Source organism: Tenacibaculum larymnensis (genome assembly GCF_028829235.1).
GTDB classification, from domain to species: domain Bacteria; phylum Bacteroidota; class Bacteroidia; order Flavobacteriales; family Flavobacteriaceae; genus Polaribacter; species Polaribacter larymnensis.
In genome coordinates this window covers 230687-346029 of sequence record NZ_JAIWJY010000003.1, presented here as the reverse complement: position 1 = coordinate 346029, position 115343 = coordinate 230687, and the positions used below count along the sequence as shown (strand labels likewise).

The 115343-nt window shown below is 32.6% G+C and carries 119 protein-coding genes, 3 tRNA genes and 1 pseudogene (3 of these 123 only partly in view); 72 read left to right on the top strand and 51 right to left on the bottom strand.

Annotation, left to right across the window (positions count from 1 at the left end; all coding sequences use genetic code 11):
• Positions 1-2: a 2-nt sliver of a hypothetical protein gene (locus tag LCI24_RS06580; RefSeq protein ID WP_274639655.1), read on the bottom strand. 1168 nt of this gene lie to the left of the window's left edge; a 2-nt sliver of its 1170-nt coding sequence is all that appears in the window; the start codon is cut by the window's left edge — 2 of its three bases fall inside, at positions 1-2; the stop codon falls past the left edge of the window.
• On the bottom strand, positions 1-870 hold the 5' portion of the coding sequence (locus tag LCI24_RS06575; RefSeq protein WP_274639654.1) for a TssN family type VI secretion system protein. It extends 9 nt beyond the left edge of the window; 870 of the gene's 879 nt are visible here — the first part of the coding sequence; the start codon lies at positions 868-870; the stop codon falls past the left edge of the window. The genes LCI24_RS06580 and LCI24_RS06575 overlap by 11 nt, the downstream gene beginning before the upstream one ends.
• A 14-nt stretch (positions 871-884) precedes the next feature.
• Positions 885-1829 (bottom strand): hypothetical protein, encoded by a 945-nt coding sequence (locus LCI24_RS06570; RefSeq protein ID WP_274639653.1) that lies wholly within the window; start codon positions 1827-1829, stop codon positions 885-887.
• Complete coding sequence (locus LCI24_RS06565) at positions 1814-4255, bottom strand: AAA family ATPase (RefSeq protein ID WP_274639652.1); 2442 nt, start codon at positions 4253-4255, stop codon at positions 1814-1816. Before LCI24_RS06565 ends, LCI24_RS06570 begins: the two co-directional genes overlap by 16 nt.
• A gap of 2 nt (positions 4256-4257) precedes the next feature.
• Positions 4258-6039: a hypothetical protein gene (locus tag LCI24_RS06560; RefSeq protein ID WP_274639651.1), complete on the bottom strand. Its 1782-nt coding sequence runs from the start codon at positions 6037-6039 to the stop codon at positions 4258-4260.
• Positions 6040-6054: 15 nt separating this feature from the next.
• Positions 6055-6489 carry a GPW/gp25 family protein gene (locus LCI24_RS06555; protein ID WP_274639650.1) on the bottom strand — a complete coding sequence of 145 codons (435 nt, stop codon included), beginning with the start codon at positions 6487-6489 and terminating at the stop codon, positions 6055-6057.
• Positions 6490-6569: 80 nt separating this feature from the next.
• On the opposite strand from LCI24_RS06555, the gene LCI24_RS06550 reads away from it, so the two are divergent.
• The 10 genes from LCI24_RS06550 (at position 6570) to rodA (ending at position 16609) form a co-directional block, all read left to right on the top strand.
• Entirely contained in the window at positions 6570-7025 is a 456-nt protein-coding gene (locus tag LCI24_RS06550; RefSeq protein WP_099215504.1) for a hypothetical protein, read from the top strand.
• Positions 7026-7046: 21 nt separating this feature from the next.
• Positions 7047-8411, top strand: coding sequence for a DUF5458 family protein (locus tag LCI24_RS06545; RefSeq protein ID WP_274639649.1), 1365 nt, complete (start codon positions 7047-7049; stop codon positions 8409-8411).
• A 272-nt stretch (positions 8412-8683) separates the two neighbouring features.
• The gene (locus LCI24_RS06540) at positions 8684-9136 is read left to right on the top strand and encodes a GAF domain-containing protein (RefSeq protein WP_274639648.1); all 453 of its coding nucleotides are present in this window, start codon (positions 8684-8686) and stop codon (positions 9134-9136) included.
• 83 nt (positions 9137-9219) lie between these two features.
• Positions 9220-9345 (top strand): hypothetical protein, encoded by a 126-nt coding sequence (locus LCI24_RS06535; RefSeq protein ID WP_274639647.1) that lies wholly within the window; start codon positions 9220-9222, stop codon positions 9343-9345.
• Positions 9346-9487: 142 nt separating this feature from the next.
• Positions 9488-11014 carry a bifunctional phosphoribosylaminoimidazolecarboxamide formyltransferase/IMP cyclohydrolase gene (purH, locus tag LCI24_RS06530; protein WP_274639646.1) on the top strand — a complete coding sequence of 509 codons (1527 nt, stop codon included), beginning with the start codon at positions 9488-9490 and terminating at the stop codon, positions 11012-11014.
• An 82-nt stretch (positions 11015-11096) separates the two neighbouring features.
• Positions 11097-12125 carry a rod shape-determining protein gene (locus tag LCI24_RS06525; protein WP_047790403.1) on the top strand — a complete coding sequence of 343 codons (1029 nt, stop codon included), beginning with the start codon at positions 11097-11099 and terminating at the stop codon, positions 12123-12125.
• A 16-nt stretch (positions 12126-12141) separates the two neighbouring features.
• Positions 12142-12969, top strand: a complete 828-nt coding sequence (gene mreC / locus LCI24_RS06520) for a rod shape-determining protein MreC (RefSeq protein ID WP_274639645.1) — start codon at positions 12142-12144, stop codon at positions 12967-12969.
• Positions 12962-13468 (top strand): rod shape-determining protein MreD, encoded by a 507-nt coding sequence (mreD, locus tag LCI24_RS06515; protein WP_274639644.1) that lies wholly within the window; start codon positions 12962-12964, stop codon positions 13466-13468. Before mreC ends, mreD begins: the two co-directional genes overlap by 8 nt.
• Positions 13465-15351 carry a penicillin-binding protein 2 gene (gene mrdA / locus LCI24_RS06510; protein WP_274639643.1) on the top strand — a complete coding sequence of 629 codons (1887 nt, stop codon included), beginning with the start codon at positions 13465-13467 and terminating at the stop codon, positions 15349-15351. Before mreD ends, mrdA begins: the two co-directional genes overlap by 4 nt.
• Positions 15332-16609 (top strand): rod shape-determining protein RodA, encoded by a 1278-nt coding sequence (gene rodA / locus LCI24_RS06505; RefSeq protein WP_274639642.1) that lies wholly within the window; start codon positions 15332-15334, stop codon positions 16607-16609. The genes mrdA and rodA overlap by 20 nt, the downstream gene beginning before the upstream one ends.
• A 239-nt stretch (positions 16610-16848) precedes the next feature.
• On the opposite strand, the gene rpsT is transcribed toward rodA, so the two are convergent.
• From rpsT to proS, 4 genes are all read right to left on the bottom strand, one after another.
• Positions 16849-17100, bottom strand: a complete 252-nt coding sequence (gene rpsT, locus LCI24_RS06500) for a 30S ribosomal protein S20 (RefSeq protein WP_028891217.1) — start codon at positions 17098-17100, stop codon at positions 16849-16851.
• Positions 17101-17134: 34 nt separating this feature from the next.
• A tRNA-Glu gene (locus LCI24_RS06495) sits at positions 17135-17206 on the bottom strand.
• 112 nt (positions 17207-17318) lie between these two features.
• Positions 17319-17390 (bottom strand) — tRNA-Glu (locus tag LCI24_RS06490).
• Between the two features lie 75 nt (positions 17391-17465).
• Positions 17466-18944, bottom strand: a complete 1479-nt coding sequence (proS, locus tag LCI24_RS06485; protein ID WP_274639641.1) for a proline--tRNA ligase — start codon at positions 18942-18944, stop codon at positions 17466-17468.
• Positions 18945-19091: 147 nt separating this feature from the next.
• On the opposite strand from proS, the gene LCI24_RS06480 reads away from it, so the two are divergent.
• From LCI24_RS06480 to porT, 5 genes are all read left to right on the top strand, one after another.
• Positions 19092-20405 carry a hypothetical protein gene (locus tag LCI24_RS06480; RefSeq protein WP_274639640.1) on the top strand — a complete coding sequence of 438 codons (1314 nt, stop codon included), beginning with the start codon at positions 19092-19094 and terminating at the stop codon, positions 20403-20405.
• A gap of 47 nt (positions 20406-20452) precedes the next feature.
• Positions 20453-21847 (top strand): OmpP1/FadL family transporter, encoded by a 1395-nt coding sequence (locus LCI24_RS06475; RefSeq protein WP_274639639.1) that lies wholly within the window; start codon positions 20453-20455, stop codon positions 21845-21847.
• A gap of 101 nt (positions 21848-21948) precedes the next feature.
• Entirely contained in the window at positions 21949-22842 is an 894-nt protein-coding gene (locus tag LCI24_RS06470) for a NifU family protein (RefSeq protein WP_274639638.1), read from the top strand.
• Positions 22843-22862: 20 nt separating this feature from the next.
• Complete coding sequence (ubiE, locus tag LCI24_RS06465; RefSeq protein ID WP_099215517.1) at positions 22863-23591, top strand: bifunctional demethylmenaquinone methyltransferase/2-methoxy-6-polyprenyl-1,4-benzoquinol methylase UbiE; 729 nt, start codon at positions 22863-22865, stop codon at positions 23589-23591.
• Position 23592: 1 nt separating this feature from the next.
• Complete coding sequence (porT, locus tag LCI24_RS06460; protein ID WP_274639637.1) at positions 23593-24288, top strand: type IX secretion/gliding motility protein PorT/SprT; 696 nt, start codon at positions 23593-23595, stop codon at positions 24286-24288.
• A gap of 293 nt (positions 24289-24581) precedes the next feature.
• Here porT and LCI24_RS06455 read toward each other — a convergent pair whose 3' ends face one another.
• The 3 genes from LCI24_RS06455 to LCI24_RS06445 are packed head-to-tail and all read right to left on the bottom strand — an operon-like array spanning position 24582 to position 26215.
• Positions 24582-25400, bottom strand: a complete 819-nt coding sequence (locus LCI24_RS06455; RefSeq protein ID WP_274639636.1) for a mechanosensitive ion channel family protein — start codon at positions 25398-25400, stop codon at positions 24582-24584.
• A gap of 50 nt (positions 25401-25450) precedes the next feature.
• Positions 25451-25639, bottom strand: a complete 189-nt coding sequence (locus LCI24_RS06450; protein WP_274639635.1) for a hypothetical protein — start codon at positions 25637-25639, stop codon at positions 25451-25453.
• A 6-nt stretch (positions 25640-25645) separates the two neighbouring features.
• Positions 25646-26215 (bottom strand): RNA polymerase sigma factor, encoded by a 570-nt coding sequence (locus tag LCI24_RS06445; RefSeq protein WP_274639634.1) that lies wholly within the window; start codon positions 26213-26215, stop codon positions 25646-25648.
• 218 nt (positions 26216-26433) lie between these two features.
• Between LCI24_RS06445 and LCI24_RS06440 the strand changes: the two genes are divergently transcribed.
• Positions 26434-27297, top strand: a complete 864-nt coding sequence (locus LCI24_RS06440; protein ID WP_028891227.1) for a sigma-70 family RNA polymerase sigma factor — start codon at positions 26434-26436, stop codon at positions 27295-27297.
• Positions 27298-27447: 150 nt separating this feature from the next.
• A complete protein-coding gene (gene rpe, locus LCI24_RS06435) occupies positions 27448-28104 on the top strand; it encodes a ribulose-phosphate 3-epimerase (RefSeq protein ID WP_274639633.1) in 657 nt (218 codons plus the stop codon).
• A 399-nt stretch (positions 28105-28503) separates the two neighbouring features.
• On the opposite strand, the gene LCI24_RS06430 is transcribed toward rpe, so the two are convergent.
• Positions 28504-28923: a CBS domain-containing protein gene (locus LCI24_RS06430; protein ID WP_274639632.1), complete on the bottom strand. Its 420-nt coding sequence runs from the start codon at positions 28921-28923 to the stop codon at positions 28504-28506.
• A gap of 142 nt (positions 28924-29065) precedes the next feature.
• Between LCI24_RS06430 and LCI24_RS06425 the strand changes: the two genes are divergently transcribed.
• From LCI24_RS06425 to LCI24_RS06375, 11 genes are all read left to right on the top strand, one after another.
• Positions 29066-29698 (top strand): Crp/Fnr family transcriptional regulator, encoded by a 633-nt coding sequence (locus tag LCI24_RS06425; RefSeq protein ID WP_099215524.1) that lies wholly within the window; start codon positions 29066-29068, stop codon positions 29696-29698.
• Between the two features lie 65 nt (positions 29699-29763).
• Entirely contained in the window at positions 29764-30747 is a 984-nt protein-coding gene (locus tag LCI24_RS06420; RefSeq protein WP_274639631.1) for a c-type heme family protein, read from the top strand.
• Between the two features lie 4 nt (positions 30748-30751).
• Positions 30752-31051 (top strand): thioredoxin, encoded by a 300-nt coding sequence (gene trxA, locus LCI24_RS06415; RefSeq protein WP_274639630.1) that lies wholly within the window; start codon positions 30752-30754, stop codon positions 31049-31051.
• Positions 31052-31127: 76 nt separating this feature from the next.
• Complete coding sequence (locus tag LCI24_RS06410; protein ID WP_274639629.1) at positions 31128-32456, top strand: cytochrome ubiquinol oxidase subunit I; 1329 nt, start codon at positions 31128-31130, stop codon at positions 32454-32456.
• 3 nt (positions 32457-32459) lie between these two features.
• The gene (cydB, locus tag LCI24_RS06405; protein WP_274639628.1) at positions 32460-33536 is read left to right on the top strand and encodes a cytochrome d ubiquinol oxidase subunit II; all 1077 of its coding nucleotides are present in this window, start codon (positions 32460-32462) and stop codon (positions 33534-33536) included.
• A 122-nt stretch (positions 33537-33658) separates the two neighbouring features.
• Positions 33659-34186 (top strand): ferritin-like domain-containing protein, encoded by a 528-nt coding sequence (locus tag LCI24_RS06400; protein ID WP_274639627.1) that lies wholly within the window; start codon positions 33659-33661, stop codon positions 34184-34186.
• 121 nt (positions 34187-34307) lie between these two features.
• On the top strand, positions 34308-35621 hold the full coding sequence (locus LCI24_RS06395) for a TolC family protein (RefSeq protein WP_274639626.1): 1314 nt from the start codon (positions 34308-34310) through the stop codon (positions 35619-35621).
• Between the two features lie 7 nt (positions 35622-35628).
• Complete coding sequence (locus LCI24_RS06390; RefSeq protein WP_274639625.1) at positions 35629-36705, top strand: efflux RND transporter periplasmic adaptor subunit; 1077 nt, start codon at positions 35629-35631, stop codon at positions 36703-36705.
• Positions 36706-36784: 79 nt separating this feature from the next.
• Entirely contained in the window at positions 36785-39991 is a 3207-nt protein-coding gene (locus tag LCI24_RS06385) for an efflux RND transporter permease subunit (protein WP_274639624.1), read from the top strand.
• Between the two features lies 1 nt (position 39992).
• Positions 39993-40298, top strand: a complete 306-nt coding sequence (locus LCI24_RS06380; RefSeq protein WP_274639623.1) for a hypothetical protein — start codon at positions 39993-39995, stop codon at positions 40296-40298.
• 2 nt (positions 40299-40300) lie between these two features.
• Complete coding sequence (locus tag LCI24_RS06375) at positions 40301-40489, top strand: YgaP family membrane protein (protein ID WP_274639622.1); 189 nt, start codon at positions 40301-40303, stop codon at positions 40487-40489.
• A 4-nt stretch (positions 40490-40493) separates the two neighbouring features.
• Here LCI24_RS06375 and LCI24_RS06370 read toward each other — a convergent pair whose 3' ends face one another.
• On the bottom strand, positions 40494-41297 hold the full coding sequence (locus tag LCI24_RS06370; protein ID WP_274639621.1) for a zinc-dependent peptidase: 804 nt from the start codon (positions 41295-41297) through the stop codon (positions 40494-40496).
• 338 nt (positions 41298-41635) lie between these two features.
• Here LCI24_RS06370 and LCI24_RS06365 point away from each other — a divergent pair, with 338 nt between their 5' ends.
• Positions 41636-42946, top strand: a complete 1311-nt coding sequence (locus LCI24_RS06365; protein ID WP_274639620.1) for a tyrosine-type recombinase/integrase — start codon at positions 41636-41638, stop codon at positions 42944-42946.
• Positions 42947-42948: 2 nt separating this feature from the next.
• Here the strand turns inward: LCI24_RS06365 and LCI24_RS06360 are convergent, their stop codons facing one another.
• On the bottom strand, positions 42949-43662 hold the full coding sequence (locus LCI24_RS06360; RefSeq protein WP_121146958.1) for a hypothetical protein: 714 nt from the start codon (positions 43660-43662) through the stop codon (positions 42949-42951).
• 163 nt (positions 43663-43825) lie between these two features.
• Here LCI24_RS06360 and LCI24_RS06355 point away from each other — a divergent pair, with 163 nt between their 5' ends.
• The 24 genes from LCI24_RS06355 to LCI24_RS06240 all read left to right on the top strand — a co-directional run bounded on the left by LCI24_RS06355 (position 43826) and on the right by LCI24_RS06240 (position 60204).
• On the top strand, positions 43826-44053 hold the full coding sequence (locus LCI24_RS06355; protein ID WP_099214612.1) for a helix-turn-helix domain-containing protein: 228 nt from the start codon (positions 43826-43828) through the stop codon (positions 44051-44053).
• 209 nt (positions 44054-44262) lie between these two features.
• A complete protein-coding gene (locus LCI24_RS06350) occupies positions 44263-46101 on the top strand; it encodes a hypothetical protein (RefSeq protein ID WP_274639619.1) in 1839 nt (612 codons plus the stop codon).
• A 3-nt stretch (positions 46102-46104) separates the two neighbouring features.
• Complete coding sequence (locus LCI24_RS06345; protein ID WP_274639618.1) at positions 46105-46413, top strand: hypothetical protein; 309 nt, start codon at positions 46105-46107, stop codon at positions 46411-46413.
• A 140-nt stretch (positions 46414-46553) separates the two neighbouring features.
• The gene (locus LCI24_RS06340; protein ID WP_274639617.1) at positions 46554-46700 is read left to right on the top strand and encodes a hypothetical protein; all 147 of its coding nucleotides are present in this window, start codon (positions 46554-46556) and stop codon (positions 46698-46700) included.
• Positions 46672-47289: a hypothetical protein gene (locus LCI24_RS06335; RefSeq protein ID WP_274639616.1), complete on the top strand. Its 618-nt coding sequence runs from the start codon at positions 46672-46674 to the stop codon at positions 47287-47289. Before LCI24_RS06340 ends, LCI24_RS06335 begins: the two co-directional genes overlap by 29 nt.
• Positions 47290-47306: 17 nt before the next feature.
• Positions 47307-47495, top strand: coding sequence for a hypothetical protein (locus LCI24_RS06330; RefSeq protein ID WP_121146007.1), 189 nt, complete (start codon positions 47307-47309; stop codon positions 47493-47495).
• Positions 47496-47802: 307 nt separating this feature from the next.
• Positions 47803-49071, top strand: coding sequence for a chloride channel protein (locus LCI24_RS06325; protein ID WP_274639615.1), 1269 nt, complete (start codon positions 47803-47805; stop codon positions 49069-49071).
• Between the two features lie 146 nt (positions 49072-49217).
• Complete coding sequence (locus LCI24_RS06320; protein ID WP_274639614.1) at positions 49218-50765, top strand: hypothetical protein; 1548 nt, start codon at positions 49218-49220, stop codon at positions 50763-50765.
• 6 nt (positions 50766-50771) lie between these two features.
• On the top strand, positions 50772-51482 hold the full coding sequence (locus LCI24_RS06315) for a hypothetical protein (RefSeq protein WP_274639613.1): 711 nt from the start codon (positions 50772-50774) through the stop codon (positions 51480-51482).
• An 11-nt stretch (positions 51483-51493) separates the two neighbouring features.
• Positions 51494-51913: a hypothetical protein gene (locus LCI24_RS06310; RefSeq protein WP_167712648.1), complete on the top strand. Its 420-nt coding sequence runs from the start codon at positions 51494-51496 to the stop codon at positions 51911-51913.
• A gap of 3 nt (positions 51914-51916) precedes the next feature.
• Positions 51917-52342: a hypothetical protein gene (locus LCI24_RS06305; RefSeq protein ID WP_274639612.1), complete on the top strand. Its 426-nt coding sequence runs from the start codon at positions 51917-51919 to the stop codon at positions 52340-52342.
• Positions 52343-52367: 25 nt separating this feature from the next.
• On the top strand, positions 52368-52955 hold the full coding sequence (locus LCI24_RS06300; protein ID WP_125066256.1) for a hypothetical protein: 588 nt from the start codon (positions 52368-52370) through the stop codon (positions 52953-52955).
• 63 nt (positions 52956-53018) lie between these two features.
• Positions 53019-53447: a hypothetical protein gene (locus LCI24_RS06295; RefSeq protein ID WP_274639611.1), complete on the top strand. Its 429-nt coding sequence runs from the start codon at positions 53019-53021 to the stop codon at positions 53445-53447.
• 2 nt (positions 53448-53449) lie between these two features.
• On the top strand, positions 53450-53749 hold the full coding sequence (locus LCI24_RS06290; RefSeq protein ID WP_274639610.1) for a hypothetical protein: 300 nt from the start codon (positions 53450-53452) through the stop codon (positions 53747-53749).
• The gene (locus LCI24_RS06285) at positions 53742-54560 is read left to right on the top strand and encodes a hypothetical protein (RefSeq protein ID WP_274639609.1); all 819 of its coding nucleotides are present in this window, start codon (positions 53742-53744) and stop codon (positions 54558-54560) included. The genes LCI24_RS06290 and LCI24_RS06285 overlap by 8 nt, the downstream gene beginning before the upstream one ends.
• Positions 54544-54699 carry a hypothetical protein gene (locus LCI24_RS06280; RefSeq protein ID WP_274635355.1) on the top strand — a complete coding sequence of 52 codons (156 nt, stop codon included), beginning with the start codon at positions 54544-54546 and terminating at the stop codon, positions 54697-54699. Before LCI24_RS06285 ends, LCI24_RS06280 begins: the two co-directional genes overlap by 17 nt.
• Positions 54700-54733: 34 nt before the next feature.
• Positions 54734-55312: a hypothetical protein gene (locus LCI24_RS06275; protein WP_274639608.1), complete on the top strand. Its 579-nt coding sequence runs from the start codon at positions 54734-54736 to the stop codon at positions 55310-55312.
• A 49-nt stretch (positions 55313-55361) separates the two neighbouring features.
• Complete coding sequence (locus tag LCI24_RS06270) at positions 55362-55814, top strand: carboxypeptidase-like regulatory domain-containing protein (RefSeq protein WP_274639607.1); 453 nt, start codon at positions 55362-55364, stop codon at positions 55812-55814.
• On the top strand, positions 55814-56161 hold the full coding sequence (locus LCI24_RS06265; protein WP_274639606.1) for a hypothetical protein: 348 nt from the start codon (positions 55814-55816) through the stop codon (positions 56159-56161). Before LCI24_RS06270 ends, LCI24_RS06265 begins: the two co-directional genes overlap by 1 nt.
• Positions 56145-56639: a hypothetical protein gene (locus tag LCI24_RS06260; RefSeq protein ID WP_274639605.1), complete on the top strand. Its 495-nt coding sequence runs from the start codon at positions 56145-56147 to the stop codon at positions 56637-56639. Before LCI24_RS06265 ends, LCI24_RS06260 begins: the two co-directional genes overlap by 17 nt.
• Positions 56640-56647: 8 nt before the next feature.
• On the top strand, positions 56648-57130 hold the full coding sequence (locus LCI24_RS06255) for a hypothetical protein (protein WP_274639604.1): 483 nt from the start codon (positions 56648-56650) through the stop codon (positions 57128-57130).
• Positions 57131-57154: 24 nt separating this feature from the next.
• A complete protein-coding gene (locus LCI24_RS06250; protein ID WP_167712659.1) occupies positions 57155-57718 on the top strand; it encodes a glycoside hydrolase family 108 protein in 564 nt (187 codons plus the stop codon).
• Positions 57719-57802: 84 nt separating this feature from the next.
• Positions 57803-58240 carry a hypothetical protein gene (locus tag LCI24_RS06245; RefSeq protein WP_121145973.1) on the top strand — a complete coding sequence of 146 codons (438 nt, stop codon included), beginning with the start codon at positions 57803-57805 and terminating at the stop codon, positions 58238-58240.
• Between the two features lie 134 nt (positions 58241-58374).
• On the top strand, positions 58375-60204 hold the full coding sequence (locus LCI24_RS06240) for an ArdC family protein (RefSeq protein WP_274639603.1): 1830 nt from the start codon (positions 58375-58377) through the stop codon (positions 60202-60204).
• Positions 60205-60279: 75 nt separating this feature from the next.
• Here LCI24_RS06240 and LCI24_RS06235 read toward each other — a convergent pair whose 3' ends face one another.
• From LCI24_RS06235 to LCI24_RS17050, 11 genes and pseudogenes are all read right to left on the bottom strand, one after another.
• Positions 60280-61197 carry a competence protein CoiA family protein gene (locus tag LCI24_RS06235; protein WP_274639602.1) on the bottom strand — a complete coding sequence of 306 codons (918 nt, stop codon included), beginning with the start codon at positions 61195-61197 and terminating at the stop codon, positions 60280-60282.
• 93 nt (positions 61198-61290) lie between these two features.
• On the bottom strand, positions 61291-62127 hold the full coding sequence (locus tag LCI24_RS06230; protein WP_274639601.1) for a peptide arginase family protein: 837 nt from the start codon (positions 62125-62127) through the stop codon (positions 61291-61293).
• Between the two features lie 155 nt (positions 62128-62282).
• Positions 62283-62657 (bottom strand): hypothetical protein, encoded by a 375-nt coding sequence (locus LCI24_RS06225; protein ID WP_274639600.1) that lies wholly within the window; start codon positions 62655-62657, stop codon positions 62283-62285.
• Positions 62658-62843: 186 nt separating this feature from the next.
• Positions 62844-63830, bottom strand: a complete 987-nt coding sequence (locus LCI24_RS06220; RefSeq protein ID WP_274639599.1) for a hypothetical protein — start codon at positions 63828-63830, stop codon at positions 62844-62846.
• Positions 63831-64185: 355 nt separating this feature from the next.
• Entirely contained in the window at positions 64186-64887 is a 702-nt protein-coding gene (locus LCI24_RS06215; protein ID WP_274639598.1) for a hypothetical protein, read from the bottom strand.
• A 37-nt stretch (positions 64888-64924) separates the two neighbouring features.
• On the bottom strand, positions 64925-65422 hold the full coding sequence (locus LCI24_RS06210) for a hypothetical protein (protein WP_274639597.1): 498 nt from the start codon (positions 65420-65422) through the stop codon (positions 64925-64927).
• Complete coding sequence (locus LCI24_RS06205; protein ID WP_274639596.1) at positions 65419-65829, bottom strand: hypothetical protein; 411 nt, start codon at positions 65827-65829, stop codon at positions 65419-65421. The genes LCI24_RS06210 and LCI24_RS06205 overlap by 4 nt, the downstream gene beginning before the upstream one ends.
• Positions 65829-66863 (bottom strand): RHS repeat domain-containing protein, encoded by a 1035-nt coding sequence (locus tag LCI24_RS06200; protein WP_274639595.1) that lies wholly within the window; start codon positions 66861-66863, stop codon positions 65829-65831. Before LCI24_RS06200 ends, LCI24_RS06205 begins: the two co-directional genes overlap by 1 nt.
• 7 nt (positions 66864-66870) lie before the next feature.
• Positions 66871-67932 (bottom strand): tetratricopeptide repeat protein, encoded by a 1062-nt coding sequence (locus tag LCI24_RS06195; protein WP_274639594.1) that lies wholly within the window; start codon positions 67930-67932, stop codon positions 66871-66873.
• Entirely contained in the window at positions 67929-69269 is a 1341-nt protein-coding gene (locus LCI24_RS06190) for a hypothetical protein (protein WP_274639593.1), read from the bottom strand. The genes LCI24_RS06195 and LCI24_RS06190 overlap by 4 nt, the downstream gene beginning before the upstream one ends.
• Before the next feature lie 64 nt (positions 69270-69333).
• Positions 69334-69699 (bottom strand): annotated as a pseudogene (locus tag LCI24_RS17050) (SMI1/KNR4 family protein); the annotation flags it as partial.
• A gap of 540 nt (positions 69700-70239) precedes the next feature.
• On the opposite strand from LCI24_RS17050, the gene LCI24_RS06185 reads away from it, so the two are divergent.
• Positions 70240-70599: a helix-turn-helix domain-containing protein gene (locus LCI24_RS06185; protein WP_121145951.1), complete on the top strand. Its 360-nt coding sequence runs from the start codon at positions 70240-70242 to the stop codon at positions 70597-70599.
• 8 nt (positions 70600-70607) lie between these two features.
• Here LCI24_RS06185 and LCI24_RS06180 read toward each other — a convergent pair whose 3' ends face one another.
• From LCI24_RS06180 to mraZ, 19 genes are all read right to left on the bottom strand, one after another.
• A complete protein-coding gene (locus tag LCI24_RS06180) occupies positions 70608-70907 on the bottom strand; it encodes a hypothetical protein (RefSeq protein WP_121145949.1) in 300 nt (99 codons plus the stop codon).
• 10 nt (positions 70908-70917) lie between these two features.
• On the bottom strand, positions 70918-71382 hold the full coding sequence (locus tag LCI24_RS06175; RefSeq protein ID WP_274639592.1) for a hypothetical protein: 465 nt from the start codon (positions 71380-71382) through the stop codon (positions 70918-70920).
• The gene (locus LCI24_RS06170) at positions 71351-71515 is read right to left on the bottom strand and encodes a hypothetical protein (RefSeq protein WP_274633996.1); all 165 of its coding nucleotides are present in this window, start codon (positions 71513-71515) and stop codon (positions 71351-71353) included. Before LCI24_RS06170 ends, LCI24_RS06175 begins: the two co-directional genes overlap by 32 nt.
• Positions 71516-71987: 472 nt before the next feature.
• Positions 71988-72061: transfer RNA gene (locus LCI24_RS06165), tRNA-Arg, on the bottom strand.
• A gap of 11 nt (positions 72062-72072) precedes the next feature.
• On the bottom strand, positions 72073-72519 hold the full coding sequence (locus tag LCI24_RS06160) for a GatB/YqeY domain-containing protein (protein WP_274639591.1): 447 nt from the start codon (positions 72517-72519) through the stop codon (positions 72073-72075).
• A 69-nt stretch (positions 72520-72588) separates the two neighbouring features.
• Positions 72589-74451, bottom strand: coding sequence for a cell division protein FtsZ (gene ftsZ / locus LCI24_RS06155; protein ID WP_274639590.1), 1863 nt, complete (start codon positions 74449-74451; stop codon positions 72589-72591).
• Positions 74452-74535: 84 nt separating this feature from the next.
• Entirely contained in the window at positions 74536-75876 is a 1341-nt protein-coding gene (gene ftsA / locus LCI24_RS06150) for a cell division protein FtsA (RefSeq protein ID WP_121147772.1), read from the bottom strand.
• Positions 75863-76603, bottom strand: coding sequence for a cell division protein FtsQ/DivIB (locus LCI24_RS06145; RefSeq protein WP_274639589.1), 741 nt, complete (start codon positions 76601-76603; stop codon positions 75863-75865). The genes ftsA and LCI24_RS06145 overlap by 14 nt, the downstream gene beginning before the upstream one ends.
• A gap of 1 nt (position 76604) precedes the next feature.
• Positions 76605-77951, bottom strand: a complete 1347-nt coding sequence (gene murC, locus LCI24_RS06140; protein ID WP_274639588.1) for a UDP-N-acetylmuramate--L-alanine ligase — start codon at positions 77949-77951, stop codon at positions 76605-76607.
• On the bottom strand, positions 77951-79042 hold the full coding sequence (gene murG, locus LCI24_RS06135) for an undecaprenyldiphospho-muramoylpentapeptide beta-N-acetylglucosaminyltransferase (RefSeq protein ID WP_274639587.1): 1092 nt from the start codon (positions 79040-79042) through the stop codon (positions 77951-77953). Before murG ends, murC begins: the two co-directional genes overlap by 1 nt.
• Complete coding sequence (locus tag LCI24_RS06130) at positions 79026-80216, bottom strand: FtsW/RodA/SpoVE family cell cycle protein (protein ID WP_274639586.1); 1191 nt, start codon at positions 80214-80216, stop codon at positions 79026-79028. The genes murG and LCI24_RS06130 overlap by 17 nt, the downstream gene beginning before the upstream one ends.
• A gap of 16 nt (positions 80217-80232) precedes the next feature.
• On the bottom strand, positions 80233-81567 hold the full coding sequence (gene murD / locus LCI24_RS06125) for a UDP-N-acetylmuramoyl-L-alanine--D-glutamate ligase (RefSeq protein ID WP_274639585.1): 1335 nt from the start codon (positions 81565-81567) through the stop codon (positions 80233-80235).
• Between the two features lie 2 nt (positions 81568-81569).
• Positions 81570-81947, bottom strand: a complete 378-nt coding sequence (locus tag LCI24_RS06120; RefSeq protein ID WP_274639584.1) for a four helix bundle protein — start codon at positions 81945-81947, stop codon at positions 81570-81572.
• A 38-nt stretch (positions 81948-81985) separates the two neighbouring features.
• Entirely contained in the window at positions 81986-83212 is a 1227-nt protein-coding gene (gene mraY / locus LCI24_RS06115) for a phospho-N-acetylmuramoyl-pentapeptide-transferase (RefSeq protein WP_099215552.1), read from the bottom strand.
• Positions 83213-83215: 3 nt separating this feature from the next.
• Positions 83216-84682 (bottom strand): UDP-N-acetylmuramoyl-L-alanyl-D-glutamate--2,6-diaminopimelate ligase, encoded by a 1467-nt coding sequence (locus LCI24_RS06110; protein ID WP_274639583.1) that lies wholly within the window; start codon positions 84680-84682, stop codon positions 83216-83218.
• A complete protein-coding gene (locus LCI24_RS06105) occupies positions 84683-86695 on the bottom strand; it encodes a penicillin-binding protein (protein WP_274639582.1) in 2013 nt (670 codons plus the stop codon).
• 6 nt (positions 86696-86701) lie between these two features.
• The gene (locus tag LCI24_RS06100) at positions 86702-87031 is read right to left on the bottom strand and encodes an FtsL-like putative cell division protein (protein WP_099215555.1); all 330 of its coding nucleotides are present in this window, start codon (positions 87029-87031) and stop codon (positions 86702-86704) included.
• Entirely contained in the window at positions 87031-87927 is an 897-nt protein-coding gene (rsmH, locus tag LCI24_RS06095; protein WP_274639581.1) for a 16S rRNA (cytosine(1402)-N(4))-methyltransferase RsmH, read from the bottom strand. The genes LCI24_RS06100 and rsmH overlap by 1 nt, the downstream gene beginning before the upstream one ends.
• Positions 87914-88381: a division/cell wall cluster transcriptional repressor MraZ gene (gene mraZ / locus LCI24_RS06090; protein ID WP_274639580.1), complete on the bottom strand. Its 468-nt coding sequence runs from the start codon at positions 88379-88381 to the stop codon at positions 87914-87916. The genes rsmH and mraZ overlap by 14 nt, the downstream gene beginning before the upstream one ends.
• A gap of 202 nt (positions 88382-88583) precedes the next feature.
• Between mraZ and LCI24_RS06085 the strand changes: the two genes are divergently transcribed.
• From LCI24_RS06085 to LCI24_RS06055, 7 genes are read left to right on the top strand one after another with little or no spacing between them, the layout of a single operon-like run.
• Entirely contained in the window at positions 88584-89348 is a 765-nt protein-coding gene (locus LCI24_RS06085) for an alpha/beta fold hydrolase (protein ID WP_274639579.1), read from the top strand.
• 27 nt (positions 89349-89375) lie between these two features.
• A complete protein-coding gene (yihA, locus tag LCI24_RS06080) occupies positions 89376-89987 on the top strand; it encodes a ribosome biogenesis GTP-binding protein YihA/YsxC (protein ID WP_099215559.1) in 612 nt (203 codons plus the stop codon).
• 31 nt (positions 89988-90018) lie between these two features.
• Positions 90019-90705, top strand: a complete 687-nt coding sequence (locus LCI24_RS06075) for an RluA family pseudouridine synthase (protein ID WP_099215560.1) — start codon at positions 90019-90021, stop codon at positions 90703-90705.
• 29 nt (positions 90706-90734) lie between these two features.
• A complete protein-coding gene (locus LCI24_RS06070) occupies positions 90735-91766 on the top strand; it encodes an alkane 1-monooxygenase (protein WP_274639578.1) in 1032 nt (343 codons plus the stop codon).
• Between the two features lie 3 nt (positions 91767-91769).
• Positions 91770-93143: an aldehyde dehydrogenase gene (locus LCI24_RS06065; RefSeq protein ID WP_274639577.1), complete on the top strand. Its 1374-nt coding sequence runs from the start codon at positions 91770-91772 to the stop codon at positions 93141-93143.
• Positions 93144-93191: 48 nt separating this feature from the next.
• Entirely contained in the window at positions 93192-93926 is a 735-nt protein-coding gene (locus LCI24_RS06060) for a nitroreductase family protein (RefSeq protein ID WP_274639576.1), read from the top strand.
• 3 nt (positions 93927-93929) lie between these two features.
• Positions 93930-94466 carry a hypothetical protein gene (locus LCI24_RS06055; protein ID WP_274639575.1) on the top strand — a complete coding sequence of 179 codons (537 nt, stop codon included), beginning with the start codon at positions 93930-93932 and terminating at the stop codon, positions 94464-94466.
• Between the two features lie 50 nt (positions 94467-94516).
• On the opposite strand, the gene LCI24_RS06050 is transcribed toward LCI24_RS06055, so the two are convergent.
• Positions 94517-96901, bottom strand: coding sequence for a penicillin acylase family protein (locus LCI24_RS06050; RefSeq protein ID WP_274639574.1), 2385 nt, complete (start codon positions 96899-96901; stop codon positions 94517-94519).
• Positions 96902-97154: 253 nt separating this feature from the next.
• Between LCI24_RS06050 and LCI24_RS06045 the strand changes: the two genes are divergently transcribed.
• The 3 genes from LCI24_RS06045 to LCI24_RS06035 all read left to right on the top strand — a co-directional run bounded on the left by LCI24_RS06045 (position 97155) and on the right by LCI24_RS06035 (position 99297).
• Positions 97155-97463 carry a PepSY-like domain-containing protein gene (locus tag LCI24_RS06045; protein ID WP_274639573.1) on the top strand — a complete coding sequence of 103 codons (309 nt, stop codon included), beginning with the start codon at positions 97155-97157 and terminating at the stop codon, positions 97461-97463.
• A gap of 60 nt (positions 97464-97523) precedes the next feature.
• A complete protein-coding gene (locus LCI24_RS06040; RefSeq protein ID WP_274639572.1) occupies positions 97524-97844 on the top strand; it encodes a hypothetical protein in 321 nt (106 codons plus the stop codon).
• A gap of 115 nt (positions 97845-97959) precedes the next feature.
• Positions 97960-99297, top strand: a complete 1338-nt coding sequence (locus LCI24_RS06035; RefSeq protein WP_274639571.1) for a sigma-54-dependent transcriptional regulator — start codon at positions 97960-97962, stop codon at positions 99295-99297.
• Here LCI24_RS06035 and LCI24_RS06030 read toward each other — a convergent pair.
• Positions 99290-101713, bottom strand: coding sequence for an ATP-binding response regulator (locus LCI24_RS06030; protein ID WP_274639570.1), 2424 nt, complete (start codon positions 101711-101713; stop codon positions 99290-99292). The two genes, LCI24_RS06035 and LCI24_RS06030, sit on opposite strands and share 8 nt — an antisense overlap.
• A 195-nt stretch (positions 101714-101908) precedes the next feature.
• Here LCI24_RS06030 and LCI24_RS06025 point away from each other — a divergent pair, with 195 nt between their 5' ends.
• The 3 genes from LCI24_RS06025 (at position 101909) to LCI24_RS06015 (ending at position 103920) form a co-directional block, all read left to right on the top strand.
• Positions 101909-103036 (top strand): DegT/DnrJ/EryC1/StrS family aminotransferase, encoded by a 1128-nt coding sequence (locus LCI24_RS06025; RefSeq protein WP_274639569.1) that lies wholly within the window; start codon positions 101909-101911, stop codon positions 103034-103036.
• A gap of 16 nt (positions 103037-103052) precedes the next feature.
• Positions 103053-103454, top strand: coding sequence for an MFS transporter (locus LCI24_RS06020; protein ID WP_274639568.1), 402 nt, complete (start codon positions 103053-103055; stop codon positions 103452-103454).
• Positions 103455-103725: 271 nt separating this feature from the next.
• Complete coding sequence (locus tag LCI24_RS06015; protein ID WP_028891267.1) at positions 103726-103920, top strand: hypothetical protein; 195 nt, start codon at positions 103726-103728, stop codon at positions 103918-103920.
• Between the two features lie 75 nt (positions 103921-103995).
• On the opposite strand, the gene fabD is transcribed toward LCI24_RS06015, so the two are convergent.
• The gene (gene fabD, locus LCI24_RS06010; RefSeq protein ID WP_047790801.1) at positions 103996-104880 is read right to left on the bottom strand and encodes an ACP S-malonyltransferase; all 885 of its coding nucleotides are present in this window, start codon (positions 104878-104880) and stop codon (positions 103996-103998) included.
• 65 nt (positions 104881-104945) lie between these two features.
• On the opposite strand from fabD, the gene LCI24_RS06005 reads away from it, so the two are divergent.
• The 5 genes from LCI24_RS06005 (at position 104946) to LCI24_RS05985 (ending at position 109261) form a co-directional block, all read left to right on the top strand.
• Positions 104946-105635, top strand: coding sequence for a queuosine precursor transporter (locus tag LCI24_RS06005; protein ID WP_047790793.1), 690 nt, complete (start codon positions 104946-104948; stop codon positions 105633-105635).
• Positions 105636-105809: 174 nt separating this feature from the next.
• Positions 105810-106913, top strand: coding sequence for a mechanosensitive ion channel family protein (locus LCI24_RS06000; protein ID WP_274639567.1), 1104 nt, complete (start codon positions 105810-105812; stop codon positions 106911-106913).
• Positions 106906-107973, top strand: a complete 1068-nt coding sequence (locus LCI24_RS05995) for an ABC transporter permease (RefSeq protein WP_274639566.1) — start codon at positions 106906-106908, stop codon at positions 107971-107973. Before LCI24_RS06000 ends, LCI24_RS05995 begins: the two co-directional genes overlap by 8 nt.
• A 34-nt stretch (positions 107974-108007) precedes the next feature.
• Complete coding sequence (locus tag LCI24_RS05990; protein ID WP_274639565.1) at positions 108008-108451, top strand: acyl-CoA thioesterase; 444 nt, start codon at positions 108008-108010, stop codon at positions 108449-108451.
• Entirely contained in the window at positions 108452-109261 is an 810-nt protein-coding gene (locus tag LCI24_RS05985) for a DNA/RNA non-specific endonuclease (protein ID WP_274639564.1), read from the top strand.
• A 19-nt stretch (positions 109262-109280) separates the two neighbouring features.
• On the opposite strand, the gene LCI24_RS05980 is transcribed toward LCI24_RS05985, so the two are convergent.
• Entirely contained in the window at positions 109281-110198 is a 918-nt protein-coding gene (locus LCI24_RS05980; RefSeq protein WP_274639563.1) for a PorP/SprF family type IX secretion system membrane protein, read from the bottom strand.
• A 1-nt stretch (position 110199) separates the two neighbouring features.
• Positions 110200-115343, bottom strand: the 3' portion of a protein-coding gene (locus tag LCI24_RS05975; protein WP_274639562.1) for a BspA family leucine-rich repeat surface protein. Its footprint extends 1975 nt past the window's final position; the window shows 5144 of its 7119 coding nt (coding positions 1976-7119); the start codon falls outside the window, past its right edge — the gene reads right to left on this strand; the stop codon is at positions 110200-110202.

Genomic DNA, 115343 nt, shown 5'->3' with positions numbered 1-115343 from the left:
ATCAATAGTATTTAATGCAGTTCTTCTTATGTATATAGTTTGTTTATTTCTAATTCTATTAAATTTCCCATCTTTTTCAGCATCTAAAACTTTTGTAAACAAAGGGAAGTTAAACCACTTATTGGTATAAAATATCCAACCAATAGGTTCTCCGTCTATATAGGTGTCAATCATTCTATCAGGAAACCTAAAATTCTGGTCTTCAATAAAACGGTTAAACCACATACCTACAGACACCTCCATAGGCAACTTTACTGAAAAAGAGCTATAGTTTTTATCTTCTGGGTTTCTTTTAATCTTAACTGTGACTTGTATTAGTTTAAAAACATCTACATTATCCCAATACATATCTGTAGCTCCATTATCTGAAACATTCCAAGCTTTATAAAACGGTTTTGATATATTTAAAAAGTAACCTAAGGACATTGAGTATAATAATGGTAGTACAAACCAAATTATTGACAACATAGCCCAAAGTGCATAAGGGAGGGTACTTATTTTTTCGAAGATTAAATAATACAACCATGCAGATAGAACCATTACTATAAAAGCAAAAAATAGTGTATGGAATTTATTATCTAAGCCTATAGATTTATAAAACTTCGTGTTTTGAAAGAGCATAAAAAACACACCTATAAAAAGGTAACATAAAACCGTAAGTATTAATCCCACCCATACAAACTCATACTTTAACAAACTAATAAAAACAGGTGCTATTAAAATAAGGGTTAGTAATAAAACTAAAACAATTGCCTTTTTTATATTGAAAGATTTTTTAGCTTTTACTATATTATTTAACACCATTAAAGATATAATGGCTATTAGAGGTGCTAAAAGAAATTTTAAAAAATATACTATTATTATGTTCATAACTTTTTCTTTTCTTATTTAATTAAATATGAGTCATACCCTAAAAATCTTTCTGCCAAAACAAAAGATTGATCAGAATTCGTTTGATAAGTGATATGAATTTTTCTTGAGGAAATTAAGAAGAAGCTCAGTACTTCTTTTATTTGCAAAATACTTTTCTCTAAAACCTTAAAGTTTTCAACTTCTTTTTCTAACACTACTACTACCTTTACATCATCTATCTCACTGTAAAGCTTTCCACTTAAACCTAAATCAACTCCTAAAATGGCATTTCCTAAACTTAAAAAAGGAGATTCATTAATAACGCAAGGCACATAGCTTAGTTTTACTTTTAAGCCTAAAACTATTTGTATTAATTTTTCTAACTCTACTAAGTTCTCTTTAAAAAACTCCGACTTACATAAATTAAGGAATAGTTTATACAAAGATTGATCAGAAACTTGCAAATCAGAACCTATAATTTGCTTAAAAATATTTAATAGGTTTTGTTTTGATTTTTTATCTGAGAAAAAATTCAAGCTCCTATTATTAATTCTAACTCTTTCTTTAAAAATTTCAGTATCAAAAAGAGTAAAAAAGTTAATATCTCCTTTTTCTTTTTCTCTATTCCTACGAATCGTATCAACCACCTCTCTTTTGTTATCAGAATTAACCCCTAAAGAGAGAGGATAGAACAAAATTTCTGGTAATTGATGGTATATACTATTTCTACTTAAGTTAACAACTAAATTTTCTTCAAAGCCAGCATCTTTAGCTATAAAGTTTGAATCGACAGATAAAACATCTTTAGACTGAGCTCTACTATTCATACCGTGATTTTTTACGATTAGCGTCTCAGACACATCTTTATCCAATAAGAACTCTAGCTCTTCAACAAAAACTTCTCCAATAAAGTTAGATGCCATATTACGAACAAGATCGTCAACTACAACATCATTTTCTTTTACACTAGCTCCCATACAAGATTATTGTTTTTATAATCTAATAATACATGATCTCCTTTATTGACTTGTTCAGAAACTATCATTTTAGATATTACCTTTTTCACATATGTTCTTACAACTCCAGCAATAGGTCTAGCCCCATACTTTTGAGAAAAACCTTTTTTTGATAAAAATTCTAGAGCTTCATCAGAAATATCTAATACTATTTGTTTTTGTTGCTCTAACTGCTTTCTAAGTTTATTAAAGTGTATCACTAAAATATCTTGTGCTACTTTTTGATTAATTGGCGCAAAAGGTACTACCTCTGTTAACCTTCCTAAAAACTCAGGTCTGAAGTGTTGTGCCATTACTTCTATTAACTCATTTGACGTTGGAATTTTTCCTTCTGTTATTTGCTCAGCAATCCATTGACTACCAATGTTAGATGTAAAAATGACAATAGCGTTAGAGAAGTCTCCTTCCCTACCTAGTTTATCATGAATCACACCTTCATCCATTAATTGAAGAAAAACATCATATACAGAACTATGAGCTTTTTCAATTTCATCAAATAAAACTACTGAATATGGACGCTGCCTTATTTTAGTTACCAACATCCCTCCTTCTTCATAACCAACATATCCTGGAGGCGCTCCATAAAGCAATGCTGCAGAATGTTCTTCTTTAAATTCAGACATATCAAAACGAATCATCGCCGTTTCATCGTCAAATAACAACTCAGCTAATGATTTAGTTAATTCAGTTTTCCCTGTTCCTGTAGGACCTAAAAAGAAGAAAGAACCAATTGGCTGTTTAGGATTGCTAAGTCCACTTCTCGATTCTATAATAGCATCTGATAATGTTTGAATAGCATTCGATTGACCTTTAACTCGCTCTTTTAATCTTTTATCTATATTGAGAAGACGTTCTTTTTCTTCTGTCTGAATTTTACCTAAAGGAATACCTGTTATTTCTGACACAACAGCTTCTATATCTATTTCACTTACAACATCTATAGATATCTTAGCTAGCTCTTTTAGCATAGATAAGAATTCATCAACCTTAGATATTTCTTCCTGTAAATCTGGATTGTCAGATACTAAATTAAATGACTTGGTTACTTTTGAAGTTTGAATAACACTAACTTTTCTATAAATAGTATTATAGATTAATTGTAAATCAGAAAAATCAAATTTTTCTGAATCCTTTACTTCATTAAATTCTTTTTCTATTTTTCTAACTTCTCCTAATACCGTAGCATTACTCATCTTTACAGCTGCTACAGTTTTATCTATTAAATCTATTGCTCCATAGGGTAATTTTTTTTCTTTAAAATACCTTTTTGAAAGATGTATAGATTCCTCAATTGCTCTATCTGAAATTTTAATATCAAAATGTAGTTCTAGCCTTTTTTTGTGTCTATGTAAACATTTTAACATCTCTAAAGCCCCCAATTCTTCTAACTTCAATATTTCTAATTTACCATCTATAGGGTGTCTTTCAAGGTTTTTTCTGTATGAATCTGAATTAATAGTAAAAATCATATTAATTCGTCCTTCACTTAATTGAGCATTTAAAATATTTACAATGGCATTAGTTTTTCCTGAAGAGTTTTCTAGCAACACATGGAGGTCATCAATCACTAATATGGAAGGAGCATCAATAGATTCTAACTTCTCAAATAATTCTGAAATTTTCTTGTTTACATCATTTTCAGAACTTGCTCCTGCTAATAGTTTTGGAACATTAAGTTTAAATACCAAATGACTTTTTAAATACTCATCTGTACTATTACTCAACTCTCTTACAAAGTAATTTACCGTTGCTGTTTTCCCTATACCAGAATCTCCAACTAGGATAACACCTTTACTTTCTGACCTTTCAAAATTTTCTAAAATTAATCGTACTTCTTTCTCTCTACCTAAGATTAAGTTTCCTTTTTGAATTACCTCTTGTGTTTGAAGATCTTCAATATATGAACTTATTGCCGAAATATTTTCTTTTGCATTTGACTCTAAAAAAGTAGGAGTATTTGCATTGTAGTGTTTTAAAATATCTTGCTCGGTTATTCCTAAAGTTTCTATTTGTTGGCCAGAATATACAACACCTTCTCTCACTACTGCTGTAAAAATGCATAACGCATCAATATTTTCTGTTCCTAATTTTATTTTTGAACGCTCAGACTCTTCAAAAACTTTAGCGACTTCGTTATCTGGATTTACATCACCTGAAGCTTGTAGAGGACTCGACTTATACATTTCTTTCATTACCTCAAACCACTCAAGGACATAGCTGGCATCTTTACCCATACCATCAATAATCTCCTCTAAACCAGTAGGCTCATTAATTAATGATGTTATTAAATGGCTAACGCCATAGGTACTTTGATTTTCTCTGTAAGCAACACTTTTAGCTCTTTTTATGCTTGATAAAGCACTTGAACTGTAATCTTTTTCTATCATTTTTAAATAAAAAATACTTTATAAGTTATATTTGATATAGATCTCTTTTCCAGTTCCTTCTCAAGATAATAACTGAAAAGGGTTTGTTTTTCTGTAGAGATTAACTCTTTTTTTGTTTTAATATGTATATCAGTGGTTCTTATCAAACCTTTTTTCTTTTCTTTTGAAATTGCTACACCATCTTTTATTGAAATTTCTTCAACAAAACGCCCTATTTTACTATTAACAAAGCTTTTTACATCTTCTCTTGTTACAATTCTTTCTCTTGTAAGCAATCCATAGCGTAAACCGTTTATTTTGTCGTGTTCTTCCTTTCTAATATAACCTCCTATTGTATCAGTCTTTAACTTTATCTTACTATCGATAAACTTACCTGTTCTATATTGATTAAAAGTGTAACTTGTGTTAATTCCATTAGCCTGACTAGCATTTGTTAGCCAATACTGAAACTCATAATTAAAAGCTTCTTTATGCGGATAAGTCAATAAAAAAGTTTTATCATTAGTTGCATTAACCTCTCCAAATTCTAAATGAATTTTTTTATCAATTTCATCTAGTTTTTCATGCAAGTCATCTAAGTAAGCTTGTATAATATCATAACCTATTGAAGAAAAAGCACTTCCTTCTTCTCTTACTGTTTGTGAGGTTTTACTCAACATCATTTTAGCACTTCTAGTATCAAACCTTCCTATATCTCCAAAATATAACGAGTAACCACCTTCAAGACTTTCTGTAGAGTTTCCTATAACATTTGCATAACTATTTCCTTTATCATCATTTAAACTTTCAATATTTAAAAAATAGTCTACACCTTCACTAAGCACAGATAAAATTCTACCATTTTTTCTAAAATTATGTTGTTTATACTCAAGTTTTCTATTAACTACTGGAAAAGTGTTTAAACTTACATCTATTCCTTGCAGCTTATCTTTAGAAAAAACCTCTGGAAGCTTTACTTTAAACCACAACAACTTCTCATTTAAATCTTCTGGTTCAACGAAAAAATCATCCTGTTCACCAAACAACTCTGTAATTGTTTTTTTTGCCTTACAAGATTCATTTAAACTTAACGTATAAAAACAATCTTCATAAAACGAAACAACATCATCAAAATAATGAACTTCACTATTCTTGTTTATTAACTCTTCCTTATCTAGAAACATTTCATTACCATCCACATCATAAACCTTCATTGTTTTTAAAAAAGGTAAGAGTGAACTATCTTTTAAAATAAAACAGAGAGATAAATTGCTTGTTTCCGCTAACAATTCACTTGAAATATCCACTCCAAACCAAAGTTCATAATCTTTAATTTTATTCTCTTGAGATAAATAAAGAGCATCTTCTATATTTCCAAATTGATTTTCACTTATTTGCAATTTATCATCATACCCCAAATATTTAACAGAGGCATTTATAAGTTGTTTTGCGATAATAGGCGTAAAGAAAACATCTAATTTTTCTTCTCCAAATCTTCTTTTTGAGCAATAAAAATGATCTGAAACATAAAGCTGTGTAGTATCATCTTCTGGTTGTGCTTTTAGCAAAGCATGTGAAGGTGACGGTAAAGACCACTTGTTACTTACTAATATCCTAGACAATCTATCTAGTAATTCTTTGTCTGAAACATCTACTTGTTGATGTAATTTTGATATTTCATAAGCAAAAGTATGTAGTAATAAATCTAAAATAGGGTCGACACTTCTTTTGTCTTTAATTCCCCATAATTCCATCGAACGCAAAAGCATTCGATTTTTAATTTTCATAAAGTATTCGTCTCTCATTGCGTTTTTTTTCTTTTATTGAGATAAAGGGCTGATGTAAAAAAGTGTAGCGAAATTAAATGGAGCTTCGGTTTCAATAATTGTCCCAAAAACTTTTATTTCTGCTTTTCTTCTTACATGAACATCAGTAGTCTCAGCGTCATCATCTATTTCAGATAATCTAACACTTACTCTAACATCCTTAAGCCTAGGTTCATATTCAATAAAGGCGTAATATAAAGAATCTTTAACTTTTTCTTCCCATTTATTGATTTTAACCAACTGATTAAACTCTAAGTCCCAAATATCGGAACCATAATTGGGTCTTCCAAAAACTTCGCCCTGTTTTGAAGTAGCAATTATCATGAGGTGCTGGGCTATTGATTCTTCAAGTGTACACCCCAATCTACTATTTTCTTTATTTCTTTTTGTTATACTGGAAAAGTCTAGGGGGATCTTCAAATAATTCATTTTTCCTTAATTTTTTTCTGTAAAAATAATTTTTTTTATCAAATATTTAATAGATTCGTAGCAGAATAAAAAAAATTATTATGGCAATGTACAATTACGGAATTGGAGGTAATGAAGTTAAAGTTGATGCTAATGAATCAATCGCAAACATTTCTTCCAACAAAACCCTATTAATCCAAAAACTTACCGACGAAGCTCCAGCAACCCCCGAAGCTACTTATGGTTTAGACACTATCGAAGCTGTTTTTGAAAAGTTTTCACCTTCTGTAAAACTTGAACACACTGATGAAAATGGCGCTGACGTTAAAGAATCTTTAAATTTCAATAATTTAAGTGATTTTAACGTTGAGAACATTAAGGCTAATAGCTCTTTTCTAAACAAACTTGATATAGAAAAAGATCAGTACTTAAGAATTTCAAGACAATTATCTTCTAACAGAGCACTAATGAAAGCTCTAAGCAACCCCGAAACTAAAGATACATTTATTAAGATTTTAGAAGAATCTATTAAAGAAATCGATCAAGCTGAACAATAAAAACAAAAAACATAATTAGCTATGTCTACAAAAGTAAAAACGCAACAGTCGGAAGAAGTAAAACAACAGTCCCCTAGTCAAGAAGTAGCTAACGCTATTGACGGTATTAAAGAATATGGAGGTTTCTCTTTTATTGAGAATATTGTTGATGGATACTCAAACTTAAACCCAAAAAGAAAAGCTAGAAAAAGTCTATTTTTAAACGACGAGCAATGGAAAGGAGAAAGAAAAAACTTAAAAAACAGACTTTCTGTTTGGTTAGAAATTCTAAAAAGTAGCGAAAACATCGAATCGATGTGTGATTCTGCAAAGGAAAAAGCTACTAGCATCGAAGGAGTTTTAAACTACAACTTAAAGAAAACCTTAGAAAAAACTAAGGAATTAGAAACCTCTTATAGATCTGTAGCTTTATTCTACAAAAATACAGAGAAAGATAAGGTTAAAAATATCACGATCTTAAACGCTGATTTAAGTCAATTAAAAGATTTAGAAAACCCTCTTTTTATAGACTATGTATCAAATGAGCTTAAGCAAAACTTTGATAGATTAGATTTAAAAGACAACTACTCTATACTAGTCGTACCTGGATATCTTGGCTCTAACGTAGTATTAGACAAATGGTCTAAAATAGCATACGAAAATAAAGCTGTTTTATTAACCGACTTCCAAGACTTAGAAACTCCAGATGACATTATTGACATGTTCTCTAACGCGAATCATTCAGGAGGAGAAGTTCACAAGTCAAACACTTTAATGACTTGTAACTGGCTTTTAGGAAGAAAAAAAGAAGACTCTGTTGGTGAAGAAGATAACTTATACGTTCCAGCATCTTCTGCTTTAGCAGGTAAAATATACCACACTTTAATGTCGCAAGTAGTAGCAGGTAAAAAGTTTGGTGGTATTAACGAAGTAGAAAGTGTAAGATTCGATCTTAAGAAAAGTGAGATTTCAGAAATCGAAAAAATGGGATTAGTCCCTATGGTAAACGAATATAGTAAAGTAATGGCTTTTTCTGCTAAAACTTTATTCAACGGAGACAATTTAGGACTTCAAACCTATTCTGTTGTAAGAGTATTTGATCACATAACAAAAGTATTATTTGATTTCTTAAACAGACGTGCATTTGAAAATTGGAGTTCAAGAACTGAAGCTGATTTACGTCGTCAAATAGTTAAGTTTTTAGATGATATCCAAGGACCTACTAAATTAATCGAACGCTTTAAGGTTATAAAAATAGAACAAGATCAAAACCAAAAAGACCGTGTTTTATTAGACATTCATATCACTCCTTATTTCCCAGCTAAAAGTTTCGTTATTCAATTAGACGGACACAAAGGAGATGGACCTGAAGATGCTGTATGGCACAGTGAATACGTTCAACAGTAATCCAACTTTAAAATACACTCTTTTCCTTTTATAGAAAAGAACAGAAAAAGCAAAAGTTTAAAACTTTTGCTTTTTTTTCGTTAAAGAAGACTTTAACAGCTGTACAACTCCAAACTCATTCCTTTTGATATTGCCAGCCCTCTTTTCATAAAAAACTCTTAAAACACTCCTTTTTAAACTATAAAAATTTAAATTCAGTTTTTTATCACAATACATACAACTATTTTTGTAAGCTTTAAACACTCTTTACGAATAAGATAAAAAATACTTTTATGAATTTACAAGAACTTAAAAGCAATATAGACACAATAGTTGGCAATAAAACTTCAACAGAAGAAAAACTACAACAAATCTGCGATTATTTAGCTTCAGAAATCTCTTATTATGACTGGGTTGGATTTTACTTTAAAAATGGAGATAAAGAAGAATTAAAATTAGCACAGTTTAACGGAGAACCTACAGATCACACAATTATCCCTTTCGGAAAAGGTATTTGTGGTCAAGTTGCTGTTAGTAATGAAAATTTTGTAGTTCAAGATGTTAGCGAACAAGACAATTATATCTCTTGTGGATGGAAGGTAAAATCTGAGATTGTAATTCCTATTTTTGTCGATGGTGAAAATGTAGGGCAAATCGACATTGATTCTCATACAGTTAACCCATTTACCGAAAATGACGAGGTTTTATTGGAGTATATATGTAAAAAAGTAGCTAATTTTATATAATTTTCACATAATTGCTTGATTATTAGTTTTTTTTTTGTTTTATTTGATCTGATTTTTTAACAACCCCATTAATCCCCTTAAATATGAGCAGTAGAGAACATCCTTCTTATGCAGCATTAGGCAGTGCTAATGCTCGTTCAAAATCTCAACAATCTTTAGTAGAAAAATTCACAATCTGGTTTCGTAATTTTTTAGAAACTGCAGAGTAATTTTTCTTTTAAAATTTTGTTGTTGAAAAACACCACCAAAATTATTTTATTTTTGGTGGTGTTTTCAATCTTAAAAACTTAAAAAATTATTGTGTAACGCCTACTGTTTTACTAGCTTTGCAAGCTTAACAACACAACAATAATGAACAATACAAAAACTATTAAATCAGCATTAATTTCCGTTTTTCATAAAGACGGATTAGAGCCTATTGTTAAAAAACTTAACGAACTAGGTGTTACTATTTACTCTACAGGAGGTACTGAGAAATTTATTAAAGACTTAGGTATTGATGTAGTGCCAGTAGAAGATGTTACTTCGTACCCTTCTATTTTAGGGGGAAGAGTAAAAACTTTACACCCTAAAGTTTTTGGAGGGATTTTAAACAGACAAGATCATGAAGGTGATGTTGCTGAAATGCAAGAATACAATATTCCTCAATTAGATTTAGTAATTGTAGATTTATATCCTTTTGAAAAAACTGTTGCTTCTGGAGCTTCAGAGCAAGACATTATTGAAAAAATTGATATCGGTGGAATTTCGTTAATTCGTGCAGCTGCTAAAAACTTTAAAGACACTGTTATTGTTTCTTCTATGGAACAATACGAAGACTTCTTAACTATTATCTCAGAAAATAACGGAGAAACTTCGTTGAACGATAGAAAAAAGTTTGCTGCTAAAGCTTTTAACATCTCTTCACATTATGACACTGCTATTTTCAATTATTTCAATGAAGATGAAGTTGTATATAAAGCCAGTGAAACTACATCTAAAGTATTACGTTATGGAGAAAACCCTCATCAAAAAGGTTTTTTCTTTGGCGATTTAGATGCTATGTTTGATAAACTACATGGAAAAGAATTAAGTTACAATAACTTATTAGATATTGATGCTGCTGTTAATTTAATAGAAGAATTTAAAGGTGAAGACCCAACATTTGCGATTTTAAAACACAATAATGCGTGTGGTTTTGCTCAAAGAAAAACTATTCATCAAGCTTATGTTGATGCATTAGCTGGTGATCCTGTTTCTGCTTTTGGTGGTATTTTAATTTCTAACACAAAAATTGATAAAGCTACTGCTGAAGAAATTCATAAATTATTCTGCGAAGTGGTTATTGCTCCTGCTTATGATGCAGATGCCTTAGAAATTTTAAAAGGCAAAAAGAATAGAGTAATTTTAATTCAAAAAGAAGTTGAATTACCTGAACAAACAGTAAGAACAGCCTTAAACGGAGTATTAGTTCAAGATAAAGATTATATTACAGACAAATTAGATGATTTATCATACCCTACTAACAATAAACCTTCAGAAAGTGAGTTAGAGGACTTGTTATTTGCATCTAAGTTGTGTAAAAACACTAAGTCTAACACTATTATTTTAGTAAAAGACAAACAATTATTGGCAGGGGGAACAGGCCAAACAAGTAGAGTTGATGCTTTAAGACAAGCTATTGAAAAGGCTAACAGTTTTAACTTTGACTTAAATGGAGCTGTTATGGCTAGTGATGCTTTTTTCCCTTTTCCTGACTGTGTAGAAATAGCAGATAAAGCAGGTATAAAAAGTGTAATTCAACCAGGTGGATCTATTAAAGACCAATTAAGCATTGATTATTGTAACGATAATAATGTAGCTATGGTTTTTACTGGAACTAGACATTTTAAACATTAATTATACTGAATGTAAAATACCCACAGATTTTTATTAGATTTGTGAGAATACATTAAAATTAAATATAAATAACGAAATCTTTATGGGTTTTTTCGATTTCATGACAGAAGATATTGCAGTAGATTTAGGTACTGCAAATACACTTATAATCCACAATGGTAAGGTAGTTATTGACAACCCCTCTATTGTTGCTAGAAATAGGCTTACTGGTAAAATTATTGCTACAGGTCATGAAGCTAGTAGGATGCAAGGAAAAACCCATGAAAATATCAAAACCATACGTCCTTTAAAAGACGGTGTAATTGCTGACTTTCAAGCTTCAGAAGAAATGATAAAGGAATTTGTAAAACAAATTCCTGCCATAAAGAAAAGATTATTTCCACCATCATTGCGTATGGTAATTTGTATTCCTTCAGGAATTACTGAAGTTGAAAAACGAGCAGTTATAGATTCTGGTCGTCATATGAACGCTAAAGAAATCTATTTGATTTATGAACCAATGGCAGCTGCTATTGGTGTAGGTGTTGATATTATGGAGCCTAAAGGAAATATGATTATTGATATAGGTGGTGGTACAACTGAAATTGCTGTTATAGCATTAGCTGGTATTGTTTGTGATCAATCAGTTAAAGTTGCTGGAGATTTATTTACCAGTGACATTATGTATTACATGCGTACTCAACACAATTTATATGTTGGAGAAACTACTGCTGAAAAGATAAAATTACAAATAGGTTCTGCTACTGAAGATTTAGACACACCTCCTGAAGACATGATGGTTCAAGGGCGTGATTTATTAAGTGGAAAACCTAAGCAAATACAGGTTTCTTATCGTGAAATTGCGAAAGCATTAGATAAATCTATTTTACGTATTGAAGATGCAGTAATGGAAACGCTATCAAAGACACCTCCTGAATTAGCTGCTGACATTTACAACACTGGTATTTATTTAGCTGGTGGTGGTTCTATGCTAAGAGGCTTAGATAAGCGTTTATCTAGAAAAACAGATTTGCCAGTATACGTTGCTGAAGATCCGTTACGTGCTGTAGTTCGTGGAACAGGTATTGCACTTAAAAATTTAGAAAAATACAAAACTGTATTAATCAAATAAATTTGAATGATTATTTATGCAACAGCTTATTTATTTCTTACAGAAGTATAAGTATTTCTTATTTTTTCTATTCTTAGAAGTTATAGCTGTTGCATTAATCATTAACAACCATTCTTTTCATAAAAGCAAATTTATTAGTTCTACCAATTTTATTACAGGAGGACTATATCAAAAATCATCAAATATTTCAGAGTATCTTGGCTTAAAAGAAAGAAACTCTATACTTATTGAAGAAAACTTAGCCTTAAAAAATAAACTGGAGAAAATTACTACTTATCTTGATAGTATTTCTGCGAATCAAATAATAGACACAACACAGCTCAGTCAAAATTTTAATTATATTTCTGGAAAAATAATTAAAAACTCTTTTCATAAAACTGATAACTTTTTAACAATCAACAGAGGTAAAAGTTATAATGTTTCTAAAGAAATGGGAGTAATTAACAGTAAAGGTATTATTGGTATTACTGATAATGCGTCAAATAAATACGCAAGAGTACAATCTATTTTAAATTCAAAAAGCAATATCAACGCTAAATTTAAAAATAACAATCACTACGGTACGTTAACCTGGGACGGTAAGGACTATAATATTGTACAACTAACCGACATTCCACGTCAAGCAGCTTTTAAAAAAGGTGATACTGTAGTCACTGGAGGAAGGTCTACTATTTTTCCAAACGGGATACCTATTGGAACAGTCTTAGAAGTACCTGAAGAATTATCTGCGGTCAATAGTATAAACATTAAACTCTTTAACGATATGTCTAACTTAGGTCATGTTTATATAATAACCAACCTAAATAAAGAAGAAATAAAAACTGTAGAAAATAATAATGAATAAAACAGTATACTTAATATTTTTATTCGTTTTCCTCTTGTTACTACAAGTGTTGGTTCTAAATAATATTTTATTTTTAGGTTATGTAAACCCCTACATTTATATCGTTTTTATTTTCTTGTTCCCTATTAAAGAAAACAGGTTTTCTCTTTTATTAGTTGCTTTTCTTTTAGGTTTATGCGTAGATGCTTTTTCTAACTCTGGTGGAATTCATGCTTTTTCAACTGTGTTTATGGCCTATATACGTTTATTTGTTTTTAAAGCTGTTTTCAAAAAAACATCATCAGATTATCTACTTTTTAACCTAAGACATGAGTCTTTTGACAAAGTTTTTAATTATACAGCAATTTTAACATTAACTCATCACTTCATTTTATTTAGTTTAACTAACTTTAGTTTTTATAACATATCAAATGTACTTGTCAATACACTATTTTCTAGTGTTTTTACGTTACTGTTGTATTTTTTAGGAAGTTTTATATTTAGGAAAAAGCTAGCATGAAACGAAGTTTCTTACTTATATTTTTAATAACTCTTATTGGAATTGTTTATATCTCTCGATTATTTCAGTTGCAAGTAATAAATGGTGGTGAACAGAGCCTAAAGCATAGTGCTACAATAAAGATTGAGTACGATTATCCAGAGCGTGGTTATATATATGACCGTAATGGAAAATTATTGGTTGCAAACCAATTATCCTACGATGTAATGATTATTCCAAAAGAAGTAGAACCTTTAGATACTTTAGAGTTCTGCTCTCTTTTAAAAATCGACAAAGAAGATTTTGTAAAACGTTTTAAAAAAGCAGAAAATTATGCTCGTTGGCTTCCTTCTGTATTTTTAAAGCAATTAGCTAAAGAGGATTATGCTTTTTTACAAGAGAAATTATCTAAATACAAAGGTTTTTATGTGCAAAAACGTATTATCAGAAACTATCCTATAAAATCTGCTGCCAATGTATTAGGTTATATTAGTGAGGTAAGTGAATACAAAGCCAAACAAAGTGACTATTACGAACAAGGAGAGTTAATTGGTGCTTGGGGTGTTGAAAAGCAATATGAAAATTATTTAAGAGGTGTTAAAGGAAAAAAAAGATTTAAACGTAACAACTTAAATGAAATAATAGGTTCGTACAAAGATGGTAAATATGATACGTTAGCAGTTCCAGGAAAAGACTTAACCTTAACTATTGATAGTGAACTGCAACAATATGGAGAGTTATTAATGTCTGGGAAAAGAGGGGGAATTGTTGCTATAGAGCCTCAAACAGGTGAGATATTAGCATTGATTACCGCTCCTTCTTATGACCCTAACTTATTAGTTGGAAGAAAGCGCTCTCCTAATTCAGTAAGGCTTTTTAATGACAGTATTAATATGCCAACTTTTGACAGAGGTCTACAAGCAATGTATGCTCCTGGTTCACCTTTCAAAATCCTCACTGGTTTAATTGGTTTACAAGAAGGAGTTATTGATGAAAACTCAGGTTTTTACTGTAATCATGGTTATCGTTATGGTAGAAGACCAAACGAATTTATGGGTTGCCACTGTAACATTGTTGGTCGTCCTGTTCGTTTAAAAACAGCTATAGCTAAATCTTGTAACACATATTTCGCTAACACCTATAGAAAAATTGTAGATAAATACGAAAATGCGACCATTGGTACTGATGCTTGGAGTGAACATGCAAAAAGCTTTGGTTTAGGAAATTATTTAGGGTATGACTTACCTTCAGGGCAACCAGGTAGAATTCCTGACGGGAGATTCTACGACAGAAGTTATGACTTTAGATGGGGAGCTACTACAACTATCTCCAACGCCATTGGTCAAGGTGAAGTAGAAACAACACCTATTCAGTTGGCAAATATGACAGCTGCAATTGCTAATAAAGGATATTTTTACACTCCTCATATTGTTAAGAAAATTGAAGACAAACCCAAGCTTGACTCTACATATGTAACTCGTAGAAATACAACAGTTTCCCCTGAACATTTTCCTATTGCAATTGAGGCGATGTTTGAAACGTTTACCAGAGGTACAGCTAGGTATAGTCAAGTTAAGGGAATAGACATTTGTGGAAAAACAGGAACAGTTGAAAACTTTATTAGAGTAAATAAGAAGAAAGTTCAGTTAACAGACCACTCTATTTTTATAGCTTTTGCTCCTAAAGATAACCCTCAAATAGCCATAGCTATTTTTGTAGAAAACGGAGGATATGGATCTACAATTGCTGCCCCTATTACTAGTTTACTGATTGAAAAGTATTTAAACAAGTCAATCTCTAGAAAATACCTTGAAGATCGCATGATCAACCTAAGTCTTCAAGAAAGATATGATAATCAGTTATTAATTCAAAAAAGCGATACTATTGCGACAGGAACGAAATAATATTTTTGCAGGAATTGATTGGCTACTTGTTTTACTCTACGTAATATTAGTTGGTTTTGGATGGGTAAATATCTATGCAGCTTCTTCTACGGAAGAGTCAAGAGAAATTTTTGACTTCTCAACAAAATATGGCAAACAATTAATTTTTATAGGACTTAGTATACCGGTTATTATCTTCATCCTATTTTTTAACTCTAAGTTCTACGAGCAATTTTCCAGTGTTATGTACATTTTCTCTCTGGTTTTATTAGCTGGAGTACTTGTATTTGGTAAAAAAATTAATGGAGCTACCTCTTGGTATAACTTTGGTGGAATAGGGCTACAACCTTCTGAATTTGCGAAAGCTTTTACTGCTTTGGCATTAGCAAAATTAATGAGCGACCGGCAGTACAACCTTAAACTAATAAAAAATCAAGCAAAAGCTTTTATAGTCATCTTTTTGCCTGCATTTTTTATTGCCTTACAGCCAGATATGGGCTCTGTACTAATATATTTTGCTTTCTTTTTTGTTTTAAACAGAGAAGGTCTTACCCTAGCATATATATTATTTGGAACAATCTCTATCATTCTATTCTTATTAACTGTTTATTTTGGAGCAAAATGGGTTCTTATTTCATGTTTACTTATAATAACACTCGTTGTTTTTTATGGCATCTACAGAGACAAGCGATTTTTCCGCTTTAACGTTATAAAAATAATTGGCTCTTATCTTTTTTCTATTTTCTTTATTTTAGGAATTAGCTACACCTATAATAACATATTAGGTCAACATCAAAAAGACAGATTTGATATTTTATTAGGGAAGATACAAGATAACAAAGGTATTGGTTACAATTCTTATCAATCTGAAAAAACAATTAGTTCTGGTGGTTTTTCTGGAAAAGGTTTTTTACAAGGAGACAGAACGCAAGGTAACTTTGTTCCTGAGCAACACACAGATTATATATATAGTACTGTTGGTGAAGAATGGGGTTTTTTAGGTAGTTCCCTTGTTATAATTTTATTTATGTTCTTACTCTATAGAATTATTTACTTATCAGAAACACAAACTAATAAATTTGCAAGAATATATGGCTACAGTGTAGCTTCTATTTTCTTTTTCCATATTATTGTCAATATCGGTATGGTAATAGGTTTACTACCTACTGTAGGAATACCACTACCCTTTTTCAGTTATGGAGGTTCTTCTTTATGGGGATTCACCTTACTACTATTCATTTTCATTCGTTTGGATGCCCATAAAAAATATGATTGGTAAAAATTAAAACTGCCCTTTTAAACATCAAAAGAAAAATACAGCTGTTTACCATTAATGAAAGTCAACACCACATCTATCAGATAAAAGCCAATACAAAGGCAGTAACTAGCGCTCCTTTTTGTTGCATTAAATAAGCTCTATTTTAAAACAAGGACAAAACACTTTTAGTTTTAAACCAAAATAAAAACGCTTCGATAAAAAATATCGAAGCGTTTAACTATTAACTAACCTTAAAACTCTTATAAAGCTGCAACGTGTTTAGCCAATTTAGACTTTAAATTTGCTGCTTTATTCTTATGAATAATGTTGTTCTTTGCTAATTTATCTAACATAGATACAACAGTCGAAAACATTCCTTCTGCTTCCTTCTTATCTTCTGTAGCTCTTAATTTTCTTACAGCATTACGAGTTGTTTTATGCTGATATTTATTTCTTAAGCGCTTTGCTTCGTTACTTCTAATTCTCTTTAATGCTGACTTATGATTTGCCATTGTACTAATGCGTTAATTGTTTATAAAAAACTTGTAGTCCGTACGGGAATCGAACCCGTGTTACCAGGATGAAAACCTGGCGTCCTAACCCCTAGACGAACGGACCAAAACAATCGTTCTGATTGCGGGTGCAAATATACAATTCTTTTTGTTATTTGCAATTAAAAATTATTTTTTTCTCTATTTATTTTTCTCTTAAAATAAAGAAAAAGAACTTGTAGTCCGTACGGGAATCGAACCCGTGTTACCAGGATGAAAACCTGGCGTCCTAACCCCTAGACGAACGGACCAAAACAATCTTTTTTGCGATTGCGGGTGCAAATATAAAAACTGTTTTTTATTACACAAAGCTTTTTTTTATTTTTTTAATAAGCCTTTGCAAAAAGTACTCTTTTTGTTGATGGTTTTCCTGTTAACACACATTCTCCATCCTCTTCTTTTGCATCATTAGGAATACATCTTATTGTAGCTTTTGTTAGCTCTTTTATCTTATCTTCTGTTTCAATTGTACCATCCCAATGCGCTGACACAAATCCTCCTTTGTTCTCAATTACATCTTTAAACTCTTCAAATGAATTTACTTCTGTAATATGGTCGTTTCTGTAAGTTAATGCTCTATTATATAAATTCTCTTGAATTTCTTCTAACAAGTTAGCCACAATGCTTGCTACCTCATCTCTAGATACAGTTTGCTTCTCAAAAGTATCACGACGCGCAACTTCTACTGTACCATTTTCCAAATCACGTTTTCCCATTGCAATTCTTACTGGCACACCTTTTAACTCATACTCAGCAAACTTAGCTCCTGGCCTAAAAGTATCTCTATCATCAAACTTTACAGAAATTCCTTTAGCTCGTAATTCTTTTACAATTACATCTACTTTTTCAGAAATAGCATTTAATTGTTCTTCTCCTTTATATATAGGTACAATTACAACTTGAATTGGCGCCAATTTTGGAGGTAATACTAAACCAGCATCATCAGAGTGTGTCATAATTAACCCTCCTATTAAACGTGTTGATACTCCCCAAGAAGTTGCCCATACATATTCTTGCTTTCCTTCTTTAGAGGTATACTTAACATCAAAAGCTTTCGCAAAATTCTGTCCTAAGAAGTGTGAAGTTCCAGCCTGTAAAGCTTTACCATCTTGCATTAATGCTTCTATTGTTAAAGTATCATCTGCTCCAGCAAAACGTTCACTTTCACTTTTAGCTCCTTTAACAACAGGCATTGCCATAAATTCTTCAGCAAAAGTTGCATATACTTCTTGCATCTGTTTAGCTTCAGCTATTGCTTCTGCCTTTGTTGCATGTGCAGTATGACCTTCTTGCCATAAAAACTCTGCAGTACGTAAAAACAAACGCGTACGCATTTCCCATCTTACAACATTCGCCCATTGGTTTACTAACAATGGTAAATCTCTATGCGATTGAATCCATCCTTTATATGTATTCCAAATAATTGCTTCCGAAGTAGGACGAACAACTAACTCTTCTTCTAACTTAGCTTCAGGATCTACACGTAACTTACCTTCATTATCTGGATCATTTTGTAATCGATAATGTGTAACTACAGCACATTCTTTTGCAAATCCTTCAGCATTTTTTTCTTCTGCTTCAAACAAACTTTTAGGTACAAAAAGGGGGAAATAAGCATTTTGATGTCCTGTTTCTTTAAACATTCTATCTAATTCTTTTTGCATGTTCTCCCAAATTGCAAATCCGTATGGTTTAATTACCATACAACCTCTTACTGCTGAATTTTCAGCTAAATCGGCCTTTACAATCAATTCGTTATACCATTTCGAGTAATCTTCGGCTCTTTTTGTTAAATGTTTGCTCATAATCAAAAGTTTGGCATAAATATTGTTATTTTTTATGCGTAAATTGTGTCTGCAAAACTACATTAAAAAGGTAACAAGCCCAACAAAGAACTAATTTTTTGCAGCTAGTGGAAAAACAATTTGCTTTAACCTAAAAATAAAAAAGTCATGAAGCTACATTACACCAAAACCAAACTCCCTTTCTATATCCTATCATTTTTGATGGCAGCTACATTTATATCTTGTGGTTCTACACAAACGGTTACTGGTAGTGATGATGGTATTTATGCTGATGAAATAGAACAACCACAACGTAGAGTAATTGTTACTGATGATCGTGCATATGATGAATATCAGGAAAACTATTTTACCAAAGAAGTAGAACGCTTAGATGCTTTAAATGGCACTGATATTTTTACCGATATAGAAAATTATAAGTCTGAAAATGATGACTCATATGATGATGAAGACATTATATATGAAGAGGAGCCTGAAACAAGAATTACATATAATGGTAATGAACCTTGGGGGTATGCTGACAACAGTGATGTAGTTATTAATATTAACACCTACCCAAGATGGGGCTACTATAATGATTGGTATTGGGATTACGGCTATGGGTATAATTATTACAGACCTTGGTGGAGATCTCGTTATTATAACTACTGGGGGTACAACAATTGGCACCCATACCACTGGAATTCTGGGTTTTATGTTGGTTTAGGTGGGCTTTATTACAACTCTTACTGGAATTCTCCATATTACGGTTACAATTATTACAGACCATATAGATACTATAACAACCACTATTACAGACACCCATACAGAGGTGCCAACTATTATAGAGGTCACAGAACTGCAACAACTTCTAGAAGAGGTTATACTACAGGTCGTAGAGGAACTACAACTTCAAGACGCTCTTCTGATGTTTACAGAAGAAGCAATAGTAGAACCTATCGAAGCAACAGAAACACTCGTTCAACAAGAAATACAAGAGGATACAATACTAGAAGAGGTAGCAATTCTAATAACAGAAGTATAAAACGATCAACTAGAACAAGAAGTTACAACTCAAATGGTAGCAGATCTACTCGTAGCTATAGAGGTACACCTCGTACTACAAGAAGCTCTAGAGGATATTCTACAAGAAACCACAGAGCTTCAAATAATAATGGTGTTCGTAAATCTTCCTCAGTTAGAAACTCTAGAAGTTATACTAAGAGAGACCAAAACTCTAATAGATCTGTTAGAAAATCATACTCTCCTAGAAGCTCTAAAAGCTACTCAAAATCAACTAGAAATAACAGAAAGAACTATGCTTCACGTAATAGTAGCAATTCACGAAAATCTAGAAGTTACTCAAAACCTTCAAGAAGTTCTCGTAGTTACTCAGCTCCGTCAAGAAGCTCTAGAAGCAACTCTTCAGCCGGAAGTAGCTCAAGAGGGAGTAGCAGAAGTTCATCTAGAAGCTCTAGAAGGTAATCTTGCTGCCAGATTTCAAGACAAGTTTTTAACGAATTAATGAAAAAATGAAAAGAATTTTAACCTTCGCGATAATTATCGCTAGTACGTATACTGCCTACTCGCAATCTTTAGGCTACAATGATTTAGGAATTTTATTTTCAAAAGACGATAATTATGGAACCGCTCGTTTTGAATCAATGAGTGGAGCCTTTGGAGCATTAGGTGGAGATATATCTTCTTTTGGAATTAACCCAGCTGGTAGTGCCGTTGCTATTAAAAGTACTTTTGGAGTAACTTTAGGCAATAGAAACACTACTTATACAGCCAATTATTACGGGAATACAACAGAAACGGAAGATGACTTTTTTAATATTACCCAAGCTGGTGGTATTTTATCTTTTGATTCTGCTCATAACTCCGACTGGAATCGTTTTGCATTAACCTTTAACTATAGGCTAAAAAGCGACTTTGAAGGTTTATTTTCTTCACAAGGTAATAGTGGTCAAGCACTATTCAATGAACACCCTGATGATATAACCAATCAATTTAATAACGGACAAGAGCAACGCTTTTTTAATTCTACCTATGGAGAGAGTAGTATTTTTGAAATGGGATTCTCTGCTGTACATCTAAACAAGTTATATGCAGGAGCTAGTATAAAATTTCATAATTTTAGCTTTGGTCAAGTTACCGAACTTAGAGAGGTTAATGAAGACGATAATGGAAACACCTTAACAGCTCTTAACGTTCAAGATAGCTACTTTGAAGGTAGTGGAGTTTCTTTTAGTGCTGGTTTTATTTATAAAGTTAATCAAAGCTTCCGTTTCGGATTAGCTTATGAAACCCCAACATGGTACAATGAAGTTTTTGAAGATAGTAACTTAGATGTTTTCGATCCAAATGACTCTAGATATGATGATTGGGTTGGTTACACTGAAATATCAGCCACAAACCAAGATACAGATGTTAATAGCGGGGAAGAATTTTATTCAAATATTTTCAGACTACGAACACCAAGTAAACTTACTGCTAGTGCGGCATTTGTTTTTGGTAAACAAGGTTTAATAAGTGCCGATTATACTTACAAAGACTACAGTGGTACAAAATATAGAGAAAACGACCCTTATTTTATAGAAACTAATCAAAACTTTGATAATGATTTTAAAGGTACCCACTCCTTAAATATTGGTACCGAGTGGCGTTTTGATAAAATGAGTGTTCGTGGTGGTTACCATTATGAGCAAAGTCCTTATAAAAATGCTTTAGACGATGATAATATTTCTGGGTTTTCATTAGGACTTGGTTATAATTTCGGAAACGTTAAGTTTGATTTATCATATACTAATTCAGAAAACAACAGTCCGTACTATATTTATAATTCACCTGCTGTAGATGTAGATCCTATCGAATTAACAACCGATACTTCTAGAATCTCTGGAACAATTACTTTCAGTTTATAATTCATAAAAAACATATAAGAAGAGTCCTGCTATATGCAGGACTCTTCTTATATATACATATCTCAGTTTTTTACCGTAATTTTGCTTCTTATTTACAACTTATGAGTTCAATAAAAATAAACATACAAGAAACTAATAACGAAACCATTCTAAAGTTTGTTAGCAACAAAATTTTAGTTAATGGTGGTAGTTATGAATACAATAATATAGACGAGGCTAAAAACTCTCCGTTAGCACAACAACTATTTTACCTTCCTTTTGTAAAAAAGGTATTAGTTACAGCTAACTTCATTGCTATTCAACGATATGATATTGTTGAGTGGAGCGATGTTGAAGAAGAGGTTCGCGAGCAAATAGAAGCTTACATCCAAGATGGTAATTCTGTAGTAAAAGAAGAAACTACCAAAAAAGATGCTGTTGAAGTATATGCTGAAGTTACTCCAAACCCTGCAGTAATGAAATTTGGAACCAACAAAGCTTTAACACAAACTGATGTTGAGTATACAAATATTGAAGAAGCCAGCAAATCTTCTCCTTTAGCACAAGCTTTATTTAGCTTTCCTTTCGTCAAAGAAATTTTTATTTCTGAAAACTATATATCAATCACCAAATACGATATGATTGAGTGGAATGAAGTATATCAAGAAGTGCGTACTTTTATTCGTAGTTACATTCAGGAAGGTAAAAAAATTATTTCTGAATTACCTAAACAACAAACTAAACAAAACGTTGAAGTTCCTAAAGAGAATTTAACTGATACTGAAGCTAAAATTGTTGATATTTTAGATGAATATATAAAGCCTGCTGTAGCTTCTGACGGTGGTAATATTGCTTTTCAAGCATACGATTCTGATAGCAAAAGAGTAAGTGTTATTTTACAAGGAGCTTGTAGTGGCTGCCCATCATCAACAGTAACATTAAAAAATGGTATTGAAACAATGCTTAAAGAAATGTTACCTAACCAAATTAATGAAGTAGTTGCCATTAACGGGTAATTCCAAACCAAATAAAATATATGTCTGAAAAGATTAAACCATATAAAGATTCTGAATTAGGAAAGAAAGAACAAGTTGCTCAAATGTTTGACAATATTTCTGAAGATTACGACGGGTTAAACCGTGTTATTTCTTTAGGAATAGATGTTAGTTGGCGTAAAAAAGTAGTAAAACTAGTAGGAGAAAATAACCCACAACAAATTTTAGATATTGCTACTGGTACAGGTGACTTAGCTTTAATGATGTCTGAATTAAACCCTGAGAAAATTGTAGGTTTAGATATTTCTGAAGGAATGCTACAAGTGGGAAGACAAAAAATAGCTAAAGCAAATTTGTCCAATAAGATTAAGATGATTGTTGGCGATAGCGAAAACATCCCTTTTCCTGATAATACTTTTGATGCAATTACTGTTTCTTTTGGAGTTAGAAACTTTGAAAACTTAGACAAAGGTTTAACCGAAATATTACGCGTATTAAAACCTGGAGGTAAGTTTGTAGTATTAGAAACCTCTAACCCTACCAAATTTCCTTTTAAGCAAGGATACAAATTGTATACTAATTATATTTTACCTATTATTGGTAAACTCTTTTCAAAAGATAAAGTTGCCTACTCATATTTATCAGAAACAGCAAATACTTTTCCTTTTGGAAAGGCTTTCAACAATATTTTACAAAAAAATGGGTTTAAGAATGCAAAGAATATACCTGTAACATTTGGTGTTGCATCAATTTATACCGCTTTAAAATAGTATGTTAAAAAAGCTTTTACTTTTCGGAATTTTAGTAGCGTCCTTATCTACGCAAGCACAAAGAGAAAAAATATTAAAACTTCCTAGTTTTGATAAACCTCTTTTTCACTATGGTTTTTACCTTGGTGCTAATAATAATGGTTACAAAATAGGTTACAAACCAAGTAGTACTAGCGATCCCGAAATTGAAGTAGAATCGTCTATAGGTTTTAATGTTGGTTTAATTGCTGACTTAAGACTTCACAACAACATAAATCTTCGTTTTGAACCTGGACTAATGTCCAATACAAAAACATTACGATTTAAACATATAGCTGGTGCAGATAACGTAAATACTCGAGAAGTAGGTGCTACATACTTACATTTACCACTACTTTTAAAATTTAGCACTAACAGACTCAACAATATGAGGCCTTATGTTATTGGAGGACTTTCATATGATCATAACTTTTCAAGTAACGAAAGAAATAGTGATGATAACTTTGCTGGTGAATTTAGAACTACAACCAACAACTTTATGTATGAAATAGGAATAGGTGTTGACTTTTATTTAAGTTACTTTAAGTTTTCTCCTTCAATAAGAGGTGTTTTTGCCATTAATAACGAAGTTAAATACGACAATAAGTCTTCTCAATGGACTGATCCTATTGATTTCTTGGGAACCAGAGGAGTGTTTTTACACTTGGCTTTTGAATAAGATTTATAAAACAATTACAATAAAAAATAAAAGGCTTTCTAAATTAGAAAGCCTTTTTTAGTTTAAAAATAATATGAAGTCCCCCGAATTCTTATTACTCTATACTTGTTAGACACACTTTATTTTCTTAGGTCACATTTATTTTATCTTAAATAAAAAAAGACCGCAAAAATGCGGCCTTATTTCATAAAGATTTCTCTTTATTAGTTGGATAGAAGTCCCCCGAAATCTATCGTACTGTTAAAAACATTGTTTTTAGCGTTTTCAAAGATATAAAAAATTGTTAATTTTTATTATTTTTTTATAACTATTTTATTGTCAACTACATCTTTAATTGGTAAAATAACCTTACCTCCTTCTGTATTGATTGTAATACATATATTATCTATTGCAACTACTACACCTTCTACATCATCTATTACAACCTTTTCTCCTATTGAAATGTTTTTTCTTGAATAATAACCAAAAAGCAACCTAGAAACAGCATCTCTGGCACCAAATCCGAAAGCTAAAGTAAAAGCCAATAATACAGAACCTATTAAAAGAGTTAAATTACTTTTAATTACCGATGTATCAACCCCTGCTTGGTCTAATGCCGTTATAGATAAGAACACTACAATTAGATAAAAAGCTATATTACCTACTAAATTACCTCCAGATACTTCAAGAGATTTAAACATAGATTGAATTGCTTTTTTTACCATAGTTCCTAAATAAGCCCCTCCTACAAAAATACCTACAGCTGTTAATAGCTTAGGTAAATACGCAAAAAAGCTTCTAATTCCTTCAGAAACTACGGTTAAGCCAAACATTTCGGCTCCAACCATAACAAAAACAAAAATCAAAAACCATTTTAATACGGCCAAAATAACATTGGTAAGCACAATATTTATTGTGCTACTACCAAAAATTTCTGTTTTCCTAAGCTTTTTAGACCATTCATCTATTTTAGTTTTAGCTAATGCTTTTCTAACAAGGTATAAAAAGATTTTTATAACAAGCCAAGAAATAATTACAAAAGCTAAAAATCCTACTACAGTTGGTAATGAATCAACTATATCTTGAAAAATATCCTTAAAAGGGGTTAAAAAATCTATATTTAAAAAACTCATAACTTTTATGTATATATAGTATGTATTTGGTTAGTTTAAACTAGTTAGTATCATTTCTTTTTTCCGTTTGGTTCAGTAGCCCCTCCTATCAAATCAACAATAGCATTAGGATACTTAACCACGAATAAATCAGCCATATCTATTGATAGCTTAATCATTGCCACATCATTAAGTACTTTGTCTTTTAGTACTTCTGGCAATTCTTCGTTATGTAATATTTTTTTAAATGGATTATCCATAATTTATTACAATTCGTTATACGCTTTCACCACTTTTTCCTTAGCTCTTTTTAAACGCATTTTTACTGCGCTTTCCCCCAAATCTAACCCCGCTGAAATATCTTTAATACTCATTTCATCTTGGTACTTCATTAATAAAATCATTTTCTCTGAAGGAGAAATCATTTCGAGTGCTTTTGCCAATTTATCTGACTTTAACTCAAATAGTGTAGCGTCATCAATATCATCAATATTACTTTCTTCTCTTATTTCATCAGTTACAACTGTTACCTTTTCTTTTTTCTTCTCCTTATTTCTCTGTACATAATTAACACAAAAATTATAAGTAAAAGAATATAGCCAAGTAGAAAACTTAGATTTTCCTTTAAAAGTTCTCAATTTAACAAATAAACGAATAAATACATCATGTGTTAAATCTTGAGCCTCTTCTTTATTTTTGGAAAATCCGTAGCACTTGTTATACACCACGCCAGCATAACGATCGTATAAAACAGCAAATAAATGAGTATCATTTTTTTCTACTATTTTACGAACCAAATCTTCGTCGCTTATTTTCTTTACATCAATACTCTCCAATGGGCAGTATAGTTAGTTTCCTCCTTAGTTATACATCAATTTAGACACTTGGTCCGTTACGTGGTCACTTAATTATTGTTTTAATAACAAATTTTAACATTTATTTAACAAATAGACGAAAATTTTCAAAAAACACAAAAAACTTTGTAACATTATTATAACTGCATACGTATAAGTTAATGTAGACTGATTGATAAATTAAAATATACTTGAAGTAGATGAGACAACTAAAAATTACAAAACAGGTTACCAATAGAGAAACCGCGTCTTTAGATAAATATTTGCAAGAAATAGGAAAGGTAGATTTAATTACTGCTGATGAAGAAGTTGAATTAGCACAAAGAATTAAAGCTGGTGACCAAAGAGCCCTTGAAAAACTAACTAAGGCTAACTTACGTTTTGTGGTGTCGGTTGCTAAGCAATACCAAAACCAAGGATTAACATTACCTGATTTAATTAATGAAGGTAATTTAGGATTAATTAAAGCTGCTAAACGTTTTGATGAAACGCGTGGTTTTAAATTCATTTCATATGCTGTATGGTGGATTCGTCAGTCTATTTTACAAGCATTGGCTGAACAATCACGTATTGTACGTTTGCCATTAAATAAAATTGGTTCTATTAACAAGATTAATAAAATGTATGCTTTCTTAGAGCAAGAAAATGAGCGCCCTCCAAGTGCTGAAGAAATTGCCAAGAAATTAGACATGACTGTCAATGACGTTAAGGAGTCAATGAAAAATTCTGGTCGTCACGTATCGATGGATGCTCCTTTAATTGAAGGTGAAGATTCAAATTTATACGACGTATTAAACTCAGGTGAATCACCAAACCCTGATAAAACTTTATTACACGAATCATTACGTATCGAAATTAATCGTGCGCTAGAAACATTAACTCCACGTGAAGCTGATGTTGTAAAACTATACTTTGGTTTAGGAGAGCACCAACCAATGACTTTAGAAGAAATTGGTGAAACTTTTGATTTAACTCGTGAACGTGTTCGTCAAATTAAAGAAAAAGCCATCAGAAGATTAAAACACACATCTCGTAGTAAGATTTTAATGACTTACTTAGGTTAATAATATAAACAACAACAAATAGTTATCGTAACTATTCGTTTTTTGATTAATGAATGAAAGCTCTCAAATTTGAGAGCTTTCTTTTTGGTTTTTATGCTCTTAGTTTTAACTATATTTGCAATTAATAACAACGCAACAACTTATATATTAATGGAAAAACTTGTAGCCCCATCAATTTTAGCGGCTGATTTTGGTAACCTACAACATGATGTTGAAATGGTTAATAATAGTAAAGCAGATTGGTTTCATATTGACATTATGGACGGTGTTTTTGTACCAAATATTTCTTTTGGAATGCCTGTTTTAAAATCAATTTCAAAACACGCTAATAAAACTATTGATGTACACTTAATGATTGTAGATCCTGATCGTTACATTCAAACTTTTGCTGATTTAGGCACCGATATTTTAACCGTACATTATGAAGCTTGTACACATTTACATAGAACTGTACAGGCAATAAAAGCTGCTGGTATGAAAGCTGGTGTTGCTTTAAATCCGCATACACCTATAGCCGTTTTAGAAGATATTATTAAAGATTTAGATTTAGTTTGTATTATGAGTGTAAATCCTGGATTTGGAGGGCAATCATTCATTGAAAATACATACAAAAAAATTCAACAGTTAAAAAACTTGATTGAATTTAGTGAAGCTTCAACTTTAATTGAAATTGACGGAGGTGTAACTGACCAAAACGCTAATAAACTTGTAGAAGTTGGCGCTAATGTGTTGGTTGCTGGTAGTTTTGTTTTCAAAAGCGATAATCCTACAGAAACAATTGAGAATTTAAAAACTATTATAAACTAAAAGTCAAAGCGTATTTAGAAAAATTTCTAAATACGCTTCTAGTTTAACAGCCCTATAATCCCTTAAAAGGGTTACTAAATATGAATAGTAAATATTAATGTAATCTTGTTTAGGATTAACTTATTCTCCACTACAAATAACATCATTCATACAAACATAGCCTCGAGGAAGTGGTTCACAGTTATGACACAAAACGTAAATCCATCCTCCATTAATTGATTTTTGTTCTGACTTATTCAAAACCGAACCTAAATTTGAAATGTTTTTTAACATGATAAAGTATTTTGAGTTTCTCAAAAATAAATTCTACAAAACAATTTAACTCAAAAAAAACCATAATAAAAGTATGGTTTTACCATAAATTTCAACTTTTCATATCCACTTATATTAAAGAAAGGACTAAAATTGCTCTAATAGGTAATAAATTAAATCAGTGGTAGTTACAATCCCTACTAATTCATTATTATCAACAACTGGCAAAGCATGAAACTCCTTTTTTGCTAGGATTTCTGCAACTTCTTTAATTGTAGTACTAGAGTTTACAGTTTCTAAGTTTTTTGCCATCACTTGGTCTATTGTAAACATATTATACACCACAGTATCAACGTCGGTTTCATTTTCATCAACTGCATCTGCAAAACTTATTCGTAATAAATCTGTATAACTTAACATTCCTTTTATTTCATTTCCACTAACTACTGGAATGTGTCGTATATGTTCTTTTTTAAATATTTTCTCTGCCGTCATTAAATCATCAGTACTACTTAATGTAATTACATCTTTAGTCATTATAACTGAAACTGGTGTTCTTTTTTTCATTTTTGTAAGGTTTTGTGTTATTATTTACTTCAAATTTCAGTAATAAAAACAAGTATAAACCTGATTAAAATCATAGATTATCATCTATTTTATTTCTATCTAAAATGTAATTATTTAACTATTTTTACAAAAACATTTTATCTTGATAGAAGATTTACAGAAATACTACGGTTATTTATTTGAGGAAGCATTATTAAAAGAAATAGCTGATGTTGCTATAGCTAAAGAAGTAAAAGCTAATGAAGTTATTATTGATATTGGCAGTTATATTACTTCTATCCCTCTGTTATTAAGCGGCGCCATAAAAATTTTACGTGAGGATAAAGAAGGAGACGACTTAGTTTTATACTACATAGAAAAGGGAGATACTTGCGCCATGACCCTTTCGTGCTGTATGGGACAAACTAAAAGTAAAATCAAAGCTGTGGCTGAAACCGATGTAAAGCTATTGATGATTCCTAAACAAAAAATGAGTGAATGGCTTAGCAAGTATAAAAGCTGGCAAGAATTTATTTTACATAGCTACCATAGTAGATTACAAGAGTTTATTGATGCTATTGACACTATTGCTTTTTTAAATATGGATCAGCGTTTATTAAAATATCTAAAAGACAAAGCTTTAGTAAACCAAAACGAAACAATTAGCGTAACACACCAACAAATAGCTAATGACTTACATACTTCAAGAGTAGTTATTTCAAGACTTTTAAAAGCTTTAGAAAAAAAAGATAAAATAGAACTAAATAGAAATCAGATTAAAGTGTTAGAACTTTAACCTTGTAACTTAAGTTACATTTTTTACAAGAGAATCGTTCTACCTTTATAGTAAATTTTAGAACGATGAAAAAATTAATAGCTTTACTTACTATTTTATCTATTGTTAGCTGTAATCAAGCTAAAAAAAGTGATTACTCTAAGAAAAACTCCCAAAATATTGTAACAGAAGAAGCTAATATTCCTCCTGGAAAAAAGCTGCTTGAAACAAAATGTTTTGTTTGTCATAATGCCACTACACCACATGACGAAAGGGTTGCTCCACCAATGATCGCTATTAAAGCTCATTATATTGGTGAAAATACTTCAGAAGAAGAGTTCACTAATAACTTTCTCAATTTTGTATTAAACCCTACGAAAGAAAAAGCAGTGATGAGAGGAGCTGTAAAACGATTTGGAGTGATGCCTTATCAAAAATTTGAAGAAGAAGATCTTAAGAAGATAGCAAATTACCTATATAACTATAAAATTGAAGAACCTAGTTGGTTTAAAGAGCATTGGGAATCTAAACAAGGAAAAAGTTATATCAATTCAGGAAAAAAGATAAGTCAAAAAAACACTAAAAAAACTCCTGAAGAAATTGGATTAACATATGCTATGGAAACAAAAAAAACATTAGGTAAAAACTTAATGGGAGCTATTCAAAAGAAAGGAACTTTACATGCTTTACAATTTTGTAACGAAAAAGCCTACAAGCTAACCGATAGTATGGCTACAAAATTTAATGCTTCCATTAAAAGAGTTTCAGACAAACCAAGAAACCTCAACAACACTGCAAACACTGAAGAATTAAATATTATTGAAGGATACAAAAGAGTTGTAAGTAACAAAGAGGAAATTAAACCTGTTACAAAACAAGTAGGTAACAAAACCAAATTCTATTATCCAATTATAACAAATAGTATGTGCCTACAATGTCATGGAACCCCTAACACACAAATAAAACCTGAAACTTTAAAAGAATTAGCTCTCCTATACCCTACCGATAAAGCTCAAGGTTATGATGTAAATCAGGTACGAGGAATTTGGAGCATAACATTTAAAAATTAAAATTATGGGAAAATTTTCTGAAATAATTAAAGGAGACAAACCTGTTTTGGTTGATTTCTTTGCTGAATGGTGTGGTCCATGTAAAATGATGGCTCCTATATTAAAAGAAGTAAAAGAAGATTTAGGAGAAAGTGTTATTATTTTAAAAATAGACATTGATAAAAATCAACAAATAGCCAATACCTACCAAATTAGGGGTGTTCCTACCTTTATGCTTTTTAAAGAAGGCAAACTATTATGGAGACAATCAGGAATGTTATATAAGAACGATTTGATTAGTATTATTAATAGCCATGTGAAATAATATCATTATTTTTATTCCTCTTTATTGCTACTAAAAAAAACGTTCTTATTTAATAACCTCATAAACAATCTTCGGTATGGAAGACATGCTCTTTTATGATAGAATGCAGTTTGCTTTCACTATTACTTTTCACTACTTATTTCCACAATTAACAATGGGGCTATCACTAATGATAGTCTTCTTTAAATGGAAATTTTTAAGAACTAAAATTGAAAAATATAACGACGCTGCTAAGTTTTGGATGAAAATCTTTGCTTTAAACTTTGCCATGGGAGTAGTTACTGGGATTCCTATGGAGTTTCAATTCGGAACTAACTGGGCTAAGTTCTCCGAGCTTACTGGTGGTATCATAGGTCAAACATTAGCTATGGAAGGAATGTTTTCTTTCTTCCTAGAATCTTCCTTTTTAGGATTGTTTTTATTTGGTGAAAAAAAGCTAGGACATAAACTTCATTTTTTAACTGGATTCCTTGTCTTTTTAGGTTCTTGGGCAAGTGGTTTTTTAATCATTGCTACACATTCTTGGATGCAAAATCCTGTAGGGTATGAAATACTAGCCAACGGTAAGTTTGTACTAAATAACTTTTCAGCTTTATTCTCAAACCCATGGTTATGGCCTTCTTATTTACACAATCAAGCAGCCTCCTTAGTTACCAGTTCTTTTGTAGTTGCTGGTATTGGAGCTCTTTATCTTTTAAACAAGAAACACTTAGAATTTGGTAAATTATTTTTAAAAACTGGAGTTATTTTCGGAGTTGTAGCATCTATTTTAGTTGCTTTTCCTACAGGTGATTTAGCCGCTAAAAATGTAGTAAAATATCAACCTATAACCTTTGCCGCTATGGAGGGGATATTTGAAACAGAAAAAGGAGGTTCTGAAATAGTATTAATTGGACAACCAAATATACTAGAGAAAAAATTAGACAATAAAATTGCTGTTCCTAACATCTTAAGCTTTTTAACCTATCAAGAATGGAATGCAGAAATTAAAGGGCTAAATGAGTTTGATGAAAAAAACTACCCAACAAACATACCTGGTTTATATTATGCATATCATATAATGGTGGGGTTAGGAACTATTTTTATTGCTTTAATGTTAGCTAGCATTGTTCAATTATTTAGAAAAAAGTTATATGATACAAAGTGGATTTTATGGTCATTACTCTTCATTATTCCATTTCCTTATATTGCTAACACCACTGGTTGGTATACTGCTGAACTAGGTCGTCAACCTTGGTTAGTTTATAACTTATTACGAACATCTGCTGGAGCATCTCCTACAGTATCATCAGGAAACACTTTATTTACTCTTTTAGGATTTATCGGATTATACCTACTATTAGGAATGTTATTTTTAATTTTAGTTGGAAAAATCATTAACAAAGGACCTCAAACAACACGTTAAGTTATGGAACTATTTTGGTATGTAGTATTAGTTACAATGTTAGCCATTTATGTTATTTTAGATGGTTATGATTTTGGCGCAGGAATTATTCATTTATTCTTTGCTAAAAAAGAAGAAGACAAAAAAAAGGTTATAAAAGCAATAGGTCCATTTTGGGATGCAAACGAAGTATGGTTGATTGCTGCTGGTGGTGTTTTATTTTTTGCTTTCCCTACTTTATACGCTTCATCATTTAGTGGTTTTTACCTCCCTTTAATGATGGTTTTATGGTTGCTAATTTTTAGAGCTATTGGTTTAGAGCTTCGCGGACAAATACATAATAAAATATGGGAAAGTATTTGGGATAAAGCTTTTGGAATTGCCAGTTTACTTCTTGCCTTATTTTTTGGAGTTGCATTAGGAAATGTTGTGCGTGGTGTTAATCTAGGAAATGTGATAGATGGTGTTTCTACTCATGAGGCACATTATTTTTTCCTTCCTTTATGGAATTCGGAATTCTCTCCTCATTCTGAAACACTTGGTGTTATTGATTGGTTTACTTTACTTCTAGGAATTATTGCAGTAGTATCACTAACAATTCATGGTGCCAATTGGGTAATTTTCAAAACCAATGCTAGTATTAATAACCAATTAAAAAAAGTTGTTTTTACTCTTTCTTTTGTTTTATTAGGCTTAGTAATTATTTCATTATTCGCTTGGCATATTATAGAACCCAAACCATTTCATAATTTTATAGAACATCCTTTCCTTTGGATATTTCCTTTACTAACGTTTGTAGGCTTGTTTGGTTTATTCAATGTAAAAAAATATACAAAGCACATCACTGGTTTTTTATATTCTTCGTTGTTTTTATTAGGAGGCTTGGCAACTACAGTCGCTTCAATTTTCCCTAAAGTTTTACCTTCAACTAATAATATAAATCCTGATTTAACAATTTACAATGTAGCTGCTGACGAATACGGTTTATCTGTTGGTATAAATTGGTTTTTTATAGCTGCGATACTAGTAGTTGTTTATTTTGTTATTCAGTATAAAGTTTTTAAAGGAAAAATGGATGATGTAGACTATGGCGAACATTAGTCTAGTTCTTTTACTTAGCTAAATAAAAAACATTCTATTAAAACCTTACTCCTATGTAACTAAAGTTGCAGACTACAGCCTACACAATATTTAAATTAGTACATAATTTAAAAGCTGTTATTATGAAAACTTTAAATACAATAGGCTTGCTATTCTTATTACTTTTTTCAAGTATTAGTAGCTCTTGCCAGAATACAAACAATACCGATCTTACTCTTTCTCAACAAGAAAAAAACGAAATGCTTTTTATGTTAGAGGAAGAAAAATTAGCTTTTGATGTTTATAACTTCCTTAATGAAAAATGGAACCTACGTGTTTTTGAAAACATCAGTCAAAGTGAAGAACGACATATGAACGCCATGAAAGGTTTATTACAATACAATAATATTGCCTTTATCTTAAATAAAGAAAGAGGTGTTTTTAAAAATTCTGAACTTCAAAAGTTATATGATGAGTTAGTAAATAAAGGACAAAAATCTAAACTAGATGCACTTGAAGTAGGTAAGTTAATTGAAGAAAAAGATATTGAAGATCTACAGTTAGCTATTAAGAACACCAATGATGAATACAGTATAAATGTATATACCAATTTATTAAACGCTTCATTCAACCACTTAAACGCATTTAACAGAAACATTTCCAAGTATTAGTTGATTTTTTAATTGTTAGTAAATAACGTCTAGACTTTTGTTTAGGCGTTTTTTCATTGTAACATTAGTTACTGACTACTATGCTTTATGCCACTAATTTTGCTATAACAAAACAGTAAAAATGAAAACAACATATATAAGTTTATTTATGGTAGCACTTTTTATATCTGCTACTACCCTATCTCAAACTAAAATTTCCATTTCAAAAGGTGAAGTTTTAAAAAGAGTTCAGGAAAATAACACCTCTTTAAAAATATCTGAACAAAACTATCAGCAAGCACGTGCCGATTATAAGCAAACCAATGCTGTATTCTTACCAAATATTACTGCCTCTCATACAGGAATTGTAACTACGAATCCACTAATGGCATTTGGTAGTAAATTGAATCAAGAAATTTTAACACAAGCTGATTTTAATCCAGATTTATTAAACAATCCGAAACGAACACAAAACTTCGCTACTAAAATTGAAGTACAACAACCTTTAGTGAATTTAGACGGTATTTACCAACGTAAGGCTGCTAAAACTAAAATGGAAGCAACCAACTTGCAAACACAACGTACTCAAGAATATTTATTGTTAGAAGTTGAAAAAACATACATGCAATTGCAATTAGCTCACAAGGGAGTTTCAGTATTAGAAAAAGCCTTAAAAGCTGCGGAAGCAAACCAACAAATGGCAGAAAACAGCTTTAAGCAGGGATATTTACAACGTGCAGATGTATTAGCTGTTGAAGTTCGAGTTACCGAAGTAAAAAATCAGTTACAAACAGCAAAAAGCAATGTGCTAAATGCTTCTAACTACTTGTCTTTTTTAATGAATGAAAAACAAAATAACATTTATGAACCTTCAGATAGTTTGCAAGTACACTTAACGAATCAACTGGTTGACATTACGATTTCTGAAAATCGTTCAGACATTAAAGCAATGGAATTAGCTTCTGAGGCTTATCAAAAAATGCACAAAGCTGATAAAATGGATTTTCTTCCTCGTTTAAATGCCTTTGGTAGTTACGAGTTGTATGATGATAAAATTTTCAATGCAGATGCAAGTGGTTATGTAGTAGGAGCACAATTAACTTGGGACATTTTTAAAGGTTCTAAACGTTACGGAAAAGCACAGAAAAGCAAAGCTCAGTATAAAAAATCAAGATTAGAATACGAGCAGTACAAATCTAAAAGTCAATTAGAGTTAAACAATACTAAACGATTGTTAACTGATGCTGAGGAACAGTTAAAACTAACCGAGTTAGCCTTACAACAATCGGAAGAAGCCTTACGAATCAGAAAAAACAGATTTAAAGAAGGGTTAGAAAAAACATCCGATTTATTAACCGTTGAAACACAATACGCTCAAAAACAATTAGAATATTACCAAACCGTATATCAATACAACTATACCAAAGCTTACTTAGATTTTTTAACTAAAGAATAATCAACAAATGAAAACTATATATACAATCGCCCTTGCCGCATCACTTTTAGTAGTAAGCTGTGGTAAAAAAGAAACAACAAACAATACCAACAACAAACCAGCAGTTCATGTAAAAGTTGCCAAAGTAACCGCTAATGATAACAATCCGTTTATAACAGCAAGTGGAAAAGTGGAAGCTACCAACAGTACTGAATTAAGTACTCGAATGATGGGCTATGTAACCAACATACACGTAAAAGTTGGTGATAAAGTAAACAAAGGTCAATTATTAGTATCTATAAATAACAGCGACTTACAAGCTAAGAAAGCACAAGTAGAGGCCAACATTATTAAAGCGAAAGCAGGATTTTCAAGTGCTGAAAAAGATTACAATCGCTTTAAAAACTTATTTGAACAAAATAGCGCTTCTCAAAAGGAATTTGACGATATCACTGTTCATTACAATGTTGCTAAAGCGAATTTAGAAGCAGCAAAACAGATGAGAAATGAAATCAATTCTCAGTTTGCTTACACGAATATCAGAGCCCCATTTTCAGGAGTGGTAACTAACAAATTCATCGATAAAGGTGCCATGGCAAACCCTGGAATGCCTTTAATTTCTGTTGAAGGAAAAAGCGGATTTGAAGTAACTGCGTTAGTACCTGAAAGTGAAATTTCTCAAATTAAAAAAGATACTAAGGTTGATGCAACGATCAAGTCAATTAACAAAACGGTTACAGGTAACGTATCAGAAGTAAGTGCCTCAGCAAAGAATACCGGTGGACAATACTTAGTTAAAATTGACCTAGATAAAACGGATTTCAACTTGTTATCAGGAATGTTTGCTACGGTTCAGTTTCCTGTTGAAAAAACACAAAAAAGTACTGACATGGTTTTAATTCCGTCAGAAGCTTTAGTACACAAAGGGCAATTATCTGGAGTTTACACGGTAAGTCAAAGTAATACCGCTGTTCTACGTTGGTTACGCTTAGGAAGAACTTTTGGAGATCAAGTAGAAGTATTATCAGGCTTATCAGCCGATGAAAGCTACATTGTTTCTTCTGAAGGTAAACTATACAACGGAGCAAACATTACAATTCAATAAAATCAATTTGAAAATTTGAAAATGACCCAATCACCCCATTTTCAAATCATCAAATCAACAAATTTTCAAATTATATAAAATGAAAGAAGGTTTAGCAGGAAAAATAGCCAAAGGGTTTATCGGCTCTAAACTTACCATCTTATTAATGGTAGTGTTTATGGTAATTGGTGTGTACAGTTCTTTTTTAATTCCGAGAGAAGAAGAACCACAGATTGATGTGCCTATGGCTGACATTTTTGTAGGGTATCCAGGAGCGAGCCCTACAGAGGTAGAATCGAGAGTTATCAAACCCTTAGAAAAAATAATTTCGAACATCAAAGGAATAGAGTACGTATACTCTACTTCGATGAAAGAACAAGGAATGGTCATTGTCCAGTTTTATGTTGGAGAAGACATCGAACGCTCGTTCGTAAAACTATACAACGAGATTAACAAACATATGGATCAAATGCCGAAAGGTGTTACCATGCCTTTGGTAAAAACACGTGCAATTGATGATGTACCTATGTTAGGGTTGACATTATGGAGTGAAAACTATGATGACTATCAATTAAAACAAATAGCACAAGAACTTACCAACGAAATTGAAAAGGTAAACGATGTAGCAATTACTCAAAAAATTGGAGGTAGAAATCGTGAAGTACGTGTTGTAGTAGATAAAGATAAATTAGCCGCTAGTGGACTAGACTTTTTATCGGTTACTGAAATGCTAAAAGCTAGCAATCAGCAGCTAAGTGCAGGAAGTTATGATAAAAATGATACCGAGTTTTTGGTAACTACAGGAAAGTTTTTACAATCTGCTGAAGATGTTAAAAACTTAGTGGTTGGTGTACAACAAAATCAACCAATTTATTTAAAACAAGTTGCGAACGTATTAGACGGTCCAGAAATTCCTAAAAACTATGTAAGTTTTGGGTACGGACAAGCGAGTAGTAATGCTTCCACGTATCAATCAGAATATCCAGCGGTAACTATATCGGTAGCTAAACGAAAAGGTGCAGATGCAATGCAAATTGCAGATGTTATTTTAGCGAAGGTTGATCATTTACGTACTAACTTAATTCCTGATGATGTACATGTTGAAGTTACCCGTAACTATGGTGAAACAGCCTCTCAAAAAGTATCAGAATTATTATTACACTTAATCGGTGCAATTATCGCAGTAACTTTAGTAGTAATGTTAGCCATGGGATGGCGAGGTGGTTTAGTAGTGTTCTTATCAGTGCCCATCACTTTTGCGCTTACCTTGTTAAGTTACTACATGTTAGATTATACCTTAAACAGAATTACCTTATTTGCTTTGGTATTTGTAACAGGTATTGTGGTAGATGATTCCATTATTATTGCTGAAAATATGCACAGGCATTTTAAAATGAAGCGACTACCGTTTAAACAAGCAGCCTTGTATGCTATTAACGAAGTAGGGAATCCAACCATATTGGCAACCTTTACCGTAATTGCTTCAGTATTACCAATGGCGTTTGTATCTGGATTAATGGGACCTTATATGAGTCCGATGCCTATTGGAGCTTCTATCGCTATGATTTTATCACTGTTTGTTGCGTTGACGATTACTCCGTATTTAGGATACATCTTCTTACGTGAAAAAGACAAGCACGGTGCTGAGGAAAAATTTGAAGCAGATGAGACTAAAGCAATGCAAAGTACATTAATCTACAAGTTATATGAGCGATTCGAGCGTCCTCTTATTGAAAACAAAACTAAACGTTGGGTTTTCTTAGGAATCACGATTGTTTTATTGTTAGGTTCTATGTCGTTGTTCTTTACCAAATCGGTAGCTGTAAAAATGTTGCCTTTTGATAACAAGAACGAATTCCAAGTAGTAATTGACATGCCTGAAGGTACTACTTTAGAGCGTACCGATGCGGTAACTAAAGAAATTGCACAGTACTTGGCTACCAGACCAGAAGTCGTAAACTACCAAAGTTATGTGGGTACCTCTGCCCCTATTACCTTTAATGGATTGGTTCGTCACTACGATTTACGTGGTGGTAGTAATATGGCAGATATTCAAGTAAACTTGGTTGATAAAAAAGATAGAAGCATACAAAGTCACGGCATTGCAAAATCGATGCGTGCTGATATTCAAAACATAGCTAAGAAGTTTAAAGCTAATATAAAATTAGTGGAAGTTCCACCAGGACCACCTGTATTATCAACCATTGTTGCAGAAGTGTACGGGCCAGATTATAAAAAGCAAATTGAAATTGCTAATGAAGTTCAAAACATCTTACATAATACAAATGACATTGTAGATATCGATTGGATGGTAGAAGACAATCAAACTGAATATGAGTTTGTAATCGACAAAGAAAAAGCAATGTTGTATGGTGTGGCACCTCAGCAAATTGCTTACACATTGAATATGGCATTGTCTAACAGAGCGGTTTCAACTTTATATGATGAAGATGCTTCTAATCAAGTAGGGATTGTGTTTGCTTTGGATGAGAAAGAGAAGTCTTCTGTTCAAGATATTGCTCAGTTACAGATTAAATCGCAACACGGCAACATGGTTTCTATAAGTGATTTAGTTTCTATTGAAGAAAAGAACAGCGCAAAAAGTATTTACAGAAAGAATCAAAAACGTGTGGTATATGTGATGGCTGATATGGCTGGGGAATTGGAAAGTCCTGCTTATGCTATTTTAGGAATGGAAGAGAAATTAAAAGAGATTCCACTTCCGAAGGGATATGAATTGAACGAATTATATATTAAACAACCCGATTTTGAAGATGATTATACCGTAAAATGGGATGGTGAATGGCAAATTACCTTAGAAGTGTTTAGAGATTTAGGTATAGCCTTTTTAGGAGTAATCATTATTATTTATATGTTGATTGTAGGATGGTTTCAAAACTTTAAAGCTCCAATTGTAATGATGGTTGCAATTCCATTATCTATGGTAGGAATTATTTTAGGACACTGGATGATGGGGGCTTATTTTACAGCTACTTCATTTATTGGAATGATTGCCCTAGCAGGAATTATGGTACGAAACTCCGTCTTACTTATTGACTTCGTTAATTTACGTTTAGCTGAAGGAGTTCCGTTAAAACAAGCTGTTATAGAAGCTGGTGCAGTACGTACCACTCCTATTCTACTAACCGCAGGTACGGTAGTTATTGGGGCATTTGTAATCTTATTTGACCCTATTTTCCAAGGATTAGCCATTTCTTTAATGGGAGGAACTATTACTGCAACTGTACTAACCTTATTAGTAGTACCATTAGTATACTATTTAATTGAACGTAAAAACTATAAATAAGATGAAGTTATTAATAATAACCGTAGTTGATGGGCTTCAAAATGAAGTAATGAAACTATTAAAAGAAGCAGCTATAGATAATTTTAGTGCTTCTGATATTGAAGGTTTTCGAAATTCTTTTCCTGTAATTTCTGGAAATGATTGGTTTTCTGGAAATGAAAAAGCAACTGGTTCGTATATGTATTTCTCATTTACTGAAACTGATAAAATAGATACACTGTTTAACTTAATTGAAACTTTTAATAAAAATTTAGAAACAAATAATCCAATACGAGCTGTTGTGGTTCCTATTGATAAATATATTTAATTATGAAGAATAGAATTGTACGTGGTATTGCTGGTAGTTTTATACTTATTAGTTTAATCTTAGCAATTAAAGTAAATATTAATTGGTTATGGTTTACTGCTTTTGTAGGTGCCAATTTATTACAATCATCATTAACCAAATGGTGTTTGATGGATGATATTTTAACCAAGGTTTTTAGAGTAAAAGAGTAACTATTTATACTACAGAATAGTTTAACATCAGTTGAATCTTTTTATACAATTGTGGAAATTGTTGCTGTAAATCTTCTGGAGTTTCAAAAAAGTGCTCCATAATTACAGCAACAAATTCCAATTTATTTGTTAACGCATATGCTCTAAAATAACCTGATGTTTTGATTCTTTCAGCATTCGCTTTATCATCCATAAAACTGGTTATTTCTTCAAATAAACGGTAATAAATTCGGGCACTTACATCTTTCGATTTTCTTCCATGAAAGGTTAACGCATGTGAAAACTCATGAATTCCTAAGTTTAAATTATCATTCAATACAATATCTCCTAACAAAAAATCTTCCCAAGAAAACACAATAGATTTTAGTCTTGGATTAAACTCTCCTTTATGATATTGTTTAGTTATTGTTGAATAAAAACTAGTAGGATATATTATAATTTTATCAAAAGTTGTTGTTAGGTATTTACGCATTCCAAAAGTTAATTTAATATATGATGCTGCTATTAAAACTTTTGCTTCTGGAGTTAACTCAAAGTCGTCTCTTTCAACAAAATTATAGGTTCTGATAAACTTGGTCAGTCGATGTTCAAAATATACTTTTTGTTTTTCATCTAGTTTCTTATAGAACCTTATATTTTCAACTAAAAACTCTTTCTTCTTTTTAGGTAGCTTCTTCTTTATCGGGTAAAAATGCACGAAAATAGGTTTGTTAAATATATACACATAAATAGACTCTACAACATTAACTCCAACCCCTATAAAGCCTAGAAAAAAAGCGGTATATTTTATAAGAAAAACAGGTTTCATACTAATTTTTTAAGTTCAAATATAGCTTATGTAACTAAAGTTACATTACTTCATATATCTGTTTTGTAATATTGCCTCGTTAAGCAACTTTTTCCAATCATTTCCCTAAAAAAAGCAGTAGATACAATTGTATCTACTGCTTATATTTTTTTTGCGACCCAGAGAGGGTCACATTATATTGTTTATCATTATCTCTATTTTTTAAAAACCTCAACAACAAAGCTGTATTAACGAATATAACTGTTTATAAATGTTCATTAAAAAAACTAAAAAATACATTTTTTCTTACCACGATATTTACCACTATTGTATCTTTGGGGTAAGTAAAAAAACAAAAAATGTATTTCTATTTAAAAGAACCTAAGTCAGAAAAAGAGACACTGATAATTATTCAATTCTATGTAAAGAGCGAAAAGGCTATTTTCAAATATTCAACTGGCGAAAAAATTAATCCTGAGAATTGGGATTTTGAAAACAGACTACCAAAATCCAAAAAAGGAATCGGTGGAGCGAAGTTAAAAAAAATAACTTCCAATATTATGCGCTATGATACCTTTTTGGAACGATTGATTGATAACTGTAAAATCAATAATACCCCCTTAACTCGAAAGTTTTTAAAAACAGAGTTTGACAAACATTTCAAGAAAAAGGTTGCAGCAGAAAAAAAAGGATTTGAATACCTTACTGATTTTATCGATGATTTTCTTATCAAAGCGCCTAATCTTATCAATCGTTCTACAAAACGAAATTATACAACAGACAAGATAAAGCACTATAAAAAAACAAACAATCGATTAAAAGAGTTTGAAACTTACAGGCGTTCAAAAATCAAAATAAACAAGTTTGATATTGTTGTTTATGATGCGCTAGTACACTACCTTACGGATAACAAAAAATACTCGGTTAACTATACAGGAGATTTAATAAAAAACATTAAGAAATTGCTTAAGGTAGCTGATGTAGAATTTAGCTATGATGTTCATAAGGATTATGAACGAAGTGAGTTTTCTGTTATCAAAGAAGAAAGTGTATCTATAGCACTTAGCGAAAACGAAATCGATACACTTTTCAATCACGATTTTTCAAAAAATGAACGTTTGCAAAATTGTAGAGACATGGCTATTATTGGTCTTTGGACAGGGTTAAGAGTCTCTGACTTTCTTAACTTACCTCAAATTAATACGGATGATAAGTTTATCACTGTACAGCCTAAAAAGACAAAAAATTCGTCAGGGGTTAAAGTCGTTATTCCCCTACACCATCAAATCAAAGAAGTCATTAAAAAAAGAGGTATGCCTAGAATGATTACTGATGTAAAATTCAATGAATATATTAAAGAGGTTTGCTTAGAAGTAGGATTTACCGATAAGGTAAAAGGTTCACTCATGGTTAAAGATGAAAAGACAGACATCTATCGTAAAAAAGTAGACATGTACCCTAAATATAAATTGGTTAGTTCCCACACTTGTCGTAGGTCTTTTGCAACCAACTTATACAAGATGAACTTCCCTTCTCTTTCTATCATGAAAATTACTGGACACTCTTCTGAAAAAAGTTTTTTATCATACATTAAAGTTACTCCTACAGAACATGCAGAAAAACTACTCAATCACTGGAATGAATATTACAGCCAAAAAAGAGTTGATTAAGTTTAAAACGTTCTTTTAATCACTTTAAAAATTTGATACACCTCATTAAGGTCTAACTCAAAATCTGAATACTCGGGACTTTTATTTCTACTATGGCAAATAATCGTCCCTTTTTCTTTATCCAGTCCGATAATATCCTTGTGAAAAACATTGTGCTTAGAAAGAATAATCCATCCGTATAAAGTAGGATTGAACCCATCCATCCAATGATGTCTTCCAAGTTCTCTACCCAATACCAAAGCTCTGTTAGGGGTATCATTAATTCCTCCCCCGTTCATACTATCGTTTTTAGTTCTAAACGCTTCGTAATTACCACGACCGTACTTTTCTACATTAAAAGTCACTTCCTCCCATTCATAAATCACATTTGCATCATCTAGCGTTTCTAAAAAAGAAGAATAGGCATCAAAAGGAATCAATCGTGTAGTTACATTAAAACTACCATCAGGTTTTTCTACAAAAACATTCCCATTGGTATTCACCATAATATCCTTATTGACAAGCTCTCCCTCTCCTGTAAGCAAATACATATAGTTAATCTCTTTATATCTATTAGTAATCGCTTTGGCAAGTTTTGGGCTTATCTTACTTCTTCCATTTCTTACATAGTAGATACGAGAATTACTATTGTCTCCAATCTCTACTGATAAGCGGTTTGCTTTGATACCTAAATGGTCTAATAACTCTTGTAAAATTTCCGAACTGGTTTTCAACATCTTATCAATTTCTTTAAATTATTTTGTCCACAATTTATTCTAAAAGTTGACAATTGATTTTATTTTTGCGTCGTAATTGTCCACAAATATAACAATTAACGATAGATTATTGGTGTTTGTGAGCAAAAAATAAAAAATAGCACAAAAACTTAAAAAATTGAATATGACCCAAGCAGACTTATTAAAAGTAAACCTTAAAGCCTTAACCATTTTTAATGCCAATGATACCATGCTTACTGTAGATGGTTGCGCAAAGTATTTAAAGGTACATCCTAACACGGTTAAAAACCGCATCCATAAAAACACCATTCAAGCAATCTTTCAAGACGGTAAATACCATATCCCTAAAATTCAATTCTTAGAAAAGATCGTAGAGAGCTTTGAACAATAACCATGAAAAAGAAAGCGCAAAAAAACGCAAAAAGCGCAAAGACACCACAGCGATAAGTAAGCACTTATTGTAAGTAGCTCACAACATTCAGGTTGTGGGTTACTTTTTTAAAGCAAAAAACGGTTAGCTGTCACTAACCGTTTAAAAAATTGCTATGAAAAAGAAAAAAATTCTGCAAGGACGCAGAACCTTTTAAGAACCTCGAAGATATGAAAAAAAATAATACATCGCTCACAGCGATAGGATTGTACAATCAAAAAGTACATGAGTATTTACAAAACACAACGTTGGATGCGATAACCCAACTAGCTATCAAGCTATTTAAAGACAATGCGCAGCGCAATAAGCTAAACAATGCGCAATACAACAAAGCCGTAGAGGAATTTAATACCCAACATGGTTATTTGCTTTTAAAAAAGGGAAAAGAGCATGAAAAAGCAACAAGCAAACACTACAACTATATCAACTATCCCTTTTTAGATAGAAGCGCAATGAAAAGCACGATGGATAACTACCGTCAATATGTACATAGCTACAATCAGCAAGCTATAGAGTATAACAAAGCCATAGCTGAGTATAATAAAACGGTCATAACTCCTAACACTCCAACATTAGCCCAGCAAGTGGCAGCCTTTACAAAGAAACACCGTAGTGAATTTACAAGTACCTACAACAAGGCTGTAGTCAAATTCAATGCGCAAAAAAACGCAAACTATATCGCAAAAAAGCGCAAACCAACTATCAAGTACACCACGGAGCTTTTATTTAATGTCTTGGTAGGCTTTTACATCGCCCAATTAAAACAACGCAATTCATATCTCTTAGAAATGAATCGTCCGACCAGTGTATTAAAAAAAGCCTTACCAAAGCTAACGATAGACCATCGCAAATTAGCTACACATACCATCGCAGAGATACCAAGACTTGCTATTTGCAAAAAAACAGCGCAAAACCACATCAAACGCCTCAGAGAAGCCAACATCTTAATCAACTATACATATACCAACCAATACAAACCTATAACCGTTAATTTTCACCCTGAAATCCTAACAATTTTAGACGGAAATCCACCAAAACCCAAAAGAATTGAAAACCAATTTTTTAAACAGGAGAACTGGAAAGAATTACCAGATAATAATGATACTACTAGAACCTTTTTATTAAAAGAAAAAGAAATAAAAGACTGTGTACATAACACAGGATTTCAAAAGGAAGAATTTACATGTCCTGCGGACGGCTTCTACAAGAACACCACAGTGATAAGTAAGAAAACAACCACTCGCCCGCGCCAAACCTCCGAAGCAGTCAAAGCCCTGTTGCCTGATTTTTTAAAACAAGAAAAACCAAGCCAAGGCACAAACAGCCCGCTTACGCATAACTTTTTAGCTCGATTGCAAGACGATAGAGAACTAGCGCAACAATTGGCAGGCGGTGTGTATGATAATTACAAAGGATTGCGTTATGACTATTTGCAAAAAATAGAACTCTACGCCAATGTAACGACTGAAGAATTTAAGGCAATTTTACTACAGGATTGTATCAAAACTTCTGCAAAACTTTGGAAACAGCACAATGTATATGTAGGTGAATGGAAAAAAGCCATCAATTATCTAAACAACGAACTGTTTACAAACATCACTCAAAAGACAATCCTGATTCAAAAGCTCAAAGAATACCGTTGGAAACTAGAATTTGCTCGCAAGTGGTTTATCAAATCACAAGTAACCGCATTGTATCCCTCGTTGTATTTTGATAAAACACGTACCCAAACCCATGAAATAGGCTTTTTCGGCTTGCATAAAGTATGGAAAACCCATGTAAAGTATCAGGAAAAAAAGGCAATAGAAAAAGCGCAACAACAAACGCAACAAAACGCAAGAAAACGCAAAGCGACCTATCAAAAGAAAATTACAACAGCCATCAAGAAATATGAAAAAGGCAATTATACGGCAAAACAGCTATATACCTATGTACAAACCAACCTACCACATAGCTATCTGTCAGCATTGCCCTCTATGATACACTATAACAATCAAAACAGAATCTAAAAAATGAGCAAAAAAGAAAACCGATGCCATTGCGGAACAGGACACAAAATCACTTGTCCAAAATGTAGCAAGCTAAAAATGGTTATCCTCTTAAAAAATGGGAATAGTCATTTAAAGTATAAAACAAGCCATACCACCTATGCAAACCCAGTTTGGTATAACCATTTGAGTAAAAATAGTAAAACCATCAACACCTTAATCAATAGCATGTACAAACGATTTCAAAAGTCAAAATATGCAAACGCTACCAATAAGCTTATGTTTTTTGACAATCAGACCAAACAACATATCACGACAATAGTAACCGCATAAAAAAGAACAACAATGTATCAACCAACACAGAAAAAGGGTTTGTAGTATGAGACTGAAACTCTGAAACCCCGAAATACCCATTAAGCTCGCCAGTAAATCAGTCTATCGTTGGGAGATCAGAATTAGATAAAAAATAAGCAATGAACAGTTATCAAAAATGGTGTGAACTCCAAGAAGAAAAGCAGTATTGGAAGACGCAAGAAAAACGCAATAAAGCGCAAGGAAACGCAACAAGAGAAGTGCAATTAAAAAAAGAACATGAAAATACAACAATCAGCAAATGGTAATATAGTTATCACAGGAACATCAGGAGTGATAGAACACATCTTACCCACAATAACTATTCACAAACACCCAAGATATCCTAACGAAGCAATACTAATAACCCACAATACCAATTACAAAGACGAACAACAAGGCATTACCATACTGGCAAGAAACGTAACCAATGTAAACGATACGAGATTTTATGGAAATGCACAGAGTTTAAAAAGTATGTTAGAAAACGAATTAGTATTACAAGGAGGAACAACAGAAGCTCCACCCAAAACCAAAGAACAAGACCCGATGTATGTCGCTTACTTACAAGCCAACACTTACGAAAAGTTGCTAAGTTTTGTTAAAGAACATCAAGACAATATCGGAGGAAAAAGATACCATGAAGACGGTAGAATAAGCGAAGAAGAATTTTTTTGTCAGTTTGAAACATTCATCATTCGAGTAACCCTGCGTTACTACTACAAGCTAGACAATCAAACCCTTATCAATTACATTCTAATGTCAGGAAGCACCAGTTACGTACACGAACCCAAAAAGGTATATGTGTACGATGGCAATAATATCATTACAGGGTATATCTATGAGAAAGCCTATTAGCAGTAAACACACGAACAATGACCGCTATTTACAGTAAAAAGAAACTATTTGAAAAATACTATTACCTACCAGAGAGAGAAATGCGAGTAACGATTAATGAGATTATCGCAGAGATACGCCATTTACCTTTTGAGGTAGCCAAACACAAAAAGAAACTACGTCCAAGTGAGGTACGACGATTTTTAGAAGTATATGATTTAGTATAGAAAAAGTAAAGAAAATTAATTTAAAAACGATTAAGTATGTTGCAATCAGTTTTTGAGAATTTTTTACAATGTTATAAGTTGAAGGCAATAACATTTATCAACTCAACGTTACTAATCATTAATAAAAATGTACAGACAAATATGGGGACAAATCACTGTACAAAAAAAAGGAGTATTCATATATTGAATGCTCTTTTTGTTTTCCTGAAAAAGCTATAAGAAGACAAAGTTTAAACTATTTTAAGAGAATTGTTATAAGAGTTAGTTTATATCATATAACTTTACCGCGCAAAATAAATAAGGCACGGTGAAATTAAAACAACGACGAAAACTAGTTACGTATCTAAATATTTTAGACCAACCTATTCGATTTAATCCTTTTGTTTTTAGTCGATCATTTTTATTATGGTCTCTTCTTGGGTTAATAGGCGGAGTGATTGCAGGTATTTATTGGATTGGGCTTGAGTTTTTGACTCATAGCTTAGCTTTTTTTAGTGGTTGGCAGGTTATTCCTTTAATGGCAATTTGTGGGTTTTTAGCAGGATTGGTAATTCACTTTATAGGAGACCCAGGAGAAATACACTTAATTGTGAATAACATTAGATTTAATAAAGGAAAACTTGACCCCAAAAACAACCCCTCAATGATACTTTCCTCTTTATTATGTGTTGCATCTGGAGGTAGTCTTGGACCAGAAGCACCTTTAGTACAAGTAACAGGCTCAACAGGAACTTGGATAGGAAAATTATTTCGATTAAAAGGAGAAGAGTTAAGGTCATTAAGTATTGCGGGTATGGCATCGGGTTTTACAGCACTGTTTGGTGCTCCATTGGGAGGAAGTTTATTCTCATTAGAAATACTGCATCATAAACACGCTGTTGAATATTATAAAGCAATTATGCCTGCGTTTGTAGCAAGCTGTTTCAGTTATTTGGTCTTTGCTTTAATCATTCATTTGGGACTTGGTCCAATATGGGATTTATCAGCTTATGAATATTCGGGGCTTTTTGATTTTGGTTACGCTGTTTTATTTGCTATAGTTGGTACTACATTTGGATGGGGATTTATTTTTTGTGTCAAATTTTTCAAATCTATATTTGAAAAAAGACCGCTACCCATTTATGTCAGGACTCTAATAGGAGGGCTTTTACTTGGGGTTATAGCATTTTACTTTCCTATAACACGATATTTTGGACATCATGAGATTAATGAACTCCTTTCAGGCAATTTTTCTTTGACTTTATTACTAGCGATTTTAATTTTTAAAATTATAGCCATTTCAATAACTGTAACATCAGGTTGGAGAGGAGGATTTATTATTCCCTTGTTTTTTGTAGGAGCAACACTAGGGCTAATTATTCATCAATTATTTCCGACAATGAATTTGACACTAGCAATAGTTAGCTGTATGGCAGCTATTAATGCTTGTGTAACGAGAACACCAATGAGTACCACAATTTTATTGGCTACCCTAACAGGATTCGGACACTTTGTTCCAATTCTCTTTGCAAGCTTAACAGGTTATTTTTTAGCCCCAAAAATGCCTTTTATAGGTTCGCAAATGGAGGAAGAATAAAAAGCTATTTCATGTATTAAACCCTCCCCAATCTTACCAAATCCTCCCAAAAGTTAGCTAATTATAGCATAACTTAGCGAAGCCTTTCAAACCCTGAACCCCCACAAAACACTTCAAGTACTTTTGACTCAGCAAAAGAAAAAGAAGTGAATCCCGAGGCAATTAATACCATCTTATACAGACCCATCCAAAAAGGAAGTACATACGATAAGTTACTTCCACATAGCGACTGTAGTAGTGTAAAAATTGCCAACGGAGACACCAAGGTAGCAATTGAAAGTATGGCATTGTGGGTATATAAATACCAACACCACACCCAAAAGCTATCCCAAGAAAAATTTGCAAACCACCCCTTACAAAAATTATGCAAGGAGCTACACAGGTTTTTGTATCAGCATCTACAATACAAGATAGATACTTACGACCAATTATTACGTAGCCCTGCCTGTGCTTGGGCGACTCGCTCACAGGGGTTGGATTGCAAAAGTTATAGCATTTTCGCAAGCAGTGTGCTATTAAATTGTGGGGTTACACACTACTTGCGACGTGTTATACAACAAGAGGGCGAGGGCTACAGTCATGTATATGTGATAGTTCCCAAAAACCAACACACATTTGACCTAAACGACGGGTACTATACCATAGACGGCACCTTACAAACATTCAAAGAACAGGACATACACCAATCTGACGATGTACTAATGACACCCAAAACCCAAGGCTTATCAGGAGCAATTGGAGGAGAACTGGTAAAAGGCGTTGGAAAATTAGTGAACTATGCCGTGAGTGAATTCATACAAGAAATGAACTCCTGTAGTGGTTCGTATTACGATGCCTCAGTAGTAGAACTTAAAATCAGACGTGATTTACGAGACAAGCTACAACAAAAAATTACCCAATTAGGCGAAGCCATCACTTTTAGAAACCGTGCAAGGACACAACACCTGTTCAACGAAATATTCAAAGAAGTAGATTTAGGTATCGCCCATTTACGCAACGAAACCGCCTATAGTTCTTACGAACATTGCGACGGAGAAACCCTAGCCCATGCGTTAGCCTTTGCGGAAAAATTAAAAACATTTATCGATAATTTTTTCGAAGAATTTAAAAAGCACGCTCCCTATTTCAAAGTAGAAGAATTTACCAAGTCAGCCAATGTGAACAGTAGAACGCTCTATTTTGTGGTGGAAAACGAGACCAACCCCATCGTAGCTGACTACCGCTTTATTGTGGTACGAAAAGAAATATCCACCTATGGACTAGACCCGATATTTCCATTTGAAGCCAATGCAGCACAATGGTTAGTAAACAACCTAGCCCATTTACAAAAAACCTATAACGACGGACGGGAAAAAAGCTATGAAAAAGAAATAACCCCACTGTTAGACAAAGTAAAAGCCTTACGAGCCAAAGCACATTTAGGCGGAGAAATGCTGTATTATTTCGAACAACCCTTACAACGAGAACTCTACAAAGTATGGTTGCGATACGATGCAAACTACACCCAATACCTAAAAGAAGAAGCTCAAAACACACGTACCGCTAATGAATTAGCCCTACGAGACTATCAAGAACGCTTTAAAAAAAATGTGGCAGAAGATAAGCAAGCCAAAAAGCGCAAACGATTAAAAATCCAAGTAGGTATTGGCGCAGCAGCCTCCGCCTTGCTCGTATTGTTTTTACAAAAAAAATAAAAAGTTATGAATGAAGAATTTGACACCATAGGCACGCATGTTCCGTATGGGCTGTATGGTTGGTTCGACGGCTTTTGTCCCTCCAATGGAATTGCCAGTCGATTGAACAACCAAGCCAAAGGCGTGTGGGCGCAAAAAGCCGAATGGGACAACAAGTACAAGGCACTCCAAAACGGACGACAAGCCGCCGAATGGGAAAGCCTCAAAAAAGAAGTACGGCGCTTAGAACAAGCCATAAAAGCCGAACAACAACAATTAGCCCAAGAAGAAGGCATCGCCGATGCGTTAGGCTTAGGCGCTTGGTGTAACGGCGCAGTATCCAAAAGAAAAAAAGCCGAAGAAAGTTTGCGCAATGCAGAAAAGTCCCTAGGACATATCAAAGGCGCTTTTCAAACCTTGGAACGTCAACAGACCCAAGGTATCAAAGAAGCCAATGCAGTCATTAAAACAAACCAACAAAAGCTCAATGCCATTAAACAAAGCATTGTCCAAGTCAAACAAAAAATTGCGAAGTACAAAGCCGAAAGAGACCATGAAAAAGCCCAAGCAGCTAATGCGACACCCGCCGAGGTTAGTAACGCCAACAAGAAACGCATTGCAGGAATCGCCAAAGAAAACGCACCATTGATACTAGGAGGTATCGCACTGTTAGGCGCAGTCGTCTATCTCAATAAAAGAAGTCCAACCCACAAAACGGTGAAGTCCGTAAGTGTATAAAACTAAGAACGATGAATTTGTTACAAACACACCTATTGCTTGCCGAACAAGAAGAAGCCTTAGAAAGTCAAGCACTTTCTAAACCACAAGCAAACGGACTTCATGGGTTTTGGGACGGAGCGAACCTGATGGGGATAATCAATACCGTTGGCGGAACATGGTCGCAAATAGAACAAGCCCGAAACGGAAAACCAGTCTATGTACAACAAGCCAATGGAGAAACCAAGGACATTGCTCCGATGCTAATAGCCAAGTTAGAACAACAAGCACAAGCACAGCAAACCTCGGTAGACAACTTGGTAAAAATGATGCAGCTACAATTACAAACGCAACAAGCCCCTAAAAAAGACAACACGCTGTTGTATGTAGGAGTTGGAGCAGGCATACTCGTATTGTTAGGAGGCATGTACGTGATGACACAAAAAAAATAAACAATGAGAAAAGAATCAATAGAAAATTCGGTAGTCAGTTTGCTAAGTATGAGTGCAGGCGCAATGCTTTCACGTGTAACCGCTAAAAAGCTACCGATGCAAAACACCAAGCTCAAAAAAGGCATGTTAGCCTTGGCAGGTGTCCTAGGCGCAGCCTATTTAGACAGGAAAACCACAGGCAAAGCCATTGCACAAGACATGGCAATGGGAACCGCCGTCACCCAAACAGGCGAACTCGTCAAAGAACTGTTGGATGAAAAGTTGCAAAACAACCCGCTATTACATTCCGCTTTAGGATCTCCTTATGACAATTGGAACGAACCCTTTGCACTAGATAGCACCGACTTTTTATCAAGTTACGCCAGTCCCAACTACGATGGAATTTCCGAAGACATTTCCTACGAAACCGTAGAAGATTTTAATAGTTAAAAAACAAAAAAGAGAAAAGAAAAAGATGAATTTTTTAAGAAACGAAGAACCTTATTTACGAGTAACCGAGTATTTAAAATACAAGAACTCCAAACGCAAAGAAAACGAAAAGTGGAACATCAGTGCGATGAAGCCCATGCCAAGCTTTTTATACGCCAACAAAAAAGTAGATGTAGGCGGTACGGTGTCCCTGTTAACAGGTTCGTCAGTAGCCAAAAGAGGTGTGACCAATTTTGACGGAAACTCCCTAGTCAAAGGACGTGTGTTTGTAGCCAATGGCATCACGTTTAAATGCGCCATTGACGATGCCAGCAAACCAGAGCAAGACATTGCCTATAGCATTGCCAAAGTTCCAAACACCTTAATGCAATCAATGGTTGTAGTCAAGCAAAAAAACGAAATCCTGATTGAACTACCGATTTGTGACATTTTAGGTGCTACCGAAAGCGGTAACCACTATTTCAAATTAGGCTCATTTGCCCTGTTGGAAGACGACACCATTACCGAAATCGAAATCCAATACCCAGAAGGAGCAAAAATCACGTTAGAAGACGGAAAAGCCCTGTTCGCTTCTGCACGCTTATCAGGATTTGCCACCTATCAAAAACGTTAAGCTCATTTTTATAACCACACTTTGCGCTAAGACAAGCGCAAAGTGTTACTACAAGCACCAAAGATGAAAAAGATATACAAACGCATAAAAATCAACAAAGACCTTTTAAAGACCAATCTTCCCCCTGAAGAACTCTTACAAAATGAAGTCAGCGATACCATTCCCACAGGAAAAGTAATCGGAGTGTATTTTATCTCCTATATGCCCCCTATGGACGCAGGTATGCCCACAGGAGAAACCATGGCAAGACGCTTAGTTCCTTTTGGGATTTCTCAAACAGACATTACCCTGAAAGACAGTAGAGGGCATTTGCTGACTGAGACCACGGACATCAAAGACTATGAACACAAAAGCGGAGGTTATAACGAGGGCTTTAAAGAACTTGACTTTGAAAGCAAAAACGAACGAGTGACTATCAGTTGGGAAACCCTAGGAAACAGACCCATTTGTGGCGAGTTCATCTTTGAGATAGAATCCCCTAACCCATGTTAAGGATGAAAACCATATACCACAGCGAACAGTTTACCGATGATTTTGAGATAAACTTTTCCGAGAAGAACGATTGTAAAGGCGTTATAAAGCTTGAAATACACCCACACGAGCTAAGCGTTCCTTTGCTTATCAAAGACGGTTCAGGACAGCGAATCACTGCCCAAGCCCCTTTTATCATAGACACCAATTATCCAATTGTAGACGGCTTGATACGCTTTGAGTTTTCAGAATACCCAGCACTCACAGCCGTACAAACAACACCCTTTAAAAAAGCCATAGTAAGGTATTTATATTGTGAATAATCAATTATCGAACATAGTAGAAAACCACCTACAAGGAGGAAGCAATCATGTCATCAAGGTATCGAGTAACGGCATAAAACTTGTCAAGTCTACTTCGGCACAGAAGTACGCCTTTACCTTAGAAGATATTGAAAGCAAATACGGTTCGATAGCCCAATTTTTACAAGCCTTACCCGAAAAAGGATTTAGCGGAGCGGTGGTCTTTACCCTACAAAAAACCTATACCAAGGATGGGAAGACTACCTATCACACGCTACAAACACTCACAGAAAAATTAACCCAAGATATGAATGCTACCAACCCTACCACTGCCTTTTTAGGAGCGCCAGAGCTGATGGCAAAGATGGTACAAGCAGAACGTTCGGCAGACTATAAAGAACAAGTACAAGAGCTAAAAGAAACCGTCAAAGACCTGCGCTCTCGCAATCGAGTATTAGAAGAAACCAATAGCTCACTTACTATTAAGTTGGAGACAGCAAAAGAACGAGAAGAACTCAGAGTCGAGCGAGAACTACTGAAGAAGAAAAGCTTTTTAGAAACGCCCGCCTTTGAAAAGACGATGGAAACCTTGGGCGGGATGCTTCCTAAAATCTTAGAAGCTTCAGGAGGCAATGCCGTAGGACACCCGAGCCAGTTAGCAAGCCCGAATGTTTCGCCCATACAAAAAGCCTTTGTACAAAAGCTTCCCACTGCCACCGACGAACAAGTGATGTTTTTTAACTATTTGCTTGACAACTGGCAAGAAGATTTAATCACACAAGTAGCACAGATTATCGAACAACAACAAGAACACCATGAAGATACAAACTAAAAAAGAAGCCATTGCCCAATTAGAAAAATTACCAGAAAAAGTATTGATACGCCTAGCAGAGCTATCCAGTCATAAAGAAGCACAAAGCTACTTTGCATGCCCGATAAAATACGGAGCGGTCAAGAGCTTTTTGAAGTAGAAAGCAACAACAAGATACAGGAGAAAAAAAAGCGATGAAAAAGAAAACAAGTGTATCGAAAATTGCCACCCGAAACAACGCTAAAAAAGCGGTAAGCAAAGCCAATGAAGCCAGTGCCTTTTTACTAGCCAACAAACCGCTACTGATAGTAGCAGGCGGAAGTGTCGTAGCATATTTCCTATACAAAAGACTCAAACAATCAGCCGATGCGGTAACCGAAGTCTTTCAAGACGTAGCAAACGACCATATCGAAGCAGACCTGCACATCAATACAGGAAAGCTAAGCATCAATAAAGAACAAGCGAAGATTTTAGCCAAGTCCTTACTAGATGCTTTTAACGATACCGCTTTTGGACTTCCTGCTACCGATGAAGCCAAAGTAAAACAAGTCTTTGACAAACTACAAACAGGCGATGACTTTAGACTCGTGTATAAAATCTTTGGCAGAAGAAAACGCATGGGAGGCAAAACCCCAACGGTATGGCTCGATAAAAAGCTTGCGGACGATTACGATTTAATCTACTGGCTTAAAGCAGAGATTTCAGAGACGTGGGACAGGCAATTATACCACCAAATCAAACAACGAGTACAAAGCGCAGACATGCCCTTTTAAACAAAAAAAATGAAAAAGAACAATGGAAGCAAGTTTACCAATTTACGGGTTGGCATGTCCCGACACCCAACAAGCCCAAGAAGAATTTGACACCAAAAAAAATTGCGGATGTACGATGAATACAACAGCACAACAATTAATCAGCGGAATCATTATCAACGGAAGCACAGGAAAACCCTTTGAAGCAGGGCTTGTCAATGTGTACAATACCCAAACCAAAAAAGGAACGACACCTGATGCAAACGGAGCATTTCAATTGTATGCCAGTCCTACCGATGTGATACACATTTCCTTTGTGGGCTATGATACCCTACAAATAGTAGCCTCAAAACTACCTGCCACCATCACGTTGCAGGAAAGCTCGGAACTACTATCAGAAGTAGTGATAACCGCTAATAAGAAAGAAGATAACAATTATATCTATGCCAGTATGGGACTGTTAGGCTTACTGTTTATGTATGCGATTACCAAGGATAAGAAAAAGAATAAAACGACGACCTAATGGAGTTTATACTCATGCACTGGGAAAAAATCACAGGCATTTTAGGGCTGATTTTTTCCTTTTTCGCAGGCTTTAAAATGCGGAAGATACGCCACCAAGAAGCCAAGAACCTAGCCTTAGAAAGACGTTACAAAGCCGATTTACAAAAGCTAGAGAATTACAAACGAGCCTTTGACATCAATGCAGAAATGATAGAAAGCATTAAAAGTGATTTTATGGCTCGTATCGGTTCACTACATCAGTATATCGAACAATTGGAACACATGAACACAAAGCTACACAGTATTGTAGCCAAGCAACAAAAAGAACTCGACAAATACATCACAAAATATGGAAAAGACATTTAAAATACTCAGTGTTGTTTTACTACTACTGATTACAGGGTGTGGAACAACCAAACACAGTAAGACCCAGATTTTAGAAACCCAAGTGGATAGTGTTTATATACAAAAGGACAGCGTACAGAGCATCACTATCAATAGCGCTATTCAAGACAAAATATTTATAAAAGTTGCCACTGGAGATACTTTACTAGACAGCCTCGTAAATCAAAAATTACAACACTTTGCCAGTAGCAAACAAAGCGGTACAAATAACTATAGCGTTCGCTACGATACCCAAGCCCAAGGATTTGAGATACGCAGTACCATAGGCGCTACCAAGGAGGTTGTAACCAAACAGCGGGATAGTACATCAACGAGCCAACACAAAGAGCATAAACAAGAGGTAAAAAAGCAAACAACAGCACACCGATTGCCCTTGTGGGTTTGGGTACTGCTCTTAGCCCTTGCAGGCATGGTCTATGGAATCGTTAAAACAACCTAAAACTAAGAATGAACACAAGAAAGCTATGGGTCGTTGGAGCAGGTATAGGCTTAATAACTCTAACCGCTTTTATCAACCAAAAGAAAGCCCAACTGACCCGTATTATAGAACAATTACAGTTTCGTGTTTCAGGAATTAGAAATGTGCAGCTCTCATGGCAACACATCGCTTTAGAACTAGACATACAATTACGAAACCCAACAAAGGAACATTTGAACATCAATACAGGCTTTATAAGTGCAAAAGAGCTACGAATCTATGAAAAGAAGACAGGGAAACAACTCGCTTTTACCAAGCTAAATACTCACAAAATTAGTATTCCTAGTGGTGGTATGTACCAGTTACCACCCACGCACATTAACCTGCCAGTACTCACCGTAGGACAATTGGTTTTTGAGGAGCTTCAAAAAAAGCAACAGGACTTTATAAAGGCGTTGCGTTTTGAACTGGACGTAGCCAGTTTAGGAAACACACGAACCGTACAATTTTAAAAAAGAAGAAAAAGAAAAAAGAAAATGGCAAGCTATGAACTATTCAAACCCTCTTTAGAACAAGCAGAGGGCGGGTATCAAAACCTAAAAAACGACAAAGGAAACTACAACTCAAAAAAAGAACGAGTCGGAACCAATCACGGAATCTCCGCTAAATTCTATGAAAAGATACTAGGCAGACCTCCGAGTATCAGCGATATGAAAAGCCTTACCAAAGTAGAAGCCCATATCCTTTTTAAAAATGAGTTTTGGGACAAAATGCGAGCCGATAGCATCCGTAGTCAAGCAGTGGCAGAAATGATAGTCGACCATGCGATAAACGCCAATCCAAGAGTAACCGCAGGTATCGTACAACGCTCTTTAAACCGATACTTTGGCAAAAACCTACAGGTAGATTATGTCATAGGATCTAACACTGTCAAAGCCATTAACTCGGTAGATGCCAAACAGCTTTTTGAGCGTATAGGAAAAGAACGTCTCGCCTATTACAAACGCTTAAAAGACTACCAATACTTTGCCACGAGTTGGACAGGGAGAGTGTTTGCACTAGCTCATAAGTTTGGTGTTGACCTCAAAAAAAAAAGGTAGCCCCGCTACTAGGAAGTATTGCAGGCATAGCCCTTATCAGCTATGTGATATATACAAAAGCTAAAAAGAAAAAGAAAAAATAAGATGAATACCATACAAAAATTTCAAGCCTTAGACGGCAAGGAAGTCAGCCGAAGTACCTTAGAAAGATTAGTAACACAGGCAAAAAAAGAAAACAATACGGAGGTTATTTATAGAGTCTCAAAAATCTTAAACGACCACCCTAAATACACGACGTTTAACATTTCAGTCAAACGATATGCCACAGGACTGAATGCACCAAGACATACAGGAGCATACAAAGAAGCCTTAACCAGTTGCGGGCGTTTGCGCAAAGGATGGCGTTTTATCAAAGGACGAGTAGTCAAAGCAAGCGCCAAAGTACCCAAACCTACTCGAAAAGGATTAGCAGCCCCAAAAAGAAAAGAGGGATTGACCGCTAGTGGACGTTTGAAAAAAGGCTATAAATATGCAAAAGGAGGTAGAATTGTAAAAGCTACCTCAAAAAAAAAAGTGCTGTAGCGCCTGTCACTAAAACCCAACAACCTGCTGAAAATATCCCCTTAGAATTTTTAGCAGGTTTAGACTTCATTCAGGAAGAAGATACCAACACCACAGGACTGAATGCACCTGTACGTCCCGACCAAATCTATCAGATGATTACGGACAAGCTTATCGGTGCTATCAAGAGCGCTAAAGGAACGCCAAAATTGGGTTGGGATGATACCTTTTTAGAAAAAGCCGGGTATCTATCACCTGTAAGCTTTGCCTCTAAAAAAGCCTATAGAGGCATCAATATCATACTGCTAAAAAAAGGCAATCCTTTTGGAGCGTATCAAAACCCTTATTTCTTAACCTTTAAGCAAATACAAGAAGCAAAAGGGAAACTCAAAAAAGGCGCTAAAGGATTGGAGGTAATCTACTTTACCCGCCTGTATAAATTTTCAGATGCTCAAAAAGGACTCGAACACGCCACCTATAACAAACAAAAAATGCAAGACTTTTTACAATCGAAAGGCTATGATACGAGTCATTTTGATTTTCTCGTACAGACCATACCTATCTTAAAATACTATACGGTTTTCAACGGAGCAGATATTGAGGGCATTGATTTTGGATTGAATAAACTAACCGCTTTGGAAAAAGCACGTTTAGGTTTTGTTGCACCAAGTACCCCTCATAATACGGATGAAAAGAACCCGATAGCAGAACTTATCATCCAGCACTTTCCGAAAGACAGTGCGAAGATAGTACACGGATTTAAAGGAGCGAGTTACAATGTAGCACAAGACAAGGTAAAAATGCCCAAGTACGAAGCTTTTTATCAGAGTGTTGATTACTACAGTACGCTATTCCACGAAATGATACACAGCACAGGACACCCAAGCCGATTGAATCGTCCTTTTGGAAAACGCTTTGGCGATGTGGTGTATGCTAAAGAAGAACTCATAGCAGAGTTTGGGGCGGTGTTTTTATCCGCACAAGCAGGGATTTTATGGAAGACACAGGCAAACCATGCGGACTACCTTAAAAACTGGCAATTGGCGTTGCAATTTATGCAAGAAGATACAAAGCTTTTAATGCGTGCAGCTAGTGAGGCACAAAAAGCAGTGGATTACCTCTTACAAGTGGACACCAACAAAGAACCCAAGTTTTACAAAGCACTGGTAAAAAACAGTCAAAAAGCAAGTCCAAAACCAACGAAAACACCTGCTTTAAACAGACCCGTCAAAAGAGCATCAAAGCCTCAACCCAAAAACAATATACCAGGGAATCTCAATACAAACTCGGTAGCTTACAAACGAAAGCAATTACGACATAGAACCTTTGAGTATTATCAAATTGAGGATGCCGTACTGTCAAGCTTTTTAGGAAAGTTAGAGATAAAAACCAAAGAAAGTTTGGTGATTACCCTAGCAGGGAAACGGGGTTCAAGTAAAACACACTTTGCCTTTAAGTTTATCAATGTACTAGCCCAAAAATACAAGGTCGGTCATGCCTCTATGGAAGAACACCCTGAAAGTGCGTTGTATTGGGACAAAGCCGATATGTATTTTAACGAGGTGGCAGAACGTAATTTGTCCAACCCTGATATTGAAAACCTAGACCAATTGGACAAACTGATTAGAGAAAACGATGTGATTGTGATAGATAGTTTTGCTAAGTTAAAGGAACTGGATAGCAAATTTGAAATTGACAAAGATTTACGAAAGAAGTATGACGGAAAATTGTTTTTTATCATCTTTCAACAAACGGCAGACGGTAAAATGCGTGGTGGTTCTAAAAGTGGCTTTGATGGAGATTGTATTTTCTTTACTGAGAAAACAAATCATTACAAGACTAACTTTATTTACACGGATAAAAACCGTTACCAAGATAAACCACTCGATGAGTTGAAGTATAATATTTATTCAGGGAAACTCGACTCGATTATGTCTGAAGAAGTGGTTACAGAAAATGTGATGCCGAAAGAGGTGGAGTTTTAGGATATATCCCGCAAGATGATTTACAATCGTTTTGCGGGATATTTTAATTACTTATGGTATTTTTTGAAGTTCTTTTTAAGTGTATTTTAAATACTTGTTTACAAATCTTTTTTTGTCGATTTTTCTGTTTTCTGAATAATAAAATATTTCATTTTCATTCAATCCATTTAAATTATCAATGAAGACAGGGTATTTCATTTTATCTATGAACTTTTTCCAATATTTTTTTACCAATCTTAATTCTATTACTTGTTCATACATTGAGTCGTAATCAATTTTGATTTTTCTTCGAAAATCTTCCAATCCTTTTTGAGTATATAGTTTTTCGTAAATACAAGCGATATAATACTTGTACTGGACTTCTGTTAGGTAAAAATCAGGGATTTCATCATCAAGAAATTCAAAAACTAAAGTGTTCTCATTCTCAATTCTAAAACGATTTTTACCAGATTTTAAATTCCTTATTTCTGAACATTTTATTACACGGGAAACTACTTCTTTATAGTTGTAATTTTCGATTAACCAAAATGTTTTTGGAATAGAAATAGTCAACTTTTTGATATATATGAACACGTCCTCTGTAAGAATGGAGTTTTTAACCAAAGTCTTACCATTTAAAATCCAAATGAGATTTTTTTTACCATAAAATAATTCTCGTTTTTTGATTTCAGAAAATTTAATTGGTGAATTTTGAATTTCAATAACAAGTCCATTGTTTAGTAAAATATCGGCTCGATGTGATGCTTTATTATTTGTAATTGTTACTTCTCTATTTTTTTTAGGAAAGAAGTTTTGCCATTTCAAATGCCACTCAGAAATTGGTTCATACCAATCATCACAGTCAATAGTCTTTTTCTCGTGATGATACCAATGTTTAACCCTTTGTTCCCCTTTGCGACCTTTAACATTAGAACCACAAATACCACATTTAGCTAATTCACCGGAAAAGCTAACTTCAATTTTGTTGTTTTCTTTGTTTAAAGCATATCTCATTTTTTAATGGATAAGATTTTCTAAAATTGGCTATAACGTGTTATAAGATTAGTTGCATGTTTTGAGTAATAAGTTTAACAAATAATACTTATTTTAATTTCCGATCTGATTATCGAATAAAACATAATCAACCATATTGAAAATTTTATGAGCTTCTCTAATTCCACCACAACATCCATTCTCATAGCAAATAGTTACCATTTCAGCTTCTCTAATTAGTTGTTTCATAAATTGCTGTGAACTATAATGATAATGATAACTTGCACGACTATGTTCTGTAAGTCTTTCAATTATTATTTCTTCTGGAATTGCAATAGTCTTATCCATTATTCTTGTCGAAAAACAATCAAGGTCAATATCAAATACAAAGTTTCTTCTGTTTTTTTTGAAATCAAATTTTCCATCTTTTAACTCCCAACCAAAATCGTCCCATAAAGTTTGATATTCAGTTTTTATTGGGTCGTTTAAATAACCTCTATGCCCAAGTGCTGACCAAACATCTCCTAAGTTATAAAGATATTTAGTTCCGAAATTTTGAGTTTTATATTCTTCTCTAAATCCAATCCCTGATTCATCGGAGTTAAAAAGGAAAACATTATTTATTAAACCTAATTCCATTCCTACTTTTACCCAATCGTCATCTAAATGATTCAAATCAAATTCCACAATTTGGTTTAGTTCTCTCGGATTAGGTTTTTTTAAAAATTCGATTATTTTTTTGATTGTACTCTCTCTTGGATGGCAGTAATCATCGTGATTATCGAACATTATCAAATCAACTGATTCTGTTAATTCTCTTTTTTCAATTAGAAAATAAAGGACGTTGATTATAGTTCTATGGTCTTCATAAATAAGGACTTCATTTTCAGAAGTAAATTTATGATTAATGTTACTTCTTCGCGCTATTTCGTAAAGTTGTTTTTTTTTCAATGTTTTTTGTTTTAGTTTGTTGGTAGTGTCTAGTATAAGAGTAGATACTGGTTTGTATTTGAGAAGTCTCCAAAAGAAGTATAGAAAGAGTAAACAGCAATGCTCTTTGATAAAATACTAATATGATAATTGTTTTTATATGGTGTTGGGAGTAGTTACTTTCTACTTACAATAAATTCTAATTTATTAAAATTATCAAAGTCAAATACTTTAAAAGGCTCAAATGATAAATCAGTCAAATTATTAAGGGAGATTGTTATTAATACTAATTGCCAATCTTGATACATTTTCATTAGTTTTTCTGGTTCAATGCTAAACTCTGTTAAACCTTTTTCAGACTTTTGTTTAATTAGAGAGTACATAAATACTGCTCCTTGATTTGTATCTCCAGTTTCTTCAAGATTAAAATTATGAATATCCTCAACCATCCAAAAATCTATAAATTCGTTAGGTATTTCATTCGAAAGCGCATTTGGATTATTATCTATATATCTAAAACTTTCCCTTAGTAGAATTTCATTTTTATCCATATTAAATTTATGTTTATTTTTAACTTAGTGTTGCTATAATTACTGCTAACATTATTGTGTATAATTTCGTTGCGTGTTTAAGCATTAAAGTTAGCAAATAAATCATAAATAGAAGGTTAACAAAGACTTTCGTAGGTAAACTATAAAGAGTAATGAATTATATACGCCTTTTTAATCCACAGTATTTTATCCGAATATATTCATTAAACTTATTCTATCTTCGTCAGAATTGAACTCAAACATTTTCAGATGATAATGCGTTCGTTCAGTTTTTTCGGTGTAAATTTTACGTGTGTTTTCTGATGTGTTCAACTCGATTGTCAAAGCCTTAATATCTAAATTGTAGCATTCAGAATAGGATTTATGCCTTGTTGATGGAAAACTATCTTTAAACTCTATATTATATTTTGGTTGAAAATATTTAATAAGTGCAGCTTCGGTAAAATTTATTTTCTGCTTTTCTGTTATTGAAATTCCCTTATTTTTAAAAAAGTGTTCTTCTTTTTCACGTTCAATTTTTGAGTCTTTTTTAGTTACTTTTATTAAATCAGTTCCAGCTGAGAATAGCATACTTTGTTGAGAAAAGTTAGTTAAAAGAATCCAAATATCAGAATCAGGATTTTGAGTTAAAGAATGGGTATAAATTTTTTGAACTGTTTCGTGATATGAAAGCCTATCTAAAGCAGTTCTTTTTCCGTTTTTACCATAAGCCTGACCGATATATAATACTTCGTAATCAAGAGTGGTTAAATTCAGATTGTTTTCAATGTGTGAGCTGTCAATTAAAGTACTAGGTCTTGCTCCAAGCAAGACACCATTTTTATCTGAAAAAGTAAAAAAATTATAAGGATATTCCGTGTGAAATTCCAATTCCGATTTTGCATTGTCTAATTCAGTTCCCATTTTAATAACTCCTCCTTCTGTTGGGTGATGAATGATTAATTCAAAGTCCGCTTTTTTCCCTTTTATCTTGACTGAATTTGGGTCAATTGTAACTTTTGGTCTTCTTAAAACAAAATAAATATTACACGGATTATCTTTATTGAAAGTCTGGTTATTTTCCCAATAACACTCCAAGTCAGAGCCTAAAACAAATTGATATTGATTCAAATACATTAGCAAAAATGATTCAACTCCGAATCTATAATTGTTCTTTCCAAAGATGTTTTTCATATTGTGTTATAGCTTTTTATATAAACACTTTTGGTAATTTTAAATAACCATAAAGGAGTATAGGTGTACTCTTTTTGCAATTTTTTAGTTGTTTTATTTAGTGCTAGCTAATATAACAAAAAACTGTAATTCAATACGGTTTAGGTAGACGTTGAATTTTTATTTAGAAAACAAACCACTTGATTAATTGAAATACAATACCGAAAGAGGTGGAGTTTTAAAAAATATCCCGCATGATGATTGTAAGTCGTTTTGCGGGATTTTTTGTAATATTAAATACTTTTCTCTAAAGTAATATTTTAATCGTTATTTTTGACTTGTAAGAATAGTATAGATATAAGCATTTTTTAATGTATTATTCAAAACAAAGTATTGGGCTATCTTTAACAACTAAACTTGTTATTTTATGCAACTTTAATTTGTTAATCAGTCTATCAGAGAAAAACAAGTCAGGTTCTAATTGAAGATTAATAATATCACGATTTTGATATTTTTTCTCTAACGTAATTTTTGCCCATCTATTGAATAAATGACTTTCCTCATATTTCTTGTAATCTTGATAGTTCTTAAAAGAAGTATATCTTTTATCAATATTGTCAAGAAGAGCATCCTCTTCGGGAAATAAAGCTGATTTAGGAAATATAATTTCAGTTACTGGAATCATTGGAACAAAGAATAAATAATAATTAAAAGCAACATTATCGACTTCAATTTTTCTTATATGATACTCATCTTTTGAGACTCCTATTTCATTTAAACAATCTAAAAATTTTTGACTAATAACGAAATGATAACCATTTAAATGGGGTGTAAAAACAACTATATCTGTCTTCTTTGCATTTTTTAAAAAAGACCCTTTTAAAAATTCTATCTTAAGATTGGAAACAAAAGCTTGCTCTTCTTCTACAGAATAATCTGTATTATACCCTAATAAAAAGTGATTAATTTCAGAATAGTTTTTGTTTTTCTTTAAATTCTTCTTAAGGAATTCGAGTTGATAAACTCCGTTATTTACGCCAATAATACTTGGCTCAGAATTGTGAGAAATTTGTTTCATTTTAGTTTTTAATAATGTTTTTGAAAAGTTTCACTAATTAATCATAAGAAATCCATTCATCTTGATTACTATGATACTCATTTGTTTCATGAAACCCCTTATAACTAATAGTAAAACTAGTATCACGTTTTGTATAATTAATTTTTTTTGGTGTAACACCAATGAAATTATACAATCTATATTTTCTTATTTCTAAGTCTTTTAAACCCAGCGGTAGTATACCCTCTTTGTCTTTAAAACTTTCAATTTTTTCAACTAATTTATCAGCATTTTCTTTTGTTATGTTTGTTTGCAATGTTTTGATTCCTTCACCTGAAAAAAAAGTAATAAAAGACGATATCATTAAAATAATTGAAAAATTAAGAAATGTGTGTTTCTTATTCTTTCTGATGAGTAAAAAAAATGAGAAGCCAATTAATAAACATATTAATAAAAATATTTTTTCACTGGGAATTAAGAAGTTAAATGATAATCTAACATAAAGTACATTCAGAACTAATAGGGCTATTAAAAAATTTAATTTAGATAAGTTCATTTTTTAATTGTAGCGTCTAACCACTTATCTTTCCATTCTTTTGGAAACCTTGTATCTTCTCTGTATTTCTGTGGGATTTTATAAATCCAAGTTTTTTTCAAAAGAGAATCATTTCTGAAAATTGAAATATTATTATCCAGTTTGTTTTTTTCTATACTATCCCCTATTTTTATATATAACATAACTTCACTATTAGAAGGAACTATTGTATCTCCAGTAGTTATATAAAAATGGGTAGGTTTCATTTCCTTTCTAGGAGCAAAGACTCCCACTACCTTTCCTTTTTGTTCTACTTTTATATTTCGAATCAAGCGTTCAAAGCTCTTTTCATAAGAAAGCTTATTCATAAAGCTTTCGCAATTAGAAAACAGAAAAACTGTCAATAAAAAAATAGTTATCTTTTTCATTATTTCTTTTTGTTTAGTTGTTTAAAATCATATGTTTCACCTCCAAAAAATCTTGCTTGCAACTTTGGACTACTTTTGTCAACTCCAACCGCACCTCCTAAAGAACGACTTTTCCAAGTCCAAGTTGACCTCATACCAGGATGTATCTCATCTGTTGTATTATTTACATTAGACCAACTGTATGACACCCCTCCAAAGCCATATGAAAGCTCATATCCATTATAATTTCCTCCAAAACCTTTAACGCTATTAAATGAATCAGGAGCTTCTTTAGAATTAAACTCTGACAGATATGAACTTATTCCAAATCCTTCTCCCAAACCAACATTACTTCCTTTATAATCATAATTAAACAAATTCCCTTCATCTTCTCCAGAAAGAAAGTAAACAAAACCTGTACCTCCATGAGCTCCTCCCCCCACTGTTAATGACCACTCAAAATTAATTCCTACAGCATCAATAGGTTGTTCTTTTTCTACTGTGGTATCTATTACTATTGGGGAAGGTACTGATAAATCTGTATCAACAGACACATAAATATCATTTTTGTCATTCGTTATAATTCGAGCCACTTCTTTTTCCTTGTTATTTAAAAAAATAATATCCTCAGGAGCTAATCCTAGTGGGTCAATAAACCTAATAGGATTATTATTCACAAAATTGTAAGGAGATTTATCAGGAAACTCATCAGAAAGAGGGTCTGGAGAAAGCCAACGACTTATTACTTCAGGTTTTAATGTTGCCTCTGATAATCCTAAAGAATCTAAGTTTCTAAATGAAACAATTTTTTGAGTGTACACATTATACATTACAGAACCAATAGGGACAATACTATCTAAATCGTGAAATTCCAAGTATTTCCCTTTGCTTAAAGTCGCAATCTTTGGTGTATACCCGAATTTTTTAAAAGGGTTTCCAACTTGAATATTCTTTTCTCGTTTAGCTTTTTCCTCTGGACTTAAATTTTCCTTTTCTTGAGCAAATCCAAAGCCGAAAAAGATTATTGTAATGATTAGTGTTAATAGTCTTTTCATTTTTAGTTTAGTGAGTTAAATTCTTGTTGCTATATTTTTCTTTCTCTTTTTTAAGAGAAACTAACCAGTCTAAATACATTTGCTCAGGCATTTTACGATAGCCTATTTCATGTATTTGTGTTATTTGCTTTTGTAGGTCATTAAACATTTGAGAACTTTCTTTGTACTTGAAAATATCATTAGGAAAGCTAGCTTTTTTTTCTTCTAAAAAATTCTCAATCTGCTTTCTTTTTATTTCGCTTTTAAAAAGCATTGCATTTACTGAATTTGGAAAATACTTCAATGCTTTTTCGCAACATTTTAAAGCAAATTCTCCGTCATTATATGGAAATTTCCTGTCATAAGTTTGTGCTAAATCAATCAAGCAAAGTGCAATACTTTCTTGATTGTTTAAAGCTTTCATGTAAACACTATTTTTGATTGCTTTTAAGTGAATATATCCCGAAGCCATCAACCAAGCATCAATAGGAAAAATACCGCTTGTAAGTTCTGTATTATACCATCCATCTTTTTTACTTCTTTGTTTTATATAAATATGATTAGGAGCTAAAGCTAAATGGGCTGTCTCTCCCATTTCTTCAACTAAAATTTTATATAAATAAGGTAATGAATGACAATTACCTGATTTTGTAGTTAGCATTTTAGAAACAAACATATTGTCCCAGCTTTTATTTCCAAATGGGTCATCAAAATTGTAACTAAATGGATAGTAGGTTAATTTCTCATTATTAAAATGAACTGGTATACTATCATTCATTACAGAAAATACAGCAGAATAAATACTAACTTTTTCTTTATCTCTTTCTGTATATTTTAAAGTTCTGCTCTGTTTTATTTTCTCAGCAAATTTCTTTAATATATTTATTTGATGATTAACATTCTGAAAATTCAACGCCCCATCATAGTATGCATTTTCTACACTAAATACAGCATCTTTAAAATTATAGTTTTTTGGATTCTCTAGCATTTCTGTTAAAAGTTTATAACTCTTTTCAAAAAAGAAATCTTGAGCTTTAGTTTGAAAAATACTGAATAATAAAAGTGTTAATGTTATGGTTTTTCGTATCAATTTTTTAAAGTTTTAATTTTGAGTTTAAATTGTTTTTTTAATTCATCATTGTCTTGTTGTTGTTTATGTTTTTTCAAAGAAGCTAACCAAGCTTGATACATTTTAGCAGGCATAGGTTTATATCCTAAATCATCTACTTTTCTTTGAACATTGTTTACTGTGTTTAAGAGTTTAACAACTTGTGGAAAGGCACTGATTTTTTGAAGTTCTTGGTGGTTTCGTGGGTTGATGCCTAGTTTATTATTAGTGACATATTCAAATTGATAGGTCAAATAATTTTCAAGCATGATATTAGCATTGATGTTCTCGGGATATAGTTCTAATGACTTATCTATAATCTTTTTTGCAAAACTATCATAACCAAACTTACGAATATAACCAGATGCTAAATCATCAAATGTATGTGACAATAATTGCTTAGAAGAAAGCTCTTGCATATATATTCCTTTTTGCAAAGCTTCGGAAGTTATATATCCACTTTGTAAAATATAAGTGTCGGTTGTAAACATTCCGTTGGTAAGTTCTACATTATACCATTTTTTCTTATCATCTTGAAACTTGATATATGAATGATTAGGTGATAATGATAAGTGAGCTTTAGCACCTATTTCTTCTGCCAGAATTAAATATAACAAAGGCATCGAATGACATTGTCCTTTTCCTGTTTTTAATAGTTTTGAAACAAACATATTGCTCCAGTTCTTTTGTCCTTTATAATCTTCAAAATCGTATTTTAAAGGCAGGTGCTTTAAGTCTTTAGATTTAATCTCTAAAGTGTCTGCAAAGAATTGGAATAGAATAAGGTTTTTAGCAAGGTTGCTATTGGGAGGGTAATTCAACTCTTTCATTTTCTCTTTTAGAAAAGAGCCACTACGTTTAACAATGTCGTTGAATTTTTTGTAATCTTCTTTTTCTTCATAAAAAGCATTTTCTACTGTAAATGTAGCTTCTTTAATGGAGAAGCTATCAATATTCATTTTTAATAGCTTTTCGAATGCTTTTTTATATAGGTTGGCTTTTTCTGTGTTTTCGTAGCTAGGTAGCTTAAGAATATTAATTCTTTGGTAGTCTATAATAGAATTTTGTGCTAACTTTTTTCTTCTTTCTTCAATTTCAACTTGTTTTCTATCTTGCTCATAAACACTAAAACTCCGTTGAGAATTAATTAGAGTTTGGTTGTTATGATAATTTCTCTGATTAGTATTTATAGTGTTATAGTTATTACTATAGTTACCTAGACTAGAAGTGTTAGGTGTTTTTGGTAAGTTTATGTTTTGTCCGTAGCATGTGGTGATACCAACAAAAAATAATAAATGATGCAAGCGAGGGACTTTCATTTTATTTTCTTTTTTCAGTTTAAAGCAAGTTGAGTGCATAACTCACGGTATAAATATATAATTATTAATTAGTTTGCGCTATTTTATAAATAAAATCAGTTAAGTTTAATCCTATTTTTTCTATAATAATTTGTGATTTTGAATTAGGGTTTTTACATACAAAAATAGGAGGGTTATAATCTAAATTACGCTTATCCAATGTGTAGCAAACCTTATTATAATACCCAATTATTAAATAATTATTAAACGTTTTTGGGCTATGTTTGAACCAACAACTGATTAAGGGAGTATTTGCATTTTTAAGATTATTTGTTTCTTTTTCACCCTCTGAAATACTGTATATTATTTTATTATAGATTTTTAAGCCATTAGATTCTGTTGTGTAGAAATAACGAAATATGTCAGGAAGATTATAATGAATTTCTTTCTCTGTTTTTAAAAGTTTTTTTTAGTTATAGGAGGGAATAAAGTAATTTTCATATCTTTTTTATTTCTTTTTACAATTTCATTAGGCTAAAGTTCTTATTAAAAAAACAACCCAAGTATTTAATACTTGGGTTGACATCGCTTAAGGGGAAAAAAGCGATTTTTTTGGTTTAAAGAAGCCCCTTCACAAACTTCAAAAAACCTAGTCGCCCCCGACTAGAAAGTTTTCTTTTTAATACAAAAGAAAAGCCCCGCTTTCAAATTTTCAAATTCCTTGACTTAACAACATAGATAGTATTAGTTTTAAATAGAGTTATTTAGTCTTTAAGAATCAGTTTTTTGTTTTTAGTCTCTTGTTGCTTTAATTATTGTTTTTCTACTATTGCTACTAATTTTTATAGGGAATCACTATAAATTACCTATATTTGAAATGTTACACGGTGTAAATATAATCACAATTTTGTGATTTACAAATGTTTTAGTCACAAAATTGTGATTTTTTTTAAAAAAAACAAGAAAGTTGTTTTTAACTTGCTACTAATTAATGAACGGTTCAGATTTAAAAGTATTAAGAAAGAAATTTGGTTTATCTCAAGAAGAATTAGGAGAACTAGTTGGTTTGAGTAAAAATACAATTTATAATTATGAGAATAGTGGGGTTGTACCCAAATCTAAAATCCCAATTTTAGAAAAGGTATTCAAAGAATATGATAGAAAACCCAGCTCTGAAACTAAAAACCTTTCTGAGAAAGATGCTTTAGATGTTATAGAGAAAATTCTCCTGCATGAAGATGAACTAATGAAGTATGAAAATTTTTATTTATGGGTCAAATCTCTAAGAACAGATGAGAGAAATAAGACTTTAAAAGAAGTTCTTAAAAATAGATTGGACAGTATAGATTAATTTTCTTTCTATAGTAATTTATATCCAAATTGTTTAAGTTTTTTGAAATCGTCATTATTTAAACTTAAAAACTCCATAATTTGATTACTATTTTCTTCTAACTCTATTATACTACTACTAATATTGTTTTTGATTAATTTAATCTTTTTTAAATTGTCTATTTCGTGTAGGTAAACATCTAATTCAGAAATAGAAATATTTTGTGTATTAACTAGCTCTTGTAAAAGATTTAAAGCAGCAATTTTATCAATCGTGTTATTCTCTATTAGTGTTCTAATTTCTTTAGCTTTTTCAATTTTAATATCCATTTCAATTTATTTATTCTGTTTTTGTTAAAATATCTTTTTTTAATAAATCAATCGTTTCATTAACATCTTGTTTAAATTTCTCATTTTCTAATTGTCTTTTGGTCTTTATTAGATTGAACCTGTAAATAATGTATAACATTAATAAAAAACCAATAGTAGTTCCAATGGCATAAGTTTGTAGGTAATAATCATCAAATCTTATGTTTGGTCTGAAAATCCATATAAACTGTATTGTATAAATATAAACAGGGATAATATATGCAGTTTTAAACGGTCTAAATGCAGATGCTATTATTAAGAGGATAGGGGATAATGTTTGACTCAAAACCCAAATAAAAGTTGAAGTTTTTCCAAATCCGAATTTATTTTCTAACTCAAAAGGAAAAACCTTGTCTGTAAACAAAATTAATCCAGACAAGGCTACTAAAAAGCTACCAATTATACTAATTGCTGCCTTGTGATCCTGGTCTTTCAATGTCCTTTCTATCGACGTTATAAACTTCCAGACTTTCATTGTTTAATTCTTCTAGTTCTTTAGACTCATCAGTACAACTAGTTAATAAAAATGTAGAAAATACTACTGCTAAAATTAAAGTTACTTTTTTCATAATTACTCTATTTAAAATTAATACTAGAGTAAATATAATAATCAATAATTTGTAGCTTAAACTAGCTAATACTAATAGTTAAATTAAATTGGATACTAGAATCATACTAGAAATAAATCAAGAAAAAGGAATTCTTAGAGTAAATTGATAAGTGTGCCATATTTTAACTGATTTATTTCGGGGGATAATTCTAAGTATCATTATAATACTTATCAACGCTAATATATATAAAATCTTAATTTATAGTACCTTTTTGTAAAAAAAAGTATTTTGAATGGCAAAAAGTAATTCGTTCCTCACTTCTTTTATATATGGTTTCCTAAAAAGTAAGTAAAATTGTTTTTATCTTTAAGGGATGCTTATAGTTGAAGAAAAGGTGCAATTTTATTTTAGAGAAAAGAAAAAAACTTAACACTATACTTACCCTTAAAAACAAAACCCACTGAATATCAATAGGTTTTATTTTTAAATGTGACCCAGAGAGGACTCGAACCCCCAACCCTCAGAGCCGAAATCTGATGTTCTATCCAGTTGAACTACTGAGTCTATAAATTTTGTTAAGCTAATTTAGCTTTAACAATTGCTGAAATAGTTTTTCCATCTGCTTGTCCAGCCAATTGTTTAGATACAATTCCCATTACTTTACCCATATCCTTCATACCATCTGCTCCAACATCTGCAATAGTTTTCTCTACAATATTTCCAATTTCTTCTTCGCTTAAAGCTTCAGGTAAAAATTGTTCTAAAACAACTGCTTCAGCCAATTCAGGTTCTGCTAAATCATTACGTCCTTGTTCTGTAAATACAGCTGCACTATCTTTACGTTGTTTTACTTGTTTTTGAATAATCTTTAATTCTTCCGCTTCAGACAATTCTCCTGCTCCTGCTTCAGTATTTGCCAACATAAATGCTGATTTCAATGCTCTTAAAGCTGTTAAAGCTACCGTATCTTTAGACTTCATAGCTTCTTTCATTTTATCCATTACCTGTTTTTGCAAACTCATAATTTTATGTTTTTAAAGTATTAAAAAATCCCGATAAATCGGGATTTAAAAATAAGTGTTATTCTTTTATTAATCTACATTATCGTGTAAAAACGAATTGTTAGAGCGTAATAAATCGTTGTTATCTGTATTTAATGCTGTATCTGACTTACTAATATCAGAACCTGCTTCAATATCTACTCCTAATCTTTTATAAGCTGGTTGACGCTCAATCTCGTCTATGTTTTTACTAACCTGATCGTTAAACTTGTAGTTAAAACCTTTCATTTTTTCACGTCTTTCTTGTGCTCTTTTTTGCAATTCAGAAATTGTTAAGTCTAACGGAGAAACTTCTTCGCTTGAAGTGTTTATGTCATTAATTTCTTCTTGCGTTTTAGATTTTACCTCAAATTGTAATTCTTCCTCTATCTCTTCCTTAATTGTTGGAGTAGAACTTTTACCAATTGTTGGTTGTGCACTAAAATCATCTAGTACATAACGTTTTTCAACTTTATGATACTTTACTTCTTCGGCTTTTACTTCAATATTTTTAATCTCGCTAGTTGTTTCAACTAAATGAGAAGCTGGTTTTATTTCTTCGTAAGAGTTTAATGGTAAATCAAACAACAAATCTTGCTGAGTTGGTTGCTCTTTTACTTCTCTTTCTTCTACTTTTGGTTCAGCTATATTTGTAATAATAAAATCGTCTTCAGAAACTGTTTCTATTTCAATCTCATCATATACTACATCAATATTTTTTATTGCTTCTGTTGTAGGAATAATCTCTGATTTAGGCTCAGGCTTTTCTTCCTCTAAAACATGAACAACTTTATTTGATGGTATACTTTTTATAGGCTCATCAATTGCTGGAGATGTTTGTATATTCTGATCTCCAAAGTTATAGGTTGCCTTTTGCTCATCTTCTAAAGTATGAACTATTTTTTTTACCTCTGTATTAGTAATATTCCCTTGCTGATCAGCAGCGAAACCCGTAGCTACAACTGTTACTGCTATTCCATCTTCTAATGATTCATCTTCTCCAATACCCATAATAATATTGGCATCATAACCTGCTTCATCTTGGATGTAGTCATTAATTTCACCTATTTCATCTAAAGTAACTTCATTACCTCCAGAAACGATTAATAGCAATACATTTTTAGCTCCTGTAATTTTATTATCGTTCAACAATGGTGAATCTAATGCCTTTACAATAGCATTTTTAGCTCTGTTTGCTCCTGTTTCTTTTGCAGAACCCATAATTGCTGTACCACTATTTGATAATACCGTTTTTGCATCATGTAAATCGATATTTTGTTTGTAGTGATGTGTAATTACCTCTGCTATACCTTTTGCCGCTGTTGCTAATACTTCATCAGCTTTAGAGAATCCTGCTTTAAACCCTAAGTTACCATAAACTTCGCGCAGTTTATTATTATTGATAACAATTAATGAGTCTACATTATTACGTAGCTCATCAATTCCTTTTTGAGCTTGTTTTGAGCGCATTCTTCCTTCAAATTGAAATGGCATAGTAACGATCCCTACCGTTAAAATGTCCATATCTTTAGCAATTTTAGCAATGATTGGAGCTGCTCCTGTACCGGTACCTCCTCCCATACCTGCGGTAATAAATACCATTTTGGTATGTGTACTCAACATTTGTTGAATTTCCTGCATACTTTCAGCCGCTGCTTGTGCTCCAATTTCTGGATTAGCACCTGCACCTAACCCAGAAGTTAAGTGTGCTCCTAATTGAACTTTATTAGGTATAGGACTGTTTTCTAATGCTTGTGCGTCTGTATTACAAATTACGAAATCTACTCCGTGAATTTGTTTACTATACATGTGGTTTACTGCGTTGCTTCCTCCCCCACCAACACCAATTACTTTAATGGCATTCGATTGTGTTTTTGGCATGTCGAATGAAATGTTATCAAATTCTGCGCTCATAATAACTTTTCTTTTTTATTAATTCTTATTCAATTTTACACTCCTTTTTAGGGGATTAATCAGGAGTATTCTTATATATACTAATTACTCTGCGTTATCTAAAAATTCTTTGAATCGTTCAGTAAACTTATCAAAAAACGATTTAGATTTTTTCGCTTTGTGTTCCTTCTCTTCTTGGATTTCTTCTGCTATTTCTTTTTCCTCTTCAATAGCTTCTTCTACTAACGCCTCTGGCGCTTCTTCTACAACTACTTTTTCTTCTACTTCTTTTTGTAAACCTTCCATTAATAACCCTACAGCAGTTGCAAATGCAGGACTTGACAATGCTTCATCAGAGTCTCCTGCTAGGTGTTCATTTGGATACCCAATACGAACGTCCATTCCAGTAATATATTCTACTAACTGGCGTAAATGTTTTAATTGAGCTCCACCTCCTGTTAGTACAATACCTGCAATTAATTTTCCTTTTTGAGTTTCATGCCCATAGTTCTTAATTTCTAGGTACACATGTTCAATAATTTCTTGAACTCTCGCATGAATTATTTTTGATAAATTTTTAAGCGTAATTTCTTTAGGTTCTCTTCCTCTTAACCCTGGAATTGAAACTATTTCCGTTTCTTTATTTTCTCCAGGCCATGCTGAACCGAACTTAATTTTTAATAACTCTGCTTGTTTTTCTATTATTGAACAGCCTTCTTTAATATCTTCAGTAATTACATTACCTCCAAAAGGAATGACTGCTGTATGACGAATAATTCCGTCTTTAAATATTGCTAAATCTGTTGTTCCACCACCTATATCAATCAATGCTACACCTGCTTCTTTTTCTTCTTGACTTAACACTGCTGATGCAGATGCTAAAGGTTCAAGGGTAATATCAGAAAGGTTTAACCCTGCACTTTTAATACATCTGCCTACATTTCGGATAGAAGATACTTGACCAACTACTACGTGAAAGTTAGCTTCTAATCTTCCACCATACATTCCAATAGGTTCTTTTATATCTGGTTGGCTATCTACTTTAAATTCTTGTGGTAATACATGAATAATTTCTTCACCAGGTAGCATAACCAATTTATGCACCTGACTTACTAAATTTTCTATATCTGTTGCATCTATTACCTCCTCTGACTTTTCTCTTGTTATATAGTCACTATGGTGAAGGCTGCGTATGTGTTGACCAGCAATACCTACTACAACATTCTCTATCTTATATCCTGAAATACTTTCTGCCTCTTCAGCTGCTTGCTGAATAGACTGAATAGTTTGCGTAATGTTATTAACTACCCCACGCTTTACACCTAAACTTTTCGCTTTACCAATACCTAAAACTTCAAGCTTACCGTATTCGTTTTTACGACCAATCATGGCAACAATCTTGGTTGTACCAATATCTAAACCAACTGCAATTTTATTGTTTTCCATCTTGATTTTGTTTTGTGCACACAACTTGGTTGTGGTATTTTACATTTATCGCTTTATAGTTATTAATGGTTTTGTCTTTAAATGCTTTGTTATAAAATGCTGTTAGCTTTTTAAACTTCATTGAAGCATCTGTTAACTCTCCAAAAATTATCTTATAATCACCACTACGAACTGTAAATATGTATTCGTTTTGGGCGTCTCTTTGAATAGCAATAATTTCTTTAGCGAAAAAACTATTACTATTTATGGTCTTTATTAACGTTGTTAATTCTTTGATTTCTTCTGGCTCCCTTACTCCTAAAACTAATGGTACTCTTGCTGAAAAATTTGTTGATAACGGAATTTCTACACCATACTTATCAACATAAAAAGATTTATCTTTATCAACAATTCGAGCTATCGGTGTTCGTTGTTTTATAGTAGTTTTTAACACCCCATCTACGGTTAAAAACACAGCTGTTTTTTCAACATACGGGTTCGCCGAAACATTAGCCTCTAGAAAGTGTAAATCTACCAATCTTTTTGGTTGGTTTTTAACAAATTCATTATTTTGTATTAACAATTTATCAACCATACTGTGTGTCAAAAAGTTATTGTCTCCAGCAGCAAACTCTACCACCGTGTTTTTTACCTTTTTTGCTCCATTTCTATTGGTTGTAAAACCATATAAAAACACCAAAAACATCAACAGCAAGAAAAAAGACAGATATGTTGCTAATTTTTTCATTCTATTTTTTGTGTTTTTCCTCTAATTTATTTTTTACTTCATCAACTAATAAACCAATATCTCCTGCACCTAACATTGCCACTATTTTTGACTCTGACTTTATGATTTCGTTGCTTAATTTTTCCTTCGACACTAACTTTTTAGTATCAATGGTTATTTTTTCTAATAGCCAATTAGAAGTAACTCCTTTTATTGGCAATTCTCTAGCTGGATAAATATCTAACAATAGCACTTCGTCGAACAATGATAATGCTTCTGCAAAATCACCTACAAAATCTCTAGTCCTGCTAAATAAGTGTGGTTGAAATACAGCCAAAACTTTTTCTTTTGGATACATTTCTCTAACAGACTGCGCTACTGCTTTTATTTCAGTAGGATGATGTGCATAATCATCAATCAACACAACGTCTTCAGTTTTTATTTTATAAGAAAATCTACGCTGTACCCCTTTAAAAGTTCCTAACTGTTTTTTAATTTTTTCTAATGACACTCCATATACATCTGCAATAGCTAGTGCTGCTAAAGCATTCATCATGTTATGATTTCCTGGTAAATGAAATGCTATATTTTTAATTTCTGATGTTGGTGTTTTTACATCAAAAACATATTTACCTACTTCTATTTTTACATTATAGGCTTTATAATCCGCTGCTTCTTCTACAGCATAAGTTAACCCTTCTAATGGTAATCCTTTTGCTACAATCAAAGTATCAGAAACTTTACCTGCAAAATCTCTAAATGATTGCTGTAACAATTCATTTTCTCCATAGATATCTAAATGATCTGCATCCATAGAGGTTACACAAGCTATATTTGGTGATAATTTTAAAAACGAACGATCAAACTCATCAGCTTCAACAACTGAAACTTCATCACCTCCTAAAATTAAATTAGAATTATAATTTTCTGCAATTCCTCCTAAAAACGAAGTAGCTTTTTCAGGTTGCATAATGTGCCCTAAAATTGAAGAGGTTGTTGTTTTTCCATGTGTTCCCGCTACAGCCAAACAAAAAGTATTCTTAGTAATTTCTCCTAATACTTCTGCTCTTTTTAAGACTGTGTATCCGTTATCTTTAAAATAATTTAATTGTAAATGATTTTTAGGAACTGCTGGTGTATACACCACCAATGTTTTTTCTTTATTTAAAAATGAAATTGGAATATTTTTTACAGCATCTTCAAAATGAACTTCTATTCCTATTTCTTCTAAACTTTTAGTGATAGGTGTTGGTGTTTTATCGTAGCCTGCTACTACTTTTCCATTGACAGAAAAATAACGAGCTATAGCACTCATTCCTATTCCACCAATACCAATAAAATAAACGTTATGTATCGTTTTTAAATTCACTAACTGATTAATTTTTCTATTTCGTTAACGATATTACTTGTTGCATTTGGTAACGCTAACTCATTAATGTTTTCACTTAAACTTTCTTGTTTCCCTTTATCTTTTAACAAAGTTTCTAATACCACTGGGAAGGTATCAAGTTCACTTTCTTTCACTACTAAGGCTCCATGTTTATCTGCAATAGACTTAGCATTTTTTGTTTGATGATCTTCTGCCACATTTGGTGACGGTATAAAAATAGTCGGCTTACCTACTATACATAATTCTGACACTGAACTTGCTCCTGCTCTTGACACAATAAAGTCAGCAGCAGCATAGGCTAAATCCATCCTGTTCAAAAACTGATGTACTTGAACATTTTCTAGTTCATCATATTTCTTATACTCTTCAAAGTATAACTTACCGCATTGCCATATTAATTGAACTCCTTGTTTTTTAAAGAAGTCTAAATTGGCTTCCACTAACTGATTAATCTTACGAGCACCTAGACTTCCACCTAGTACTAAAATTGTTTTTTTAGATGTATCTAATTCAAAAAACTCTTTCCCTTCCTCTATTTTAGTATGAATAAATAGTAAATCTTGACGGACTGGATTTCCAGTTTTTATAATTTTTTCTTCAGAGAAAAAACGCTCTAAATTATCGTATGCTACACATATTTTTTGCGCTTTTTTACCTAACAATCTATTGGTTATTCCTGGATACGAATTTTGTTCTTGAATTAAGGTTGGAATTCCTTTCTTATTAGCAACCATTAATGTTGGTCCACTTGCAAAACCTCCAGTACCTACAGCTACATCTGGTTTAAATTTTCGTATAATTCTATATGCTTTCCATAAACTACTTAATAGTTTAAAAGGAAATATTAAGTTCTTTAAAGTTAGTTTTCTTTGGATTCCTGAAATCCACAATCCTTTGATTTCATATCCAGCTTGCGGTACTTTTTCCATTTCCATTTTATCTTTTGCTCCTACGAACAAAATGTTAGCTTCTGGGTAACGAACTTTTATTTCGTTAGCAATTGCTATTGCAGGATAAATATGACCTCCTGTACCTCCACCGCTTATTATGATATTAATCGATTGTTTCATGTAAAATATCTAAAGGGTTATCATCTAAAATTGTTTCTTCAGTTTCGTTTTTAGAAGCACTTACACTTAAAATCATTCCTAATGCGAAACATGTCATCCAAATAGAGGTACCTCCACTACTTATTAGCGGGAGTGTTTGTCCTGTTACTGGTAAAATATTCACTGCTACTGCCATGTTAATCATTGCTTGAAAAACAATAGGAATTCCCACACCTACAACCAACAAGGTTGCAAATATGGTAGTAGCTTTTTTGGCGGTTATTAAAATTCTGAAAAGCAATAAGAAATAAATGAATATTACCACTATTGCTCCTGCAAAACCATATTCTTCAACAATAATTGCATAAATAAAATCGGATGAGGATTGTGGTAAAAAATTTTTCTGCACACTTTTTCCTGGTCCTTTCCCAACTACTCCTCCTGTTGCTATTGCAATTTTAGCTTTTTCTACTTGATAATCTTCTTCACCATCTGGCTGAGAAAAACTTTCAATTCTACTTTTCCATGTATTTACACGGTTAGGCATTGCATCTGGAAATGCCTTAGCTACTAAGATGAAAAATAGAAAAGCAAAAAGTCCCATTCCTAATATATATCCTATATATTTTAAAGGGTATCCTCCAATGAACGACACCATTAAAATCATAAAGAATACCATAGCTGTGGTTGAAAAGTTTGCTGGTAATATCAATACCAATACCAAACCTACTGGAAGCCACAATTGCAATAAACTTTCTTTAAAAGAAATTACCTTTTCTTTATTTTTTGCTAAGTAACGTGCTACATATACCATCAACACCAAACCTGCCAATGTGGAAGTTTGAAATCCGATACCTACAAACGGAATACGAATCCATCTACTTGCATTGGCTCCTCCAATAGTAGTTCCTTGTGCCAAGGTAAAAACCAACAATAAAACAACAACAGGTAGCATTAAAACAGAGCCTCCACTGAAATATCTGTATGGAATTTTATGCACTCCATAAATTACCGCAAACCCAGTAATCAACAATACAATATGCTTTACCAAATGCCCTAAGGTAGAACCGTTACCAACTACATACACCAAATTGGTACTTGCACTATATATCGGCATAAATGAAAATATTGCCAACACTGCAACTATAGCCCAAATGGCTCGGTCTCCTTTTATATGTCGAAAGATGTTTTTCATCAATCTTTAATGTGCATTATATATTTCTTACAGCTTCTTTAAACTTTCTTCCTCTATCTTCATAGCTTTCAAATAAATCGAAACTAGCACATGCTGGTGACAACAATACTGTATCTCCTTTTTGCGCTACTTTATAAGCTACTTTTACTGCTTCTTCTGCTCCAGCAGTTTCCACCATCACATCTACTACATTTGCAAAAGTGTCTATGATTTTTTGATTATCTAATCCTAAACAAACTATTGCTTTTACTTTTTCTCTTACTAAAGGTAATAAATCTGTATAATCATTTCCTTTATCAACTCCTCCCACAATCCAAACTGTTGGGTTATCCATGCATTCTAATGCGTAAAAAGCTGCATTTACATTCGTAGCTTTACTATCGTTAATGAATTCAATTCCATTTACTTTTTGCACTTTTTCTAAACGGTGCTCTACACCTTCAAAATCAGATAAACTTTCTGCAATTGTTTCTTTTCTTACTTTCAACAACCTTGCAGCCATCGATGTAGCCATTGCATTTTTAGTGTTGTGTTTTCCTTGTAATGTTAGCTCAGAAACCTTCATTAATTTTTCTTCTGTATTAAATTTCATTATTATCGTGTCTTGTCTTAAAAAAGCCCCGTACTCTAATTCTTTTTCTACTGAAAATGGCACTAGCGTTGCTTCTGTTTTGTTATTTTTTAGCCAAGTTTGAATTGCTTCGTCATCGGCGTCGTATATTAAAAAATCATCTTTTGTTTGATTTTTTGTTATTCTGAATTTCGAGTTTATATAGTTATCAAATTCATACTCATATCGATCTAAATGATCTGGTGTTATATTGGTAATTACAGCAATATGTGGTTTAAACTTTTCGATTCCATCTAACTGAAAACTACTCAATTCCAGCACATATTCGTCGTACTTATCATCAACTACTTGTTCAGCGAAGCTATCCCCTATATTTCCTCCAACTCCTACATTTAAGCCTGCTTTTTTTAATACATAATGTATTAACATGGTTGTAGTTGTTTTTCCGTTTGATCCTGTAACTCCTACGATAGTTGCATTGGTAAATTCCGAAGCAAATTCAATTTCAGAAATTACTTTAATTCCTTTTGAAACTAACTTTTGCACAAGTGCAACTTTTTCTGGAATTCCAGGACTTTTCATCACCACGTCAGCATTTAAAATTTTATCTTCTGTATGCTGATTTTCTTCAAAATCGATTGAATTATGTAAAAGAACTTTTTTATACCGTTCTGCTATACTTCCTTTATCTGAAACAAAAACTTCATATCCTTTTTGTTTTCCTAAAAGCGCTGTTCCTACACCACTTTCTCCTCCACCAAGCACAACTAATCTTTTCATTTTTAATTAATGATTTTAGATTTATTGATTGATGATTTACTTTTTACTGTTTTTATAGAAGCTACAATGATTGAGGTCAGCTCGTCCGCCTCTTTATGCAGTCTTTTCAATTCTTCTTGATTATTTTCATGAATCGACATAAAAACCTCTAAAAAAAACATGCTTTCATCTACTTCCTCTTCAACAATTTTTAATTTATGAATAAAGTCAGCTGAAGATTTTGCCCTACAAGCAGCTCTATAATTAGCTCCAACCGAACTAGAACATCTTATCAATTGTCTACAATATGCATCAAACTCTCTTGTTTTAGGATATTCTTTACATAACCTCCAACAATCGATAGCAAATTGTTTAGTTCTATTTTTAATCTGTTCTTTCATTCAATCTTATATCTTAAATCAAAACTCCAAAATCTCATTTATCTTAACTTCAATGTTACTATGGCAAATACCGCTAACAAAATTCCTACAATCCAAAAGCGTACTACAATTTTACTTTCATGATAGTTTAGTTTTTGATAATGATGATGTAGAGGAGACATCTTAAATATTCGTCTTCCTTCTCCAAACTTCTTTTTTGTGTATTTAAACCAAGAAACTTGTAGTATTACTGATAGATTTTCAACTACAAATATTCCTGCTAAAACTGGCAGCAACAATTCTTTTCTTATGGCAATTGCTATTACTGCTATGATACCTCCAATAGTTAAACTTCCGGTATCTCCCATAAACACTTGTGCTGGATAGGTATTATACCATAAAAACCCGATTAAAGCCCCTGCAAATGCCAAGATGAAAACAGTCATTTCTCCAGACTTCGGGATATACATCACATCTAAATAATCTGCAAAAATGATGTTACCTGATACCCAAGCAAAAATTGCCAGCGTTATCACCATAATTGCGGATGAACCTGCTGCTAAACCATCAATTCCATCTGTTAAATTTGCACCATTTGAAACTCCCGTAACAATAAAAACGGTAACAAAAATGAAAATTATCCATCCATATTTTTCATATCCATCTCCTAAGAAACTTAATGCTTTTGCATAGTCTAACTCGTTATTCTTTAAAAAAGGGACTGTTGTTTTTGTTGATTTGTGTGCTTCTCCAAACACTTTCTTTTTGCCATCAACTTGCACAACTTGTTCTGAAGTAGGTAATTGTTCTTTTATGGTTACATCTTGGTGAAAATACAGCATAGACCCCACGATTACACCTAACCCTATTTGTCCTAAAACCTTAAACTTTCCTTTTAATCCAGCCTTATCCTTTTTAAATACTTTAATATAATCATCAGCAAAACCAATAAGCCCCATCCAAACAGTGGTTATTAATAGAATAATGATGTATATATTTTCTAGTTTTGCCAAGAACAGTACAGGAATTAATGTTGCAAGAATTATAATTACACCTCCCATAGTTGGTGTTCCTGCTTTTTGTACTTGTCCATCTAAACCTAAATCTCTTACTGTTTCACCTACTTGCTGTCTTCTTAAGTAATTGATAATTTTTTTACCAAAAATGGTTGATATCAACAGGGATAATATGAACGCCATTGCAGATCGAAATGTGATAAACTGAAACACACTTGCCCCTGTTAAGCTAAATTCACTTTCTAAATATTGAAATAAATAATACAGCATTCGTTAGTGTTTTTTTAGTTGATTAAAATAGTTGGTTACTTCTTCTAAATCATCAAAATGATGCCTAACACCATTTATTTCTTGGTAGGTTTCATGTCCTTTTCCTGCAATAAGTACAATATCTCCTGAAGTTGCTAGTTTACAAGCTGTTTTAATAGCTTGTCTTCGATCTACAATTGATAGTGTTTTTTTATAATTTTCTGCCGCAACTCCTGTTTCCATTTCATCAATTATTGATTGCGGGTCTTCTGTTCTAGGATTATCGGAAGTAAAAACAACTTGATCACTTAACTGAGATGCTATTAATGCCATTTTTGGACGCTTCGTTGTATCTCTATCTCCTCCACAACCTACAACTGTAATCACGGTTTCATTTCCTGTTCGGATGTCATTAATAGTTTGTAATACATTTTTTAATGCATCCGGTGTATGTGCATAATCTACTATTGCAGTAACTCCTTCATCAGAAACTGTGTACTGAAATCTTCCACTTACACTTTCTAGTTCACTTACAATTCGTAAAATCTCTATCTTTTCAAGCCCTAACAACTCTGCTACGCCATATATAGCTAACAAGTTATACGCATTGAATTCTCCTATTAACTTTGTCCAAACTTCTACTCCGTTAATTATTAACAAAGTTCCTGAAAGACGTTTTTCTAACACTTTTGCTTTAAAATCTCCAATTGTTTTAAGTGCATAAGTTTGTTTGTTCGCCTTAGTGTTTTGAAGCATTATTTGCCCGTTTTTATCATCTATATTCACCAAAGCAAATGCTGATTTTGGTAACGAATCAAAAAACGATTTTTTTACATCACGATATTCTGCAAATGTTTCGTGATAATCTAAATGATCGTGAGATAAGTTCGTAAACACACCTCCTACAAACTCTAATCCTTCCGTACGTTTTTGATGAATTCCATGAGAGCTTACTTCCATAAAACAATAATCAACCCCTGCCTCTACCATTTTTGATAAATATTTATTTATCGCTACCGAGTTTGGTGTTGTGTGTGTTGCCTTATACTCTTCATCATCAACCATCACTCGCACAGTTGACAGTAACCCTACTTTATACCCTGCCTTTTTAAACAATTGATACAATAAGCTTGCAATTGTAGTTTTACCATTTGTTCCTGTTACTCCTACTAATTGCAAGCTTTTTGACGGGTTGTTATAATAATTTGCTGCTATTATTGCTAATGCAGCATTAGAATCTTCTACTTTAACATAGGTAACCTCTTCATTTTTATCTTCTGGTAAAGACTCACAGATAACAGTCTTAGCACCCAACGACACTGCTTTTGTTATAAATTGATGTCCATCTACTGTTACTCCTTTTTGAGCAACAAAAACATCATCTTCCTGCACTTGTCTACTATCAAACTGAATATTCTTTATATCAATATCTGTATTTCCGTAAACTTCTTTTACAGCTACCTTGTATAATATGTCTTTTAATTTTTTCAACTATGATAATTTTAAATATATCGTTGCACCTTTTGAGACTTTCACTCCTCTTTCTACAGATTGCTCTGTTACTTTTCCTACTCCTGAAAACTTAACTTTCAATCCCATGTTCTCTAATAATGCAACCGCATCCATTCCGCTCATACCAGTTACTTTAGGCATAATTGTTTTATACTTCCTTAGCTTTTGATAGTATTCTTGATATTCTTTATCGAGGACTTCTTCTGAAATATCATCAGAAACAAACTGATTATTAATCGCTGTTGAAGTATAAATTTTTTGAGCTATTTCTTTAAATATAGGAGCAGCAACCGTAGCCCCGTAATATCCTTTTTCTTTTTTAGGACTATGAACCACCACAATACAAGAGTATTTTGGTTCATCAGCCGGGAAAAATCCTGCAAAAGAAGCCACATATTTTTGATTTGAATAATAACCACCTTCATACTCTCCTTTGGCATTTTTTGTTCTTGGAATATATTTTTTTGCAGTCCCTGTTTTTCCTGCCATAGAAAAGTTTGGTGAATAAATTCCTTTACCTGTTCCGTATTTTATAGTATTTTCCATCACTTTTCGGACTTTATCTAAGGTTTCTTGTGATGCTATTTTTTCTTTTACTACTTCTGTTCCAAAGCTTTCTTCTACTTTACCTCCTACTCTTAGCTCTTTAACAAAATATGGTTTCACCAACTTTCCGTCATTTGCTACTGCATTATAAAACGCTAGTGTTTGCAAAGGCGTGAGAGAAACTCCATATCCCCAAGCCATCCACTCTAACGAAATTGGACTCCAACTTTTTTCTGTTGGTTCTGGTATATAAGGATTTCCTTCTCCTTTTATTTTTACACCTGTTAATTGATCTAAACCAAACGACTTAATTTTATCGGTAAACTTTTTTGGATTCTTATCGTAATGCTTTTGTATCGTTTTTACAATTCCTACGTTTGAAGAAACTTCAAACACTCTTCCTAAGGATATTTTTCCGTACCCTCCTCTTTTACTATCTTCTACTTTACGATTATTAATATAAATCCTTCCTTTTTCACAATCTACCACAGTTGAAGTATCTGCTACTTTATCTTCTAGCGCAACCATTAAACTAGCCAACTTAAAAGTTGACCCTGGTTCGTGACTCTCCCAAACAGCATAATTTCTTTTTTCGTAATATTTTCCTTTAGAAGTTCTTCCTAAGTTAGATATTGCCTTAATTTCTCCTGTTTCTACCTCCATCACCACAGCACATCCATGGTCTGCTTCAAAATACTCCATCTCTCTTAACAAAGCATGATGCGTAATATCTTGAATATTCACATCTATTGTTGTTATTACATCACTACCGTCTACTGGTTCTTTCTCATTTACATCATTAATTGGCTTCCATTGTCCTTTCGCTATTTTTTGCTTTAAACGCCAACCATTTTCTCCTTGCATGTAATCTGCAAAAGCACCTTCAATTCCCGCTCCTCCTCTGTAATCATCATATCCAATAGTACGCTCAGCTATTTTACCTATAGGGTGCACACGAACTGTTTTTTGCTCTGCTATAAAACCTCCTCGATACACCCCTCTATTAAAAATCGGGAAGCTTTTCATTTTTACATAGTCATTATACCCTACATTACGAGCTATTAACAAATAACGATTTCTACGTTTTTTTGCATTACGCAACTTCTTTTGGTAGTAACTAGCTGGCTTACCTAGTAAACCTGAGAGCGATTCTGAAAGTGCACGAATATTTTTCTCAAAAACTTCTGAATCCACCGCAACCACATCCATACGAATGGTAAATTTTGACATTGATGTTGCTAGCAAATTTCCATCTGCTGCATACACATTACCTCTATTCGCAAAAATAGTGTCGTTTTTAACTGTTTTTTCTTCAGAAAGCTTTCTATACTTATCCCCTTCTACATATTGAAGTTTAAAAAGTCTAAAAATGATAACTACAAAGAAAAGCGTCATTAAAACAACAATCACATAGAGTTTGTTTAATATGCCTTTTTTTACTACCATTTTATATTACTCTTTATTATATGTTACTTTTATTTTTTGGGGCGGTTTTTTTGCAGGGAACAACCCTTTACTTTTTACTTTATCTCGAATACTACTTTCTAACTTCATCCTCATTAATTCAGTACTCGTATCTACATCTTCAGCCCGCAACTCTCTTTTCTTCTTATTAAGCTCTGCTATTTGCACCACTTTTGCATCTGCACTGTGCGAACTATATATCATTATTAACAACAGCACTACAACAAAAATTAAAATCCGCCAGTTTTTAAATGAGCTTTCATCCGTAAGAAAACTTCCTCTTAAAAGATCGTATATACTCTTTCTTACTTTAGACATTATTTTAATGTTGCTATTCTTAGTTTCGCACTTCGTGCTCTGTTATTCTCTTTAATCTCTTCTTTTGTTGGCACAATCATTTTACCAACCTTTTTAAGCGGCACATTGGTATTACCATAAAAATCTTTTTCTGGCTCACCGCTAAACAACCCCGTTCTTATAAATCGCTTCACCAACCTATCTTCTAACGAGTGATATGAAATCACACTCAATCGTCCATCCTCATTCAACAAATCTGGAATTTGCTGTAAAAACTCCTTCAACACTTCCAACTCTTGATTTACTTCTATTCGTATTGCTTGAAAAATTTGTGCTAGAATTTTATGCTCTTTGGCTTTTGGCAAAAATCTTTGCAACACCTCTTTTAACTCAAAACTTGTATTAATCTCTCTACCCTCTCTTGCTTCAACAATTGTTTTAGCTAAAGTTCTTGCATTTCGCAACTCTCCATACAAAAACAACACATCTGCTAAATCTTCTTCAGTATATGTATTGATGATTTTTTTTCCTGACAACTCAGACTTTTGATCCATTCGCATATCTAAATCTGCATCAAAACGAGTTGAAAAACCTCTTTCAGCTTCATCAAATTGATGCGACGACACACCTAAATCAGCCAACACCCCATCTACCTTCCTAACACCGTAAAAACGTAAAAACCTAGATATGAATCGAAAATTCTCACCAATCAACACAAAACGCGGATCGTCAATTTTATTTTGCTGCGCATCTGGATCTTGATCAAAAGCAAACAATTTTCCTTTTTCTCCTAATCGACTCAATATTTCTCTAGAATGTCCTCCTCCTCCAAAAGTGACATCCACATACACTCCATCTTCCTTTATATTAAGTGCATCTACACTTTCTTTCAACAAAACTGGACTATGATAACTCATCTGCTTCCGTATTACCCATTACTTCTTCTGCCAATTCAGCAAAATCAACAACAGCATCATCAATTACTTTTTCGTACTTACCCTTATCCCAAATCTCAATAATATTCACTGCAGAAGAAAGCACTACTTGCTTTTCTATTCCTGCAAATTGACATAAATCTTTCGGAATCAATATCCTTCCAGAAGCATCTACATCCACCATTTTTACACCAGCAGTAAACCTTCTGATAAAATCATTATTTTTCTTTACAAATCGATTTAGTTTATTGATTTTTGCCATCATTAAATTCCACTCTTGCATCGGATACAACTCTAAACAAGACTGAAACACAGAGCGTTTAATCACAAAACCTTCTTGCAACACAGAAGACAGTTGCTTCTTGAACGCTGACGACATCATCAACCTCCCTTTAGCATCTACCTTGCACTCATATGTTCCAATTAAATTTATCACGTAAAGAAACTATAGTTTGCATCAAAAATAAAAAATATTTACCACTTTTTACCACTTTTTACCACATTGTTGATAAGTTTTAGTTTTTAAGCTAAAAAACTGATACTAAAAGACTTCTATATCGCCATTGTACATGAAATAATAAAAATGAAAAAGTGATAAAAAAGAACTACATTTGTGGTTAAGTCAAATCAGAAACATAATGACTGAATTTTTAAAGAAAGAAGACAAATTTACATACGCTGAAGCAGGAGAAGGAAGCCCAATTATCATTCTTCATGGACTAATGGGGGCTTTAAGTAATTTTAACTCCACTTTTAATCATCTTTCAAAAAAAGGATATCAAGTTTTTATTCCAGAATTACCCCTATACACCTTACCTCTCCTTAAAACCAATGTAAAAAATTTAGCCAAATTTTTACATGATTTCATAGAGTACAAAGGACTTAAAAATGTTACTTTATTAGGAAATTCTTTAGGCGGACATATAGCTTTATACTACACAAAACATTACTCTGAAGATGTTAAAGCATTAGTTTTAACAGGTAGTTCAGGGCTATACGAAAACTCTATGGGAGATAGCTATCCTAAAAGAGGTGACAAAGAGTTTGTTAGAAAAAAAGCGCAAGATGTTTTTTATGATAAAGCTATTGCCACAGACGAACTTGTAGATCAAGTGTATGATGTTATCAACGATAGAAATACATTGATTAGAACATTAGCTATTGCTAAAAGTGCAATTCGTCATAATATGGCTAAAGATTTACCCAACATGAAACAACCTACTTGTTTAATTTGGGGAAAACAAGACAGCGTTACTCCACCAGAAGTTGCTGAAGACTTCAAAAAACTCTTACCTGATGCTGATTTATTTTGGATAGATAAATGTGGGCATGCAGCTATGATGGAAACTCCAGAAGAGTTTAATGAAATTTTAGAAAGCTGGCTTTCAAAACGCGAAATATAACAACAGCTAAACTAGCTTAATTATAGTATGAAAATAAAATCTGCTGAATTTGTAATGAGTAACAGTAATGTTACCAAAGCTCCTAAAGACAGAATACCTGAGTATGCTTTTATTGGCCGCTCAAACGTTGGTAAGTCTTCGTTAATTAACATGTTGATGGAGCGAAAAGATTTAGCAAAGACCTCTGGTAAGCCCGGAAAAACTCAACTTATTAACCATTTTAAAATTAATGATGAATGGTTTTTAGTGGATCTTCCAGGATATGGTTATGCTCAAGTATCTAAAAAAAAGCGACAAATTTTTCAATTCTTTATTGAAAATTATTTTAAAGAGCGTGAACAACTGGTTTGTACCTTTGTTTTAATTGATTCTCGCCATGATCCGCAGAAAATAGACTTAGAGTTTATGCAGTTTTTAGGTGAAAACCGTATTCCTTTCTGTATTGTTTTTACCAAAGCAGACAAATTAGGCAGTTCTAAACTTAACAAACAAATTACTGCTTATAAAAAGAAATTATTAAAGTATTGGGAAGAATTACCAATGTCTTTTGTAACTTCTTCTTCTACAGGAATGGGACGTGATGAGTTTTTAAGTTTTATCGATCAGGTAAATGAGGACGTAGCTGAGAACTTCAAATAGTTCTTCTAGTAACCTTAAGGTAACTCCTAATATGCACTCTACTAAAGAAAATTTACAGGTCTTACATGAAGACAATCATATTATTGTGGTTAATAAGCGTGCTGGCGATATCGTACAAGGCGATAAAACAGGCGACAAACCTCTTTCTGATGTAGTTAAAGAATATATTAAGGAAAAATATAACAAACCTGGTAATGTTTATTTAGGAACTGTTCATCGTTTAGATAGACCTACTTCTGGCATTGTTATTTACGCACGTACATCTAAAGCTTTAGAACGCTTAAACAAAATGTTGCGTGACAAAACCATAAAAAAAACATACTGGGCAATTGTTCAACAACAACCTAAAAAAGCTGCTGACACTTTAACAAATTATTTAAAAAAGAACCCAAAGAACAATAAGTCTACAGCATACAACAAAGAAGTTAACGGAAGTAAAAAAGCTACTTTACATTACACAACACTTAAAAAATTAGATAACTATTCGTTGCTTGAAGTTGACTTAGAAACAGGACGTCATCATCAAATTCGTGTACAACTTTCTAATATTGGTGCTATTATTAAAGGCGACTTAAAATACGGAGCAAAAAGAAGCAATAAAGATGGAAGCATCCATTTACATGCACGAAAAATAGAATTTACGCATCCAGTTAGTAAAGAACTTATTAAAATCACTGCTCCAACTCCTTCTGACCCAGTTTGGGATGCTTGCTTGTAATTTGTATATTTAGACAAATTTCACATAAGATGAAAGCTCTTAAATTTTTAACTATCTTAATACTCCCTATAACTGTATACATTTCGTTTACGAGTATGGGTTGGTTAACATTATTACCTTTAGTCGTATTTTTTGGGTTTGTTCCTCTACTTGAACTGCTTTTTAACCCAGACAAACAAAACCTTAACAAAGAACAAGAAGAGCTAGAAAAAGAAAACAAGCTGTATACTTATATCTTATACGCAACAGTACCTGTTCAATTACTTTTTTTAGGATGGTTTTTATGGATGATGAAAGATGCACATTTAACCACCATAGAATATATAGGAAGAATCTCTGCTATGGGATTAATGTGTGGTGTAATTGGTATTAATGTAGGACATGAATTAGGTCATCGGAACAACCGTTTTGATGAGTTTTTAGGTGAGATTTTATTATTAACATCTTTAGATACTCACTTTTTACCCTATCATAATGCCGGACATCATTTTAATGTAGCTACACCTAAAGATGCTGCAACCGCAAGAAAAAATGAAATAGTATATCTATTCTGGATCCGTTCTCATTTTCAAAGCTATTATCAAGCTTGGGAAACAGAAAACAGACGTCTAAAAAATTCTGGTAGAAATTGGTTTCATCTGCAAAACAGAATGCTCATCTATACGATTTGTAATATATTGTTATTGATAGGTATTTTCTTTCTCTTTGGATTAAATGCTCTACTTGCTTTTACAGCAGCAGCTGTTTTTGGAATTTTATTATTAGAAACTGTAAACTATATAGAACATTACGGACTACTACGTAAACAAAACGAAAAAGGTCGTTATGAACGTGTAAAAAGAACTCATTCATGGAATTCTGATCACAGAATTGGTATGTTAATGCTGTTTAATTTATCTCGCCATTCCGATCATCACTATAACGGAAGTAAACATTATCAGCTCTTAAAATCATTACCAGAGAGCCCTCAAATGCCAACAGGATATCCAGGTATGATGCTTGTGGCTTTGGTACCTCCTTTATGGTTTTCAATAATGAATAAAAAATTACAAGATATATAACCTATGAATATTCCCGAATTGGTTCAGTCGCAAAAAAATTATTTTGCAACACAACAAACCAAAGATATCTCCTTTAGAAAAAGTGCTTTAAAAAGACTACAAAAAGAGCTTATTACAAGAGAACAAGATATTATCAAAGCTTTACATGATGATTTTAAAAAATCAGAATACGAAGCTGTGATGACTGAAACTTCTATCGTACTGGCTGAGTTAAAAATGGCGATAAAAAACATATATTCTTGGAGCAAACCCAAGCGTGTATTGCCTTCTTTATTAAACTTTCCATCATCAGCAAAAATTTATAAAGAACCTTATGGTACTGTTTTAATTATTGCTCCTTGGAATTATCCGTATCAACTAGCATTTGCTCCTTTATTGGGAGCCATTGCAGCAGGAAATACTGTAGTTTTAAAACCTTCAGAACTAACACCCAACACGAGTAAAATTACCAAAGAAATCATCGAAGCTGTTTTTGATAAAAATCATGTAGCTGTTGTAGAAGGCGGTGTGGATGTTTCTACAGAATTATTAGCACAACGTTGGGATTATATTTTTTTTACTGGAAGTGTTCCTGTGGGAAAAATTGTTGCTAAGGCTGCTGCCAATCACTTAACTCCAGTTACTCTAGAATTGGGAGGAAAAAGCCCATCTATTATTGATGAAACCGCAAACATCAAACTTGCTGCAAAGCGTTTGGTTTGGGGGAAATTTATTAATGGTGGACAAACTTGTATTGCTCCTGATTATTTATTAATTCATAAATCGGTAAAAGAACAGTTTATACAAGAGTTTAAGGAGGATATTTTTAGAGCTTATGGCGAAAACCCTCAAAACTCCTTTGATTTTCCACGTATCGTAAACACTAAAAACTTTGATCGTTTAGCCATTATGCTAGAAAATGAAAAGTGTGTAATTGGTGGACAAACTGATAGAGATGATCGCTATATTGCCCCTACCTTAATTGATGAACCTAGTCTAGATAGTGAAGTAATGAAAGGTGAAATTTTCGGACCTATCTTACCACTAATTTCCTATGAAAATGAAGCTGATATTGAAAAAATAACAGCTAAATATGATAAGCCTCTGGCTTTATATGTTTTCACCAATAGAAATTCATTTGCTAAGAAAATGATTGAGCGTTTTTCGTTTGGTGGAGGTACGATAAATGATACTACAGTACATTTTGCTAATCATAGGTTGCCTTTTGGTGGCGTGGGAGAAAGTGGTATAGGTAGTTATCACGGAAAAAAAACTTTTGATACTTTTTCTCATCATAAAGGAGTGGTTTCTCGCGGAACTTGGCTAGATGTTCCTACTCGATATGCTCCATATAAAGGGAAACTACAACAATTAAAAACCTTAATGAAACTAGGGTAATTTATTAGATAATAAAATAAGTAGACACAAGAATCAAGACACCCACAAATGAGTGAAAAATCCGTATCAGAAGCAGTTAATTATCGTCGTTCGGTAAGAGTGTACGACCCTGAAAAACCGATAGACACTTCCATTGTAAAAAAATGTTTAGAACAGGCGAGTTTAGCTCCTACCAGTAGCAACATGCAACTGTGGGAGTTTTATCATATCACTGATAAGGAAATTATAAAAAAAATGGCTCCATTATGCTTTAATCAAAATGCAGCTAAAACTGCTCAGCAGCTAGTGGTTTTTGTTACTCGTAAAGATTTGTGGCGTAAAAGAGCTAAAGCTAATTTAGCTTTTATGGATACAGTTTTTGGTAAAAACAATCCGAAATCAGAACAACGAAGTAGAGAAAAAGTAGCACGTAACTACTACGGAAAGCTAATTCCTTTCACGTATTTTGATTTCTTAGGAATTTTTGGCTGGTTGAAGTATATACTATTTTCAATTGTTGGGGTATTTCGACCTATTTATAGAGAAGTTCGCAATAGTGATATGCGCATTGTAGCTCACAAAACTTGTGGATTAGCAGCACAAACATTCATGCTTTCAATGGCTGCTGAAGGTTACGACACCTGCCCTATGGAAGGTTCTGACACTTGGCGTGTAAAACGTTTGCTGGGGTTACCTTTTGGCGCAGAAATTAACATGGTTGTGTCATGTGGTATTCGCAAACCCGAAGGAGTGTATGGAGAACGTTTTAGAATTCCTTTTGAGGAGGTTTATAGAGAGGTTTAAAAAATGAATAAAATTTATCAACCTATAAAACAAAAAAAATATTGGCATAGATTTATGTCTTTGTTTTTTCCTCCTATTATCCCCATACTCTTACTTTCTCTTATACCTATTAAAAAAAATTCTATTGCCTTTTCTACCACCTTGACTATAGGTTACTCAATAGTTTGGGGAATTTTATCTTTTTTTATAGTCAGAAATTATATTAAAGAAATACAGATAAACAAGACTCAAGTGATTATAAAAGGGACAAATTTTAATAAGGAGTGGGAAAGAACTTATAAATTGAAAGACATTTCTATTGAAATAAAATCTCAAGGTTATGGTAGAGGTAAAGTTGAGTATTTCTTAAAATTATTAACTCCCTCTTCTTCATACAAGATTAACAAGTTTAAAGAGTGGGAATATTTAGACCTCCTCGAAATATATCAAACTCTAAGTCAAAATAAAAAAGATGATACTCATCTTTTAAATCTTTTAAAATCTAAAATACAACCAAGAAAAACTCGTCATTTCGACCAGAGAGAGAAATCTCATTTTTAATTATTTAGATTCCTCAGTCATTCTCCCTTCGAAATGACATATTATTCCTCTTATTCCTTCGGTAAAAACACCAATTTATTTTTACTCTTTTGTATAGTTGCCTCATTAAGGTTCATTTTTACAAACTCACCATCTACATATTTTTGTGCTTGGTCTTTATAATACGGACTGAATACATTTCCTGATTGCCCTGTTGGTAAAATCGCAATGCTATTTTCTACATCAGAAAAGTCAATGACTCTACGTGTTGAAGGTCCACCATGAATTTTATACACACCTGTACTATCCAACTTGAAAATCTGGTTGTTAATCACCTCATTTCCTCCAATAGTTTCAAACGGACCGACATTAAAAAATTTACGCAACAAACCTCCCGCTTTACCAATAGCGTGTTCATATTCCACTGAAATTACGCGATTCCACGTCCAATTTTCTACATTCTCTCCTAATTGATTTTGTAAAAATGTGATGGCTTTTTGAAAAGCTGTGGTAATTATTTCTTTTCTGGTTTCAACTTTATCTGTCGTTGAAATATCATCCCACCAAACTGATTGTTCCCTTTTAGCCTGCTCTGCTAACACTTGATCTTGTAATTGCGTATCAATAAACAACTGAAAACTATCTCCTAACTCATCTTTGTAAGTAGCAGTTAAGAATTCATGCAAAAATCGATTATAAATAGTCGGAGCTACATTAGTTTTTAAATATTCTCCATTCCACTTTTCTAACACCGAATATGCTTTTTTTGCCGAAGGAGATAGTGACGATTTATCTACACTTACCAACAATTCTCTCCCGATTTCTGGAACTACAGGTGAGGTTACATCATAAATCATTTCAGCAACATCCTCTTTCGTAAAATCGTTTTTAGGTTCTAATAGCTGAACAATTCTCTTCGCTCTATCTTCAGGCTGATAATATCCAGGATACAATTTTCCTCTTACAGAATCTGGTTGATTATTTGCTGAATACACATAATTCCAACTAGGATTTTCAGCTTGCGGATTTTCTTCAAATTCTAAATATTCTACAATTTCATCGTTCCCAGAAGCTCCGTTTAAATACATTTTAGAAGATAAACTATCTCTTAATTCATACAATTTAGCTGAAGCAAACCAACCTACATTCCCTTTAGCATCACCATACATTACATTTAGTCCTGGAGCGTGTATTTGAGCTGTTCCTGTTTTAAAATCTTGTAACGAATTTGCATGCGACATTTTGTGAGACGCTTCTAATAATTTATTTGGTAGCTGCGTATAAATCCAATTCATTGCCACGGGTCTATCATCAGTAATATGCTCTATCAGCCCATTCATAATTGGTCCGTGCTTACTTACTTTTACTTGATACGTGGTATCTTTTCCTCCTTTAACTTTTATATGTTTGTTTAACAACTCATACTTTTTAAATCCTTCTGGAGTTTTATATTCCAACGGATTTTCAGGATTGTTTTCTTCCACATAAAAATTCAAATCATCATTTGCCAACATTGTTAGTCCGTAGGCATACTCTTTATTGTGTCCTAATAACGGAAAAGGCATCAACGCTAGATTAAATCCGTAAATTTCAAAATCAGGAGTTTTTATATGGTTTTGATACCAAACCGATGGTTGAGAAAATGTAATATGCGGGTCATTAGCAAAAATCACTTTACCGTTTTTGGTTTTAGGGGGTGCAATTACCCAAGAATTACTTCCTATAAAAGGTGCAACTGGTAATTGCTCTATAATCTCATTAACAGCAACAGACATTTCTGCTTTAATCGCTTTTTTATTCGTTGTCTTATTCAGTGTTAAATTCTTATTGAAAGAGTTCAACAACTCATTTACATAAGACTCACCTAACTTTTCTTTAACTTCAGTTAACAACGGATCCGTTTTATGTGCAATCGCAAAACTAAATGCCATGTAACCAAAAACATTATATATATCTTTAACTGTATAGTTTTCTTTATCTAATCCTACTAAATAAAACTCTAATGGTGTTGCTCCTTCTTCAATAAACTGATTAACTCCGTTTAAGTAAGCTTCCGTTAATTTATAAGTTTCTGAATTTTTATCTAATTCTTGAATCGTTTTTTCGGCAGCTTCTTCAATTCCTAACCCAGAAAAAAACTTATCTACTCTTACCAAATCTTTTCCAAAAACTTCTGCTAATCTTCCAGCTGCAATTCTTCTAATTAGTTCCATTTGCCACAATCGATCTTGAGCATGCACATACCCTAAAACAGTATAAGCGTCTAGTTGATTTTGCGCATTGATATGCGGCACTCCAACCTCATCATAATACACCGTAACTTTATCTGAAATATTAGCTAATGCTAACTCTCCTTTATACGTAGGATGTAAGGTTTTTGTAAATAACCAAACTCCAACACTTACTAACACTAATAATAACAGAACAATTTTTAAAGACTTTTTAAATAACTTCATTAGGGATGATTTTCTTCAAAGATAACAGAAATATTTATTGTTTATCTTCTGAGTAAATCGTGTAACTTTTACACAGTATTAATTAATTGTTTACACACTTTTTACACATAAAAAATATCCCTCTTAAAACTTAAAAAAAACAATAAACATCTAAAAAACAATACGTTACCACCTTTTGTTGTTTTATTAAAGTTGATGGCATATTTATTTCAATATAACAAGCAAACAGTAAATAACTTAAAAACTTAATATCATGAAAAATTTAATCTTAGCAGCAGCTATTTTAGCAGGAGCTTCAACTTACGCAACAACTAACAACACTATTTCTCCTATTACTCCAGTTCACACGGTTGTAGAAAAAGGTTTTAAAGAAGTTTCTTTAGATAAATTACCAGCAGCAGTAGTAAAATCTGTAAAAGAAAGTTTTCCTAAAGGTAAATTAAGCAAAGCTTTTGTTAACGAAAACGAGCAATATAAATTAGAGATTAGCTTAGAAAACGAAAGCAAAACTCTTTTTGCTGACAAAGACGGAAATTGGTTAGACGCTAAAGACGTAAAATAACACACATATTCCCCTTGTTGTATTACAATATTAAATAATTATAACTTAAAACTTAATGTCATGAAAAAATTAATCTTAGCAGTAGCAATCTTAGCAGGTGTTTCAACTTATGCAACAGTAAACAATACTATTTCCCCTATTACTCCAGTTCATACAGTTGTAGCAGATGGATTCCAAGAAATCTCTTTAGACAAGTTACCAGCAACATTAGTAAACTCTATTAAGGAAAGCTTCCCTAAAGCTAACTTAAGTAAAGCTTTTGTTAACGAAAAAGAGCAGTACAAATTAGAGATTAGTGTAAATAGCACAACCAAAACTATTTATACTGACAAAGAAGGTAACTTATTAGACGAAAAAGAAGTTAGCAATTCAAAAAAGTAATTTTTTTATTTCCCTCCTCAATTTTATTGACGAAAGAGCGTTTTCATGTAAAACGCTCTTTTTGTTTTTTACAAAGAGCTTATACTATACAAACAATTTAGAATAAACATTTTTTATGAAAAAGATTTTACTAGTAGAGGATGATGTTACTTTTTCTAATATGTTAAAACATTTCTTAGAGCGACATCAGTACACTGTAGAGGTTAGTTATACTATTAAAAATGCTTTCACTCTCTTAAAAAAACATTCCTATAATTTAATTTTTACTGATTTACGTCTTCCTGATGGAAATGGTATTGATTTATTGAAACAAAGTAAAAATACCGATAGTAAAATTCCTGTTGTTTTAATGACGAGTTATGCAGAAGTTTCAACAGCAGTACAGGCTATGAAACAAGGTGCTTTTGATTATATTTCTAAGCCTTTTAACCCTGAAGAAGTTTTAGAAGTAATTAGTAATGCTCTTGAGGTTAAAACTGAACAAATTGTCGAGAGTAAAAAAGAAGACAAAAAAGTTTCAAACTCAAATTCTAATATTGTTTCAGGCATAAGTTCAGCTTCTAAAAGTTTACACGAACATATTCACTTAGTAGCTCCAACCGACATGTCTGTTCTTATTACAGGTGAAAGTGGTACAGGTAAAGAGGTGGTTGCAAACACAATTCATACCCAAAGTTTACGTAAAGACAAACCATTTATTGCTGTAGATTGCGGAGCTATACCTAAAGAAATAGCTTCAAGTGAGTTCTTTGGACATCAAAAAGGATCTTTTACAGGAGCTATAAATGATAAAATAGGACATTTTGAAGCTGCAAACGGAGGAACTCTTTTTTTAGACGAAGTTGGAAATTTGAACTATGAAAGTCAGGTACAATTATTACGTGCTTTACAAGAAAGGAAGATTAAACCTGTTGGAAGTAGTAAAGAAATTATGGTAGACATTCGTTTGATTACAGCTACCAATGAAGATTTATTGTTAGCTGTTGAAAAAGGTAATTTTAGAGAAGATTTATACCATCGCTTAAATGAATTTTCTATCAAGGTTCCTAGTTTAAAAGATAGAAAAGATGATTTAATTCTATACGCTGATTTCTTCTTAGAAAAGGCTAACAAACAACTCAACAAATCAATTGCTGGATTTTCTCAAGAAGTTCTAGCTTTATTTCAACAATATAATTGGCCTGGAAACTTACGAGAATTATCTAATGTTATTAAAAGAGCTACGCTTTTATCTCAAACTGAAATTATAGAAAAAGAAGTTTTACCTGAAGAATTAAAAAACACCGAAAGTCAATACAGTTTACCTAATGATTTCTCTACCAAAGAAAATGAAAAAAACCTTATTATTAGAGCTTTACATGAGGCTGGAAATAACAAAACTAAGGCTGCAAAACTTTTAAATATTACCAGAAAAACCCTGTATAATAAATTGAAAGAGTACAATATTAGTTAAGGTAATTTTTTACTTCTTTTAAAAAGATTTTTAACTCTTTTTCAAAATTTCTCCATGAAGTTTTGTTTATCTCATCACTAACCTCAAATTCTTCTAAGAAAGCGATTAATTTAGTCGCTTTTAGTTGCTTTGACATTCCTAACATTTTATGACTAACATTATTAAATCCCTGTAAGTCATTTTCTTTCACAAACTTCTTTAATAATAACAAATTCTGTTCTGTATCTTTTAAAAAGGATTCTAAAGTTTTATTTATCTCTACCTTATCATTATTTAAAAATATTTTCAAGGAAGTAATATCAAAACTATTTGTTTTCTTGTTATCAATGTAACTATTGATTACATCATTATCTTGGATTTTAAAATCAAAAAATTGTTGTAAAATTTCTTTTAATCTTTTAGAGTGAAAAGGTTTAATTAACGCATCTGAAAAGCCGTTTTTAATATATTCACTTTCTGATAAATTCGCCCTTCCAGTCATTGCTACGATGGGCTGACCTTTATAGGAATTATGCTTCTTTAAAGTCTCCATAAAATGGATACCATTCATTTTAGGAAGCTGAATATCAGTCAAAACCAAATCATAAGCAACATTATCTATTTCATTCAGTGCTTCTTGTGCATTACTAAAAGAAGTTACTGTAACTCCAAATCCTTTTAAAACATTCTTTAACAATGATCTCAAAGAGGTATCATCTTCTACCACTATAGCGTGAATATTAAGTATTTCTTTTTGAGAGTTTGCTTCATTTTCTTTTGGTTTTCCTTCAGCAAATGTAACTGGTACAAATAGTGAAAACCTGCTTCCTTTCCCCAAGCTACTTTGTAGAGTTAAAGAACCTCCCAAAAGTTCCGCTAGTCTTTTGGAAATAGTTAAACCTAATCCAAATCCATTTTGACCATTCTCTTTTTCGTGCACTTGTGTAAATTCTTTAAATACTTTTTCTTGTTTGTCTTTACCTATTCCTACTCCTGTATCGATTACCGCAATCTCTATGTATTTTTTTTCCTTTACACTTCTTAATTTACTCTGTATTGTAATTGAACCTTCTTTTGTAAACTTACAGGCATTGGTTACTAAATTATATAGTATTTGTTTTATTCTAAAAGGGTCACTAACAATTAGTGAGTTTATTTTTTCATCATGTTTTACATTCACTGAAACAGGCTTGTTTTGAACAAGATTTTTAGCACTATTTGCCACCTCTTCTATATTTCTCTTTAAATCAAAAGGAATAGCTTCAATAGTTATTTTACCGTTTTCTAATTTGGAAAACTCTAAAAGATCCCCTACAAGTTGTCCCATGTAAACCGATGCATTTTGTATATGCACCACATAGTTTTTCTCTTTAGTATTAGCTATTGATTTTTGCAACAATTCGCTAAAACCAGTAATTGTACTAAGCGGAGTCCTCAAATCGTGACTAACCATAGATATTAACTGCTCTCTACTTTTTAAAAGCGACGAGGTAATTGCATTCGCACTTTCTAATTCTTGCCTATAATGCTGACTTCTCCAGAAATCATTTAAAATTATTATTGAAAAAAGCACAATGATAACAAAACCTACTCCCGTAGCTAAAAGAATTATATTCTTGCTACGCCCAAGCGTTTCTTCATGTTTTTTATGAGCTTGATTTGCATTGAAAATAACATCTCTTTCAAGCACACTTAAAACCTCCCGTAATTTTCTTGATATTGTGATATCGTTTTCTATTAACTCCCTTTCTTTTATTCGCAAAAACCTCCGCTTAATGGTTGTTTCTCTTTGAGCTTTTTGAAGTATTTCTTTAGAAGCTGAAACTAAAGAATCTATTTGTTTTTGCTCTTCAGCATTAACGGGTTTTTCTTCATCCTCTCTATCAAATAACTTTAAGTATCTTTCTAAACTTAGTCCTGTTTTTTTACTAAAAACATCAGGATTATCAACAAGATCTTTTACTGAACCCTTTCCAAGTAGTGAATCTATAGACCCTAGCTTATCTATGGCTTCATTAATAGATTTCTCGGAAGCATTTCTTTGGTTTAACCTTCTTAAACTCGTTATGTTTTTTCGTTTTTTATTTAGAACTAACTTAACACTATCTAGTATTGATTTTTTTGATACATCTTTTGCTAAGAAATTAAGTGAATCAATCTTTTTTAATAATGATTTATTTTCTGTTACATACTCATTATATCGTTTATAAGAATTCAACTGAATAGCAGCTCTTCCTAGATTTTCATTTTCATATATATCAGCAATTAAACCTCCTGTTTGTATAATATTATTTCTATCAGAAACACCTTGCTTTTGGATTTCTATATATGTTTTAATTTCAGAAAATAACAAAATTCCTGAAACAACCGCTAAAACCGCCAAAGTGGCATAACCTATTAAAACCTTAAATGCTATTTTACGTTTAGATGTTTTCATTAAGTAACACGTAACCTTATTTTCTCTTTTTACAAAACGACAATACTCAACCTTTGTTGCTTAATAATTCATTTATTAAACATATTGTATAATACTGATACAAAACATACGCTTATTGCTCTTATTATTTTCTACAAAGACCCTTTAACAATGAAAGATAGTTTGTATTTTTGATGTCTATAAAATCATGTCAAAATGAGAAAAATTCAAATGGTTGACTTACAAAGTCAATATCAAAAAATAAAAGATACAGTTGATACTTCAATTCAAGAAATTCTAAATTCTTCAGCATATATTAACGGACCGTACGTTCATGAATTTCAAGCTGATTTAGAAAACTATCTAGGCGTTAAGCATGTAATTCCATGTGCTAATGGTACCGATGCTTTGCAAATCGCGATGATGGGCTTAGGTTTAGAACAAGGTGATGAAGTAATTACCGCTGACTTTACATTTGCTGCAACAGTTGAAGTAATTGGTTTATTAAAATTAACACCTGTTTTAGTTGATGTTGAACCAGATACTTTTAATATTGACATTGAAGCTTTAAAAAAGGCAATTACTCCTAAAACAAAAGCTATTGTTCCTGTTCATTTATTTGGCCAGTGTGCAAATATGGAAGCTGTTTTAGAAATTGCTAAAGAACATAACTTATTTGTAATAGAAGATAATGCCCAAGCCATTGGAGCAGATTATACTTTTTCTAACGGAACGAAGAAGAAAGCAGGAACTATGGGTGATGTTGGTACTACCTCTTTCTTCCCTTCTAAAAACTTAGGTTGCTATGGAGATGGTGGTGCAATCTTTACCAATAATGATGAATTAGCGCATACGCTTAGAGGAATGGTTAACCATGGAATGTACAAACGCTACTACCATGATGTAGTTGGAGTAAATTCTCGTTTAGATTCTATTCAAGCAGCTGTATTAAAAGCTAAGTTACCTTTATTAGATAGTTATTGCGATGCCCGTAGAAAAGCCGCTGAATATTATTCAAACGCTTTTACTAACAACCCAAATATTACTACACCAACTATTAGTGATTTTACTACGCATGTTTTCCATCAATATACATTAAGAATTACCAACGGAAAACGCAATGAACTACACCAACATTTATTAGATAACGGTATTCCAAATGCTATTTATTATCCTGTTCCGTTACATGCTCAAAAAGCATATCAAGACGACCGATATAATGAAGGTGACTTTACAGTAACTAATCAATTAATTGATGAAGTTATTTCATTACCAATGCATACCGAATTAGATGAAGAACAATTAGCATTTATTACTAAAACTATAAATGATTTTATTCAATAATTTGGACTGAAACCTTATGGATCAAAAAATTAAAACTTTAAAAATTATCCACCTTGCTTTAGTTGCCGGCATTACTCTTGCTTTTACCATTTTAGGTAATTTTAAGATTATGTTCGACATGGTGATTGATAACTCTTCTTTATTCTATGCTTTTATTCCTGCAATAGCTTATGTTGCTAGTAACTTCATGTTTAAAAACATGTTAAGCAAAATACAAAAAGATGCTAGTAATGAGGAGAAATTTGCGATTTATCAAACTGCTTCTATAGTAAGATGGGCTATTATTGAAGGTGCTTGTTTTTTGATTTTAATTTTAAAACCAGACTTTTTGCTTTTAGGAGTAATCTTATTAATTTATTTAATTCTTTTAGCTCCTAAAAAAGCACAAATATTCCAAACCTTAGATATCAGAAACTAAGATTTCTTATACAAAAAGACAAAAAACCACTCATTTTTGATTATTTTCAATCAATTTTGAGTGATTTTTTATTCATTTTAATAAAAAACAGCTTTTTTACACCTCTAATTTGTGAATTGTTTCCACTTCCTATTATCATATTCTTAAAATAGTATACTCCTAATTCAAGAACACATATTTATTAGCTGATTTTTAATGTTTTAACGTTTATTAATTGACATCACGCTTTAAGCTTTTTAGTTTTGTACCCTAATTAAATGATACTAGAATAATGAAATTGATTAAAATTAAAAGAGAAACACGTTTAGAAAAACGATTTTCAAGAAAAATGGGTAAACTTCATACTAATGTTACCTACATTAAAAAAATGTTTTTAAATATTATACCGCTTGAAACGGTACACAAATACAGAGAAACCTATTATGGTGAAGTTAAAGATTGCGAAGACTGTGTCTTAGCTAAATAACAACTTTCTTTTTCACAAAAACAAAAATCCCGTTCTTTTGGAACGGGATTTTTCTATACTATATGCTTTTACTATTTATGCTAAAGAAGCTCCACTAGCAGCTACACTTCTATCAATTTTACGCATTAATCCTTGTAATACTTTACCAGGACCAACTTCAACAAACTCAGCACCACCATCAGCAATCATTGCTTGCACACATTGCGTCCATCTTACTGGCGCTGTTAATTGTGCTATCAAATTTTCTTTAATTTCAGCAGGATTTGTTACTGCTTTCGCTACCACATTTTGGTATACTGGGCAAATAGGTTCGTTAAATGTAGTTTCTTCAATAGCTGCTGCTAATTCTTCACGAGCTGGCTCCATCATTGGTGAATGAAATGCTCCTCCTACTGGTAAAAGTAACGCTCTTTTCGCGCCTTTTTCTTTCAATACTTCACAAGCTTTTTCAACTGCTTCAACTTCTCCAGAAATTACTAATTGTCCAGGACAGTTATAATTTGCTGCAACCACTACTCCATCAATCGAAGCACAAACTTCTTCAACTACAGCATCTTCTAATCCTAACACAGCTGCCATAGTAGATGGTTGAATTTCACATGCTTTTTGCATTGCTAAAGCACGTTTAGAAACTAATTTTAATCCGTCTTCAAAAGACAATACACCATTAGCTACTAATGCTGATAATTCTCCTAAAGAGTGACCTGCAACCATTTCTGGTTTAAAATCATCCCCTAAAACTTTTGCTAAAATTACTGAATGTAAAAAGATAGCAGGTTGTGTTACTTTAGTTTGTTTTAATTCTTCAGCAGTACCTTCAAACATTACGTCGGTAATACTAAAACCTAATATATTATTTGCTTTTTCAAAAAGTTCTTGAGCTAATGGAGAGTTTTCATATAAATCTAACCCCATTCCTGTAAATTGTGCTCCTTGACCTGGAAAAATATACGCTTTCATTTGTTTGTTTTGTTGTTTATTTAACCTTGCAAACATACAACTTTTAAAATTACTATCTTCGTTTTATGACTGTACAACAAAAATCTCAAGCACAACTTATTTACCTAGTTTTAGCTTCGTTATTTATAGCCTCTCTTGTAACTTCAAACCTAATTTTTCAGAAGTTTTTTTATTGGGAACCTTTTAATTTATTTCGTTTTGAAGTGTCTGTTGGAATACTTCCTTATCCTATTACTTTTTTAATTACTGATATTCTTTCTGAAATTTATGGTAAAAAAAAAGCCAATCAAGTTGTTGTAGCAGGTATTTTTGCCTCCTTTTTTTCAATGTTAATTATTTTAGTAGCTGATTATGCTCCTGCAATTGATAACTCTCCTATAGGAAATGAAACTTTCACAAAGGTTTTTGGACTTTCTCCATTAGCAGTATTAGCTTCTATGTTAGCTTACTTAGCTGCTCAGTTTATAGATATTCGTATTTTTCATTTTTGGAAAAGGCTAACTAAAGGAAAGCATTTATGGCTTCGAAATAATTTTTCTACCTTTTTGTCACAATTTATAGATACTTTTACCGTATTATTTTTATTGAGTTCTTTTAAAATACTTCCTTGGAGTATTTTTGGTAGCCTTTTACTTAGCGGTTTTTTATTTAAAGTCATTATAGCAGCTCTGGACACTCCTATTTTGTACGCTGTTGTATATTGGTTTAGAAAAAAGTTCGGCTTAAAAATGGGAGAAGAAATCACAGAATTTTAACTTAACACTACTATGTTGAACAAGTTTTTTTACAGAATTTTTAAAGAGCATTTTTCACTCTCGGAAACGCTTGCCATTTATCTAAATTTATTTACAAACCTAATTATATTTGGAATTTTAGGTTATATCTTATTCAAAATTTTTAGGTATGTTGGTAAAAGAACGGTGAATAAAATGGCTGCAAAAACATCAACTAGTTTTGATGACATGCTTATTAAAAACAAAGCTTTTTTAAACCTTTCTAGAATTGTTATTCTTACTATTGTTTTTAATTTTTTAAAAGATATTTTAGTTGATTTCCCTCACTTGTTTACTTATGCTGAACGTATTGCAACTATTGCCATTATTTTTGCTATTGTTTGGTTTATACGCAGTATTTTACTGAGTGTTAAAGATTTTCTTCGTACTACAAATGCTTTCAAAGACAAACCTTTAGAAAGTTATGTACAAATCTTTATGGTCATATTGTGGTTAATTGCTGCTATTTCATCTTTTTCAGTATTAACAGGTAAACCTTTAATTAGATTTTTAACTGCTTTAGGAGCTTTTTCAGCTGTATTATTATTAATCTTTAAAGACACCATTCTTGGTTTCGTATCAAGTATCCAAGTAGCAGTAAATGATACTGTTAGAATTGGAGATTGGATTACTATGGAAAAATATGGTGCCGATGGTGATGTAGTTGAAATTAATCTTACTTCGGTAATTATTAGAAATTTTGACAATACAATATCCAGTATTCCTACGTATTACTTAACATCCGATTCTTTTAAGAACTGGAGAACAATGAACACCTCAGGTGGTAGACGTATAAAGCGATCAATTTTAATTAAAATAAATAGCATCCACTTTCTTACCGATGAAGATATTGAACGTTTTAAAAAGATTGAATTAATTTCTGATTACATAGAAGAAAGTAGCAAGGAAGTAAAAAAATATAATGAAGAGAATAACGTAGATAAATCGGTTATTCTAAATGGTAGAAACCTTACCAATTTTGGGTCTTTCAGAATTTATTTAGATAAATACATTGAGAATCATCCAAAAATTAATCAAGACATGTTATTAATGTCTCGTCAGTTAGAGCCAACTCCTAATGGAATTCCGCTAGAGATTTATGCCTTCAGTAGAGAAAAAAATTGGGTAGATTATGAACGTGTTATGGCGAACATTTTTGATCATATTTTAGCTTCTGTAAAATATTTTGACTTGGAAGTTTTTCAAAATCCATCAAGTATTGATATCAATAACTTGAAAGAAATACAAAAGAGTGAATAATCATACAGGTACATCTTTATGGCAAATAGCCATCCAAAAATTTAAACGTAGTAAAACAGGTATGTTTAGTTTTTGGTATATTGTTTTTTGCGGGTTTATTGCTGTTTTTTGCTATGTTTTAGCTCCTGATAACAGTAACTCTGCCAATCAAATGCATTTAGAAATTCACTCGAAACCTCCTGGATTTTCTGTGCAACTATTAAGTATTCCTTCAGAAGTAAAAAATCAACAATCGTGGTTTTCTGTTTTTATGGAAGGAAAGCAAAATTCATCAACAGAAATACCTATTAAATCATTTTCTGTTAAAAATAATCAGTTAGAAGTTATTAAATACTCCGATGGTTTACCTAAAGAGTTTCCTGCTTCCTACGAAAAGTACATTCAGCAAAAAACGTTTTATTTAGGAACTGATAAATATGGTCGTGACTTATTAAGCAGGTTATTAATTGGTGCTAGAATTTCATTTTTTATTGGGTTTATAGCTGTGTTTATTTCACTCTTAATAGGAATTCCTATTGGCGCTATTGCAGGTTATTTTGGAGGGAAGATAGATGATTTTATTATGTGGATTATTAATATCACTTGGTCCATTCCAACACTTTTATTGGTAATCGCTATTACTTTAGCTTTAGGAAAAGGTTTTTGGCAGGTTTTTATTGCTGTAGGGCTAACCATGTGGGTAGAAGTTGCCCGTGTAGTTCGTGGTCAAGTAATTACTACCAAACAGCAGCAATATGTAGAAGCTGCCAAAGCTTTAGGTTTTTCTGATTTTAGAATTATTTTCAAACATATTTTACCTAATATTTTAGCTCCTATCATTGTAATTTCTGCCGCAAATTTTGCAGCTGCTATTTTAATTGAAAGCGGACTGAGTTTTTTAGGTATTGGAGCCCAACCTCCTACTCCTTCTTGGGGAGCTATGATTAAAAACCATTATAATTATATCATTTTGGGCAAACCATTTTTAGCATTGATTCCTGGATTAGCAATTATGAGTTTAGTAATGGCTTTTATGTTAATTGGAAATACACTTCGTGATGCTTTGGATGTGAAAGCATAAAATTTGTAAATTCGCTTTCTTAAATTTTTTTGATATGAGTTTTAGTGTTGAGTTTAAAACACGATGGGCAGATTTTGATGCCAATATACACATGCGTCATACCGCATATAATGACTATGCTGCTGAATTACGTTTACGTTTTTTTAAAGAGCATAATGTAACTGTTCAAGATTTCACAAAAGAAAACGTTGGTCCTATTTTATTTGAAGAAAACACCAAGTTTTTACGTGAAATACACATGGGAGAAGACATAACCGTTAACTTAAAGGTTACTGGTTTATCTGGAAAAGGTGAGCGTTGGAAAATTCAGCATGAAGTTTTTAATCAAGCAGGTAAGCTCTCTGCAGTTATAACTGTTTATGGTGCTTGGTTAGATTTGGTTAAGCGTAAATTAACAGTACCTCCTATTAAGTTTCAAGAAATTTTTAATGAAGTTGAAAAAACTGAAGATTTTAAAGAAATTTTGTTAGGTAATTAAATGAGTACTTCAAGGAAAATAAAGGTTGTTATTACCATTGTTGCTTTGCTTGTAGGTTATTGGTTACAACAAAAAGAAGAGGCTAATGGTTCTTCTCAATCTACAACAGAAACAACTAGCAATAAAACTAATAACTTCAATTACTTTCCTACCTCAACAACTGGTGTCATTATAAAACATAATGGCTACCAGTTATCATATAGCGAAAAACACGAGCAAGCCGAATGGGTTGCTTATCCTTTAGATAAAAGTGATATTGTTTATACCAATCGTAAACGTCCGTTTTTTATTTTAGACCCTAAGGTGAAGACAAAGTCTGCGGATTGGAGAAATTATAAAAGGTCTGGTTATGACAAAGGACACTTATGTCCTGCTGGTGATAGACGTGCTTCTAAAAGTGCTCATGATGAAACTTTTTACACCTCTAACATTTCTCCTCAAAACCATGAATTTAACGCTGGTATTTGGAATAAATTAGAACAAAAAACTCGTTATTGGGCAAAAAAGTATAATCGCTTGTATGTTGTTACTGGTGGTATTTTAGAACCTAACTTAAAAACTATAGGAAAGGAAAAAGTAAGTGTTCCTAATTATTTTTATAAAGTTTTATTAGATTATACTCAGCCTGAAATTAAAGCCATCGCTTTTTTACTTCCACATAAGGAAAGTAACAAACCTCTATCTGATTTTGTGGTTTCTATTGATGAATTAGAACAAAAAACAGGTATTGATTTCTTCCCTGAATTACCTGATACTATTGAAAATCAACTAGAGGCTTCTGCTAATTATAAAAATTGGAGTTTTAGGTAACAATTCTATAATACTCCTTTTAGTACCTACGTTTTTTCTCAAAAGCATACGATAGAACAACTCCATGGCTATTTCCTAACACTGAATCGCTAAACGCAGCATTGTAGAAATACACAAACTTTAAGTTTTTTAGAGCATAAATACCTGCCATAAAATTAATTGAAGAGCTACTTCGATAACCTGTACCTATTTCGAATTTGTTTTTATAGTTAACTGCAACATTTGCATCAATCTGCATAGGTGCTCCACCTTCATACTTTAAGAAAACACTAGGCTTAATCATTACTTCCTCAAATCTATTGGTAAAAAAACGATACCCAAAATAACCATAAACAGGATTTGATATATCTAAATCATCTCTTGATGCTAGTTTATCTCCTAAAAGGTTTGGTAGTGAAATTCCTGCATAAAAATCTGCATGATTGTACAAAAATCCAATCCCAACAGTTGGCACGGTTACATTTATATTTTCTGAAAACTCTATATCGTCAGTAATTCCTAGCTCTAACAGATTTTCATGAAACTGCTGCACTCCTGCTGTTAGTCCAAACGATATTACATGTTCATTATAATGCTGCCAATAAGGTCTATCAATCTCAGTATCAAAAAATATTTTATACGAATATGCAGCATATGCATTTGTATAAGTGCTCACACCTATTTTGTCTCTTACAATAGCCCCACCTATTCCCATTTTCTTCCTAGCTATAGGAGAATGAAAACTTAATGATAATGTTCTAGGGCTTCCTTCAATACTATTTATATAACCGTAATTACTAAGTGTAATTTCTGCTCCATCTGACATTCCTGTATAAGCCGAATTTATAATAAACGGATTATAATTATACTCTGGATACAAAGCCGTTTGTTGCCCCCAATTATTCTGAAATACCATTATAAAAATTAATGGTAAAATATAGTTTCTTATCTCTTTCATCTTATCTTTTTAAAACTAAAAACCCTTTCTTTTCTGTTGAATTTCCCCCTTTTGAAATTTTTATATTGAAAAAGTATGTTCCTGCTGGCAACTTATCACCTCCCATACTTGTTAGCTTATTGGCAACACCTCTAAAAACATTAAACTGGTTATCATATCCTTTTATCTGGAACACCATATCTCCCCACCTATTAAAAACAGTTACTGAATTGTTAGGATATTCTTCAATTCCTTTTATTTCCCAAAAGTCATTTACTCCATCACCATTCGGAGAAAAACCATATTTAGTTTCTCCTACTAAACCTTCTTCTGTTCTAAAACTAATTTCTGAACAACCTGTAGCACTTCCTATAGAATTATATGGAGTCACCGAGACATAAATTGTGGTCGTTTCTGGTAAATCACTTGCTAGTGTGTAACTCGTTCCTGTTACTACTCCATTATTTACAATATCAGTTCCGCCTGAAGTTGTTCCAATTGACAGGTAATATCCATCTGCATCAGCTACTGCGTCCCAACTAATTCCGGTACTAACACTAACATCCGTTGCTCCACTGGTAGGAAATGTAATCGTTGTACAATTTGGGGCTGTTGGCAATGTTTCTGTAGTGAAACTAATTTCTGAACAACCTGTAGCACTTCCTACAGAATTATAAGGAGTCACCGAGACATAAATTGTGGTCATCTCTGGTAAATCACTAGCTAGTGTGTAACTCGTTCCTGTTACTACTTCATTATTTATAATATCTGTTCCTCCTGAAGTTGTTCCAATTGACAGGTAATATCCGTCAGCATCTGCTACTGCATCCCAACTAATATTTGTATCGACAGCTACATTAGTTCCTCCATTGGTTGGAAATGTAATCGTTGTACAATTTGGGGCTGTTGCCAATGTTTCTGTAGTGAAACTAATTTCTGAACAACCTGTGGCACTTCCTACAGAATTATAAGGAGTCACCGAGACATAAATTGTGGTCGTTTCTGGTAAATCACTTGCTAGTGTGTAACTCGTTCCTCTTATTGATTCATTATTTACAATATCAGTTCCGCCTAAAGTTGTTCCAATTGACAGGTAATATCCATCTGCATCAGCTACTGCGTCCCAACTAATTCCGGTACTAACACTAACATCCGTTGCTCCACTGGTAGGAACTGTGATTGTTGTACAATTTGGGGCTGTTGGCAATGTTTCTGTAATGAAACTAATTTCTGAACAACCTGTGGCACTTCCTACAGAATTATAAGGAGTCACCGAGACATAAATTGTTGTTGTTTCTGGTAAATCACTAGCTAGTGTATTATAACTCGTCCCTGTTACTGATTCAGTATTTACAATATCAGTTCCACCTGAAGTTGTTCCGATTGACAGATAATATCCATCCGTATCAGCTACTGCATCCCAACTAATCCCTGTACTAACACTAACATCCGTTGCTCCGTTACTTGGAACTGTGATTGTTGTACAATTCGGTGCTGTTGGTAATGCTTCGGTTGTAAAACTTATCTCTGAACATCCTGTAGCACTTCCTATAGAATTATAAGGAGTCACCGAGACATAAATTGTTGTTGTTTCTGGTAAATCACTTGCTAGTGTGTAACTCGTCCCTGTTACTGATTCAGTATTTACAATATCAGTTCCGCCTGAAGTTGTTCCAATTAATAGGTAATATCCGTCAGCATCTGCTACTGTGTCCCAACTAATTCCGGTACTAACACTAACATTCGTTGCTCCGTTACTTGGAACTGTGATTGTTGTACAATTCGGTGCTGTTGGCAATGCTTCGGTTGTAAAACTAATTTCCGAACATCCTGTAGCGCTTCCTACCGAATTGTACGGAATTACAGAAACATAAATTGTGGTCGTTTCTGGTAAATCACTTGCTAGTGTGTAACTCGTCCCTGTTACTGATTCATTATTTACAATATCAGTTCCACCTGAAGTTGTTCCGATTGACAGGTAATATCCATCTGCATCAGCTACTGCGTCCCAACTAATTCCTGTACTAACACTAACATTCGTTGCTCCGTTACTTGGAACTGTGATTGTTGTACAATTTGGCACATTTACAACTGCATCTCCTGTAGTAAAACTTTCTTCTACACAACCTGTAGCGTCACCTACATCATTGTATGGAATTATACGAACATAATGTATTCTATTTTCTTGTAGATCTTGGGTAAAACTATACGAAGTAGTGTTTCCTACATCAATACTATTCACAACTTCTATTCCTCCTTGAGTAGTTCCTACACTTACTAAATACCCTGTTGCTTCTGAAATTTCATTCCAAGAAATGTCAGTATTCAACGGAACATTCGTTGAACCATTTATAGGATTTATTAAACTTGTACAACTAGGTACTACTGGAATAAACTCTGTTTTAAAAGATTCTTCTCCACAACTTATTGCATCTCCTTCATCGTTATAAGGAGTTATAGTTACAAAAATATCGGTATCTTCTGGTAAATCTACAGGTAAATCATATGTTGTACTGTTACCTACATCAATACTATTAAGAATATCTGACCCTCCAGAAGTAGTTCCTACTGTAAGCCTATACCCATCTGCATTGCTTATAACATTCCATTCTAAATTTGTACTTACAGGTATATCTGTACCGCCAGCAAGTGGTAGGGTTAAATTGGTACAATTTGGTACTGTTGATGGAGTTGTAGACAGGGTAAAACTTTCTTCTGAACAAGGTCCTACCGCATCTCCATTTTCGTTTGAAGGTACAATAGTAACATGAACTGTTTCTCCTCCTGAAAAATCTGTAGCAAATTCATAAGTGGTGGCATTTACAACAGTTTCATTTATTATGGTTCCAGATGGTTCAATTCTAATTGTTAAAGCATATTCACGTGCATACAAAACAGATTCCCAAGTTAAATTGGTATTTACAGGAACATCTGTTGCTCCATTTAAAGGAGCTATTAACTGTGTGCACTCTGGAATAGGACAATCTAAGACATCACCTGTAAAAGACCATCCAAAATCATCAATCATTGATTGCCTTTCTTCTACAGCATCGCAATATATAAGAGTGTTAGCTCCTAGATTTATTCCTGATGTTAGTGCTTGTTCTGACCATGCAATAAGAGTATTGTCATAATTTACTCTGGTAAGAGCTGTATTATCTAGCATATTTTGCATGTTAGTTACACCACTAATATTCCAATCACCTAAATCTTGATTAAAAACTGTAGCGTTATTAAACATAGCGTTCATAGATACCGTATTTAATAACCATTGGTTTAAAGATTGATTAAACAAACTTGCACCTTGAAACATTCTATCCATGTTTGTCACTGCTGTTGGTCTCCAATTATTAATAGGTTGATTAAAGTTTATTGCACCATTAAACATATCTTGCATGGTGGTTACTCTCCTGATATTCCAACTTCCAATAGCACCATCAAAGACCTCTGCTGATTGAAACATACCTTGCATATTTGTTACTGATGCTACATTCCAAGAATCTAACGATCTATTAAAAGATGTTGCTCCCCGAAACATTTCTTGCATGGTGGTTACAAAAGATACATTCCAGTTATTAATATCTTGATTAAATTTAGACGCTCCATAAAACATTTCAGCCATCGTTTGTGCTTCGCCTGTATTCCAATTCCCTAAAGGTTGGTTAAATATTTCTGCATCTTTAAACATTGCTTCAAAGTTTGTAACTACTGAAACATTCCAGTTTTCCAACGGGTTATCAAAAGCAATAGCTTCTTCAAACATTGAAGGCATTAATGTTACTGAGCTTACATTCCAAGAATTTAATGGTTGATTGAAAACTGTGGCTTGTTGAAACATTTGGCTCATATTAGCAACAGCACTTACATCCCAATTATTTAATGGTTGATTAAACACCTCTGCTCTTCGGAACATCCCTGACATATTAACTACTGAGTCTACATCCCAAGAATTTAACGGTTGGTTATACATTTGAGCATTGTAAAACATTAAACTCATGTTCGTTACATTGGTTACATTCCAACTATTTATATTTTGATTAAAGTCGCTAGCGCTTTGAAACATGCTCTCCATGCTAGTAACCCTAGATACGTTCCAATTACCTAATGGTTGATCAAATACATATGCACTTTCAAACATCGAAGTCATATTTGTAACAGCACCTACATTCCAAGAGTTTAAAGGTTGGTTAAAATCAACACATCTCTGGAACATTTCAGACATATCTGTAACATTACTTACATCCCAATTATCTATATTTTGGTTAAAAGCCATATTTGAAATAAAACCATTAAACATTTCAGACATATTAGTAACATTGCTTACATCCCAGTTATCAAGTGGCTGGTTAAATGCTTCTGCTCTTTCAAACATACTACTCATATCTGTAACATTACTTACATTCCAATTATTAAGATTCTGATCAAATACTTCTGCATTCTGAAACATACCTCCCATATTTATTACATTTCCGGTATTCCAGTTCCCTATATCTTGATTAAACTTTACAGCACTACCAAACATATAGTTCATATTAGTAACATTACTTACATTCCAGTTATTAAGTGGTTGGTCATAAACTGAAGTTCCACTAAACATACTACGCATGTTCGTTACATTGCTAACATTCCAATTATTTATGTTTCCATTAAATTTCCTGCATGAACTAAACATTCTTTCCATATCCATTACATTGCTTAGATTAGGAATATCTGTGGCATTGTACTCCATATTTGCACAACTATAAAAAGCTTCGTACATACTTTCCCAGACTTGTGTTCCCCATTGATCTATAGATAATAATTTGTCAGAGTCTCCAATAGTTTCATGCTTTGGAGAAGGAAAAACACCAATAATACTTACTGTATAGATTCCTGGTGCAAGATATGTGTGTGTAATATCACCCGTAACATTATGATTGTATTGTCCATCTCCCCAATCTATTGAATAGTTATACGTAAGGTATTTTGGATAACCTGAATTTGTTTCTATTCTTAACTGATTTGTTGGTGTAGTGAATGAAGATTGTATACTTGTATCATAGGTAAGTTTAAATGCATCTGGACTATTTACCCAACTTTCTATTACTGTAAAACTAATTTCCTGGCAACCTGTAGCTGGTCCTTCATCATTATAAGGAACAACTGTTACATATACAGTATCTCCTG

Coding starts and splice junctions, on each gene's coding strand:
- LCI24_RS06570 (WP_274639653.1), bottom strand. CDS start 1,829: ATGGGAGCTAGTGTAAAAGAAAATGATGTTGTAGTTGACGATCTTGTT.
- LCI24_RS06565 (WP_274639652.1), bottom strand. CDS start 4,255: ATGATAGAAAAAGATTACAGTTCAAGTGCTTTATCAAGCATAAAAAGA.
- LCI24_RS06560 (WP_274639651.1), bottom strand. CDS start 6,039: ATGAGAGACGAATACTTTATGAAAATTAAAAATCGAATGCTTTTGCGT.
- LCI24_RS06555 (WP_274639650.1), bottom strand. CDS start 6,489: ATGAATTATTTGAAGATCCCCCTAGACTTTTCCAGTATAACAAAAAGA.
- LCI24_RS06550 (WP_099215504.1), top strand. CDS start 6,570: ATGGCAATGTACAATTACGGAATTGGAGGTAATGAAGTTAAAGTTGAT.
- LCI24_RS06545 (WP_274639649.1), top strand. CDS start 7,047: ATGTCTACAAAAGTAAAAACGCAACAGTCGGAAGAAGTAAAACAACAG.
- LCI24_RS06540 (WP_274639648.1), top strand. CDS start 8,684: ATGAATTTACAAGAACTTAAAAGCAATATAGACACAATAGTTGGCAAT.
- LCI24_RS06535 (WP_274639647.1), top strand. CDS start 9,220: ATGAGCAGTAGAGAACATCCTTCTTATGCAGCATTAGGCAGTGCTAAT.
- purH (WP_274639646.1), top strand. CDS start 9,488: ATGAACAATACAAAAACTATTAAATCAGCATTAATTTCCGTTTTTCAT.
- LCI24_RS06525 (WP_047790403.1), top strand. CDS start 11,097: ATGGGTTTTTTCGATTTCATGACAGAAGATATTGCAGTAGATTTAGGT.
- mreC (WP_274639645.1), top strand. CDS start 12,142: ATGCAACAGCTTATTTATTTCTTACAGAAGTATAAGTATTTCTTATTT.
- mreD (WP_274639644.1), top strand. CDS start 12,962: ATGAATAAAACAGTATACTTAATATTTTTATTCGTTTTCCTCTTGTTA.
- mrdA (WP_274639643.1), top strand. CDS start 13,465: ATGAAACGAAGTTTCTTACTTATATTTTTAATAACTCTTATTGGAATT.
- rpsT (WP_028891217.1), bottom strand. CDS start 17,100: ATGGCAAATCATAAGTCAGCATTAAAGAGAATTAGAAGTAACGAAGCA.
- proS (WP_274639641.1), bottom strand. CDS start 18,944: ATGAGCAAACATTTAACAAAAAGAGCCGAAGATTACTCGAAATGGTAT.
- LCI24_RS06480 (WP_274639640.1), top strand. CDS start 19,092: ATGAAGCTACATTACACCAAAACCAAACTCCCTTTCTATATCCTATCA.
- LCI24_RS06475 (WP_274639639.1), top strand. CDS start 20,453: ATGAAAAGAATTTTAACCTTCGCGATAATTATCGCTAGTACGTATACT.
- LCI24_RS06470 (WP_274639638.1), top strand. CDS start 21,949: ATGAGTTCAATAAAAATAAACATACAAGAAACTAATAACGAAACCATT.
- ubiE (WP_099215517.1), top strand. CDS start 22,863: ATGTCTGAAAAGATTAAACCATATAAAGATTCTGAATTAGGAAAGAAA.
- porT (WP_274639637.1), top strand. CDS start 23,593: ATGTTAAAAAAGCTTTTACTTTTCGGAATTTTAGTAGCGTCCTTATCT.
- LCI24_RS06455 (WP_274639636.1), bottom strand. CDS start 25,400: ATGAGTTTTTTAAATATAGATTTTTTAACCCCTTTTAAGGATATTTTT.
- LCI24_RS06450 (WP_274639635.1), bottom strand. CDS start 25,639: ATGGATAATCCATTTAAAAAAATATTACATAACGAAGAATTGCCAGAA.
- LCI24_RS06440 (WP_028891227.1), top strand. CDS start 26,434: ATGAGACAACTAAAAATTACAAAACAGGTTACCAATAGAGAAACCGCG.
- rpe (WP_274639633.1), top strand. CDS start 27,448: ATGGAAAAACTTGTAGCCCCATCAATTTTAGCGGCTGATTTTGGTAAC.
- LCI24_RS06430 (WP_274639632.1), bottom strand. CDS start 28,923: ATGAAAAAAAGAACACCAGTTTCAGTTATAATGACTAAAGATGTAATT.
- LCI24_RS06420 (WP_274639631.1), top strand. CDS start 29,764: ATGAAAAAATTAATAGCTTTACTTACTATTTTATCTATTGTTAGCTGT.
- trxA (WP_274639630.1), top strand. CDS start 30,752: ATGGGAAAATTTTCTGAAATAATTAAAGGAGACAAACCTGTTTTGGTT.
- LCI24_RS06410 (WP_274639629.1), top strand. CDS start 31,128: ATGGAAGACATGCTCTTTTATGATAGAATGCAGTTTGCTTTCACTATT.
- cydB (WP_274639628.1), top strand. CDS start 32,460: ATGGAACTATTTTGGTATGTAGTATTAGTTACAATGTTAGCCATTTAT.
- LCI24_RS06400 (WP_274639627.1), top strand. CDS start 33,659: ATGAAAACTTTAAATACAATAGGCTTGCTATTCTTATTACTTTTTTCA.
- LCI24_RS06395 (WP_274639626.1), top strand. CDS start 34,308: ATGAAAACAACATATATAAGTTTATTTATGGTAGCACTTTTTATATCT.
- LCI24_RS06390 (WP_274639625.1), top strand. CDS start 35,629: ATGAAAACTATATATACAATCGCCCTTGCCGCATCACTTTTAGTAGTA.
- LCI24_RS06385 (WP_274639624.1), top strand. CDS start 36,785: ATGAAAGAAGGTTTAGCAGGAAAAATAGCCAAAGGGTTTATCGGCTCT.
- LCI24_RS06380 (WP_274639623.1), top strand. CDS start 39,993: ATGAAGTTATTAATAATAACCGTAGTTGATGGGCTTCAAAATGAAGTA.
- LCI24_RS06375 (WP_274639622.1), top strand. CDS start 40,301: ATGAAGAATAGAATTGTACGTGGTATTGCTGGTAGTTTTATACTTATT.
- LCI24_RS06370 (WP_274639621.1), bottom strand. CDS start 41,297: ATGAAACCTGTTTTTCTTATAAAATATACCGCTTTTTTTCTAGGCTTT.
- LCI24_RS06365 (WP_274639620.1), top strand. CDS start 41,636: ATGTATTTCTATTTAAAAGAACCTAAGTCAGAAAAAGAGACACTGATA.
- LCI24_RS06360 (WP_121146958.1), bottom strand. CDS start 43,662: ATGTTGAAAACCAGTTCGGAAATTTTACAAGAGTTATTAGACCATTTA.
- LCI24_RS06355 (WP_099214612.1), top strand. CDS start 43,826: ATGACCCAAGCAGACTTATTAAAAGTAAACCTTAAAGCCTTAACCATT.
- LCI24_RS06350 (WP_274639619.1), top strand. CDS start 44,263: ATGAAAAAAAATAATACATCGCTCACAGCGATAGGATTGTACAATCAA.
- LCI24_RS06345 (WP_274639618.1), top strand. CDS start 46,105: ATGAGCAAAAAAGAAAACCGATGCCATTGCGGAACAGGACACAAAATC.
- LCI24_RS06340 (WP_274639617.1), top strand. CDS start 46,554: ATGAACAGTTATCAAAAATGGTGTGAACTCCAAGAAGAAAAGCAGTAT.
- LCI24_RS06335 (WP_274639616.1), top strand. CDS start 46,672: ATGAAAATACAACAATCAGCAAATGGTAATATAGTTATCACAGGAACA.
- LCI24_RS06330 (WP_121146007.1), top strand. CDS start 47,307: ATGACCGCTATTTACAGTAAAAAGAAACTATTTGAAAAATACTATTAC.
- LCI24_RS06315 (WP_274639613.1), top strand. CDS start 50,772: ATGAATGAAGAATTTGACACCATAGGCACGCATGTTCCGTATGGGCTG.
- LCI24_RS06310 (WP_167712648.1), top strand. CDS start 51,494: ATGAATTTGTTACAAACACACCTATTGCTTGCCGAACAAGAAGAAGCC.
- LCI24_RS06305 (WP_274639612.1), top strand. CDS start 51,917: ATGAGAAAAGAATCAATAGAAAATTCGGTAGTCAGTTTGCTAAGTATG.
- LCI24_RS06300 (WP_125066256.1), top strand. CDS start 52,368: ATGAATTTTTTAAGAAACGAAGAACCTTATTTACGAGTAACCGAGTAT.
- LCI24_RS06295 (WP_274639611.1), top strand. CDS start 53,019: ATGAAAAAGATATACAAACGCATAAAAATCAACAAAGACCTTTTAAAG.
- LCI24_RS06290 (WP_274639610.1), top strand. CDS start 53,450: ATGAAAACCATATACCACAGCGAACAGTTTACCGATGATTTTGAGATA.
- LCI24_RS06280 (WP_274635355.1), top strand. CDS start 54,544: ATGAAGATACAAACTAAAAAAGAAGCCATTGCCCAATTAGAAAAATTA.
- LCI24_RS06275 (WP_274639608.1), top strand. CDS start 54,734: ATGAAAAAGAAAACAAGTGTATCGAAAATTGCCACCCGAAACAACGCT.
- LCI24_RS06265 (WP_274639606.1), top strand. CDS start 55,814: ATGGAGTTTATACTCATGCACTGGGAAAAAATCACAGGCATTTTAGGG.
- LCI24_RS06260 (WP_274639605.1), top strand. CDS start 56,145: ATGGAAAAGACATTTAAAATACTCAGTGTTGTTTTACTACTACTGATT.
- LCI24_RS06255 (WP_274639604.1), top strand. CDS start 56,648: ATGAACACAAGAAAGCTATGGGTCGTTGGAGCAGGTATAGGCTTAATA.
- LCI24_RS06250 (WP_167712659.1), top strand. CDS start 57,155: ATGGCAAGCTATGAACTATTCAAACCCTCTTTAGAACAAGCAGAGGGC.
- LCI24_RS06245 (WP_121145973.1), top strand. CDS start 57,803: ATGAATACCATACAAAAATTTCAAGCCTTAGACGGCAAGGAAGTCAGC.
- LCI24_RS06240 (WP_274639603.1), top strand. CDS start 58,375: ATGATTACGGACAAGCTTATCGGTGCTATCAAGAGCGCTAAAGGAACG.
- LCI24_RS06235 (WP_274639602.1), bottom strand. CDS start 61,197: ATGAGATATGCTTTAAACAAAGAAAACAACAAAATTGAAGTTAGCTTT.
- LCI24_RS06225 (WP_274639600.1), bottom strand. CDS start 62,657: ATGGATAAAAATGAAATTCTACTAAGGGAAAGTTTTAGATATATAGAT.
- LCI24_RS06220 (WP_274639599.1), bottom strand. CDS start 63,830: ATGAAAAACATCTTTGGAAAGAACAATTATAGATTCGGAGTTGAATCA.
- LCI24_RS06215 (WP_274639598.1), bottom strand. CDS start 64,887: ATGAAACAAATTTCTCACAATTCTGAGCCAAGTATTATTGGCGTAAAT.
- LCI24_RS06210 (WP_274639597.1), bottom strand. CDS start 65,422: ATGAACTTATCTAAATTAAATTTTTTAATAGCCCTATTAGTTCTGAAT.
- LCI24_RS06205 (WP_274639596.1), bottom strand. CDS start 65,829: ATGAAAAAGATAACTATTTTTTTATTGACAGTTTTTCTGTTTTCTAAT.
- LCI24_RS06200 (WP_274639595.1), bottom strand. CDS start 66,863: ATGAAAAGACTATTAACACTAATCATTACAATAATCTTTTTCGGCTTT.
- LCI24_RS06190 (WP_274639593.1), bottom strand. CDS start 69,269: ATGAAAGTCCCTCGCTTGCATCATTTATTATTTTTTGTTGGTATCACC.
- LCI24_RS06185 (WP_121145951.1), top strand. CDS start 70,240: ATGAACGGTTCAGATTTAAAAGTATTAAGAAAGAAATTTGGTTTATCT.
- LCI24_RS06180 (WP_121145949.1), bottom strand. CDS start 70,907: ATGGATATTAAAATTGAAAAAGCTAAAGAAATTAGAACACTAATAGAG.
- LCI24_RS06170 (WP_274633996.1), bottom strand. CDS start 71,515: ATGAAAAAAGTAACTTTAATTTTAGCAGTAGTATTTTCTACATTTTTA.
- LCI24_RS06160 (WP_274639591.1), bottom strand. CDS start 72,519: ATGAGTTTGCAAAAACAGGTAATGGATAAAATGAAAGAAGCTATGAAG.
- ftsZ (WP_274639590.1), bottom strand. CDS start 74,451: ATGAGCGCAGAATTTGATAACATTTCATTCGACATGCCAAAAACACAA.
- ftsA (WP_121147772.1), bottom strand. CDS start 75,876: ATGGAAAACAATAAAATTGCAGTTGGTTTAGATATTGGTACAACCAAG.
- LCI24_RS06145 (WP_274639589.1), bottom strand. CDS start 76,603: ATGAAAAAATTAGCAACATATCTGTCTTTTTTCTTGCTGTTGATGTTT.
- murG (WP_274639587.1), bottom strand. CDS start 79,042: ATGAAACAATCGATTAATATCATAATAAGCGGTGGAGGTACAGGAGGT.
- LCI24_RS06130 (WP_274639586.1), bottom strand. CDS start 80,216: ATGAAAAACATCTTTCGACATATAAAAGGAGACCGAGCCATTTGGGCT.
- murD (WP_274639585.1), bottom strand. CDS start 81,567: ATGAAAAGATTAGTTGTGCTTGGTGGAGGAGAAAGTGGTGTAGGAACA.
- LCI24_RS06120 (WP_274639584.1), bottom strand. CDS start 81,947: ATGAAAGAACAGATTAAAAATAGAACTAAACAATTTGCTATCGATTGT.
- mraY (WP_099215552.1), bottom strand. CDS start 83,212: ATGCTGTATTATTTATTTCAATATTTAGAAAGTGAATTTAGCTTAACA.
- LCI24_RS06105 (WP_274639582.1), bottom strand. CDS start 86,695: ATGGTAGTAAAAAAAGGCATATTAAACAAACTCTATGTGATTGTTGTT.
- LCI24_RS06100 (WP_099215555.1), bottom strand. CDS start 87,031: ATGTCTAAAGTAAGAAAGAGTATATACGATCTTTTAAGAGGAAGTTTT.
- rsmH (WP_274639581.1), bottom strand. CDS start 87,927: ATGAGTTATCATAGTCCAGTTTTGTTGAAAGAAAGTGTAGATGCACTT.
- LCI24_RS06085 (WP_274639579.1), top strand. CDS start 88,584: ATGACTGAATTTTTAAAGAAAGAAGACAAATTTACATACGCTGAAGCA.
- yihA (WP_099215559.1), top strand. CDS start 89,376: ATGAAAATAAAATCTGCTGAATTTGTAATGAGTAACAGTAATGTTACC.
- LCI24_RS06075 (WP_099215560.1), top strand. CDS start 90,019: ATGCACTCTACTAAAGAAAATTTACAGGTCTTACATGAAGACAATCAT.
- LCI24_RS06070 (WP_274639578.1), top strand. CDS start 90,735: ATGAAAGCTCTTAAATTTTTAACTATCTTAATACTCCCTATAACTGTA.
- LCI24_RS06065 (WP_274639577.1), top strand. CDS start 91,770: ATGAATATTCCCGAATTGGTTCAGTCGCAAAAAAATTATTTTGCAACA.
- LCI24_RS06060 (WP_274639576.1), top strand. CDS start 93,192: ATGAGTGAAAAATCCGTATCAGAAGCAGTTAATTATCGTCGTTCGGTA.
- LCI24_RS06055 (WP_274639575.1), top strand. CDS start 93,930: ATGAATAAAATTTATCAACCTATAAAACAAAAAAAATATTGGCATAGA.
- LCI24_RS06050 (WP_274639574.1), bottom strand. CDS start 96,901: ATGAAGTTATTTAAAAAGTCTTTAAAAATTGTTCTGTTATTATTAGTG.
- LCI24_RS06045 (WP_274639573.1), top strand. CDS start 97,155: ATGAAAAATTTAATCTTAGCAGCAGCTATTTTAGCAGGAGCTTCAACT.
- LCI24_RS06040 (WP_274639572.1), top strand. CDS start 97,524: ATGAAAAAATTAATCTTAGCAGTAGCAATCTTAGCAGGTGTTTCAACT.
- LCI24_RS06035 (WP_274639571.1), top strand. CDS start 97,960: ATGAAAAAGATTTTACTAGTAGAGGATGATGTTACTTTTTCTAATATG.
- LCI24_RS06030 (WP_274639570.1), bottom strand. CDS start 101,713: ATGAAAACATCTAAACGTAAAATAGCATTTAAGGTTTTAATAGGTTAT.
- LCI24_RS06025 (WP_274639569.1), top strand. CDS start 101,909: ATGAGAAAAATTCAAATGGTTGACTTACAAAGTCAATATCAAAAAATA.
- LCI24_RS06020 (WP_274639568.1), top strand. CDS start 103,053: ATGGATCAAAAAATTAAAACTTTAAAAATTATCCACCTTGCTTTAGTT.
- LCI24_RS06015 (WP_028891267.1), top strand. CDS start 103,726: ATGAAATTGATTAAAATTAAAAGAGAAACACGTTTAGAAAAACGATTT.
- fabD (WP_047790801.1), bottom strand. CDS start 104,880: ATGAAAGCGTATATTTTTCCAGGTCAAGGAGCACAATTTACAGGAATG.
- LCI24_RS06005 (WP_047790793.1), top strand. CDS start 104,946: ATGACTGTACAACAAAAATCTCAAGCACAACTTATTTACCTAGTTTTA.
- LCI24_RS06000 (WP_274639567.1), top strand. CDS start 105,810: ATGGCTGCAAAAACATCAACTAGTTTTGATGACATGCTTATTAAAAAC.
- LCI24_RS05990 (WP_274639565.1), top strand. CDS start 108,008: ATGAGTTTTAGTGTTGAGTTTAAAACACGATGGGCAGATTTTGATGCC.
- LCI24_RS05985 (WP_274639564.1), top strand. CDS start 108,452: ATGAGTACTTCAAGGAAAATAAAGGTTGTTATTACCATTGTTGCTTTG.
- LCI24_RS05980 (WP_274639563.1), bottom strand. CDS start 110,198: ATGAAAGAGATAAGAAACTATATTTTACCATTAATTTTTATAATGGTA.